Source organism: Streptomyces sp. H39-C1, assembly GCF_027158125.1.
Taxonomy (GTDB): domain Bacteria; phylum Actinomycetota; class Actinomycetes; order Streptomycetales; family Streptomycetaceae; genus Actinacidiphila; species Actinacidiphila fildesensis.
The window spans coordinates 113083-194613 of sequence record NZ_JAPVLS010000006.1; the positions used below are offsets into that span (position 1 = coordinate 113083).

Genomic DNA, 81531 nt, shown 5'->3' on the forward strand with positions numbered 1-81531 from the left:
GACAGCGCCTCGACCCGCAGGCTCGGCGCGTACCGGCACATGGCGCAGCTGCACCGGCCCAGTCCGGAAGAGCTGGAGATCGTCAACGCCGCGCTGTACCTGCGCCGTCCGCTGCTGGTCACCGGCAGTCCCGGCACCGGCAAGAGCACGCTGGCGCATGCCGTCGCGTACGAGCTCGGTCTCGGACGGGTGCTGCGCTGGCCCATCGTCAGCCGCACCACGCTGCAGGACGGCCTCTACCGCTACGACGCCATCGCGCGGCTCCAGGACACCCAGATCGCGGCGAGCGGCCGGGCCCAGACACCCGGCGGCATCGGCAGCTACATCCGGCTGGGCCCGCTGGGCACGGCGCTGCTGCCGACGGCGCGGCCCCGCGTCCTGCTCGTGGACGAACTGGACAAGAGCGATATCGATCTTCCCAATGACCTGCTGAACGTGCTGGAGGAAGGCGAGTTCGCGATCCCCGAGCTCGAACGGCTCGCCGAGCGCGAACCGCGGGTCGAGGTGCTCACCGACGACAGTACGAAGGTGACGGTCGAGGACGGCCGGGTCGGCTGCCGGGCCTTCCCCTTCGTCGTGCTCACCAGCAACGGCGAGCGCGACTTCCCGGCGCCGCTGCTGCGGCGCTGCATCCATCTCGAACTGGGGCAGCCCGACCACAAACGGCTGGCCACCGTGGTCCGGGCGCATCTGGGGACCGAGGCGGCCAGGATCGGCGACGATCTGATCACCCGGTTCCTGGAGCGCTCGCGCAGCGAACTCCTCGCCGCCGACCAGCTGTTGAACGCGATCTACCTCACGCACCACGCCGCGCCGCCGTCCCGCGACCGGCTCGCCGACATGCTCATCCAGCGACTCGACCGGCCGAGGTGAGGGTGTGACAGCGCCTCCCCCCTCCCCGCCACCCGAGGCCCAGCCGCCTCCGTCGCCGCCTCCGCGGCCGCGCCGTGATCCGCTCGCGGAGATCATCGAGCGGCTGCGCGGGGCGGGGCTCGACCCGGACCTGGGTGAACTGGCCGACGCCGTCTGGCTGGCGCGCTGGTCGCAGCCCGCCGGGGCCGGCGCGGAGCCCGGTGAGTGGGCCGACGGCCCGCGCCCGGCGGACCGGGCGACCGGGACGGCCGCGGTGGACACCGTGGACCGGCCGGCGGACCCGGCGGCCGACGCGGGGGACCGTCCCGACGATCCGGGGGCGGGATCCGGCCATCCCGGCGGCGGTCTGCCCGGGGGCAGCATCGCGCTGTATCCGGGGGACCGGGACCGTACGGCCGGTGGCGGACGGGGCTCCCCGCTGCCGGGCGGCGCCTTCTCCATCGGCGTGCCCGAGGCACCCGCACTGCCGGGACTGCTGGAACTGCAGCGGGCGCTGCGCCCGTTGCAGCGCTACCACAGCGCCGCACCGCCGATCCGCAGCGAGCTGGACGAGTCGGCGACGGCGGAGCGCAGCGCGCGGGCCGGCGGTCTGCTGATGCCGGTCTTCCGCAGCATCTCGCGGGGCGACGCCTCGCTGCAGCTGCTGATGGACGCCTCGTCGTCGATGTACGTGTGGGAACGCATGCTCGGCGAGTTCCAGCAGGTCTTCGGCCAGTTGGGCGCCTTCCGTGACGTCCATGTGCAGTATCTGCACCAGACCCCGGACGGCGGCGCCGCGGTGAGCCGCCGCTTCGAACCCGGCGCCGCCGGGCTGCGCTCCGCGGACCAGCTCAACGACCCGACGGGACGTCAGGTGACAGTGCTCGTCAGCGACTGCGCCGGCCCGCTGTGGCGCAGCGGCGAGGCGCACCGGCTGCTGCACCGGCTGTCCCGGCACGCGCCCGTCGCCGTGCTCCAGCCGCTGCCGCAGCGGCTGTGGTCCCGTACCCGGCTGCCGACCTCGTACGGGCTGCTGATGCGAGGACAAGGCCCCGGACAGTCGGCGACGCTGCACTTCGAGGGGGAGGGCGCGCTGGAGCGACCCGGCATGGTCCCGGTCCCGGTGCTGCCGCCGACCGCCGCCGCGCTGGGCGCGTGGGCGCGGCTGCTGTCGGGCACCGGCACGGGACCGGTGCCGGCCGCGGTGGGCTGGGTGCGCGCCGACCAGCCGGCCGCACCGCCGTCCCGGCCGCGCAGACCGCTGGCCCCGGCCGAGCTCGTCGCCCGGTTCCGGTCCGCCGCCTCCCCGGGCGCTGCGCAGCTCGCGGTGTACGTGGCCGCGGCCCCGCTCTATCTGCCGGTGATGCAGCTGGTGCAGCGCACGATGCTGCCCGACTCCGGACCCGCGGAACTCTCCGAGGTGCTGCTCAGCGGGCTGCTCACCCGGGCCGGCTCGGGCGGCTCCGGCGGTCCCGGAACGGAGACGCCCCCGTACGGAACAGTGCTGGACACCCCCGCGTACGGCACCGTGATCGGCGAGGTGCCCGCGGCACGTCCGCCGGCGCAGTGGTACGCGTTCGCCGAGGGCGTCCAGGACGTCCTGCTGGGCCCGTTGGGGCGGGACGAGGCACTGCTGGTGCTCAAGCACTGCTCCGAGTACGTCGAGCAGCGCTTCGGGCTCGGCGGCCCCAACTTCCCGGCGCTGGCCATCGCCCAGCTGGCGGACGGCCGTGGCGGCGGAGCCGTGCCGGGACGGATACCGGCGCTGGACGGCGGTGCGGAGGACTCGGCCCGGCGAGCCGCGCAGCCCTTCGCCCAGGTGGCGGCGAAGGTGCTGGAACGCTTCATCCCGCTGACGGACGTGACCGAGCAGATCGGTGTCGAGGGCGCCGGCGCTCCCCGTTCGCAGGCGGCGCTGGAACGGGCCAGGGTGCTCGTCGGGCGCTTCGAGTCCGACGGCATGGTGCAGAGCCTGCTGGACGCCGTACAACTGCTCCGCCGGGCGGCGGCCGCCGCGCTGCCGACCGCGGCCGATCCCGAGCTGTGGGGCGAGCTGGCGCAGAACCTGCTGCGGCTGTGGCGGCTGCAGGGCGAGGCCGGTCTGCTGCGCGAGGCGCAGGAGGCCGCGGAGATCGCGGTCGCCTCGCCCGGTGCGGTGCGGGCCCGCGCCGTGCTGGCCCGGGTGCTGCACGCGGCCGCCTCCGACCTGCGGGCGCTCGGCCAGCGGCAGGCCGCGCTGGAGCTGCTGCGGCGCGCCGACCGGGAGTTCACGGCGGCCGGCGCGGGCGCCGGGCTGGAGCCGGACGAGACGCTGCGGATCACCCTGGAGCGGGCCGAGGCGCTGGAGGAGCAGTGGCGGCTCAGCGGTGAGACCGGGCCGTTGCAGGAGACCATCGGCATGCTGGAGGCGTACTCCGACGGGCATCCCCGGTCCGGGGAGGACGTCCCCCAGCCGGCCGGCCTTTCGCTGGCCCGCGGGCGGGCGCTGTTGATGCTGGCCGGGACGGGTGACGATGCCGAGCGCTCCCGGGTGTACGCCGCGCAGGCCGCCGGGTCGCTGGAGTACGCCCGCGCAGCGCTGGCCGCGGAACAGGCGCCGATCGAGGACAGGGTCCGGGTTCAGCTGCTGCTGATCGACGCACTGCTGCTGGCGGGCGACCGGCTGGAGCAGGCCGGCCGGCTGGTGGCGCGGACGCTGGAGGACGTCAGGGAGCGGATACTCCGGGCCGAGGTGCTGGTCCGGTCGGCCCGGCTCTGGGTGCACCGGTATGCGGCGGGCGGGCCGCCGTCGGATCTGGACGAGGCAGCCGACCGGTTCCAGGATGCGGGCCACCAGATGATGCGGGACCGGCCCGAGTACGGCGAGTTGATGGAGGAGTGGGGCACGGTCCTGCTCCAGCGGGCGGAACTGGCGGGCGGGGCGGCGTTCGTCTCCCGTGCGATCCGGGTGCTGCGGGACTGCCGGATGCAGTCCCCGGCCGGTCACCCCCGGCTCACCCAGCGGCTGATGATGCTGGGCCGGGCGTTGTTGCTGCGGTACCGGACGAGTCAGGACCTGGTCGACCTCCGCGAGGCCGAGCACATCTTCGGGCTCGCGGCCCGGAACGGCGGCGCTCCGCTGGTGCGGGCCCGCGCCTGGCTGGAGCTGGGTGAGGCGAACCGGCTGAACTTCCGGCACACCGGGGGATCCGACCGGCTGGACCAGGCGGCGGACGCCTTCCGCAGGGCGGCCGAGACGGCCAGGGCTGCCGAGGAGGGGTCGGCCGACCCGGCCCCGGCGGTGCGGCTGACCGCCGAGGCGCACCACCGGCGCGGTGTGGTGTACGAGGCGGCACAACGGCCGCGGGCCGCGCGGGAGGCGTACCGGGCGGCCTTGGAGGAGTGGCGCAGACTCCCGGACGGTGGCGGACGGGACGCCGACTGGACGGCGGAACGGCTGGCCGCTCTGGGCGGCGGACGGTAGGCGCGGCGTTCCCGACGCCGTGCCGGGGGTTTTGCCCACCCGATGGGCGGGCATCCCAGATGGGCCCCAACTGCGGGGAATTGAGGGTGGTGTGACGATGGGTCAGGAAAATAGCGCGGAGCGTACCGGAACGGCGGCAGATCCGGACGGACTGCCGGATCTGCTGGACCTGGATCTGGAGACGCTGCGGGAACTGGACCACCCCGTGCTGTCCGAGGTACTGGAGGGCCTGCGGACCCGGCTGGGTGAGCCGTCCGAGACCCTTTGGGCATTCAACAGCGCTTTCTGAACGCGCGGCCGCCCGGCTCCTTCGCCCTGGTGCCCCGCCCGGTTTCGGTCGGATCGCAGGCCGATCCGGACAATGCCGCCGCACCGGGGTTTGTGCTGCCGCGAGAGAAGGAAGGTTCCGCCACGGACCGGGGGACAGGGGACATGCTGTGAGGCAGGCCACGGAAGGACCGGTGACGTCGCGGGAACCGGCAGGACCGGACGGTCCACGTGCGGTCCCCTTCCGCCAGTTCATCCTCAAGATGAACGGCCGCTGCAACCTCGCTTGCCGCTACTGCTATCTCTACGCGGGCCCGGACAGCGGCTGGCGGCACCGTCCCGCTACCCCCGCCGCACCGGTGCTCGACGCCACCGCCGCCCGGATCGCCGAACACGCCGCCGCGCACGGGCTCACCGACATCGCGGTCGTCCTGCACGGCGGCGAACCGCTGCTCGCCGAGACCGAAGCGCTCGGCGCCGTCGTCGACCGGGTGCGGGCCGCGGTGCCCGTGGACTGCGCCGTGCACGGCACCGTCCAGACCAACGGCACGCTGCTCGACGACGACCGGCTGCGGACGCTGGCCGCGCACCGGATCCGGGTCGGGGTGAGTCTCGACGGCGGGCTGCCCGGCCACAACCTGGCGCGAGTGGACCACGCGGGCCGTCCGTCCTGGCCGGCCGCCGCCCGCGGGCTGCGGTTGCTCGCCGAGGACCGGCACCGGGGGAGCTACGCGGGCGTGCTCTGTGTCGTCGACCTCGCCTCCGACCCCGCCGAGGTCTACGGGTCGCTGCTCGACTTCTCGCCGCCCGCGGTGGACTTCCTCCTCCCGCACGGCAACTGGAGTGTGCCGCCGCCAGGCCTGCCCGCGCCGGCCGAGCGGCCGTCCCCGTACGGCGACTGGCTGTGCACCGTCTTCGACCAGTGGTGGCGGTCCGACCGCCGCCGGATCCGGGTGCGGATCTTCGAGGAGTGCCTCGCGCTGCTCCTCGGCGTCCCGGCGGCCACCGAATCGCTGGGGCTGCGGGCGTTCGACGCCGTGGTGGTGGAGACCGACGGCAGCATCGAGCAGGTGGACTCGCTCAAGTCCGCCTACGAGGGCGCCGCCGCCACCGGGCTCGACGTCTTCCACCACACGTTCGACGAGGCACTCGCACACCCGGGTGTCGCCGCCCGCCAGGGCGGGCTCGCCGCGCTGGCCGGGCAGTGCCGCCGGTGCCCGCTGGTCCAGGTGTGCGGCGGCGGCAACTACGCCCACCGATATGTCGACGGCGAGGGCTTCCGCCATCCGTCCGTATATTGCGCCGATCTCCAGCGGCTGATCCGGCATGTCGCGGATCGGCTGGCCGAGGCGGCCGCGGCATGACCACAGGGATCCTCTCCGGTGCGGCCGGCCGCATCTCCGACGCCCTGCTCCGGGAACTCGGCGGCACCCACGGCGGGCGTGCGGAGCTCGCCCTTCTCGCGGCGGGCCAGCACCGGCTGCGGCTGCTCCAGCTCCGCGCCCTGTCCGACGCGGTCGCACAGCACCGCGGCCCGGCCGCGCCCGTGTTCCGCCGGCACTGGGCGCTGTTGGAGGCCGCCGACCGGTTCGACCGGGACGCGACGCGGCGTGTGCTGTTCTACCCCCTCGTCGGCCCCTGGGTCCGCCGCTGCCTGCTCCGGCTCGGCACCGGGGGGCACGGACCGGCACTCACCCACGAGCTGGCCTACCTCGGCGCCCTCGCGGCGGCCGCCGGGGTACGCGCCGGTGTGCCGTTCGCCCTCCGGCTCGACGACGAGGACGGTGCGCTGCCACTGCCCACTCTGGGGGCGCTGAGCGCGACCGGCGGAGGCGGTCAGCAGGCGTTCGGAACCGTTGAACTCCTCTTCGACGGGGACGTGCTGACGGTCACTCCGCAGGGGGACGCCCCTGCCGTGATCCGCCGCGGCCCCGACGGGAGCTGGCGGTCGGACGATCCGCGCTGGTTCCCGTTGCGGGTCCTCACCGGTGGACCGCGGCCGGTCCTGCTCGACGAGATCGACCCGTTCCGGACGCAGGGCAGCGGACTGGAACGGCACTGCCCGCGGGCCGGCGACCGGCTGACGCCCGCCGAGTCCGACCAGTGGCAGCACGCCTGGGCGGGCGCCATGGCCGTGCTGCACCTCGGCGGGGAGACGCGTCCCGCCGAGGTGGCGGATCTGCTGGAGTGCTTCGTGCCGCTGCTCCCGTCGCCCGGTGCGGGGTCGCACACCAGCGGTGTGTCCCGCAGCGGGACCCGCCGCGAGGCTTTCGGCGCCGTGCTCAGCAGCATCCCGCAGAGCCCCGGGTATCTCGCCGCGACGCTCGTCCATGAACTGCAGCACGCCAAACTCGGTGCTCTCGCCGACCTTGTACCGCTACATACGGCGGATGCCCAGCGACGGTACTGGGCCCCCTGGCGGCCCGATCCGCGGCCCTTCGACGGGCTGCTGCAGGGCGCGTACTCCCATCTGGCACTCGCCGAGTACTGGCAGCTGTTCGCCAGGGACACCAAGGACGCCGCGGAACGCGACAAGGCGTGGGCCGAACACTCCCGCTGCCGCGAACAGGTCGGCGCCGCACTGCCCGCGCTGGCCGGATCGCGGAGCCTCACGCCCGAGGGAAGAGTGTTCGTCAACGCCATGGTCCGACAGCTCACCCGATTGAAGGATCATCCCCCGCCCGAGGGGCACTTGGCCCGCGCGAGTGCGTATGTGGAGACCGCCCGCGGGATGTGGTGGAGGCGGACCTCGGGAGGGGAATCACCGGTGTATGTTCCCAGCTAAGGGATCTGACGGTCCGTCGAGGCCGTACGTTCGTTCGCATCACGAGGGAGACGGTCGCATGGCCGTAGTGCGGAAGTCGGCGGCAACGGCCGAAAGGCAGCCCGTCACCATCAGTTTCGCGGGATTCAACCGGGCCTGGGCCGCGTGGATCGGCTCGCGTCTCGAACGGCAGGGGCACCGGGTCGCCTTCGAGCGGTTCGACCCGCCCCCGGGGACCACGATCGAGCAGGCGCTCGAAGACCTGTTGCTCGCCGAGGGACGCATCCTCGTCATTCTCAGCGACTGGTACTTCCAGTTGGGCCCGCGCACCCACGAGGAGTGGAACCAGGCGCTGCGCGCCGTCGTCGCGACGAACACCGACCGCTTCGCCGCGGTCTCCGTCACCAACGCCGCGCTCCCGACCGCGACCGCCGCGCTCAGCGCTTCCTCACTGTGGGGCATCGGCGCGCATGAGGCCGAACGCCGGCTGCTGGCACGGCTCGGTACCGTCGACACCGCTCCCCTGGAGGAGAACCCGGCCCGCTCCGGCCCCCGCTTCCCCGCCGACCAGCCGCGGGTCTGGGGCGGCGTCCCGCGCCGCAACATCCGGTTCACCGGCCGGGAGAACCTGCTCGGCAGCATCTATCACCGGCTGCAGCAGGCCGAACACGGCGCCGCCGTCGTTACACTGCTCGGCATGTCCGGCGTCGGCAAGACCCAGATCGCCGCCGAGTACGTCTACCGCTTCGGTTCCGAGTACGACGCGGTGTGGTGGGTCCCCGCCGACCAGCGCGGCACCCTGCGCCAGCGGCTGGCCGAACTCGCCCCGGCCCTCGGCCTCACCACCGGGCCCGAGTACGGCGAGCGGCTGCGCGCCGTGCTCGACGCGTTGCGCCGAGGCAACCCGTACTCCCGCTGGCTGCTCGTACTGGACGGCGCCGACCAGGTCGGGGACATCGCGGACCTGCTGCCCAGCGGACCCGGGCATGTGCTGATCACCTCGCAGAACCGGGCCTGGGGCGAACACAACACCGCCCTGATGGAGGTCCCCGTCTACAGCCGCGACGAGAGCGTCGCCTTCGTCCGCCGCCGGGCCGACAGGCTCGACGACACCGACGCCGACCGGCTCGCGGAGGCGCTGGAGGACCTGCCGCTGCTGCTCGACCAGACGGCCGGCTGGCTGAGCGACTCCACCATGTCGGTGGACGAGTACATCGGGCTGCTGAGCACCGGGAACAACTCCGAGGCCGGCCTCAAGGTCGCCGCCGACTTCCCGATGACCTTCCAGACCGCCTGGTCGATACTGCTCAACCAACTGCGGGACACCGAGCCCGCCTCCATCGACCTGCTGCGGATGTGCGTCTTCTTCGCGCCCGGTCCCATTCCGGTCCGGCTGCTGCGCGAACTGCCGGTACGTGACCTTCCCGAGCAGCTCGTCGGGTTGATGAACGATCCGCTGCGCTGGAACGACGCCACGGCCAAGCTCGTCCAGTACTCGGTGGTCCGCCGCGAGTCGCACGACGTGGGGTCCGACGATCCGGGCGGCGGCTCCGAGATCCTGCACATGCACCGCATGGTCCACCAGACGGTGCGCGACGGCATGTCCGAGGCCGACCGGCGCGAGTACGCCGTGGTGGTGCGCCGCGCGCTGGCCGCCGCCGACCCGGGCCGGCCCACCGACACCCGGCTGTGGCCGCGGTACGCGGAGATCACGCCGCACCTGAAGGCGGCGGGGGTGCTGGAGAGCACCGACCCGGACATCCAGCAGCTGGTGCTCAACTCGCTCCGGTACATGTACCTGTCGGGCGAGTACACCTCCGGGCTCAAGCTGGCGGAACGCGGGCTCGCCGCCTGGAAGGCACTGCTCGGGGAATTCCACCCCCGTATCTGGGACATCACCCGGCACTACGCCAACCTCCTGCACGCGACCGGCAGTTACGAGAAGGCCGAGTCGATCTGCCGGATCGCCGTGGACCATCTGCGGGAGGAGCGCGGGCAGCAGGACCTCGACCTGCTGCGCGCCGCCACCGGCCTGGCCGCGTCCCTGCGCGGCCTCGCCCGGTACGACGAGGCGCACGAGGTGTCCCGGCTGGTGCTGGAGGGCTATCTCGAACTCGTCGGGGACCGCGATTCGCGCACCCTCAGCGCCCGCAACAACCTCGCCGTCTCGGTGCGGCTGCTCGGCCGCTACCAGGAGGCGCTCGAACTCGACCGGCAGACCCTCGACATCCGTCGCGACGCGCTGCGCCCGCGGCACTCCTGGACGCTCTTCTCCGAGATCAACTACGCCTGGGACCTGCGGCTGCTCGGACGGTACGACGAGTCCGTCTCGGTACAGGAACGCAGCGTCCGTACCCACCGCGACGTCATGGGCGTCGACAACCCGCAGACCCTGCGGGCCGAACACACCCTCATCATGGGCCAGTACCGGACGGGTGAACGCCGCGCCCCGGTGCTGCTGGCCCGGCTGCTGGAACGAGTGGAGCGGGTGCTGGGCGAGAACCACCCCCTGACGCTCATGGTCGCCTCCAGCTACTCCTGTGTGGCACGCGAACACGGCGACCTGGACCGCGCACGCGGCGTCGGCGAGGGTGTCGCCCGGCGCTACCGCGCCACTCTCGGCCCCGTACACCCGTATGTGCTGGGCTGCCTCGGCAACAACGGGCTCGTGCTGCGCGCGGCGGGTGAGCGCCAACAGGCCCAGGAACTGATCGAGGAGGCGCTCACGGGGATGAACGAGGCGGTCGGACCGGACCATCCCTGGACGCTGGGCTGCGCACTGAACGCCACCGCCACCCGCAACTTCTCCGGTGATCCCGAAGGGGCGGCCGAACTCAGCCGCGACACATCGGCGCGCGCCGCGGTCTCCCTGGGCGCCACCCACCCGCTGACGCTCTCCGCCCGGATCGCGCTCGCCGCCGACCTGCGGGCGCTGCGCAAGATCCAGGAGGCGGAGAAGATCGAGGAGGAGGCGCTCGCCTCGCTGTCCGCGACGCAGGGCGCCCAGCACGTCCACACCGTCTCCGCCCGGTCCCGCACCCGGCCGTTCTGGGACTTCGAGCCCCAGGGCACCTAGCGCACCGCCTGGGCACGGACAAGGGCCGGGCCCGCCACCTGGATTCAGGTAGCGGGCCCGGCCCTTGTCGCACGTGGTGTCGTGCGCCCGTGGTCAGATCTCGAAGACCTCGTTGACCAGGGACTCCTGCTCGGCCTGGTGGCGCTTGGCGGAGCCGACGGCCGGCGACGAGGACGACGGGCGGGAAACCCGGCGCAGTCGGTCGGCGTTGTCGGGAGCGGCGCCCAGCACCAGGTCCAGGTGGTCGATCAGGTTCAGCGCGATGAACGGCCACGCACCCTGGTTGGCCGGCTCGTCCTGCGCCCACACGTACTTCTGGGCACCGGTGTACCGCGCCAGCTCGGTCTGGATCTCCTTGCCGGGGAGCGGGTAGAGCCGCTCGATCCGGACGATGGCGACCTCGTTCGCGCCCTTGGCCTCACGTGCCGCGATCAGGTCGTAGTAGACCTTGCCGGAGCAGAAGACCACCTTGCGGACGGCGGACGGGCTGACCGTCGTGTCACCGATGACCGGCTGGAACCCGCCCGAAGTGAAGTCCTCGGACCGGGAGTTCGCGGCCTTCAGTCGCAGCATCGACTTCGGGGTGAAGACGATGAGCGGCTTGTGGTGCGGGTTGTGCACCTGCCAGCGCAGCAGGTGGAAGTAGTTCGCCGGCGTGGTGGGGCTGGCGACCGTCATGTTGTTCTGGGCGCACATCGCCAGGAACCGCTCGATGCGGGCCGAGGAGTGGTCCGGGCCCTGTCCCTCGTAGCCGTGCGGCAGCAGCAGGGTGACGCCGGACGTCTGGCCCCACTTCTGCTCGGCGGAGGAGATGAACTCGTCGACGACGGTCTGCGCGCCGTTGACGAAGTCACCGAACTGCGCCTCCCACATCACCAGCGCCTCGGGCCGGGCCAGCGAGTAGCCGTACTCGAAGCCCATCGCCGCGTACTCGCTGAGCAGCGAGTCGTAGACGTTGTAACGGGCCTGGTCCTCGGAGAGGTAGAGCAGCGGGGTGTAGTCCTCGCCGGTCTCCCGGTCGACCAGCACGGCGTGCCGCTGGCCGAACGTGCCACGGCGGGAGTCCTGGCCGGCGAGCCGGACCGGGGTGCCCTCCATGAGCAGCGAGCCGACGGCGAGGGTCTCGCCCATCGCCCAGTCGATTGTGCCGTCCTCGACGCTGGCCGCGCGGCGCTGCAGCTGCGGCAGCAGGCGCGGGTGGACGGTGATCCGGTCCGGGATGTTGACCTGGGCGGCGGCGATCCGCTTGATGGTCTCCTGGCTGATCGCCGTGTCCAGCTTGACCGGGAACTCCTGCGTCGGCACCGGCATTTCGGTGGCGGCAGGGGTGGAGGCGGCCTCGCGGACCTCGGTGAAGACCTTCTCCAGCTGGCCCTGGTAGTCCTGCAGAGCCTGCTCGGCCTCTTCCAGGGTGATGTCGCCCCGGCCGATGAGGGACTCGGTGTAGAGCTTGCGCACCGAGCGCTTCTTGTCGATCAGGTCGTACATCAGGGGCTGGGTGAACGACGGGTTGTCGGCCTCGTTGTGACCGCGGCGGCGGTAGCAGACCAGGTCGATCACGACGTCCTTGTTGAACGTCTGGCGGAACTCGAAGGCCAGCCGCGCGACGCGGACCACGGCCTCCGGGTCGTCGCCGTTCACGTGGAAGATCGGCGCCTCGATCATGCGGGCGACGTCGGTGCAGTACATCGACGAGCGCGACGCGGCCGGGGCGGCGGTGAAGCCGACCTGGTTGTTGATCACGATGTGCACGGTGCCGCCGGTGCGGTAGCCGCGCAGCTGCGACATGTTCAGCGTCTCCGCGACGACGCCCTGGCCGGCGAAGGCCGCGTCGCCGTGTAGCGCGACCGGCATGACGGTGAAGTCGGTGCCCGCCTTGTTGATGATGTCCTGCTTGGCGCGCGCGATGCCCTCGACGATCGGGTCGACGGCCTCCAGGTGCGAGGGGTTCGCCGCCAGCGAGACGGTGATCTGCTCGCCGTCCAGACCGGTGAAGGTGCCCTGAGCGCCCAGGTGGTACTTGACGTCGCCGGAGCCGTGCATCGACTTCGGGTCGAGGTTGCCCTCGAACTCGCGGAAGATCTGCGCGTACGACTTGCCGACGATGTTCGCCAGCACGTTCAGCCGGCCACGGTGGGCCATGCCGATGACGACCTCGTCCAGACGCGACTCGGCGGCCGCGTCGATGACGGCGTCGAGCAGCGGGATGACGGACTCGCCGCCCTCCAGCGAGAACCGCTTCTGGCCGACGTACTTGGTCTGCAGGAACGTCTCGAACGCTTCGGCCGCGTTCAGCCGGCGCAGGATCCGCAGCTGCTCGTCGCGCTCCGGCTTGGTGTGCGACCGCTCGACGCGGTCCTGGATCCACCGGCGCTGCTTCGGGTCCTGGATGTGCATGAACTCGACGCCGACGGTGCGGCAGTACGAGTCGCGCAGCACACCGAGGATGTCGCGGAGCTTCATCAGCGACTTGCCGGCGAACCCGCCGACCGCGAACTCGCGCTCCAGGTCCCACAGGGTGAGGCCGTGCTCCAGGACGTCCAGGTCCGGGTGCTTGCGCTGGCGGTACTCCAGCGGGTCGGTGTCGGCCATGACGTGGCCGCGGACCCGGTAGGAGTGGATCAGCTCGAAGACCCGCGCGGCCTTGGTGACGTCGTCGTCGTGCGCGGTGTCGATGTCGGTCCGCCAGCGGACCGGCTCGTACGGGATCCGCAGCGACTCGAAGATGTCGTCGAAGAAGCCGTTCTCGCCGAGCAGGAACAGGCTCATCTGGCGCAGGAACTCGCCGGACGCCGCACCCTGGATGACCCGGTGGTCGTAGGTGCTGGTCAGCGTCATGACCTTGGAGATGCCGAGCTTGTTCAGGGTGTCCTGCGACGTGCCCTGGAACTCCGCCGGGTAGTCCATCGCGCCGACGCCGAGGATCAGACCCTGGCCGGGCATCAGCCGCGGCACGGAGTGCACGGTGCCGATGCCGCCGGGGTTGGTCAGCGACGCGGTGACGCCGGTGAAGTCGTCCATCGTCAGCTTGTTCGCGCGGGCGCGGCGGACGATGTCCTCGTACGCCTGCCAGAACTCGAAGAAGTTGAGCGTCTCGGCCTTCTTGATGGCCGCGACGACCAGCTGGCGGTCGCCGTTGGGCTTCACCAGGTCGATGGCCAGGCCCAGGTTGACGTGGGCCGGCTTGACCAGCGTCGGCTTGCCGTCCTTCTCCGTGAAGGAGTGGTTCATCGTCGGCATGGCCTTGAGGGCCTGCACCATCGCGTACCCGATGAGGTGCGTGAAGGAGACCTTCCCGCCCCGGGCGCGCTTGAGGTGGTTGTTGATGACGATGCGGTTGTCGAACAGCAGCTTCACGGGAATCGCGCGAACGCTGGTCGCCGTCGGCAGTTCGAGGCTGGCGTTCATGTTCTTCGCGACGGCGGCCGACGGGCCGCGCAGCGTGACGTACTCCGGTCCCTCGGCAGCCGCTGCCGGCTCCGCGGCCTTGGCCGGGGCTGCCGCAGCCTTCGCGGGAGCGGCGGCCGGCTTGGCGGGGGCCGGGGTGGTGGCCGCGGGCGTGGCTGCCGCGGCGGCCGGCGCCGGAGCGGCGGCCTTCGCAGCGGCCGGCGCGGCCTGTGGGGCAGGGACAGCAGCCGTGACCGGGGCGGCCGGGGCCGGCGCGGCCGGGGCGGCCACGGACGAACCCGTGTCCGTCCCTGGCTTGTAATCGGCAAAGAAGTCCCACCAGGCTCGGTCTACCGAGTTCGGGTCCTGGAGGTACTGCTGGTAGATCTCATCGACGAGCCACTCGTTGGGGCCGAAGCCCGCGGCAGGGCTCTTGCCCTGACCGTTGGTCTCGATCGATGTGCTCGAGCTATTGGGGGACTGTGGCGACACGGCGGCAACCGCCCTCTTCCGCTTCACAAGATGGTGGACAGCGGGAATAAAGGCTACGCCTACCGGGCCGTTCGGCGCAGGCCCGGGGGTCAGTCGTCGCGTAAGTCACACCGGAAGAGGGGTTTCGGCGCTGTGCATGGCGGGAAATTGGTCCCTCTTAAGGGGTTGTGACGGCGTCCCCCCGTACGAGTACGGCCCGCTGTCCGCCGCACCCGTATTGCCAGCCTATGTCAACGTTGCGCGGGAACCGAACCCGGAAGCGTGACGCGGATCCGGCAGCCACGGGGGGATTCGGCCACCTCGATGTCCCCGCCGTGCAGATCGACCGCCCAGCGGGCGATGGCCAGCCCCAGTCCCGTACCGCCGTCGCCGCCGGGGTGGGCGCCCCGGTTGAAGCGGTCGAAGACCCGGTTGCGCTCGGACTCCGGGATGCCCGGACCCTCGTCCCGCACATCCAGGTCCAGGCTCCCGGGCACGGCCCCGCGCCGGGCGCGGACGGTGACCCGGCCGCCGGGCGGGCTGTGCTTGACGGCGTTGTCGACGAGGTTGGCCACCACCTGGTGCAGCCGCTCGGCGTCGGCGTACGCGGTCAGCTCCGGCGGTGAGACGTCCAGGTGCAGATGGACGTCGGCGCGGGGGCGGCTGCGCCGGCCGGCGCGGGCGGCGCCCTCCATGCCCAGGCTGGCCGTCTTCAGGACGGCCGACAGATAGGGCCAGACCTCGAAGGGCTTGGCGTCCAGGTGCACCGCGCCGCTGTCCAGCCGGGACAGGTCCAGCAGCTGGCTGACCAGCTTGCCCAGCCGCTCGGTCTGCTGCAGCGCGGTCCGCATCGTCTCGGGATCGGCCTCGGACACCCCGTCGACGACATTCTCCAGGACCGCGCGCAGCGCCGCGATGGGCGTCCTGAGCTCATGTGAGACATTCGCCACCAGTTCCTTGCGGTGCTGGTCGACGGCCTCCAGATCGGCCGCCATGCGGTTGAACGTCTCCGCCAGCTCACCGACCTCGTCGCGGCGCACCTGCGCCACCCGTCGGCTGTAGTCGCCCTGCGCCATGGCCCGCGCGACCGCGGTCATCTCCCGCAGCGGCGCCGTCAGGCCGTGCGCCACGAACTGGGTGATCAGCAGACAGGCGATGATCGAGAAGATCGTGATCACCCGGAGCTCGGTGGCCGAGTGGATCGCGACGATCACCAGCAGCGTCGTGATCAGCACCGAGACGACGACCAGCAGTTGCAGGGCCGCCTTGATGGACCGCAGCGGGTCGTAGGGCCTCAGCGCCGCCCACAGGCGCGCCCACAGCCTCATGGGGCCGGGGTCTCCAGCGCGTAGCCGACGCCGTGCACCGTACGGATCCGCTCGGCGCCGATCTTGCGGCGCAGCGCCTTCACGTGGCTGTCGACGGTGCGGGTGCCGGACGCGTCGGCCCAGTCCCAGACCTCGGCGAGCAGCTGCTCACGGGAGAGGACGGCGCGCGGCTGCTGTGCCAGGCACACCAGCAGGTCGAATTCGGTCGGGGTCAGGTGCACATCCGTGCCGCGCACCCGGACCCGTCTCTGGGAGTTGTCGATCTCCAGGTCGCCCAGTTGCAGACTGCCGCCGCGCGGGCTGTGCGCGGCTATCGTCGCGCGCTCCACGCGGCGCAGCAGTACGTGCACCCGGGCGGCCAGCTCGCGCATGGAGAACGGCTTGGTCATGTAGTCGTCCGCGCCGACCCCGAGGCCGACGAGCATGTCGGTCTCGTCGTCACGTGCGGTCAGCATCAGCACCGGCACCGGCCGCTGCGCCTGGACCCGGCGGCAGACCTCCAGGCCGTCGTAGCCGGGCAGCATGACGTCGAGCACCAGCAGATCGGGCTGCCAGGCGATCGCGGTCTCCACCGCGGTGGGTCCGTCGCCCGCTGTGCGTACCTGGAACCCTTCGGCGCGCAGCCTTGCCGCGATGGCGTCGGCGATCGTCGGATCGTCCTCCACCACCAGCACCCGGCGCTGTGCGCCTGGTGTCGTCTGTGTGCTGTCCATTGCCGCCCCACAAGGTCGTCCCGGTTGGCATGCAGCGTACGGGGCGGTCGGCGCGCTCGGCTACGTGGCCCAAAAGGGGCACCCGGCGTCCTTTCCGGGCGTCACGAACGTGATCGCTCAGAGCGAACATCCGTTGGGGAACACCGGGGGCATCAGATGCATTGAGTCCACATAGCTCAACTTGCTTGCTTAGGGAGAGATCATGGCTGCTGTAACCGCATCGTCCGGACCGCTCACCCTGCCCGTGCTGCCACTGGATGACGCTGTGGTGCTGCCCGGCATGGTGGTGCCGCTGGACCTGACCGACACCGAGGTGCGCGCGGCCGTGGAAGCCGCGCAGGCCGCGCACGTCTCAGGAAGTAAGAGCAAGCCGCAGGTGCTGCTTGTTCCACGGATCGACGGCACGTACGCCGCGGTCGGCACGCTCGGCTGGATCGAGCAGGTCGGCCGGCTGCCCGACGGGGACCCGGGCGCGGTCATCCGCGGGGTGACCAGGGTGCGGATCGGGGCCGGCACCACCGGACCCGGCGCCGCGCTGTGGGTGGAGGCGACCAAGGTCGAGGAGCCGGCGGTCACCGAGGCGCCCGGCGCGGTCGCCGAGCTCGTCAAGGAGTACAAGGCACTGGCCACCAGCTGGCTGCGGAAGCGCGGCGCCTGGCAGGTCGTGGACCGGGTGCAGCAGATCGAGGACGTCTCGCAGCTCGCGGACAACTCCGGCTACTCCTCGTTCCTGACGACCGAGCAGCGGTTGCAGCTGCTGGAGACCGGCGACCCGGTGGAGCGGCTGCGGATCGCCATCGCCACGCTGCGCGACCACCTCGCGGAGCAGGACGTCGCGGACACCATCCGCAAGGACGTGCAGGAGGGGATGGAGAAGGCGCAGCGCGAGTTCCTGCTCCGCCAGCAGCTGGACGCCGTCCGCAAGGAGCTGTCCGAGCTGAACGGTGAGCCGGAGGACGAGGCCGGTGACTACCGGGCCCGCGTCGAGGCCGCCGATCTGCCGGAGAAGGTCCGCGAGGCCGCGCTCAAGGAGGTCGAGAAGCTGGAGCGCTCCTCCGACGCCTCGCCCGAGGGCAGCTGGATCCGCACCTGGCTGGACACGGTGCTCGAACTGCCGTGGAACACCACCACCGACGACGTGTACGACATCCCGGGCGCGCGCTCGGTGCTCGACGCGGACCACGCGGGCCTCGACGACGTCAAGGAGCGCATCACCGAGTACCTGGCGGTGCGCAAGCGCCGCTCGGACCGCGGTCTGGGCGTCGTGGGCGGCCGTCGCGGAGGCGCCGTGCTGGCGCTCGTCGGCCCTCCCGGGGTCGGCAAGACCTCGCTCGGCGAATCCGTCGCGAAGGCGATGGGACGGAAGTTCGTCCGGGTCTCGCTCGGCGGCGTCCGGGACGAGGCGGAGATCCGCGGCCACCGGCGCACCTACGTCGGCGCGCTGCCCGGCCGCATCGTCCGGGCCATCAAGGAGGCCGGGTCGATGAACCCGGTGGTGCTGCTCGACGAGATCGACAAGGTCGGCTCCGACTACCGGGGCGACCCGGCGGCGGCACTGCTGGAGGTGCTGGACCCGGCACAGAACCACACCTTCCGGGACCACTACCTGGAGGTCGAACTGGACCTGAGCGATGTGGTCTTCCTGGCCACCGCCAACGTCCTGGACTCGATCCCCGAGCCGCTGCTCGACCGGATGGAACTGGTCAGGCTGGACGGCTACACCGAGGACGAGAAGGTCACCATCGCCCGTGACCACCTGCTCCCGCGCCAGCTGGAGCGGGCCGGACTGGTCACCGACGAGGTGTCGCTCGACGATTCGGCGCTGCGCAAGCTCGCCGGGGAGTACACCCGCGAGGCGGGTGTGCGCACCCTGGAGCGGTCGATCGCCCGCATCCTGCGGAAGATCGCGGCCCGGCACGAACTGGGCGAGCAGAAGCTGCCGTTCACCGTCACCGACGCGGATCTGCGGGCGCTGATCGGGCGGCCGCACCACACCCCCGAGTCGGCGCAGGAGCCGGACGAGCGGCGGACGGCCGTCCCCGGGGTGGCGACCGGCCTGGCCGTGACCGGGGCGGGCGGCGACGTGCTGTTCATCGAGGCGTCGCTGGCCGACCCGGAGACGGGCGGATCGGGGCTGACCCTCACCGGCCAGCTCGGCGACGTCATGAAGGAGTCGGCACAGATCGCGCTCTCCTTCCTGCGCTCGCACGGCGCGGAACTGGAGCTGCCGGTCGGCGACCTGAAGGAGCGCGGTGTGCACATCCACGTGCCCGCCGGCGGCATCCCGAAGGACGGCCCGAGCGCGGGCGTCACGATGACGACGGCGCTCGCCTCGCTGCTGTCGGGGCAGCGGGTCCGCACCGATGTGGCGATGACCGGTGAGGTGTCGCTGACCGGGCGGGTGCTGCCGATCGGCGGCGTCAAGCAGAAGCTGCTGGCCGCGCACCGGGCCGGAATCACCACGGTGATCATCCCGAAGCGCAACGAGCCCGACCTGGACGACGTGCCCGCGGAGATCCTGGAGAAGCTCGAGGTGCACCCGGTCTCCGACGTCCGGCAGGTGCTGAAGCTGGCGCTCGAGCAGTCGGTGACGGAGGACCGGATCCCGGTCGCCGCCTGACCGTCGGACCGCTGCCGTGGCGGCAACGGAGCGGTGCACACAGAACAGGGCGCTCCCCTCCCCCCGTGCGGAGGGGCGGCGCCCTGTTCCGTGTTCTGTTTCCGTGTTCTGTGCGGTTCAGCGGGCCGGGCGGCTATCCGTTGGCGAAGGCCTGCAGCCGGTCGTAGGCCCCGTTGAAGCGGTCCTGGTCACCGGGGAAGACGCCGGAGTCGGCGTACTGCCAGATGGTGTGGAAGCCCCAGCCGGCCGGCAGGGTGCCGGCGCTGGTGGAGTAGCGCGCGATCCACAGCGGGTTGTTGGCGGCGAAGGCACTGCTGTTGCCGGTGCACTGGGTCCACCAGTTGGTGGAGGTGTAGATCGTCGGGTACCGGCCGGTACGGGCGCGGTACTCGTTGCTGAACGAGGCGATCCAGCTGACCATGCTGCTCGCGCTCAGGCCGTAGCAGGTGGCGCCGTACGGGTTGTACTCGATGTCGAGCGCGCCCGGCAGGGTCTTGCCGTCACCGGACCAGCCGCCGCCGTGGTTGACGAAGTAGTCGGCCTGGGCGGCGCCGCCGGAGTTGTCCGGCAGCGCGAAGTGGTACGAGCCGCGGATCATCCCGACGTTGTACGAGCCGTTGTACTGCTGGGCGAAGTAGGGATTGGTGTACGAGGTGCCCTCGGTGGCCTTGATGTAGGCGAACCGTCCGCCGTTGGACCAGGCCGCGGACCAGTTGACGTTGCCCTGGTAGCCGCTGACGTCCATGCCCGGAGTCTGGGTGACCAGTGGGGTGGCCACGCCTCCGGTGGTGCTGCCGCCCTCGTGGGCGCGGATGGTCGAGCCCATCCAGTCGAGTTCGGGGTGGGTCATCGGGCCGCTGCCGACCGCGCCGGCGGAATTCGGCAGGGAGAACAAGAGGGCGAGCACAGCGAAGAGCAGTCCGGCGGCGAAGGCCGTCCGGGTGCGGAAGAATCCTGATCTGCGCACGGCGGATTGGGCTCCGAAGGACATATGTTCCTCCATGGGGGACGGGGCCTGACGCGCACCATGGCCTTGGGGTGGCCATGACAAGACGAAGGTAGGGGCGGAAACTACGCGCGTGGAAGGGTCCCCGGGAACCGCCGTTGGTCTACACCTACGAAATACTTGAGCAGCTGCGGGAACGACGATCGCTGAAAGAAACTTTCAGCCCCCTGAAAGCGGGAGCGCTGTGGACGAGCAGATGGAAGCCCTGGAACGCGAGCTGACGGTGTTCTACCGGCGGGCTCGCGCGTCCTCCGGCGAGATGGCGCGTGAGCTGCACCCGGAACTGGAACCCGCCGCCTACGGGCTCCTGGTCCGGCTCCAGGAGTGCGAGCCCGAGCGCGCCACCGACCTCGCCGCGTACTTCGGCGTCGGCAAGGCCACCATGAGCCGGCAGCTGCGCGCGCTGGAGGTGCTGGGGCTGATCACCCGCGAGCCGGATCCCGCCGACGGCCGCGCCTTCCTGATGCGGATGACGGCCGAGGGCCGCGAGCGCTTCTCCCGCGTGCGCGCCGCCCGGCGCTCCCGCTACCTCCGGCGGCTGGCGGCCTGGGACCGCGGCGAGGTCAGCGAACTGGCCCGGCTGCTGCAGCGGCTGAACGAACTGCAGGGCTCGGAGGACTAGGGCACGCCCTGGAGGCCCCCTCCGGACGGATGAAAGCGACCCGCCGGGTCAGAGCTCAACGAGGGCGGCCGTCGCGTCGTCGAACGGCTTGCCGCGCGGGACGGCGCGGCCCTCGGGGTCGGCGGCCTCCACGGCGCGCACCCGCCGGATCAGCGTCTGCGGTCCCTCCTCGCGCAGCAGCGCGAAGGTGCCGGCCCAGTCGTCCGTACGGAAGACCTCGACCAGCCGGGTCGCCCCGTCGCTCAGCGCCGCGAACGCGCGGACGTCGCCGCGCGGGGTGGTGCCGGTGACCGCGCGGGAGACCACCGCCGGATCGGCGGCGGCGGTGAAGAAGCCGCCCTCGGCGTTGCGCAGCGCGGGGACGGCGCGGCCCTCGGCCACCAGCCGGTCGATGCGGTCGTCCAGCACCGGTGTGATCTTGCCGTCGGCGGCCTCCAGGAGCAGCACCGAATCGGAGAGCACGAGATGCTCCACAGTGTCCTGGTTCCACCGGACTGTGACCACCGTGGCCTGCGGTGTGAGCTGGTGATAAAGATCACAGGTGTCGCGGTGCGCGTCCGCCGTACGGGCAATTGCGGACGCCAAACAGTCGGAGAGAGTCATCTCCGGTCGCGAAACGGACAGTTCGAGCAGGGCCCCGCCGAGCCGCGCCACGAACCAGGGCACCGAGTGGATGCAGTCCCCGTTGCCGGGCCGCGGCGTCACGCCATCCAGCAGAACCAGCACGCCACCGTGCCCGGAAGCGGGCAGGGCCAGCGAAAGGAAGTCCTCGTTGGGGTGGTCGGGGGTGCCGGGCTCGGTGCTGCTCTCGATGCGCATGGCTCAATTCTGCCGGAGCGCCGTTCGAACCTCTTGGTCCGTACCTGACGGGCCCCGTATCGCGCCCGGTGCGGATCCCATGGCGCCTGACATGGGCGGATGGGATGCGGGCGGGCATCCTGCCAGGGCTCGGGCGCGACGCCAAACCCGTTCGGCGATCACGGATCGAGACGTTCCGCGCCGGACTTGTCCGTCAACTCATGGGTGCGATTCACTCGTTCGGGTGTCGGGGGAGGGGGACGCGCGGCCCCGTCTACAACGGGCTGAGAAGGTCGGGCCCATTGACCAGGCGAGACGGGATTGCGAGCTCCGGTGCGAAGACGACGTGAACCGCGCGACGGGGTCCCCCCGGCGGCGGGCAAAGGACGGGTGCGCAGCCGCTTGCTGGCCGCCCTGTTGATCTGTGCTGTCATCGTGCCGGCCGCGGCCGCGCCCGGTGTGGCGGTCGCCGTGCGCGACGTGTCCGACGCGCAGGACGAGGTGACGGGGGCCGAGTTGGCCGTCCGGGCGATCTCGCTGTCGCACTCCCTGGCCGACGAACGCGACGACATGGCCGCCTTCGTCGCCGGCGGCCGCTCCACCGCGCCCGGCACCGGCGCCCCCGGACTCTCCGAATCGCAGCGCAACCGGGTGGACCGGCAGGCGCAGAGCCTCTCGGCCGACGAGGACACCGGCGCGGAACCGCGCGAAGTGCTGGCGACCCTCCCGCAGATCCGGCAGGAGGCGCTGACCGGCACCGGTACGCCGCAGGCCGTCGTAGCCGCGTACGCCCCGCTGCTGGACGCCCTGGGCCGGGTGACGGGTCCGGTGACCGCACCGCTCAGCCGCGCCGCCGCGCTGGCCGCCACCGAGCGCGGGCTGCTGGTGAGCGCGCTCACCGGCTCCGGCTCCCAGCGGCCGCTGGCCACCGACGCGCAGACCGCCGCGGTACAGGAGCGGGCCGCGCTCGCCGACTTCCGCGCCACCGCGCCCCAGGACCTCCGCGACCAGTACAGCCAGACCGTCACCGGCGCGGATGTCACCGAGGCCGAGAGCGACCTCCGGCTCCTCACCGACCAGCCGCAGCTGACCGGTTCCGACCGGGCGCTCGGCACGGCCGAGGTGAAGGCCGCGCTCACCGCCAGGATCGACCTCATGCGCAGCGTCGAGTCCTCGCTCGCCACCGCCGAGGCCGACGCGGCCGGCGAACGGCGGGACGACGCGGTGACCGCCCTCGAACTGCGGGTCGCCCTCGCCGCGCTGTGCCTGCTGGTCGCCGTCGGCGTCCTCGTCTCCACCGCCCGCTCCCTCACCCGGCCGCTCGCCGCGCTGCACCGCTTCGCCAAGGGCGGGTCCGAAGAGGCACGCGTCATCGGCAACGACGAGTTCGCGACGGTCGCCCGCCGTATCAACGTGCTCGTCACCGAGCTGCGCGCCGTACAGGCCCGCGGCCTCGAACTCGGCGCGGAACAGACCCGGCTGCTCGGCATCCGCGACGCGCTCACCGCGGAACGCGACAGCCTGCTGCGTCAGCGGGACGACGCAAGCGCCGCGAGCACCGTGAGCGCCAGGACCGGCACCGACCGGACCGGCGGGCACACCACGTACGTCAGCCTGTCGCTGCGCACCCTGGGCCTGGTGGAGCGCCAGCTCGCCCTGATCGAGGGTCTGGAGGAGCGCGAGCAGGACCCGGACCGGCTGGAGACGCTCTTCCGGCTGGACCACCTCGCCACCCGGATGCGCCGCAACAGCGAGAACCTGCTGGTCCTCGCCGGCACCGAGCACAGCCACGGCGGCGCCACCGTCAAGCCCGTGCCGCTGGTCGACGTGGCCCGTGCGGCGATCTCGGAGATAGAGCGCTACGAGCGGGTGCGGATCCAGGTGCTGCCCGCCGGGCAGCTGGCCGGCCACGCCGCCGACGACACCAGTCACCTGGTGGCCGAACTGCTGGACAACGCGACCGCGTTCTCGCCGCCCCAGGCCGAAGTACAGCTCTCCGGCTGGATGCTGGAGAACGGCGAGGCCATGATCTCCGTCGAGGACCAGGGCATCGGCGCTCCGCCGGAGCGGCTCGCCGAGCTGAACGCGCTGCTCACCGACCCCGAGCCGACCGCGCCCGGCAACGCGACCGGTATGGGGCTGTACGTCGTGGCCCGGCTCGCCGCCCGCCACGGGATCCGCGTCCAGCTGCGCGAGCAGAAGCAGGGCGGCATCGCGGCCGTCGTCATCCTGCCGCGCCGGCTGCTGCCCGCGGCCCGGCCCGACGAGGCTCCGGCCAACCCGGTGGAGGCCGCGATCGCGGGCGAGCCGATGCCGGTTGCCGTGTCGGAGACTCCGGAGCGGGCACCGGAACGGGTACCCGCCGAGCCGGAGGCGGTTCCGGACGCGGCCGGGGCCGGGGCCGCGGGTGACGCTTCCGTGGAGCACTCGGGACCCGAGCGGGACCCGGCCGGCGACCGGCCCACGGGCGGCGTCGTACGGCCGCGGCACGCGCCCGACGACGCGCAGGCGGAACCCGCCGGACCCGACGGATCCATCACCGGCAAGGGCCTGCCGCAGCGCGTGCCGCGCAGCAGCGGGCTGACCGGTGAGCCGGCCGCGCGGCGCCCGGAACGGACCGGGCCGGTGGACGCGGAGGCGCTACGGCGTAAGTTCGGCGGATTGCAGCAAGGACTTCGGGACGGACGACGGGACGCGGAAGAGGAGACCCGGGCGGCGGACCCGGAGAAGGCAGGCCCAACGGGGGGCACAGGCGCAGCTGGAACCATCGAGGAGGCGAGCCGTTGAACGCGGCGAGTACGGACACGAAGGACCTGAGCCATGAAGCCCGGAATCTGCGGTGGTTGCTGAGCAACTTCGTCGAGGAGGTGCCGGGTGTCCACTCGGTCGCCGTGGTCTCCTCCGACGGACTGCTGCTGATCAACTCCGACCCGGATCCGGCGGCCGCGGCGGAACCCGGCGGGCAGCAGCCGCCGGCCGGCCCCGCGGACGCCCGTGCGGACCTGGCCACGGTCGTCTCCGGCCTTGCCTCGCTGACCGACGGCGCGGCGCGCCTGATGGACGGCGGCCGGGTCCGGCAGACCGCGGTCGCCATGGACGAGGGCAGTCTCTTCGTGATGTCGATCAGCGACGGGTCGCTGCTCGGCGTCCACGCCTCCGCCGACTGCGACATGAGCGTCGTGGGGTACCACATGGCCCTGTTCGTCGGCCGGGCCGGCCACGTGCTGACGCCCCAGCTCCGCAACGAGTTGCGCCGGTCCCAGGAAGCCGCCGGCGCCGAGAGCGGGGGCGGTCGCTGATGTCCATGTCCTTGCCCCAGCGCGGCCTCGACCGCCGCACGGCCCGGGTCCGCCCGTACGCCCTGACCGGTGGACGCACTCGCTTCGGCCATGTGCTGTTCGTCGAGACCTTCGTGGCGAGCATCGACGGCCAGGAGCCGAATTTCGTGCTGACCGCCGGCCGCTGGGCCGAGCGGGTGATGCCGGAGATGCGCGCGATCGTGGAGTTGTGCCGCAGAATGCGGTCGGTGGCCGAGATCTCGGCACTGCTGCGGATGCCGCTCGGCGTCGTCCGCGTACTGCTCAGCGACCTGGCTGATCAGGGGAGGATCCGCGTCTACGGCACCGGGCACGGCCCCGGCAGCCCGGATCGCGCGCTGTTGGAAAGGGTGCTCGGTGGACTTCGCAGGCTTTGAGGAGACCGGCGGCACGCAGGAGTGGCAGACGGAGCGCGGGCGCGCGCCGGTCTCCACCAAGATCGTGGTCGCGGGCGGCTTCGGCGTGGGCAAGACGACGTTCGTCGGCTCGATCTCCGAGATCACGCCGCTCACCACCGAGGCGGTGATGACGCGGGCCAGCGAGTCCGTGGACGACCTCGGCTCGACCCCGGACAAGACGACGACCACCGTCGCGATGGACTTCGGCCGGATCACCCTGGACCAGGACCTCGTGCTGTACGTCTTCGGCACGCCCGGTCAGCAGCGCTTCTGGTTCATGTGGGACGACCTGGTGCGCGGCGCGATCGGCGCGATCGTGCTGGCGGACACCCGGCGGCTGGCCGAGTGCTTCCCGGCGCTCGACTACTTCGAGGGCTGCGGACTGCCGTACACGGTGGCGGTCAACCAGTTCGAGGGCACTCCGGAGTACACCGAGCAGGACGTCCGCGAGGCGCTCGCCGTACCGCCGCACATACCGGTGTTGATCTGCGACGCCCGGAAGCGGTATTCGGTAGTGGAGGCACTCATGGCCCTGGTGGCGCACGCACTGGCCGAACAGCCGCTCTGAGCGATCCGTTCCCGAATTTTTCACGAAAGCCGGACCTTCATCATGCGCAAGATACTCATCGTCGGAGCCGGTCAGGCCGGGCTCCAACTGGCCCTGGGTCTGCAGGGCCGTGGCTATGAAGTCACCCTCATGTCCAACCGCACGGCCGACGAGATACGCGACGGCCGGGTGATGTCCACGCAGTGCATGTTCGACACCGCGCTGCAGCACGAGCGCGATCTCGGCATCAACTTCTGGGAGGAGCAGACCCCGCGCATCGAGGGTCTCGGTGTCTCGGTCGCGGCCCCGGACGCGTCGCGCCCCATCGACTGGGTGGGCCGGCTGGACGGCTACGCGCAGTCCGTCGACCAGCGGGTGAAGATGGCCGGCTGGATGGAGACCTTCGCCGAGCGCGGCGGCAAGCTCGTCATCCACGGCGTCGCGGTCTCCGACCTCGACTACTTCTCGCGCGCCTACGACCTGGTGCTGGTCGCCGCGGGCAAGGGCGAGCTGGTCTCCATGTTCCGCCGCGACGCGTCCCGTTCGCCCTACGAGGCCCCGCAGCGCTCCCTGGCCGTGTCGTACGTGCACGGCCTCGCACCGCGCCCCGGGAGCGACGGCCGGCTCGCGGTCAACGTCAATCTGGTGCCGGGCATCGGCGAGCTGATCGTGATCCCGACCCTCACCACCTCGGGCCCCGCCGACATCCTCTTCTGGGAGGGCATCCCCGGCGGTCCGCTGGACGTCTTCCAGGGCGTCAAGGACCCCGAGGAGCAACTGCGCCTCACCCTCGACCTGATGCGGCAGTTCACCCCGTGGGAGTACGACCGGACCCGCTCGGTGGAACTCACCGATGCGAACGGCACCCTCGCCGGCCGGTACGCGCCCACGGTCCGGCAGGGCGTCGCCGAACTGCCGTCGGGCGGTCTCGTCCTCGGCGTCGCCGATGTCGTCGTCGCGAACGACCCCATCACCGGACAGGGCTCCAACAGCGCTGCCAAGTGTGCCGCGTCCTACCTGGAGAGCATCACCGAGCGCGGCGACCAGCCCTTCGACGGCGCGTGGATGCAGTCTGCCTTCGACCGGTACTGGCGGATCGCCGAGCCCGTCACCCAGTGGACGAACGCGATGCTCGCGCCGCCGCCCGAGCACGTTCTCCAGGTGATCGGCGCCGCGGGCGAGCTGCAGCCCGTCGCGGACCGCTTCGCCAACGGGTTCAACGACCCGGCCGACTACGGGCAGTGGCTCTTCGACCCGGAGCTGGCCGCGGCCTACCTCGGCGAGGTCCAGGCCGGTCGGACCGCGCAGCCCGCACAGGGCGCGTAACACGGCGGGGCCGGGCGGGCTCGCGACACGAGCCCGCCCGGCCCCGGAGTTTCCCGGTACCGCCAGGGCGTGTTTCGAAAGTAGCGCCGTTCGCCCGGAGGGCCAGGCGGGACTCTCGAAACACCCCTAGCCGACGTTGTTGCCCTGGTCGGAGCCACCGTCGATCGGCGTCCTGGCGTCCGCCTTGGGGACGGCCGGCGGGACGTAGTTCTTCATCGGGCCCTGTGCCGAGTCGGGCCGGACCGCTCCCAGGATCGGGTTGGCGGCGATGGGCGAGACCTTCACGACGGAGCCGGGCCGCGGCGCCTGGATGACGAGACCGTCGCCGATGTAGATGGCGACATGCGTGGCGCCCGGGAAGTAGACGACGAGGTCGCCGGGGCGCAGCAGGCTCAACGGAACCTTGGGCAGCTGCGCCCACTGCTCCTGGCTGGTGCGCGGGATCGCCTTCCCGGCGTGCAGCCAGGCCTGCGAGGTGAGGCCGGAGCAGTCGTACGCGTCCGGTCCTTCGGCGCCCCAGACATACGGCTTGCTGAGCTGCAGGAACGCGTAGTCGACCGCGCGGTTGCCCGCCTCGGACGGCGTCCGGCTGCCCGCGCCGAGGGCCTTGGAGTCCAGGAAGTCGCTCTGGGCCTGATTGATGCCCTGCTCCTCGAGCTTCTGGAGCTCGTCGAGCTGAACACCTGTCAGACCCGCGATGATGGTCTCGACGCGCTTGAGGTGCTCCTCGACCTGGACCTTCGCGGCGCCCTGCTGGGTCTGCAGCAGCTGCGCCTGGCCGAGCGCCGTCTGGGCGCCCGCGTTCAGCACCGCGATCCGCGCCTCACCGGTCTTCAGCTGCTCCAGGATGTCGGCCTCGCTCCCGGCGGCCCGCTGCAGTAGGTGCTTCTGCGAGAAGAGCTGCTGCGGGTCGTCGCCGACCAGGAGGTTGAGGTACGGCGAGACCCCGCCGTCCTGGTACTGCCGGCGGGCGAGCATCCCGATCTGGTCGCGGGCCTCGGCGACCGCGACCCGCTGGTCGGCCAGCTGCTTGTCCAGCAGAACGGCCGTGGCCCGCTGCTTGGCGGCGGCTTCCTTCGCCTTGTTGAAGGCCTCGGTCGCCTGCTCGGTCTGCAGATACAGCGTCTGGAGCTGGGTCAGCAGCTGGGGCAGCGGCTGTGACGGGGGGTCATGGGGCGCGGCGGCCGCCTGCTGGGCGGGGAGCGAGAGGGCGGCGGCCGCGAGGAGCGCACCGCATATCACCGCTCTTTGGATCCACCCACGGTTCCGTCGGGCCACTGACATCCCCTCACCTTCGGTTGCACAGAGGTGATCACCTGCTGCGCCAAGATCCTGTCACGGATTGTCGTATCTTCGACAGTGGGAATAGGCGATTCCGCTCAATCCGGTCACCCCCGTGGTGCCTTCCCCTCACCTGCTCAGCCCAACGGCAGGGCCGTCACCGTGTTTCCGTTCTGGACGAACAGGACGCTACCCCGGGCGGCGAGGCGTATGCCCGCGGCGGCGCCGGTCCCCGCTCCCGGAACCCGATAGCTCCATACCGCCTTACGGGTGCGGAGGTGGAACGCCGCGACGCACGGCCGGCCGCCTGCGGTGGGTGCGTGCAGCACCCCGCCGTGCACCACCGGCGCGCACTGCGTGCCCAGCGGTATCGCGGGGCCGCTCTCCCACAGCGTGCCGCCGGTGCGGGCGTCGAGGGCGAGGACGCCGGCGGCGGATCCGGTGGCGTACAGGACGCCGTCGGCGATCACCGGATCGCTGTAGGTCCGGTCGCGAGGAGTGTGGTGCCAGGCGACGGTGCCGTCGTCCAGCGCGACCGCGGTGATCCCGCCGCCCGCCACGTAGGCGCGCGGACCGGCGACCGCCGGGCGGCCGTTGCCGGTTCCCTGCAGGGCACGCGTCCACTGCCGTTCGCCGGTCCGCCGGTCGAGGGAGGTCAGGGCGTCGCCGTCGCAGTACAGCAGCCGGTCGCCCGGCAGCACCGCAGCCGGTGCCTCGGAGGGGATGTGTCCGGCGGTCGTCCGCCACAGTTCGCGGCGGTCCTTGAGGTCGTAGGCGAGCAGTAGCGCCGCGTAGTCGTCGTCGAGCGGGCTGCCCTGGGACGCCGTCAGATACAGCGCGCCGCCGTCGGAGGCCAGCAGCGCGTCCTGGGCGAACCGCAGACCGGCCGCGGGCTCCAGGGTCCAGCGGACCCGGCCCTTGGCAGCCGGGTCGACCGCGCGCGGGGCCGCGGCGCCGACGGTGTAGGCCACGTCCGCCAGCAGACCGTCACCGGTCGGCACCGGCGAGCCGTCGGGTTCGAAGCCGCCGGCGGTCCACAGCGGTTTCCCGGTGCGGGTGTCGAGGCCGATCAGACCGTCGTAGCCCTTGAGGACGAGGAGGGTGCCGCTCACCGCCACCGGCGCGACGTCCACCAGCTCGGGGCCGTCGTACGTCCACAACGGGGGCGGCGCGCTGCCGGGCGGGCGGGATCCCCTGGGATGGGGCTGCGAGGACCGGCTGCCGGAGGGGGAGGGCCCGGCGGCGCCGACATCGCTGCGGTGTCCGCCGGGGGCGTTGCGCAGCCAGGCGATCCCGGCCGCGCTCGCCATCGCGGCACCGCCGAAGGACACCGTCAGCAGAGCCCGGCGCGACATCCCGGCGGGCTGCTCCGACATGGCGTACGTGCCCCCTCCGGCCTGGACCTGTCGAGGGAGACTACGACCGCCCCCGGCCGGAATCCAGTCCGGCCGGGGGCGGTGCGGGGTTACTTCTGGTTGCTACGGATTGATCTCAGCTTCCGAAGTACGACCGGAAATTGTTGGAGAACTCCCAGTTGCTGTATTTGTCCCAGTTCACCGACCAGGTCATCAGGCCGCGCAGCGCGGGCCAGGTGCCGTGGGTGGTGTAGCTGCCGCAGTTCGTCTTCTTGGTCAGGCAGTCCAGCGCCTTGTTCACCTCGGCGGGTGCGGTGTAGCCGTTGCCGGCGTTGGTGCTCGCGGGCAGGCCGATGGCGATCTGGGAGGGCGCCAGCGGCGGGAACATGTTGGCGGTGTTGCCCGCGACGGGGAAGCCGGTGAGCAGCATGTCGGTCATGGCGATGTGGAAGTCCGCGCCGCCCATGGAGTGGTACTGGTTGTCCAGGCCCATGATCGAACCCGAGTTGTAGTCCTGGACGTGCAGCAGGGTCAGATCACCGCGCATCGCGTAGATCACCGGCAGATAGGCACCCGCGCGCGGGTCCTGGCCGCCCCAAGGGCCCGAGCCGTAGTACTGGTAGCCGAGCTGGACGAAGAAGGTCTCCGGCGCCATCGTCAGGACGAAGCTGCTGCCGTACTTGGCCTTGAGGGTCTTCAGCGCGGAGATCAGGTTCACCACGACCGGCGTCGTCGGGTTCTTGAAGTCGGTGTCGCCGGTGTTGAGGGAGAGCGAGTGGCCCTCGAAGTCGATGTCGAGGCCGTTGAGCCCCCACTTGTCGATGATCGCGCTCACCGAGGAGACGAAGGTGTCGCGGGCCGCGGCGGTGGTCAGCTGCACCTGGCCGTTCTGGCCGCCGATGGAGATGACGACCTTCTTGCCCTGGGCCTGCTTGGCCTGGATGGCGGCCTTGAACTCGGCGTCGGACTCGACGCCGGCGCACTCGGTCACGGGGCAGCGGTTGAAGCGGATGTCCCCGGAGGTGACGGAGGTCGGCTCACCGAAGGCGAGGTCGATGACGTTCCAGGTGCTGGGAACGTCGGCCATGCGCGTGTAGCCCGCGCCGTTGGCGAAGCTCGCGTGCAGATAGCCGACCAGCGCGTGGGTGGGCAGTCCGCCGGAGGGCGGCGGGGTGGTGGGCGGCGTGGTGGGAGGAGTCGTCGGCGGTGTCGTGGGGGGCGTCGTCGGCGGGGTGGTCGGCGGTGTCGTGGGCGGGGTGGTCGGCCCGCCAGGACCGCTGAGCGAGGCGTCGTCGGCGTAGTAGACCGGCTGGCCGTACCAGCCGTGCAGATAGACCGTGGCGCTGGTCTGGCTCGCGCCGGTCGTGAAGTTGACGCTCAGCTGCTGGTACGCGCCGCCGGTGTCCGGCGTCCAGGTGCTGGTGCCGCCGTCGACGCCGATGTACACGTACGAGCCCTTGACCTGGGTGGAGAAGGTGTAGGCGGTGTTCGGAGCGACGGTGACGGTCTGCTTGCACTGGGCGGTGTCGCTCGCGCCGGGGGTGCCGGCGAGCGCGTAACTCCCGCTCTTGGCCTGGCCGGTGACGGCCTTGGCGCTCGCGTCGCAGGTCCAGCCGGACAGGGATCCGGTCTCGAAACCGCCGTTGGCCAGGAACTCACCGGCGGTGGCGGAGGGGGCGAGTGCGACCAGGCCGCCCAGGGTGGCGGCGCAGGCGAGGGTGGCGGCGCCGGCGATGGCGGATCTCGACCGGCCGCGGAAGGGGGATGTGAGCACGGGGGGATGCTCCTTCTGCTTCAAGGAGTGCGCATGACGCAGTGCGCATGACAAGGCGCAGCAAACAGGTCTGGACCAATCCTGTCAATGGTCTGAACCAACACCCGTGCGACATCCGGTGGTCACCGCGCCCCCGCGCGGCCGTCATCCGCCGCTGTGCGTCAATCCCCGGGCGGCCGCGTCCCCTTGTTCCGTACGCTCTTCGACCACGGCCACTTCAGCCGGGTGTCCGGGACGGTCCCCTCGGGGTCGTACACGAAGACCCACCGGGTCTGCCGCGCCGCGCGCGGGCCCGGGCTCGGCTCGCGGTGGTACACGTGCACCACGGGTTTGCCCCCGTCGGCGTCCGGCACCGGCACGGTGTACACCTTCGGCGGCTGTCCGGTCGCCCCGACCAGGACGCCCATCAGGCGTCCGTCCAGCGGGCCGCCGACGAACTCCGTGTTCTCGCTTCTCACCCGCCCAGCATCCCACGGCCGCCGTCGTCGGGGAGCAGATGCGCGACGGCCTCCACGATCGGGGCAAGCCGCCGGGCCAGTTCGCCGGCCGGGCTGTCGGGGGTCTCCAGGGCCAGCGCCGCCGCGGCGATCCCGGCGGTCTCCGGGTCGGTCGTCGCGGTGATCACCAGCAGGCCGGTGAGATGGTCGACGAGCCAGCCGCGCAGCTCCGGCAGCGGCGGCTGCTTGCCCTCGTCCAGCCAGGTCAGCGACACCGCCTCGACGGAGGCGATCCAGGAGCGGACCATCATCGCCAGCCGCGGGCCGGGATCCGGCGCCCCCAGGTGCAGCAGCACCTGCTCGGCCGCGCTGCGCCGCACCCCGTCGACGATCGCGCCGGTCCGGCTGGTCTCGGCGACGCTGCCGCCGCGCAGCAGCGCGGAGTAGGCGGCGTCGTGCTCGTCCACGAACGCCAGATAGCGGTCCAGGGCGTGCGCCAGTCGCTGCGTCGGTGCGCCCTGCGACGGTTCGACGAAGCATTTCCGCAGCTCATCGGCGGCATTGTGCATCGCGGCCTCGTACAACTGCTGTTTGCCACCAGGGAAGTACCGGTAGACCAGCGGCCGTGACACCCCGGCGGCGGCCGCGACATCGTCGACCGACACGTCCTCGGGGCGGTGGTGCCCGAAGAGGTCCACCGCTGCCGCGAGCAACTGCGTACGGCGTTGCTCGACGCTGAGTCGGCGGTATGCGGGCGCCGCGCTGCCGTTCATGGGCGCAGCCTAACCGGTGGGGCCCGGCGCGGGTCCGGTAACGGCCGCGCGCCAGGTCGTAACGGGTCGTTCAGGCGAGCAGGCCCGAGGCGCGCCACAGCCGGCGGCCGGGGCCGCGCAGCACGTCGATCTCCTCCAGGAACTCGACGAGCCGCTTCGAGGACTGCAGCATGACGTCCCGGCGGTGGCCGCTGGCCTTCACCTGCGCCATCGCGTAGGCCGGGTTCAGCCCGACCGCCGCGTACACCTTCGGGCTGACCAGCGAGCCCGCCACGATCCTGGCGGTCTCCCCGGAGGTCAGCCGGGTGAGCTCGCGCTCCCAGCGCGGGGCGGTCGACATCTGGCGGGTCAGCTCCTCACGGGCGTACCGCACGTGCCGGGCCTCCTCGACCACATGGATGCGGGTCACCCCGCGCACCAGCGGCTGGACACGCTCGTCCGGGAAGGTCAGCCGCTGCATCCAGTCGAGGATCTCCTCGACGAGCAGCGTCCCGGTGAAGGCGCCGGGCGTCGTCGAGTACGTCTTCAGGATCCGGCCGAGGTGCAGATGGAGCTTGCTGGGCCGGTAGACCGGGGTGCCGGACTTCTTGACCAGCCGGCCGAACATCATCGAGTGCCGGCACTCGTCGGCGACCTCGGTCAGCGCGTACCGGACGTGCTGGCTGGTCGGGTCGAGGGCGTAGATGTGCCGGGCGAGCAGCTGCATCAGGATGATCTCGAACCAGATGCCCATCGAGGCGATGCTCGCGCCTTCGTGCCGGCTCAGCTCGATCCGCTGCTCCTGCGACATGTGCTTCCACAGCGGCGTGTCGTAGAGCGAGCACAGCTCCGGGGGCCAGAACCACTTGCCGTCCTCGAACGGGGCGTCCCAGTCCAGCTCGGTGTCGGGGTCGAAGGAGTGCTTGGCGGAGGCGTCGAGCAGCCGCTCCGCGACCTTCTCGCGCTCCGTGATTTTGGTCATGATGGGGGCCATACGCTTATGAGACTGCGTGTCAGCAAGGACGTCAATCCCTCGCGCAGAACTTGTTGACCCGGCGGTAACCGGCGTGTGAGTCTGCGAACGACCGCCAACGACCGCACGGCCAACGACCGGACCCCGTAACGAATTTCGGGCGAGCCACGAGGAGGCGTCAGTGTCGACGCACGAGCTCTACACGACAGCACCGACCGAAGCGCTCTGGGAGGTCACGGCGAGCGGCGCGGCCCGCTTCTCCTGGGAGTACGACGACGGGCGCGACCGGCTGCTGGCCCTCTACCAGAAGGGCAAGGACAAGCAGTGGGACGCCGTCCGGAGGATCGACTGGGACCTGGAGGTCGATCCCTACGACCCGCTCGGCGTCCCGGACGAGGCGCTCACCGTCTACGGGACCCGTTACTGGGACAAGATGGACGAACAGAACAAGAAGGACCTGCGACGGCACTACGCGTCCTGGCAGTTCAGCCAGTTCCTGCACGGCGAGCAGGGCGCCATGGTCTGCGCGGCCCGCATCGTCGAATCCGTCCCCGACCTGGACGCCAAGTTCTACTCCGCGACCCAGACCATGGACGAGGCCCGGCACGCCGAGATATACGCCCGGTTCCTGCAGGAAAAGGTCGGGATGCTGTATCCGATCAATGATTCCCTGCAGGGCCTGCTCGGCGACACCCTGCGCGATTCCCGCTGGGACATGCCCTATCTCGGAATGCAGGTCCTCATCGAAGGACTCGCCCTCGCCGCGTTCGGCATGCTCCGCGACACCACGGACAAACCGCTGCCCAAGCAGATCCTGGCCTACATCATGCAGGACGAGGCCCGGCACGTCGCTTTCGGGCGGATGGCCCTGCGTGACTACTACCAGCAGCTCAGCGACGGTGAACTCCGGGAACGTGAGGAATTCGTCATCGAGGGCTGCTATCTGATGCGCGACCGGCTGCGCGGGGTCGAGGTCCTGGAGAACTTCGGAATCCCGCGAAAGGACTCCGAGGAACTCAGCGAGAACTCCGAGTACCTGCACCTGTTCCGGAAACTGCTCTTCAGCCGGATCGTGCCCTGTGTGAAGGACATCGGTCTGTGGGGCCCCCGGCTGCAACAGGCCTATGTCGACATGGGCGTCTTCGACATGGGCGACTCCAGTCTCGATCTGCTCATGGCCGAGGACGAGGAGATCGCCGAGAAGCTCGACGCCGAGCGCTTCGCCGCCGAGGAGTCGGCCCGCGTCGCGGAGGTCGCCGACGCGATCACCCTCGGCTCGGGAACGGAGACCGCCTGAATCCCGGGGAGAGTTCCCAGGACGTCAAGAACATCTGCTCGGGAGTCGTACGCTTGCTCGATGCTTGAAGGACCGAGAGCGCGACGGCGCGTACGCATGGCGCTGGGGCTCGCACTGCTGACCCTCAGCGCCGCCTGTGGATCCGGCTCGAAGCCGTCGCCCGAGGTACTGGCGCCGGTGTCCGCCGCGCCCACCGCACAGGTCGACGGCCTGCCCGAAGGCTCGGTGGCGCCGGAGGCGACGACACCGGCCGCACCGGGGACGATCACCCTCGCGTTCGGCGGCGACGTGCACTTCACGGAGCGTACGCAGCCCCGGCTGGTCAACGGGATGACGGAGCCGGCGATCGGTCCGCTCTCCAAGACCCTCGCGGCGGCCGACTTCTCCATGGTCAACCTGGAGACGGCGATCACCACGCGGGGCACCCCGCAGCCCAAGACGTACCACTTCAGGACCCCCGCCACCGCGCTCGACGTCCTCAAGAAGTCGGGCGTGGACGCGGTCTCGATGGCGAACAACCACGCCGTCGACTACGGCGCGCAGGGGCTGACGGACACCCTCGCGGCGGTCAGGGACGCGCCGATCCCGGTCGTCGGCATCGGTGCGAACGAGGCCCAGGCCTACCGTCCGTATCTGAAGACGATCCGCGGGGTGAAGCTCGCCGTCCTCGCGGCCAGCCAGGTGCAGGACATCACCAACCAGAACTGGCGCGCCACGGCGTCCAAGCCGGGCATCGCCTCGGCACTGGAGCAGACCAAGCTGGTGGCGGCGGTCAAGGCGGCGAAGAAGAAGGCCGACGTCGTGGTCGTCTATCTGCACTGGGGCACCGAGGGGCAGTCCTGCCCGGGGCCCGAGCAGAAGTCCATCGCGGCCAAGCTGGCGGCGGCCGGGGCCACCGCGGTCGTCGGCACGCACGCACACGTGATGCTGGGCTCCGGGATGATGCGGCAGACCTATGTCGCCTACGGCATGGGCAATCTGCTCTGGTACGGCACCTCGCCCTACCCGAACTCCAACGACACCGGCATCACCACCCTGACCATCGCCAAGGGGAAGGTCGCGGGCGAGCGCTTCACGCCGGCCTTCGTCGACAACCACGGTGTGCCCATGCCCCAGGAGGACGCCGGGGCCAAACGCATCAACGACCGCCGCGCCGGGCTGCGCGGCTGCACGGGATTGTCAGCGGCGCCGAAGAAGTAGGAACCGCCGCGCTGTCACCGGCATCTATCACTGCAGATGTACGGGGGTTTGGCTGTGTGTTCAGTCCTGCCGTGCTGCGACGCGACGAGAGAAGGGGACTCAACCCATGGCGCGACTCACCGCGAGCCAGCGGAACGTAGCGATAACCGTTGCCTCGGTCATCGCCCTGATAGCCGCGATAGCCGGTGCCCTGGCGGTGTCCGGATACAACAAGGCACAGGCGGACGCGAAGGAGTCCAAGCCCACGGTGGACGCCAAGCCCGCCCGGCCGGTGCCGATCGAGATCGTGCACATGCCGGAGAGCGGCGGCAAGGCCGTCAACATCACCATCGACGACGGCCCCGACCCCACCTGGACGCCCAAGGTGCTCGAGGTGCTGAAGCAGAACGATGTGAAGGCCGTCTTCTGCGTGATCGGTCCGCAGGCGAAGGCCCACCCCGACCTCATCCGGCAGATCGTGGCCGCCGGACACCGGCTCTGTGACCACTCGATGACGCACGACACGGGGATGGACAAGAAGTCCGAGGCGTACCAGAGCCAGGAGACCCTCGACGCGCAGCGGATGATCGAGGAGGCCTCCGGTGGTGTGAAGGTGCAGTACTGGCGGGCCCCGGGCGGTGCTTTCACCCCCTTCAACCGCAAGCTCGCCGCGGCGCACGGAATGCGGCCGCTCGGCTGGAACGTGGACTCCAAGGACTTCGAGAAGCCCGGTGTCGGCGCCATCGTGAGCACCGTCAAGAAGGAGGTGGCGGGCGGTCCGACCCTCCTCTTCCACGACGGCGGCGGTAAGCGCGAGCAGACGGTCGCGGCCCTGGAGAAGGTGCTTCCGTGGCTGAAGCAGCAGGGCTACGCGTTCAGCTTCCCGAAGATCTACTAGACCCCGCAGCCCCGCAGCCCCGTTCAGCGGTGGCGCCGGTCAGCCCAGGACGGCCCGCATGACGTCGCGGGCGATGGGGGCCGCGCTGCCGCCGCCGGAGATGTCGGCCCGGACGGCCTCGGCGTCCTCGACGACGACGGCCACCGCGACGGCCGGCTGGCCGGCGGCGGACTTGGCGTAGGAGATGAACCAGGCATACGGCATGCCCTTGTTGCCGACGCCGTGCTGGGCGGTGCCGGTCTTGCCGCCGACCGTGATGCCGGGGATGGCCGCGTTGGTGCCGGTGCCCTTGGTGACGACGGCCTCCATCATCTGCTGGAGCCGGACGGCGGTGCCGGAGCTGACGGCCTGGTGCAGGAGGCGGCCGGCGGCCGCGGCGACCGTGACCCCGTTGGAGTTGGTGATCCGGTCGACGAGGTACGGGGACATCAGCTCACCGCCGTTGACGACCGCCGCCGCGACCATCGCCATCTGCAGCGGGGTCGCGGTGGTGTCGAACTGGCCGATGGACGACAGGGCGACCTGGTCGGGTCCCATCCTGGTGTCGAAGTTGCTCGGGGCGACGCTCGGCGGGATCCGCAGCCGGTGGTCGTTGAAGCCGAACGCCTGCGCCTGCTTCACCATCCCCTTCAGCCCGACGTCCACGCCGAGCTTCGCGAAGACGGTGTTGCACGAGACGGTGAAGGCGACGAGCAGGGTGGCGTCGGCGCAGCCCGCCGCCTCGTTCTCCAACTGGGTGGTGGTGCCGGGCAGCGTGTAGGGCTCGGGGGTCTTCGTCGGGGCCTTCGGATCGGTGACCTTGCCCGACTCCAGGGCCGCGGCGGCGGTGACGACCTTGAAGGTGGAACCCGGCGGGTATGTCTGGCGGATCGCCCGGTCCAGCATCGGCTGCTCGGGATCGGAGGTGAGCCGGGCCCACTCGGCGTTGACGTCACGGCCGGTCCCCGCGATCCCCGAGGGGTCGTAGGAGGGCGTGGAAACCAGCGCCAGGATCCGCCCGGTGGCCGGGTCGAGCGCGGCGACGGCGCCCGTGCGGTCGCCGAGCCCGGTGAAGGCGGCCTCCTGGGCGGCCGGGTTGATGGTGGTGTGGACGTCACCGCCCTTCTGCCGGGCGCGGGTGATCTCGTTCCACAGCGGCAGCGAGGCCAGCTGCGGGTCCGTGCCGGACAGCACGGCGTCCTCGGTGCCCTCCAGCATCCTCGTGCCGTACAGCTGCGACACATAGCCCGTGACGGGCGCGTACAGCGGCCCCTGGGTGTAGGTGCGCAGATACGTCAGCTGGTCGTCGGTCTCCCGGTAGCCGGTGACGGGCCTCCCCGCGACGAGGATGTCGCCGCGCGGCTGGTCGTAGCGGGCGATCATCGCGCGGCGGTTGGCCGGATTGGCGTTGAACGAGTCGGCCTGGAAGATCTGCACCCGGCTGGTGTTGATCAGCAGCGCGACCAGCAGGACCAGACAGCAGGCGGCGGCCCGCCGGATGTAGCGGATCACCAGGCACCCGCGTCCGGCAGGGGACGGCGCGCGCTGTCGCTGAGCCGGATCAGCAGCGCGACGATGATCCAGTTGGTGACGACGGACGAACCGCCCTGGGCGAGGAACGGCATCGCCATGCCGGTGAGCGGGATCAGGTCCATCACCCCGCCCGCGATCACGAAGACCTGCAGGGCCAGGATCGAGGCGAGGCCGATCGCCAGCAGCCGGCCGAACGGGTCGCGCAGCGCCAGCCCCGCCCGGTAGCCGCGGGCCACCAGCAGCGCGTAGAGCACGAGGAGCACCGTCAGCCCCGCCATGCCCAGCTCCTCGCCCACCGTGGAGAGGATGAAGTCGGACTTGGTGGCGAAGCCGATCAGATACGAGTGGCCCTGTCCGAGGCCGGTGCCGAGCATGCCGCCGGCGCCGAAGGCGAACAGCGACTGGGCGAGCTGGTTGGGTCCGTCGCCCGCCTCGATGCTGGCGAACGGGTGCAGCCAGTCCTCCACCCGCGCGTGGACATGCGGTTCGACCGCACCGACGGCGAAGGCGCCGAGCGCCGACAGCAGCAGCCCCACCGCGATCCAGCCGGTCCGGCCGGTCGCGACGTACAGCATCACCACGAACAGCCCGAAGAAGAGCAGCGAGGTGCCCAGGTCCCGCTCCGCGATCAGCAGGCACACGCTGAGCAGCCAGATCGTCACGATCGGGCCGAGCACCCGGCCGGTGGGCAGCTGCAGCTTCCAGAAGGTGCGGCCGGTGTACGCCAGGGCGTTGCGGTTGGTGGCGAGATACGCGGCGAAGAACAGCGCGAGCAGGATCTTGGCGAACTCGCCCGGCTGGATCGAGAAACCGGCGACCCGGATCCAGATCTTGGCGCCGTTGATCGCCGGGAAGGAGATCGGGACGACCATGAGGAACAGGGCCGCCGCGCAGCAGACGTACGCGTAGCGCGACAGCACCCGGTGGTCGCGCAGCACCAGGACCACCGCGATGAAGAGCCCGATGCCCAGCGTCGACCAGACCAGCTGGGTGGGAGCGCCCTCGGCACCGAGCACCGGCTCCAGATCGAGCCGGTAGATGAGGACCAGCCCGACCCCGTTGAGCAGGACGGCGATCGGGAGCAGCAGCGGGTCGGCGTAGGGCGCGCGGGCCCTGACCGCGACATGGGCGAGCAGGGCCAGCACGCCGAGCCCCGCTCCGTACCCCGCCGCGTCGGGCGGCACGGCGCCGTTCCTGGCCAGTCCCACTTCCGCGTAGCCGTACACCGAGATGAGAACCGCACCGATCAGCAGGGAGAGCTCCACGCCGCGCCGCTTCGGCAGCAGCACGAGGGGCGGGGGAGCGTCGGTGGTCGTTGCGCTCATGGGCTGCAACGTAGCAAGCGGCGGGGCCAATGTCCCTTATGTGACCGATGGGCACCGCGAGCCCCGCTGTCGGAGCCGGGACGTAGGCTGCAGGATGTGACACCACCCGAGGAGCTCGCCGACCTGCGCTACGCCGACCTGCTGCGCCCGCACGAGGGCGGCCTGGAGGTCGACGAGCGGTACGACACCGTGCACTTCGACCGGCTCACCTTCGAGGACGAGAAGGCCTCGGGGGCACACTTCCTCGAGTGCGCCATCACGGACTGCAGCTTCACCGGCACCCCGCTGCGCGGCGCCCGGTTCAACGACGTCTGGGCGCAGGCCACCCGCTTCACCGGCACCGCGCTCGCCGAGTCCTCCTGGCTCGACACCACCTTCTCGGCGTGCGCCCTGGCGGGCATCGAGGCGTACGGCTCGGTGCTGCGGCGGGTGGTGTTCCGCCAGTGCAAGTTCGACTCGGTGAACCTGCGGGCCACCACGCTGCACGACGTGGTCTTCGAGGACTGTGTGCTGCGGGACGTCGACCTCGGCGGCGCCAAGCTCACCGGGGTGACCTTCCCCGGCACCCGGCTGGAGCGCGTCCACCTCGCCCGCGCCACGCTGAAGAAGACCGATCTGCGCGGCGCCACCACCCTCGAACTCGCCGACGGCCATGAATCGCTCAAGGGTGCCCTCATCACCACCCTCCAGCTCTTCGACCTGGCCCCGGTGCTCGCCCAGACCCTCGGCATCACCGTCAAGGACAAGTAGTCAAGGACAAGTAGGAGACCCCTGTGAGCCTGTACGACATCCCGCTGCGCACCCTGTCCGGCGAGCCCGCCTCGCTGGCGGACCAGCGCGGCAAGGCGCTGCTCATCGTCAACGTCGCCTCCAAGTGCGGTCTCACCCCGCAGTACGAGGGCCTGGAGCGGCTGCAGCAGCGGTACGCGGAGCGCGGCTTCACCGTGCTCGGTGTGCCCAGCAACCAGTTCGCCGGCCAGGAGCCCGGCAGCGCGGAGGAGATCCAGACCTTCTGCTCCACCAGCTACGGTGTGAGCTTCCCGCTCCTCGAGAAGGCGGACGTCAACGGCGAGGAGCGGCACCCGCTGTACACCGAGCTGACGCAGGCGAAGGACGCCGAGGGCGAGGCCGGTGACGTGCAGTGGAACTTCGAGAAGTTCCTGATCGGCCCGGACGGCGAGGTGGCGGGAAGGTTCCGGCCGCGCACCGAGCCCGAGGCCGCTGAGCTGGTCGAAGCCATCGAAGCCGTGCTGCCCGCCTGACCTCGCAAGATCGCCTCGGGGGCTCCTAAGGGCGAGGCCACGCCATGGCGCGATCCGGCACGTTGGAACTCATTGTCCGGGTGGTCGCTCTCCTGCTTTTCTCTTCTTACCGCCTCGGCGAGGAAGGGACAGCGGAGTGCAGGAGAGCGAATTCCGTACCGGGCATCTATGCGTGGACACGGATCCTGCGCTGTGCCTCCCCTGCCAGGAGCGGTTGGATCGGCAACTCGCCTTGCTTCCCCGGGTATATGGCGAGTTGGAGGCTGCGCTCGTTCCGGCTGTGGACGGTGGCGACCGTGTCACCGCAGGTGGCCGGCCCGGCATCCCGCTGAACGGGCCGGCTGTCGATGCGCGCGCCGACATCCGAGGCACCCTCGCCTCCTGGGCCGATCTGATAGTCGAGGGCCGCACCGTCCGCCTCCCCCTGCGGACGGTGCCGGCCCTCGCCGCATTCCTACGACGCCATCTGGCGTGGCTGGCCGTCCACCCCGCGGCCGAGGACGCCGCGGCCGAGGTCGACGCACTCGTGCGCCGCTGCATGAAGATCGCCCGACCCCGTCTGGAGCGCCGTATCCCCGTTGGCCCGTGCATCGTGCAGTCCTGCCCCGGCCGCCTCACCGCCGTCGTCCGTGAACCCGGTTCCACGCTTCCCCCGGCTGTGGAGTGCGATACGGAGCGCGCGCATGTCTGGCCGCCGGAGCGCTGGCGCGCCCTGTACCGGGGCCGGGCCTGTGACGGGGTCCCGCCCGGGCTCAGCGCCCGCGAGATCTCCTCGGCCTGGCGGATTCCCGCAGGCACCGTCTACTGGCTCGCCAATGAGCACCAGTGGCGGCGCAAGCGCGACGGGCGGCAGGTCTTCTACGCCCAGGAGGACGTGCTGCGGACGCTGGGCCGCGACCGCCTCACGGGCTGAGCGCGCCCCGGCCTGCACGGAGCGGACCCGGGCCGGCGACGGTCCGTGAGCGGCCGGGCGAGAACGGCTGAAAAGATTCGGTGCCGGCTGGCCGGGAACGGCCCCTCATGGCTGAAAAGGCACCCTTGCCTCGTGCCGCACTCCGTAACCCGCGTAACCACGCATCCGGGCGGCCTTCCGAGCGACATGGCTGAAAATCGCTGTCGCTCTGGCCGAAACGCGTCCGGACGTACACAGCGCTGTACGGCCCGCGGCGTAGCCGCGAGCCGTACAGCGCTGTGGGGGAGGGGGGAAGGTCTGTTGTCAGGCAGTCGCCGAGGCGGGCACCCAGATGGCGGGTGCTGCTGTCTGGTCCCACAACTCCGGGCTGGCGCTCTGTGACGTGCGCTGCGACTCCGTGCCGGAGTCATGCGTCGCTGCCATGGCGGTCCCGCCGACTGAAGAAAGGGCGAGCACCAGGGCTGCGACCGCAGTGATCTTGGTCAGGTGCTGCATGCTCGACATCGTGATCCTTGTCTGGGAAGGCAGGAGATTGCTCACGGGTTCGGGATGCCCTTGTAGCAATGCCAGAGTGCCAAAAATGGACGGCAAGTGGCCAGTTAGGGCAGGTGCGTAAGTGCGCAATGGCGCGAATCGGAAGGTCATGAGGTCAGATGAACCCATGAGTGACGGCGAGGACGCCGGCCTGGAACCGGCTCTCGGCCTGCAGGTATCTCATGACCTCGGAGACCAGGCGGCTCACCGTACGCAGTGAGATCCCCAGTTTCCTGGCGATCCGCTCATCGGTGAGTCCATTGGCCAGGAGACGCATGGCGGTGCGGTGCTGTTCGGTCAGCTCGCTCGCGGAGTCGAACCGGTCAGCCACTTTGGTCGAGTACGGCACGGAGCGCAACCAGCAGTCCTCGTAGAGGGCGCTGTAGGTACGGACCAGCGCCCTACCGCGGACCAGGAGCGCGGCTTCCGACGGGTTGTCGGGGTTGGCCGCGAGGATCGCGGTGTGCATGTCGCCGATGCTCAGGTCCAGCGGGACCTGGGGCGCCAGCCGGACCTCCACACCCGCGGAGGCCAGCTCGGAGAGGTACTTGCGCTGCCGCGGCGCCGAGTTGATGCCCTGGGTGTAGATCGCCTGCACCCGGATACCGCGTTTGACCATGTCGGCGTCGCCCTGCAGGGACTCGGCCAGTACCTCGGCCGGCGGCAGCGGCCCCGGATGCATGGACCGCGAGCGGGTGGTGAGGGTGGCGTAGTAGTCACCGACCATCTGCCGCTTGCGGCCGTCACCGGTGATGATCTCGACCTCGACCTTGGCCGCGTCCCGCTGGACCGCGGGACGGTAGCGCTCCATCAAGGATTCCGACGCCCTGACGATCGCGGTCAGCTCTTCACGCTGCGCCTGCAGTGCGGCCCGCTGCCGGTCCAGCAGGCTGATCAGCGCGGTGTCCGGATCCACGGGGTCGACCTCCTCCGGGCTGCGTCCGGCGCGAATCAGCCCCAGCTCCCGGAGCTCAGCCCAGCCGGTCGCCGCCTCGGTGGCGGTGAGACCCAGTCGTGCCGCGGCCGTCGCCGGTGGGCACGACCCTTGATCACGCAATGCCTGGTACAAGGCAAGACCGACATCGTCGGATTCCGCCGCCCCGCCTCGAACAGTCACAGCCATGGCTACCCCCTCACCCAGAGGCGACTTTAGCAACGGTTGTGCCATATGCCAGCGGCCCGCTGCCAGCAGATGGCCGGTCATCGCGGTCGCACGTCGCCGCCGGGCCGCTGTGGCCGGGCCCCGGGGGCGGGGGGAGGAAACACTGTCCGGAATGCCGGGCTCCGCACGGCTCCTCCAGGAACTGCCGGGGGTCCGCTCCGCAGGATCGGTGACGCACGTCACCAACCTCCAATCCATCCTCTTGGCCGCTGGTCGGCCGTGTCAACCGGTTCACGCAACCGCTGCTTTAGCCACTCGACCGATCCTCCAACGACATGTGCGGGACCCGTTCCACGCCGGTCTGTCAGCGGACCGGTGGCTGCGCCGCGAGGGGATGTCGAGGGGATGTCATTGTCAGGCTTCGCCACTTTCACCGAGCTTGTCCTGGAACGGGCCGCGGAGCTCGCCGACGCGGACGCCCATGTCTTCCTCCGGGACGCGGGACCGGCCATGGCGGCCGAGCATCTGACCTACGCGGAGCTGGACCGGGAAGCGCGGCGGATCGCCTCCGTCCTGCAGCTGCACGGCGTGGAGGGGCAGCCGGTGCTGCTCCTGTACCCGACGACGGCCGAGTTCCTGAAGGCGTTCATCGGCTGCCTGTACGCCGGAGCGGTGGCCGTGCCGGCGCCGCTGCCCGGTGACGCCGGCCAGGAGAAGCGGCTGAGCCGTACCTCCGCGGTGATCCGGGACTCCGGAGCGAAGCTGGTGCTCACCGACCGGGCCAACGCGCCGGACATCGCGCTGTGGCTCTCCCGGGCCCGCCGCGAGGACGTGGTCTGCCTGGCCACGGACAACACCGGCTTCGGCGACCCGGCCGCCTGGCAGCCCGTCGCGGCCCGCCCCGACGACCTGGCGTTCCTGCAGTACACCTCGGGCTCGGTCTCCGACCCGCGCGGCGTCATGGTCTCGCACCGCAACCTGATGGCCAACGAGGCGGCCATCGCCCGGTCCCTGGGCACCACGTCGGAGGACCGGTTCGGCGGCTGGCTGCCGCACTTCCACGACATGGGCTTCATCGCCCACCTGCTGCACCCGCTCTGGCTGGGCAGCTCCTCGGTGCAGATGTCGCCCACCTCCTTCATCAAGCGGCCGGTGCGCTGGCTGCAGGCGATCGACGAGTACGGCGTGACCGCGGGCGGCGGCCCCAACTTCTGCTTCGAACTGTGCCTGCGCCGCGTCACCGACGAGCAGATCGAGGCGCTCGACCTGTCCCGCTGGCGGCTCGCGCTCAACGGCGCCGAGCCGGTCCGCGCCGACACCCTCAAGGCGTTCGCCGAGCGCTTCGCCCCCGCCGGGCTGCGGCCCCAGGCGCTGTACCCCTGCTACGGGCTGGCCGAGGCCACCCTCATCGTGTCCGGCGGCGTCCCCGACGCCCCGTTCACCGAGAAGCAGGCGGACACCAAGGCCCTGGAGCGCGACCAGCTGGCGGCGGCCGAGCCGGGCAAGCCGCAGCGGACCCTGGTCAGCAGCGGACAGGTCACCGACTTCGACGTACGGATCGTGGACCCGGCCGGCTACCGGGAGCTGCCGGCCGGCGCCGTCGGCGAGATCTGGCTGCGCGGCGACAGCGTCGCCCAGGGCTACTGGCAGCGGCGGGAGGAGTCCGACGCGACCTTCCACGGCACCTTGAACGACGGTGAGACCGGGTTCCTCCGCACCGGGGACCTGGGCGTGCTGGACGACGGCGAGCTGTTCGTCACCGGCCGCCTCAAGGAAGTGATCATCATCAACGGGCGGAACGTGTACCCGCAGGACGTCGAGTTCGCGGTGCGGGCCACCAGCCCGGCGCTCGGCCACGGCGCGGGAGCGGCCTTCAGCGTCGAGGCCGGGCGCGAGCAGCTGGTGGTGGTGCAGGAGGTCAAGGGCGAGGGCGCGAGTGCGGCGAGCCTGCGCGCACTGGCTCAGCAGGTGCAGGCGATGATCGGCCAGGACTTCAACATCCCGGCGGGCAACGTCCTGCTGGTCCGGCCGGGCACGGTCCGCAGGACCACCAGCGGCAAGGTGCAGCGCACTCTGATGCGGCAGCTGTTCCTCGACGGCGAACTGCGCGGCGAGTACGAGGCGCTGGACCCGGCCGTGCACGCCGAGGTGCGGGCCCGCGACACCCTGCTCGGCGAGGACCTGCTGCAACCGGAACCCGCCGGTGGGAGAGGCAGGCCGTGGTGACCAGGCCCGCGACCGGCGGCCCCGCCGCCCTCGCCGAAGCACCCGCACCGCAGCAGCGTGAGGCTGCGGTGCAGGCGCGCGTCGCCGAACTGGAGGCGCTGCTCGGCGATCCCACCGATCCCGGCAATCCCTGCGGCTACCACGCGGTGCTGAACGCCGACCGGGCGGCGGTGCCGTTCACCCGGGGCGAGGCGCTGCTCGACGACTTCGGGATGAACCGCGAGTTCGTCCCCAGCAGGCTCGGCGGCCGGCTGGACTCCATCGACACCCTCGTCCGCGTCATGCGCCCGGTCTTCCGGCGGGACGTCGGGCTCGGCATGAGCTACGGGATGATGTCGTACATGGCCGCCTCCGACGTCTGGATGGCGGGCAGCGACGAGCAGCAGGAGTGGCTCGCCGGTTCGATGCTGCGCGGCGCGAAGGCGGCCATCGCGCAGCACGAGACGGCGCACAGCAACCAGCTGGTCCGCAGCCAGGTCGCGGCGCGGCGGGCGGACGGCGGCGGGTTCCTGCTCAGCGGCGGCAAGCCGGTGATCAACAACCTGGCCCGTTCCGAAGCCCTGGTGCTTTTCTGCCGCACCGACCCGGCGCCCGGCAGCCGCAGCCATTCGGTGCTGCTGCTGAACCCGGGCGAGCTGCCCGTGGACCGCTCCAGGATCGTGCCGCACCAGATGCCGGTCGGACTGCGCGGCAACGCCTTCGCGGGGCTGGAGTTCGACGACTGCCCGGTGCCGGAGTCCGCGCTGCTCGGGCCGGTCGGCAGCGGTATCGAGACGGCGCTGCGGTCCTTTCAGATCAGCCGTACCGTCATCGCCGCGACCGCGCTCGCGGCCGTGGACACCAGCCTGCGCACGGCGGTCCGCTTCGACCACGAGCACCGTGGCGGCGGCTGGGCCGGCGCCCGTTCCGACGCGCAGCGCACCGACGCCGCCGCGACCGGAGCCTTCGTCAACCTTCTGCTGTACGACAGCCTGGCGCTCGTCGCGATGCGCGCGATCCATCTGCTGCCGACGCAGACCAGCGTGTACTCGGCGGCGCTGAAGTACCTGCTGCCCCGGATCCTCACCGAGACGATGTACGACCTGTCGATCGTGCTCGGCGCCGGGTTCTACACCCGCGAGGGCACGCTGGGCATCTTCCAGAAGCACGTCAGGGACGTGCCGGTGCTCAGCCTCGGGCACGCCGGATCGGTGGCCTGCCAGGCCACCGTCATCCCGCAGCTGCACCGGCTGGCCCGGCAGTCCTGGTTCGTCGAGGACGACGCGCCCGCCGGGCTCTTCCGGCCGCGCGCCGAACTGCCGCCGCTGCGCACCGAGTCGCTCAGCCTGGCCTGCGGCCGCGACAGCCTCAGCGCGTCGCTGCTGTCGGTCGCCGCCGCGATTCCGGGCCGCAGCCCGGTGGAGAAGGCGCTGCGCGGGCTGGCCGGGCAGTTGGTGGAGGAGTTCCGCGATCTGCGCGACCGGGTCCTGGCCCTGGAGCCCGCGGACCGCACCACCCCGGTGGGTCCTGCCTCGTTCGCCCTGATGGACCGGTACGCGCTGCTGCTCGCGGCGTCCGCCGTGCTGGGGGTGTGGCGGCACAACCAGGACGGCTCCGACCCGTTCCTGGCCGACCCGGCCTGGGCGGCCGCTGCCTTGCACCGCATCGCGCGGCGGCTGGGCGCGAAGGTCCCCGATCTGCCGGGGGAGTGCGAGACCCGGCTCCGGCACGAAGTCCACGTCCGTTTCAGCGCCCAGCGCAGCTACGACCTCTACAACACTCCCATTCCCGGCTGACGGTTCATGGGCCTGACGCGTACCCAAGGAGTCCAGCGATGACCGCTCCGACGACCCGGCACAGTGCTGTGCTCGCCGACAACCTGCACCGTGGCTGGTTGCTCGACCGGCTCGCGCTCTACCTCAACCGCCCGGCCGACAGCATCGACCCGACGGTGCCGCTGGCCGAGTTCGGCATGGACTCGGTGGCCGCGCTGAGCCTGTGCGGTGACCTGGAGGACCAGTTCGGGCTGTACGTGGAGCCCACCCTGCTGTGGGACCACCCGACGGTCGAGAGCCTCGTCGGGTACATGGCAGTGGAGATCCCACGGGTCGGGGAGGACAACCGCTGATGGACTCCATCGCCATCGTCGGGCTCGACTGCGCGTTCCCCGGAGCGCCGGGCAGCGACGCGTACTGGGACCTGCTGATGCGCGGCGGCGACGCCGTCGGCGACATTCCGGAGCAGCGCTGGAACCCCCGCGACTACGCCTCGCAGGAGCCCGGCGCCGTGCACTCGGAGATGACGCGCGGCGGCTTCATCGACGACGCGGACGCCTTCGACAACGACTTCTTCTCGGTGGCGCCGCGCGAGGCCGCCGCGATGGACCCGCAGCACCGGCTGCTGCTGCAGTGCGCCTGGCGCGCCCTGGAGGACTCCGGGCGGGCCCCGGGCGCGCTGGCCGGCACGGACGCCGGTGTCTTCGTCGGGGTGATGGGCGGCGAGTGGGGCCGGCTGCGGATGGGCGACCACACGGAGATCACCCCGCAGCTGGGCGCGGGCAGCAGCGCGGGGATGACCGCCAACCGGATCTCGTACCACCTGAACCTCACCGGGCCGAGCCTCGCCGTCGACACCGCCTGTTCCTCGTCGCTGGTCGCCGTGCACCTGGCCGCCAACGCGCTGCTGTCCGGCGAGTGCGACACGGCGCTGGCCGGCGGGGTGAACCTGGTGCTGTCCCCGGCGCTCGGCATCGTCTACACCCAGTTGGGGCTGGCCTCCTCGGACGGCCGCTGCCGTCCGTTCAGCGCGGACGCCGACGGCATCGCGCGCAGTGACGGCGTCGGCCTGGTCGTGCTGCGCAGGACCGCGGACGCGCTCGCCGACGGGCAGCGGATCTACGCGGTGATCCGCGGCACCGCGGTGAACCAGGACGGCCGCAGCAACGGTGTCACCGCCCCCAACCGCTGGTCGCAGCAGAAGGTCGTCGAGGCCGCGTACCGGCGGGCCGGCGTCACCCCGGAGCAGGTCTCGTTCATCGAGGCGCACGGCACCGGCACGGTGCTGGGCGACGCCATCGAATGCGCGGCGCTGGGCACGGTGCACGGTGTGGAGCGCGCCGAACCGTGCGCGATCGGCTCCGTGAAGGGCAACCTCGGGCACACCGAGGGCGCGGCGGGCATCGCTGGGCTGATCAAGGCGGCGCTGGCGCTGCACCACCGGATCGTCCCGGCCAGCCGGTTCGCGGACCGCGAGAACCCGCAGCTGCGGCTCGCGGAGCGCGGGCTGCGGCTGCTGAAGTCGCCGCTGCGGCTGCCGCCCGGCGAGGCCGTGGCCGGGGTGAGCAGCTTCGGCATGGGCGGTACCAACGCGCACGCGGTGCTCGCCACCGCGCCCAGGACCAGGAACAAGGCCGTCGGGTCCGGCGTCCGGCGGGACACGGCCGCCGGCGCGGCGGGCGTCTTCACCCTCACCGGCGACACCCCGGAAGCGCTGCGCCGCAATCTCGCGGACCAGGCGGAGGCCGTCGCGAAGCGGCCGCGCGGCGAGGCGGCGGCGCTGTGCTGGAGCAGCAACCGGATCAAGACCGGGCTGCCGTTCCGCTTCGCCCTCACCGCCCGCGACACCGCGGAACTCGCCGCGGGGCTGCGGCAGGCCGCCGGGCAGGACCTGCCGGGCGGGGTCGCGCACCGGCCGTGGAGCCGGCCCGTGGTGGCGTTCCTCTTCACCGGCCAGGGCAGCCAGTTCCCGGCGATGACCGCCGGGCTCCACCGTGACTCCGCCGTGTACCGGCACTTTCTCGACGAGGCCGACGCGGCCCTCGCCCCGCACACCGGGGGCTCCGTCCGCGATCTGATCCTGGGTGGTGAGCAGCGCATTCACGAGACCGGCACCGCGCAGCCCGCCCTGTTCGCGGTCGGCTACGCCCTGGCCCGTACCCTCACCGAACTCGGCGTCCAGCCTGCCGCCGTGCTCGGCCACAGCATCGGCGAGTACCCGGCGGCGGTGCTCGCCGGAGTGCTGAGCCTGGACGAGGCGGCCCGGCTGGTGGCCGTCCGCGGTGCGCTCATGCAGGAACTCCCCGCGGGCGGCGGCATGCTGGCGGTCAACGCGAGCCCCGCCGATCTGCGGAGCCTGCTCGACGACGAGCCGCAGGTGGGCCTCGGCGCGGTCAACGGGCCCGCCGACGTGGTGCTGTCCGGCGCCGTGAAGGCGCTGGAGCGGATCGCGGAGATCCTGCGCTCGCGGGGGGTGCGGACCAGGGCCGTACCGGTCTCGCACGCCTTCCACTCACCGCTGATGGCCCCGGCGCTGTCCCTGTTCGCGGAGACGGCCGGCACCGTCGCCGCCGCGCCGCCACAGGTGCCGCTGGCCTCCACCCGCTACGGGCGGATGCTGCGCGACGAGCCGATGGACGGCGCGTACTGGACCGGCCAGGCAGCCGAGCCGGTGCTCTTCTCGTCCGCGCTGGGCGCGCTCAACGAGGCGCTGGCACCCACCCATCTGATCGAGATCGGCCCCAAGCCGCAGCTGCTGCCGCTGGCGGGACGGGCCGGGCTGCGCGGGGACATCGAGTTCCTGCACCCGGCGCCGGGCGCCGAGGCGTCCGGCCGGGACCTGGCCGAACTGGTCGCCGCGCTCTACCGGGCCGGACTCGACCCGGAGTGGGACGCGCTCTACGCACCGCGGCAGCGCACGGCCGAACGGCTGCGGCCGTATGTGTTCTCGGACCGGCACCGCTTCTGGAACCGGCCGGCCGAGCCGTCGGAGCAGACCGCCAGGAGCCCGAAGGCCGCCGTACGCCCGGTGGAGCCGGTGCTCGCGCTGGGCCCCCCGGCCGCGCTCCCGGCCGAGTTCGCCGAGCCGGCGGACGCTCCACCCGCCCGGCTGGACGCGCTGTCGCAGGAGCGGGACCCGGTGCTGGCCGCCGTCGTCGAGGCCGTCGCGGAGGTCGGCGGCTATCCGCTGGAGCAGGTGGTGGCCTCGGCGCGCTTCTACGAGGACCTGGGATTCGACTCGGTGATGATCATGCAGCTCAAGGACCGGATCGAGGCGCGGCTGTCGAGCGCCGGCGAGATCTCCGTACAGCAACTCCTGCCCGCGCTGCGGTCCGTCGGCTCGCTGGCTGAGTTCCTGACCGAGTGCGTCAGCGTGCGTACGCCATGACCGGGACGACGGCGTACCTCGCCTCCACCGGTACAGCGCTGCCCGGAGCGCCGGTGGACAACAGCACCCTGGGGAAGCTGCTCAGCGTGAGCGAGGAGTGGATCGACATCTTCGTCGGCACCAGGACCCGGCACTTCGCCTGGGACCTGGCCACCGGCGAGGTCCACCAGAGCCTCACCGACCTGTGCGCGGAAGCCGGGGACCTGGCCATCGCCGGCGCCGGACTCGACGCCTCCGACATCGAGTTCCTCGTCCTCGCCACCGCGACCCCCGACACCCTGCTGCCGACCACCGCCGCCCGGGTCGCCGACCGGCTCGGGCTCAACTACCTGCCCGCGTACCAGCTCCAGGCCGGCTGCTCCGGCGCGGTGCAGGCCATCGACCTGGGACGTTCGCTGATCGCCGGCGGCTGCGGAGCGGGGCTGGTGATCGGCGGGGACGTGACCAACCGCCATCTCGACCTGCGCCGCGACCTGAGCCGGATGCCCACCGAGGAGCTGGTGAACTACGTGCTGTTCGGGGACGGCGCGGGCGCCGCCGTCCTCACCGCGGAGCCGGCCGGGGAACGGGTCGCGCTGCGCGGGGTGCTCAACCGCTTCGCCGGGCTCGGCCGGCCGCCCGGCCAGATCATCGACTGGTACGGGATCACCGACCGGCACACCGAACGCCAGATGATCTCCGAGGACTACAAGGAGATCGAGGAGAGCGTCCCCGTCATGGCCGTGGAGATCCTCTGGGACCTCCTGGGCCTGCTGGACTGGGGCATCGGCGACCTCGACTTCCTGCTGCCGCCGCAGCTCTCCACCCGGATGACCCAGCGCATCGTCGAGCACCTGGCGGTGCCGGGGGCCCGCGAGATCAGCTGTGTCTCCGACACCGGCAACACCGGCAACGCCCTGCCCTTCCAGCAGATCGAACGACTGCTGCCGGAACTGCGGGTCGGCCAGCGGGCGCTCACCATCGCGGTGGAGTCCAGCAAGTGGATCAAGACCGGGCTCGCTCTGGAGAAGGTCTGAGAAGGTCTGAGAAGGACGGATTGCGTTACATGACAACAGGACTGGAACGGCTGCGCGAGCTCAAGGCACTCGGGCGGCTCGAGGCGGAGTACGACCGGGTCGCCCCGCTGCTCGCGGAGCTCACCGACGACCCCGGCACGTCCGCGGCCGCCGATCTGCCGCGCGCCGGCCGGCTGCTCGCCGGCCTCGACCGCGCCGCCGTCCTGGCCGCCCATCCGGGCACCCCTGTCGTCACCGTCGCCGTCACCGGCCAGTCCACCGTGGCCCAGCTCGTCGACCCGCTCACCGCGGAACTGGCCCGGCACGGGCTGCTGCTGCACCCCGTGCTCGGCGACCACGGCGCCTACCTGCACGATCTGACCTCCGAGCAGGGGCTCTTCCACGGTCTGGGAGCCGACCTCTCGCTGTGCCTGCTCGACGCCGAGACCGTCTTCTCCGAGGTGCCGCTGCCCTGGGACGTCGCCGCGCTGTCCCGCGCCGCCGACGGCGTACTGGAGCGGCTCACCGGCCTGGCCGCCGAGCACGCCCGGCTCGCCGGGACGGCGGACGGAACCGGCGGCACGCTCGTGCTCAACACCCTGCCGCTGCTGCGCCGCCACACCCACCAGCTCGTCGACCACCGCTCGCGGGCCCGACTCGGCGCGGTGTGGCGGGAGTTCAACGCGGCGCTGCTCCGGCTGACCGAACGCTTCCCGGGCCTGGCCGTCATCGACCTCGATCCGCTGATCGCCGACACCGGCCCCGTCTTGGATCCCCGGCTGGCCGGCTACGCCAAGGCCCAGTACACCGCGGCGCTGCTCGCCGCCTACGCCCGGGAGGCCGCGCATCTCGCCAGGTCGCTGCGCGGGATGACGAAGAAGTGCCTGGTCCTCGACCTGGACGACACGCTCTGGGACGGCATCCTGGGCGACGCGGGGGCGGACGGGATCGCGGCGGCGGGGACGCTGCGCGGCGAGGCCTTCGGGGCGTTCCAGCGGACCGTCAAGCAGCTCGGCTCGCAGGGCGTGCTGCTCGCCGTGAGCAGCAAGAACGATGCGGAGCCGGTGCTCGCCGTGCTCCGCGACCACCCCGACATGGTGCTGCGTGAGACGGACTTCGTGCAGGTCAACGCCAACTGGCGGCCCAAGGACGGCAATGTCGCCGATATCGCCGACCGCCTCGGCATCGGCCTCGACTCCCTCGTCCTCGCCGACGACTCCCCGGCCGAACGCGCCCAGGTGCGGCACGGCGCCCCGCAGGTCGCCGTCGTCCCGCTCGACGACGAACCCGCGCTGCATGTGACGCGGCTGCTGGCGGACGGCTGGTTCGACACGCCCCGGCTGACGGACGAGGACCGGGCCAGGACCGGGCAGTACCGGGTGGAGCGCGAACGCCGGGAGCTGCGCGAGGTCAGCGGCTCGCACGCGGACTTCCTTCGCGAGCTCAAGGTGGGGGTGGAGCTGAGCGCGCCCCTGGGGCACGAGTTCGCCCGGCTCGCCCAGCTCACGCAGCGCACCAACCAGTTCAACCTCACCGGACTGCGGCTGGCGCAGCCGGACCTGGAGGCACGGGCCGCCGATCCGCGGCAGCTGGTGCTCGTCGCGCGCGCGACCGACCGGTTCGGCGACAACGGGCTCGTCGGGGCGGTGCTCGGCCATCGCGCGGCCGACGGACTTCATCTGGACAACATCTGGTTGAGCTGCCGAGTTCTGGCAAGGGGCATCGAGCAGGGCTGCGTTGCCGTCCTGCTGGAGCGGGCGCGGGACGCCGGACTCGCCGCGGTGCACGCGCGGTACCGGCCGACCGCGAAGAACCACCGGGTGCGGGACTTCTATCCCTCGCTCGGCTTCGAGGAGGTGGGGGAGGACGGCGACGGTGCCGGCGTACTGCTGCGCCATGACCTGCGAACGGTCCTGCCGGTGCCGGAACACCTCACCCTCGACGCCCGGATCGAACGGCTCGACGCGGGCGGCCCGAACGACGGGCATGACCGGAACGACGGACCGGAAGGGGACCGCCGATGAGCGGCATCGACGACCTGGGCGGCTTTCTGCGGCTGCTGCGCACCGAACTGGGCCTGCAACTGTCCGACCGGGACGCGTACACCGACCTCGCGGACGTCGAGGGCTGGGACTCGCTGCACCTGCTCCGGCTGGTGTCACTGCTGGAGGACGAGACCGGGCGCCGGATCCCGGTCCGGCAGGTCCTGGAGGCCCGCACCTTCCAGCAGATCCACTCCCTGGTCGCCGGCGGCGCGAGAGCCGCCGCACCGTGAGACCCGCGCCACCGCGCACCTGGAACACCCAATGCTGTTGATCCACCGTCTGGAGGAGCAAGGATGACCGTCCCCGGGAACTCCACTCTCGGCCCACCCCTCGGCGAGCCGGTCGAGGTGGGCGCGAGGGTTGCCGCCTGGGACAGGGTCCGCGCCGACCTGACGGCCTACGGAACCGCGCTGATCTACGCCCAGCTGGCCGATCTGCAGCCGGACCTGCCCGAGGGCGAGGAACTGCGCGCGCTGCTCGGCCGGGACTGGTCCCGCTATCTCGACCTCGCCCACCCCGCCGTCCGCAGCCGCTACGCCGCCTCGCGGATCCTGCTGAAGTTCGCCGCCGGCGCGGTGCTCAACGGCGACCCCGACGACCTGGAGCTGGCCTACGGGCCGACCGGGCGGCCGTATCTGCGCGGCTGCGACCAGATCGACATCAGCCTCAGCCACACCGAGGACCTGCTGCTGGTCGGCCTCACCACCCGCGGTCTGATCGGCGTGGACGCCGAACGGACCGACCGGCAGATGTACGGCAGCGGCCTGGGCCGCCATGTGTGCACGCCGTACGAACTGGTCACCCTCGCCTCGCTGGAACAGGAGCAGCGCAACCCCAGCCTGGTGCGGCTGTGGACCCTCAAGGAGGCGTACAGCAAGGCCATCGGGCAGGGCATGCAGTTCCGGTTCAGCGAGTTCGGGTTCGGCCCGGACGGCAAGCCGGTACGCGTGCAGCGCCCGGACGGCACGGCCGGGACCGGGTCCGAGTGGGCGTTCCGTACCTTCGTGCTCGACACCGGCTACTGCGTGAGCGCGGCGGTGTACGACGCGGGCTTCGGCGCGGTGCTGGACACCGACATCACGACCATGCTCGACCAGGACGCCGCTGAGGCGATCACCGCCGCGCTCAATGAGCAGGAGTGACGTTTCTCCGGGTCGCTGTCCCCGGGGTCGTCACTCCTTGAGGCCGAACTGGTCCAGCATCCCGGACAGCGCGACGTTGAACCCCGCCTGGAACCGGCTGGTGGCCTCGAGCTGTTCGGTGATCTCCGATATGTGGCGGCGGCAGGTGCGTACCGACATGCCGAGCCGGCGGGCCACCATCTCGTCCTTGTACCCCTTGGCCATCAGCCGGATGATCGACGCGCGGAGATCGTCGGTCCCCGAGGACGTCGACTGGCTGTCGGGGTTGAACGGGGTGGCGCCGTCCCACAGGTGTTCGAAGACCGCGCAGAGGAAGGCGACCAGCGTCGGTTCGCGGACGATCGCCGCGCCGGGGGTCTTCGAGGCCGACTTGCGCTCCGGCAGGAAGACGGTCTCCCGATCGTAAATGATCATGCGGTCGATGAGTTCGTCCGCGGTGCGGACCTCGGCGCCCTCGGCGGAGATGTCCCGGACATACGCCCTGGTGGCGAGGTCGCTGCGGGCCGTGTGCTGGTAGATGGTGCGGATCCGCACCCCCCGGTCCAGCGTGTTCAGCGCGCGCTGGCGGGCCGACGCCAGCGACGGTGACGAGCGGGCGCCGCCGGGCTGCACCGTGAGCAGCTCCTTGCGGCACTGCTGCGTCAGGTGGTTGATCATCGACTGGATGGTGTCCTTGTCGCTGATGACATCGAAGGCCTCCAGCCGGTTGCGCATCCGGCGTCCCTCGAAGTACCGCGGCATCAGCGAGAGCAGCTTCGACCGCACATCGGTGACGGCCTGCTGCAGATCCCGGATCTGATGCTCGGCGGATCCCACCAGATCCGCGGCCGCGACGTCAGGTCCCACCGGAACCAGCACGTCGGGATCACCCGGCATCGGCTGCAGAAGATGCAGAAGTCGCAGGACGTGTTCCACCCGGTCGACCTCGGGCGTGGTGAGCGAAAGTCGCTCCGCGATGTCCGCCCGGTCGAACCGTCCGAACTCGACGGCGGCCCCGTAGGCGGCAGCGCTCAAGTCGTCCAACTCGGCGAACTCCGAACTGGAATTGCCGCTTCCGGCCATCCGTGGCGCTCCCCCGTGAGCTGTGAAGTTGCTGCCATGCAAGCTTAGGCCATCGGGTTGGCCTTGGAGCGGGGATTCGAACCTGGGCATTGTGTGCGGGTCGGACAGTGGCTCTAGTGAGCCTCAAGTGACGGCAGCACAGCAGTGAAGTCCGTTAGACCGATCCTTTTGGGGGAAACATGAGGGTTTCGGCGAATATGAAGAGTGTGACCGTACGGGCGATACTCGTCGCAAGTGCGGTCGCGGCGCTGGCGGTCGGGTACTCCCCGGCGCAGGCGCAGACCTTGGAACGTCAGGCGGGGGATGCCATCAGCACTCCTGCGGCTTACAACACGGGGCACGTACACGCTGATGACGACGAATGGGACTGACCATCCCGGGGGACTGACCATCCCCGGTCGTTCGGCCTGATTCACGCAGCGCTCCCTACCAGGATCTGGTAGGGAGCGTTCTGCTGTGCCCCCACCGTCGCGGGAACCGTGGCCGGAACCGCGATCGCACTGACCAGTACGCCACCGCCCGCCGACCAGCGGCCGCTGAAACCCGTGGGGTCCCCCTCTTTCAGGGCGGACGCCGGCAGCAGCAGCCGGGCGCGGAAGGTACGCGCCACCGGGTTGACGGTGATGAGCGCGTCCTCGAAGTCCAGCTCCCGGCCGGTGAGCGGGAACCAGGCCTTGTAGACCGACTCCTTCATGCTGAACAGCAGCCGGTCCCAGCACACCTCGGGGGCCGTCCGCATCAACTGACGCACCCAACCCCGCTCCTGGGGGAGCGCGATGGACTCCAGGATGCCCTCCGGGAGGGTGTCGTTGGGCTCGGCGTCGATCCCGATCGCCGCGATGTCACTGGTGCGGGCCACGGCCGCCGCACGGTAGCCGTTGCAGTGCGTCATGCTGCCGACCACGTCCGGCGCCCACTGCGGCGCGCCACGGGTGCCGGGGAGTATCGGCATCGCCGGCAGGCCGAGCCCGGCCAGGGCGCGGCGGGCGCACCAGCGCGCCGTGGTGAACTCCAGCCGCCGCTTCTCCACCGCGTTGCGGATCTGCTCCGCCTCCTCCGGGAACAGGGTCGCCTCGGGCGGATCCATCGTCGCGTCCACGGCGACGACCTCGGTGGGAAGCAGCTGCGCGATCATGGGAGCCCCGTTTCGTCCGACGCCTCGTCGGCGTCTGCTGCGTGCTCGCTCCGGTGTGTGGCGAGCGATTTCCACGCTGCCGTTCCGGGGGGTCACGGGACAACGAACGATGCTCCGGCGGCGCTGACAGGGCAGGTCACAGACCCGATTCATGGTCGGCAGCTGCTATCCGGGAGCGGGCGTGCGGACGGCCTGCCGGTCGGCAGGCACGGGCGCGCGCCGGCTTGCCATGCGGTTGCTACACGCCATGACAAGGCGGCCCGTGGGGCCGGGGGCAGGGGGTGCCTGCCCGGACTTAGGGGTTCTTCCCCACTCTTCGCCGTTCTACCCTCATCGGATGTCTCAAGGGAAGTTGCTGGGCATCAGTGACCTGCATGTCGCGCATCCGGAGAACCGGAAGATCCTCGAGGAGCTGCGCCCGGACAACCCGTCGGACTGGCTGATCGTCGCGGGCGACGTGGGCGAGATGCTCGAGGACATCGAGTGGGCGCTGGAACTGCTGAGCCTGCGCTACGCCCATGTCGTGTGGGCGCCGGGCAACCATGACCTGTGGACCCCGCACGGCGATTCCGTGCAGCTGCGCGGCGAGGCCCGCTACCGGCATCTGGTGGAGGTCTGCCGCTCGCTGGGCGTGCACAGCCCGGAGGACCCGTATCCGGTGTGGAGCGGCCCCGGCGGCCCGGTCGTCGTCGCGCCGCTGTTCCTGCTGTACGACTACACCTTCCGCACGCCCACCGCGGGCACGAAGGAGGAGTCGCTCGCGCAGGCCTACGAGGCCGGCATCGTCTGCACCGACGAGTTCCTGCTGCACCCCGATCCCTACCCGTCGCGGGACGCGTGGTGCCGGGCCCGGGTGGCGGAGACCGCGCAGCGGCTGGAAGCCTGCGATCCCGAACTGCGGACCGTCCTCGTCAACCACTTCCCCCTGGTGCGGGACCCGACGAATATCCTGCGTTATCCCGAATTCGCCCAATGGTGCGGAACGGAGCTGACCGCGGACTGGCACACCCGATTCCGGGCCGCCGCCGTCGTCTACGGCCACCTGCACATTCCGCGCACCACCTGGTACGACGGCGTGCGGTTCGAAGAGGTGTCGGTCGGCTACCCCCGTGAGTGGCGCACTCCAGGACACCCCAGGAACGTACCGCGGCAGATCCTTCCGGAGCCCGCCACGGCCCTCTGACCTGCCCCGCCCGACAGCACCCCGGGCGGGCACTCGCGCGCCGCTGGAGTACTTACTGCAGGGCAACTTCCGGCCACCGTGGGGCGCGAGTTCCCTGCCTACACTGGATTCCTGATTCAACGGGGAGAATCCTCCGTTTCAATTCGCCAGTGCCAATGCGCTTCCCCTGGGGAAAAAGGCCGGTTATTCCGGCCGGTGGGAGCGCGGACCGCACTGGATTACGGGGACAGTGGGGCGAAGATGGTGCTGATCGACCGTGAGGCGGAACTGGCGCTACTGGATACGGCCTTGGCCGGATGTATGGCAGGACATGCCCGGATCGTGCTGGTGGAAGGCGCGGTCGGCTGCGGGAAGAGCGAACTCGCCGACACCGTCGCCGAGTCGGCCGAGAAGGCCGGTGCCGTCGTGCTGCGCGCGATGGGATCCGCGGCGGAACGGGCCCTGCCACTGGCTGTACTGGGGCAGCTCGTCAACAGCGCGCCGCCCGGGACACTGCCGGAACCGGCGCAGAACCAGGGCCCGTCGAGGATCGAGGCCATGCAGGCGTTCAGCGACGCCGTCCATGACCTCAGTACGCGGACGCCGGTGGTGATCTGCGTCGACGACCTGCATCTGGTGGACGACCTGTCCTGCCGTTATCTGCTGCAGCTGGCCCGCAGGGCCCGCAACGCCAGGATCCTGCTGGTGCTGACCGAACCGGTGCACGAGCGCAGCGACGACCCGGTGTTCGGCACGGAGCTGCTGCGGCAGCCCAACTTCACCCGGGTCCGTCTGGAGCGGCTCGGCCGGTACGCCGTCGCCGAGGTGCTCGCCCAGGGACTCGACGGGCAGCCGGACACGGCGGGGGACGAGCGGCTCGCCGACCACGCCGGCCACTTCTGGACCGTCAGCGGCGGCAACCCGCTGCTGCTGCGCGCGCTTGTCGAGGAGTACCGGGTCGCCCGGCGCAACTCCCCGGCGGGCGCGATCCCGGAGCCGGAAGCGGGCGGCGCGTTCACCCAGGCGGTACTGGCGTGCCTGTACCGCTGCGGGCCGCGGACCACCCAGCTGGCCGAGGCGCTGGCCGTCCTGGGCAGGACCGGCACCGCGGAACTGGCCGCGCAACTGCTGGGCATCACCCCTCCCGCGGCGGTCCAGGGGGTCGCCGCGCTGAACGCCGCCGGGATCCTGGAGAGCTTCCGCTTCCGGCACCCCGCGGTGCGCCGCTCGCTCCTCGACCGGATGGATCCGGCCGCCCGCACCGGACTGCACCGGCGGGCCGCCCGGCTCGCGCACCAGTACGGCATGCCCGCGTCGGCCGTCGCCGGCCAGCTGCTCGCCGCCCAGCACGCGGACGAGGACTGGGCCGTGCCGGTCCTGCGGGCGGCGGCCGAGCAGCTGCTCGCCGACGGCAAGGCCGTACCGGCCGCCGCCTGCCTGGAGCTGGCGTACCAGGGGTGCACCGACGACGAGCAGCGCGCGGAGTTCCGCACCCGGCTGGCCGCCGTGACCTGGCGGACCAACCCGGGCGCCGCGGAACGGCACCTCGCCGAACCGCTGGACGCGCTGCGCGCCGACCGGCTCGCCCCCGCCCGGATGGGCCCGCTGGCCCGGCTGCTGGCCGCCCAAGGGCGGATCGACGAGGCCGGCGACGTACTCGCCCGGCTCGCGACCGCGACCGGTGACACGGGCCGCCGGCCCGACCCGCAGCACGGCACGGCACCGGTCTCGTCGCTGGGCTCGGCGCTCGGCAGCAGACCCGGCGGCCAGCTGCCGGGGCACCGGGACGATCCGCTGGACGGGCTGTCCGCCTTCCCGCGCTGGTCCGGCGGGCGGACCCGCGCCGCGGGCTCGCCGCCACCGTCCACCGCCGCGCACTCCAGCGTCAACGCCGCCACGGTGGCCGTCGCGCCGGCCGCCCTGTGGGCGATCCCGGACGGCGTGCAGGACGGCACGGCCGCCGAGGACGCCGAACTGTTCCTGCGCGGCACGACCCTCGCGGCCGCCACCGTGGAGCCGATCGTGCAGGCCCTGCGGGTCCTGCTGCACCTGGGCGGCGCGCAGCGGGCCGTGCACTGGAGCCAGGTCATCGGCGAGGAGGCCGCCCGCCGCGAAGCCCCGGGCTGGCAGGCGCTGTTCACCTCGCTGGGGGCCGAGGCCCTGCTGCGCCAGGGGGATCTGCAGGGCGCCGAGGAGCGGGCCGCGCATGCCCTCAAGCTGGTGCCGGAACGCGGCGGCAGCGTCTTCCTGTGCGGGGTGGCGGCGACACTGGTCCGCGCCCGTACCGCGATGGGCCACTACGACGCGGCCGCACGGGTGCTCAGCCAGCCGGTCCCCGAGGGCCTGGCCGGCAGCTTCCACGGGCTCGGCTATCTGCGCGCCCGCGGTCAGTACCACCTGGCGACCAGCCGCTACCACGCCGCGCTCGGCGACTTCCTGGACATCGGCCGGCGCACCAAGCGCTGGGGGCTGGACCGGCCGCTGCTGCTGCCGTGGCGCACCGACGCCGCCGAGGCGCTGCTGCAGCTCGGCGAGGCGCACCAGGCGGAGCGCTTCGTGACCGACCAGCTCGCCACCCGCGACGCCGCCAACCCATGGGTGTCCGGTATCTCGCTGCGGCTGCGCGCCGCGACGCGTGAGCCCAGGGAGCGGCAGATCCTGCTCGCCAAGTCCGTCGACGAGCTGCGCCGGTCGGGCGACCGCTACGAGCTGGCCCGGTCCATGGCCGAACTCGGCCAGGTGCTCAAGGAACTGGGCGAGCCCACCCGCGCCAACATGGTCAACCGGCGGGCCTGGCACCTGGCGCAGGAGTGCGGGGCCGAGGCGCTGCGCGAGAAGACCCTCCCGGGGCACAGCGCCGCGGGCGGGGTGCCGGAGGATCCGGCGCCGGTGGCGGCCTACGCGGACCTGGAGGCCAAGCTCAGCGACTCCGAGAAGCGGGTGGCGATGCTCGCGGTGCACGGGCACACCAACCGGGAGATCGCGATGAAGCTCTACATCACCGTCAGCACCGTCGAGCAGCACCTGACGCGGGTCTACCGCAAGCTCAGCATCAGCAGCCGGCAGGAGCTGCCGGTGGACCTTCAGCTCAGCGTCACCGAAATGGCGTGACCGCCGAACTCACGTGAGTCGCGCACTTGTTGGAAGTCCACAAACCGCAGCAACCCGTACCCAGGGAGAGGACGAGCAGTTGAGCACACCGTTCGAGGACCCGGACGCCACCTATCTGGCACTGGTCAACGACGAGGGCCAGTACTCCGTGTGGCCCGCCGCCAACGACGTGCCCGCCGGCTGGCGGATCGTCCTGGAGAAGAGCGGCCGGCAGGCCTGCCTGGACCACATCGAGGCGCACTGGACGGACATGCGGCCGGTGAGCCTACGCACCGCCATGAGCGGGCAGCCGGGCGAGTGACGCGCGGGCGTACACCACCTGGTAGCCCGGCAGGATGAACAGCGACTCACGGAACGACGTCGTCGACTCGGGCATCAACTCCGGTACGGAGTCAGGCTGTTCGTACATGAGTGCCCGCTCCAGCCGGAAGAAGTACAGATTGTGGGCGTCCACCCGGCGCTGGTAGGACCACCAGTCGCGGCACTCCTCGGGGCTGCCGCGCTCCCGCAGGTACGCGGCGACCAGCCGCTCCTCCAGGCAGTGCGCGAGCCGTTCCGACGCGAACTGCGACCGGACCGAGCGCCCCGGGCGGGCCCGTTCGTACAGGCAGTGGCCCAGCTCGTGGGCGATGCCGGCCAGGGCGTCGATCGTGGGGGCGTCCTGGCCCAGCACGATCGCCCGGCCGTTGTCGTCGTCCACCGTGCGGAACGGGGTGCCGGTCTCCTGGAGCGAGGACTCGGCCAGGATCCGCGTCACCTCCGGGCGCCGGTGCCGCAGCTCCGGCAGCCCGGCCAGGATCTCGGCGGCGGGCGCGTGGGTGGGGTGACGCAGGATGACGCTGTCGGCCGGGATGGGCAGCGGCAGTTCGGCGAGGAACGTCAGCATCGAGCGGCGCAGCGGCAGGACGTCCGCGTACTCGGGGCGCGCCATCACCTGCTGGACCTGCCGGTGGGTGCTGTCGATCAGCCGCCGCAGCCAAGGGGTTCCGCGGAGTCCGGCCAGGGCCGCCCGGCGGCCGCGCAGCACGCTCTCGATCAGCTCGCCGCGCCCCAGGACCGCCTCCTTCTGCAGCAGGCGGCGCTGGTCCCGGTACGCGGCCACGGCGGTGGCGTCGCCCGGGAAGACGGCATCGGCGGGTACGCGTGCGTCGGGTGCGTCAACCGCGGTGTTCCGGGGGCTCATTCACCAGGTGGCCGGCTCGGCCGGCTCGGAGCGGAACGGCGTCAGCAGGGCCAGGACGGCGCGGTCGACACGGTGCGGAACGGCGGCCGGGAGGTAGAGCGGGCTCGCGAAGGGGACGTTGGCGAGCAGTTCGCACAGCGAGCCGACCCGGCCCCATGCCACGGCGGAGGTGCCGTCCGCGGCCGGGCCCGCCTCGACCAGGCAGGCGGGGTGCTCGGCGGCGTAGGCCCGCAGCAGCAGCCGCTGGAGCAGTTCCGCCTGGTCCGCGCCGTCGACGTGGTAGACGAAGGTGTTGAACGCGGGGTTCGGCAGCTGCTGGAAGAGCAGCAGGCGATGGGCGTCGACGACCAGGGTGCCGCGTTCCAGCGGGTCGATCCCCAGGTTGTTGACGGTGGTGGTGAAGTGCGAGACGCCCGGCTCGACATGCAGGGTCAGCTCACCCGCGTCGGCCAGTCGCTGGAGCTGCTGGACGACCGTGACGCCGAGCCGTGGATCGCCGGGCAGCAGGACGGCGATATCGCCGTCGGACCGCGCCCGGTCCAGGATGCGGCCGAGCAGCCGGCCGAAGCCGTCGTGGTCGCGTACGCCGGCCAGGTACAGCGCGTGCAGCGATTCGGTGGGCCGGTCGGTCAGTTCGCGGACGTCGACGGCCGGGTCGACCAGGTGGAGCACCGCTTCGGCTTCCCGCAACTGGCGCAGTCCGGCGAGGGTGAGCTGCTCGATCCCCTGGACGCCGAGCCCGACGACCCTGATGCGATTCATCGCGGTTCCTTCCCGGTGGCGGTGCCGCGCTACGGCGGGGTGGTGCGGGTGCGGGTGCGGGTGCGGGTGCGCGTGCGTGGGGCGGTGCGTGTGCGCGGGGCGGTGCGGTCGTCAGGACCGCACCGCCCCGGCGGTGTCACGCGTCGCCGTTGTCCGCGTCGATGTCCTCGAGGATCTGCGCGAGGTCGGCCGGGACGACGCTCTGCAGGCGCGGGGTGTTGGCGTTGTTGTTGCCGTTGTTGTTCGAGTCGTTGTTGTTCATGTTGCTGTTGTTGTTGTCCGCGAAGTTCGTGGTCGCGTTGTTGTTCACGTTCGCGTTGTTGTTGGAGCTGTTGTTGCTGTTGTTCGAGTCGTTGTTGTTGTTCGACGAGTTGTTGGACACGAGTCCTCCTGCAGCAGTGCTGTGGGTCGGGCGTGGTGCCCGGTCTGCCCGCGTCGAGCAGCACCCCCATGAACCGACACCGCGCTAAAGCCGGGTATGCGCGGGGTTTGTGCCGGACCACGGCGCCATGACAAGCGCATAGCAACCCCCTGCCGGGCGCTCCCGCGGATGGCAGGGAACGGGCTCTTCGGAAGCCGCCGCGCGGCCGTTTCGGCCGGCGGGCCGCCCACCGCCCTTGAGCGGCACCGACCGCCCCGGAAGGCTCGGAGCAGCCGATCCAGGGAGGCTCATCATGACCACGCATCCTCTGCCGCCGAAGACATCCGTCCCCGGGCAACTGCGTGCCGGACTGCTCGACCAGGTGGAGGAGCGGCTGCGCGGCCTGCTGGCCGGGGAGTTCGACCGCTGGCACGCGGTGAACCCGAGGGCGGCGAGCCTGGTCGGTTCGATCACCGAGCTGGTGCGGGCGGGCGGCGACCGGGTCCGCCCCGCCATCTGCGTCACCGGCTACCTCGCCGCGGGCGGCGACCCCACCTCGACCGCGATCGTCGACGCGGCGGCCGCGCTGGAACTGCTCGACACCTGCTTCCTCATCCGCAGCGACATCCGCGACAACGCCCCGCTGCGGCACGGCATCCCCACCCTGCACGTCAGCCACGCCGCCGAGCACGAGCGCAGCGGCTGGCGCGGTGAGTCCCGGCGCTTCGGCGAGGGCACCGCGGTGCTCGCGGGCGATCTGGCGCTCGCCTACGCGGACCGGCTCGCGTCCCGGCTGCCCGCCGCCGCGTGGCAGCTGTGGGACGAGCTGCGCACCGAGCGCGTCATCGGCGCCCACACCGACGCCGCCTGCGCGACCGAGTACCTCGACGACCCATGGCCGGGCCGCTGCATCGCGGGCTGCGCCAAGGGCTGCGGGGCGGGCTGGTACGCCCTGCACCACCCGCTGCAGCTCGGCGCCGCGCTGGCCGGCCGGCAGGACCTCGCCGCCTCGTACCGGGACTACGCCCGCCCGCTGCACGCCGCCTGGCGGCTGCGCGGCTTCCTGGAGGGCGGGCCCGGTTACGACTGGGACGCCCAGATGCTGCGCGAGGTGCTGCTCGGCACGGAGGAGCGGGACACGGCGGAGCGGATCATCTCCCAGCTCGTCGCCCGTGCCGACCGCGTCGTGGACGCCGCGCCGCTCGCCCCCGGCTGGCGCGACGAACTCGCCGCGTTCGCGATCCGGATCTCCGGCCTGTCGGAGTAACCCGGCCCCCGCACCATGAACCGGCCCTACGCGTCGGGCGCGGGGACCGGGACCGGGCGGGGCACGCCCGGCCGGATGCGGGCGAGCCAGCTGCGCAGGCCCTCCTTGCGCAGCTCGCCCCGGTCGTCCCTGGGCAGCGAACCGACCAGCTCCAGCCGGGTCGGCAGGAACGCGGCGGCGACGCCCCGGCCGGCCAGATGGTCCCGCAGTTCGACGAGGCCGGGCGGTTCCGCCTCGGTGGTGGGCACGACGACGGCGCACGGCATCTCGCCGTACTCCGGATCGACGTAGCCGACCACCGCGGCCTCGCGCACCCGGGGATGGGTGAGCAGCCGCTCCTCCAGCTCGGCCACCGGCACCAGGAAGATGCCGCCCAGCCGCTCACCGGCCCGCCGCATCACCTGGACGCCGCCGAGACCGTCGGCCTTGGCGAGGTCCCCGGTGTCGAGCCAGCCCTCGTCGCGGTCCCAGGTGATCAGCGGGGCCGGTCCGCCGCCGCGCTGCCACGTCGCCAGGCAGACGGAGGGACCGCGGACCCGGAGCTGGGACGTCCGCGCGTCGCCGACGCCCTCGGCGGGCACCACGGAGACCTCAAGACCCGGCAGCGGGCGCCCGTCGCTCTCGGCGTTGCGCTCGGCCGGGGTGTCGCCGCGGGTCACCGTGCCCATGCCCAGCTCCGGGGCGCCCCAGACGGTACGGACCGGGGCGCCCAGCGCCCCCGGCAGATCGGCGAGCAGCTGGGCCGGTGTGCTGGTGCGCCCGCCGGAGAGCAGCAGGCGCAGGGCGCCGAGCTCGCGGGGGCGGTGCTGCTGCGCGGCGAGCACCTCGGACCAGTAGACGGGCGCCGCGTACGCCTGGTTGACCCCGGCGGCGGCCATCAGGTCGAGGCAGCTGCCCGGATCCCAGACGTCCTGGTAGACCCCGGTGCCGCCGACCGCGAGCGGCCAGCAGACGCTGTAGAGCAGCGAGGCGAGGGAGGTGAGCGGCAGCGCCGAGTAGAAGACCTCGCCCGGCCGCCGGCCCGGTCCCGCAGGGTCCCGCTGGGTGCTGATGTTCGCGTACAGGGTGTTGGGGGTGTGCAGGGCGGCGGCGTAGGCGTCGCCCAGGCTCATGACGGTGATCATGAGGCTGATCCGGTCCGCCCGGTCGGAGCGCAGGCCCAACCGCCGTGCCCGCGGGCCGCGTTCGTGCGGGGTGCGCTGGAAGTACCCGGCGAAGTCGAGGGCTCCTGTCGCGGCGGCGTCACCGATCACCACGCGGTGCCGCAGCCAGGGCAGCGCCGGGGCGAGATCGGCGAGGGCCTGCGCGTGCGGGAAGCCCTCCCAGACGTCGGGCACCACACAGATCCGGGCCCGGCTGCCCTCCAGGATCCGCTCCAGGCCGTGCGCGCGCACGGTCGGCAGGACGGGAACGGCGAGCGCGCCCACCCGCAGACAGGCCAGGGTGAGCGCGGCGGCCTCCCACCAGCTCGGCAGCTGGAAGGCGACCGGATCGCCCGCGCCGATCCCGAGACGGTCGAGCGCGGCGGCGAACCGGTCGACGTACAGCGCGAGTTGTGCGTAGCTGACGGTGACCGTACGGCGGTCGGCGGGGCGGTGGATCCGCTGGGAGACGATCGCGGGCCGGCCGGGATCGGTGGCCGCGGTCCGGTACAGGTCGTACAGGAACGTCTCGTCCCGCCACCAGCCCTCGGCCCGGAACCGGGCCGCCACCTCCTCGGGCGGTGCGACGGCGGCCAGCAGCCCGGACAGGTGTCCGGTCGCCTGCTCCGCCGGGTCCGCGGCCGTCTCCGTACGCCCGTTCACGGTTACGGCCATCGGCCGACCGACCAGGCCACCTGCACCCGGGAGGTGCAGTTGAGCCGGCGCATCACCTGGCGGACGTGGTTGACCACCGTCCATTCGGAAATGCCGAGCTGACCGGCTATCTGCCGGTTGGTCAGACCCTCCGAGACGAGCATCGCGACCTGGACCTGGCGCGGGGTGAGCGGCTGGGCCGCCGGGCTCTCCTGCTCGGCGTGCGGGGCGGGCACGGCCGCCGCCAGCGCCTCCGCCACGGCCGCGCCGGGCGCCAGCCGCAGCCCCTCGGCCCACGCGGTGGCGAAGCCCGTCCAGTGCAGCCGCTCCCGCAGTCCGGCCAGCGCCTCCTCCAGCACCCCCCACCGCTCGTCGGGCACCTTGCCGCCGAAGCCGCGGCGCAGCGCGTCGGCGGCCGCGATCAGCCGGACGGCGCGCGGCTGCTGGCCGGGGGAGGCGCGGAGCAGCAGCAAGGCGAACGACTCCAGGGTGGCGGGGAGTTCGGTGCGCTCGCCGATCGAGTCGTACAGCCGCAGGCTCTCGCGCAACGCACGGTCCGCCGCGTCCAGGTCCCCGGCGTCCTCGGCGAAGGCCGCGGACTCGCGCAGCGCGGTCGCCAGTCCGCGCGGGTCGCGGATCCGCCGGTACGCGTCGAGCGCGCGGTCCAGCAGCTCCTTGCCCTTACGGGTCTCGCCCTGGACGCGCAGCGCCCCGGCCAGGGCGGTGCCGGCCTCGGCCGCGGGTCCCGCCGCGCCCAGCGACTCCAGGGTGGCCAGCGCGGGGCCGTGCGCCGCCTGCGCCCCGGACGGATCGCCCAGGAGCAGCAGCGCCCTGCCCATCCGCGCCGTCACCAGCGCGCCCTGCCGGCGGTCGCCGAGCCGCTTGCACAGCGCGAGCGCGCGGCGGTGCCGCCGTACCGCCATGTCCGGGTCGCCGAGCGCCGCGGTGAAGGTGCCCGACAGGTCGACGAGCCGGGCCCGCACCGGCTCCGGCAGCGTTCCGCCGCCGTCACCCGGCCCGTCCTCGGCGAGGCCGTCGCACCAGTCGAGGCCCTCGCGCAGCCGCCCCTGGACGAGCCACGGCTGCCGGCACGCGGTGACCAGCGCCGCGACGGCCTCCCGGTCGCCGCGGGCGCGCAGCCGGCGCAGCGCCGCGCTGATGTTGCCGCTCTCCGCGGCCAGGACCCCGAGCCACTTCTCCTGTTCGGTGCCGGCCAGCCGCGGTTCGGTGGCCGTCACCAGCCGCTGGTACTCGCTCGCGTGCCGGTCCAGCGCCGCGTCGGTGCCGCCCGCCTGCTCCAGTTCGGTGAGCAGGAACGACCGCACCGGCTCGGGGACGGCGAACCGGGGCTCGCCCAGCTCCTGGTCGACGACGGTCAGCAGGTTCTTGTCGATCAGCGTCTCCAGCACGTCCTCGGCGCCCACCCGGACCAGCATCGCCAGTCCGAATCCCCGCTCGAAGACGGCCAGCTGCTCCAGGTGCGCGCGCTGTCCGGGGTCCAGCTGCCGGCAGCTCCATCGCGCGAGCGCCGTCAGCGACCGGTGCCGTTCCGGCGCGTCCAGCGGGCCGCCGGCCAGGATCGTGGTCCGGTGCCGCAGCCGGGTGAGCAGGACGTGCGGCGGGACCAGCCGCAGCCGCCCGGCGGCCAGCTCGACGGCGAGCGGCAGCCCCTCCAGCAGAGCGCAGATCTCCGCGACGGCCGCGACGTTCTCCGCCGTCAGCGCGAAGCCGGGGTCGGCGTCCCGGGCCCGCCGGATGAACAGCGCGACCGACGGAACGTCCTGGACCTCCTGCACATCGGGTTCCGCCGCTGCGGCCGTCTCCGGCACCGGCAGCGGTGCGACGGGCAGCAGCCGCTCCCCGTAGACGCGCAGCGGCTCCTGGCCGGTGGCCAGCACCACCAAGTGATCGTTGGACGCGATGAGTTCGCCGATCCCGGCGACCGGGGGGACGTCCGGCTGGTCGCAGCCGTCGAGGACGAGCAGCACGTGCCCGTCCGGCACCCGGTCGGGCAGCGCCTCCCGCGCCAGGTCCACGCACCGCACCTCGTCGAAGAAGTCCGCCGCCCCGGCGGCGGCCTCCGCCGCGAGCCGGCTCTTCCCGATCCCGGCGGGCCCCGTCAGGGTCAGCAGCCGCACCGACGGATCCCGCAACCGCCCGGCCAGTACGACCGTTTCCGTCTCCCGCCCGACCAGACTCCGGCGCGGTCCGAACCGTTCAGGACCGGCCTGCGGGCGGTCGTGCCGCCGTTCCCGTTCCTGCTGCGATACCGGCATCGTTCCCCCTGCCCTCATAGGACGCGGTCATGGTCGGCCCCTCGGCCAAAGCAGTACTAAAACCTGGCGCCGGGCGTGCGGATCAGGCGGTAAGGGCCGAAAGACGGCCGGGCGCCGGGAGCGGCGACCGGCGTGGCGCCGGGGCCCGCAGCCGCCAGATGCCGGGGCGTACTTCGAGGTCGGTGGGCTTGCCTGCGGCCGGTGCCGGGTCACGCAACGCCCGCAGCGCGCGGCGGGCGTACGCCTCCAGCCGGCGGTCCTTGAGCGCCGTGGCGAGGTCCAGGCACTGGGTGAACCGGGCCCGGGCCGCTTCCGGGCCCTCCGCCTCCAGGGCGAGCAGGGCCAGTGCGCGCAGCGCGTCGTACCGGCCGCGGGCCCGGGCCGGGGCGGCGAGGGCGGCCAGGGCCGGTTCGAGCAGGGCGGCGGCCGCGGACGTGTCGCCGTTGTCCAGGTGGAGGTCGGCGAGGCCGACCAGGGCGCGGCCGTACTCGTACGGGTCGTCGCAGAGTTCCGCGGTGTCCCGGGCCCGCGTGTACAGGTCGGCGGCTTCGGCGAGCCGCCGGTTCTGCCAGGCGAGGTCACCCAGCGAACGCAGCATCCGGGCCTCGCCCGCCCGGTCGCCGCTCTGCCGGGCGGCGTCGAGCGCGAAGGTGTGGGTGGCCTGCCAGTCGGCCCAGGAGGCGTGCGCCTCCAGATAACCGGTCATGGCGTCGACGAGACGCAGCGCGGCGGACCACAGCCCGGCGGCGTGCGCCGCGCGGACCGCGTGCACCAGGGCCGGCTGCTCCTGGGCGAACCATTCCTGCGGGTGGTCGGTGACCGGACCGGGGACAGCCACCGGTCCGGTCACCGGTCGCGGGGTGAGCGCCGCGTCGGCGCGCTCGGCGGCCTGCGTGTACGCCTCGCACATCCGCTCGGTGGCGGCGCGTGCCGACTCCGGGGTCTCCTCGGCGGCGAGGAGTTCGGTGGCGAGGATCCGCAGCAGCTCATGGAAGTGGTAGCGGCCCTGGCGGAGCCCGTCGTGCACGGACGCCTCCAACAGCCGCCCGTCGACCAGGTTCTCGACGATCCGGCCGGCCTCGCCCTCCTCCAGACCGAGGACGGCGGCCGCCGCCCACAGCCCGAACGGTCCTGCGGGCAGCAGCCCCAGGAGACGGAACGCGCGCTGCGCGGCGGGGGAGGAGTCCAGATAGGCGACCATCAGGGTGCCGCGCACGTCGAGATCGCCGAGCTGGAGCTCGGTCAGCCGGGAGCGTTCGTCGCGCAGCCGGGCGGAGAGCGAACCGGCGGTCCAGTGCGGCCGGGCGCGCAACTGGGCGGCCGCGATGTGCACGGCGAGCGGCAGATGGCCGCAGAGCTCCACGATCTCGGCCGCCGCAGCGGGCTCAGCGGCCGCCGGGCCGGGCCCCGCCAGCGCGTCGAAGAGCCGCAGCGACTCCTCGGGGCCGAGGGCGTCCAGTACCACCGGGCGGACGCCGCCGAGTCCGGCGGGCAGCCGGCGGCCGGTGATGAGAGCGGTGGAGCCCGCGGTGGCGGGCAGCAGCGGGCGCAGCTGCGCCTCGGAGGTGGCGTTGTCCAGGACCAGCAGGATCCGGCGGTCGGTGAGCAGATGGCGCAGCGCGTCCTGGAGGTCCTGCGCCTCGGCGGGCAGGGTGACCTGCGTTCCCGCGCGGCGCAGCAGCCGGGCCATCGCGTCCGCCGCGCCGAGCGGCCGTCCGGGGTCGGGTTCCAGGTCGAGGAAGATCCGGCCGTCGGGGAAGGCGTCGGCGCTGCGGTGCGCGGCCTCGACGGCCAGCGCGGTCTTGCCGACGCCGGGCTTGCCGGTGAGGGCGACGCTGGTCCCGGCCGGGGCGTCCCGCAGCAGCCGCTCCACCTCGGCGAGCACCGCATCGCGGCCGGTGAACGCGCCGTCCGCGGCGGGCAGCGAGGTGACGGCCTGGAACGCGGGCCGTTCGGGAAGGCTCTGCGCCGGCCCGTCCGCAGCACCGGATCCGGACCCGGTCGCCGTTCCGACGACGACTGCGCCGCCGTTGCCACCGTTGGAGCCCGAGCTCAGCAGAGCCGCGTCCCCGGCCAGAATGCGCCGGTGCAGCCGCTGGAGCCGGGGGCCGGGCTCGATGGCCAGCTCGTCGACGAGGGTGCGGCGCACCCGTCCGAACGTACGCAGCGCCTCCGCCTGCCGGCCGGTCCGGTACAGCGCCACCATCAGATGGGCGTGGAACTCCTCGCGCAGTGGGTGCTCCGAGGCCAGGGACTGCAGTTCGGCGATGAGCCCGCGGTGCCGGCCGAGCTGGAGGTCCGCGCGGATCCGCTGGTCGAGCGCCGTCATCCGGGCCTCGGTCAGCCGGACCGCCGCACCGCCCAGCAGCGGGCCGTGCGGGGTGTCCGAGAGCAGCGGTCCGCGCCACAGCGCGATGGCCCGCTGCTGCAGTTCCGCGGCGGACGCGTAGTCCTCCGTCTCCAGGGCCTTGCGTCCGCGGGCGTGCAGCTCCTCGAACGTGGTCATGTCGAGCCGGTCGGGCTCCAGCCGCAGCAGATAGCCGGGCGGGCGGGTCAGCAGGGTGTCGCGGCCGTGCTCGGGGTCCGCGGAGTGCAGCAGCTTGCGCAGCTGGGAGACGTAGACCTGCAGGGTCGTGGTGGCGGTGCGCGGCGGGTTGTCCTGCCACAGCTCGTCGATCAGGCTCTCGACCGACACCACCTCGTTCGCCCGCACCAGCAGGGCGGCCAGCACGACGCGCAGCTTGGCGGCGCGCGGTGTGTAGGAGACGGCGGGCGTGGCGGCGCCGTCGGGGCCGGCCTCCGGCCCGTCGTCCCCACCGATCTCCATCGGGCCCAGAATCCAGAATCTCATCGCGTTACCCCCGTCCCGCTCTGCGTTCCCGCGTGCAAGGTTTGTGCAAGGCCTGCTGTCGTACGTACAAGGACCGGTCGGTGGCGCCGGGTCAGAAGTCCTGGACCACGGTGGTCCTGGCCTCCGCCACGGCACGCCGCCGCTGCGTCACCGTCAGCGTCACGGGCACGGCCGGCCGGCCGTACTCGTCCCGGCCGAGCGCCCCCGGCACCGCCGTGCAGCGCAACGGCAGTTCGGGCTCCGCGTAGCTGCGGAAGTGCACCTCGGACGAGGTCGGCGTGCTGCGTGCGGGGGCGAGCCCGAAGGCCCGGCCGGCCGCCAGCAGCGAGGTCTGGCGCAACGACTCCAGCAGATGCGTCCCCGACAGGTGGCCGCCCTCGGGGGCGAAGACCGGATTCGGGTTGTCGGTCAGCACCCACGTCGTGAGCCGGCCGCGCGAGGACTCCGACGGCTCGCTGACCACGACGTTCGAGACCGCGGAGCGGCCGACCTCGGCTGGGTCCACCGGCCGCAGCGCCCCGTCCGGGGCATCGTCCAGCTCCGGTGCGGCGCGCAGCGCCTGGCGGTTGTGGGCCAGGTGGTTGCGGTGCAGCTGCGGCATCAGGAAGACCAGCCCCGCCGTGCCGGTGCAGCACGGCATGTCGTTGATCTTCACGTCGATCTGGAAGTCGAGGCCGCGCGGTACGCCGTTCATCGCGTTCGCGGGCTTCGCGGTGATGCCCGTCGTCATCCTCGCCGTGCCCGAGTCCGTCGCGTTGGCCCAGTCGGTGCGCCAGGCGCGCAGCTCGGTGAGGTGCAGGTTGAAGCCGAAGAAGAGCCCCGGCCGGTCCTGCGGCACCCCGAAGTAGCGGTGGCCGACGAACTCGCCGATCTCCCGGATCGTCTCCGTGACGATCTGCGCGTCATGGAAGTGGCCGGGACCGTCGTTGAACAGCGGATGCGCCCGCGGCAGCTCACCGGCCAGCACGAAGTGTTCCTCCCCGACGCTCGGGGCATCCAGCAGGTAGTGGTCCCACGACGGCGGGCAGTGGATGAGGTGGCGGGTGCCGTTGCCGAGTGCCAGTTCAGCGGTGGCCGCGCTTTTTACTGTCATGGCGTCTCCTTGGTCCGGCGTCTTCCCCGCGGATGCGGCGTCGGGAGTCTCCTCGTCCAAGGTTCCGGAGCCAGGGGGGTCCGGGCCAGCTCAGAGCGGTGGCAGCAAGCTGCACGGCCGGAACTCCGCCCCGTTGATCCTCCGGTGAGGCTTTAGCGAAGCCCATGAGGTCAGGCGCACGCTCGTACCGCTGCCCCCGCTCCCTTACTCCCCCGCATGGGAGCCCTGGGCAACCCGCGAGCCCCGCCCCCGGGTCTTCCCCCGGACCCCTGGGCGGGGCCTTCGCCATACCCGGGCGCCTCGGGCCCCTCGCTCCTAGAGGTGACGGCCGCCGCGCCCCACCAGATGGGCGACCTGCGTACGGGACACGACACCCAGCTTCTTGAAGATCCGGCTCAGATACGTCTCCACGGTCTTGGGGCTGAGCTGCATCCGCCCCGCGATCTGCTGATTGGTGAAGCCCGCGCTGACGAGCACGGCGACCTGGACCTCACGGCGGCTCAGTGACGCCAGCTCGACGGCGCCGGGCCCGTCCGGCAGGTCGGCCGTCAGGTCCTCCGCGTCCATCGCGTCCGTCATCGCGGACAGCGGCATCGGCTTGCGGGCGGGTGTGGCGGTCACCCGCGTGCTTCCCTGCGCTGTTCCCTGCGTCGATCCCTGCGCGGTGGCCCGCAGCGCCCGGCCCTGCGCGCCGTAGCGCCAGCCGGCGTCGGTGGCGCGCAGGACGAGGCCCGCGACGGCCGGGTGCCGGAAGCGGAAGCGGCGCAGATGGCCGTCGGGCCGGATGAGGCCCTCGCTCTGCAGATCGTCGAGCCCGCCGAGCACCCGTTCCAGCGGCAGTTCCGCCACCTCGGCGACGGTGCCGGGCGTGAACGGGTCGCCGAGCAGGGCGGCGGCGCAGGCGGTCCGCCAGGCCACCGGGGACAGCGCGCGGAAGTCCACGGAAGCGGCGTCCGGATTGACCGGCAGCCGGCCCGCGTCCCGCAGGGCGTGCAGCAGCCCCGGTACCCCGGCCGCGTCGCGCAGCAGCAACTGGCGCCGGATCGGGTCGAGTCCGGGCGGCAGCAGCGCGGCGGCGTCCCGCTCGGGGAGCGGGGCGACGTCCAGGTGTCGCCAGGACGGCGTGGCGCCGTGCGCCCGCAGGGTACGCAGCGATGAGAGATGGCGCGCGGTGGGGGAGTCGCGGTAGGCGAGCGCGATGAGCACCGGTGCCTGCGGCGGATGCCGGACCAGGTGGTCCAGGAGCTGCAGCGACAGCGGATCGGCCCGGTGCACGTCGTCGAGGACCAGCAGCAGTCCGTTCGCCTCCGCCGCCCGTCCGATCAGGGCGCGCATCGCGCGGATCAGCCAGTACGCGTCCGGGTCGGAGGGGGCCGGCCCGGACGGCTCCTGGCGCCCCGCGGCCAGCGCGGGAAAGACCCCGGCGAGCCGGTCCGCCTCCCCGGGGCCCAGCCGTTCGGCCAGGTCGGGGCCGATGCGCGCCAGCTGGTCGTCGAGCGCGTCGACGAACACCTCGAACGGCACGGGTCCGCCGAGCCGTCCGGCCCGGCCCGCGGCCACCGTCCAGCCGCCGTCGTGCGCCGCGGCGATCAGCTCCGCCAGCAGCCGGGACTTGCCGACCCATGGCTCACCGGCCAGCGAGACGATCCGCGCCGACGTCCGGGCGAGCCGCAACGACTCCTCCAGGACCAGCAGTTCCTTGTGACGGCCGACCGGTGCGGAGCCGGTGGCCTGCGACAGGGCGGTCTCCACAGGCGGCACGTTGTCCTCGCTGTCCTCGGTGATTCCAGGGTCCCGGTGATCTCGGCGGCACTCGCAGCGTGCCCGCCCCCGGGGGACCCGGCCAAGAGCGTTCCCCTGTCCGGAAGCTGCACGACAGGAAGTGCCATGTGGGGGAATTCCCCGACTTCCGCCAAGGCTGCCCGTTGGTCAGGCTCGGGGGCAAGTGGGCCTGGCGGCATCCCGCCACGTCCCCGACCGATGTCGGAGGAGCACGTCATGACGGCCGTCGAACCCGAACAAGCTGTCCTGCCGGCGCGGCCCCGACCGCAGGCCGCGCCCGCCGTCCCGGGCGCGCGCCTGCGCTTCGGCTACGCCTCCGGCTCGCTGGTCACCGGCACGTTCAACACCCTGCCGGGCCTTCTGCTGCTGCCCTATCTGACCGACACCCTCGGTATCGGGGCCGCCCTGGCCGGCACGGTCGTGCTGCTCCCCAAGGTGTGGGACGCGGTACTCAACCCGCTGGTCGGCCGGGCGAGCGACCGCACCCGGACGCGCTGGGGCGCGCGCCGGCCGTATGTGCTGCTCGGCGGTCTCGCCGCGGCCCTGACGTTCGCGCTCATGTTCTCGGGCGTGGCGGCCGGTACGGCGGGCGCCTGGTTCACCGGCGCCGGATTCCTGCTCTCCGCGACGGCCTTCGCGTTCTTCCAGGTGCCGTACGCGGCCATGCCCGCCGAGATCACCACCCGGCGCCAGGACCAACTGCGGTTGGTCGGCGGTCGGGTGGCCGTCATCGGTATCGCCGCGCTGATCGCCGGCGCCGCGGGACCCGCCATCGCGGACGCGGGCGGCGGGGGCATTCCCGGACACCGCTGGGTCGGCCTGTTCGGCGCGCTCGTCATCACCGCCGGAGCGGTCGGCGCCTTTTTCGGCACGGCCGGAACCCGCGGTGACCGGGTCCTGGAGAGCGAGCCGAGCCTGCGCCACCAGTTCGCCGTGGCCCGCGCCAACGCCCCGTTCATGGCGCTGCTGCGCTGCGGCGTCGTCCAGTCCCTCGCGACCGGCTTCATGCTCGTCGGAGCCCCGTACTTCACCGACCACGTGCTGCACGATTCGGACGCCACCGGGCTGGTCGTCGGCGCCTTCGTCCTGCCGAACCTGCTCACCGTCAACCTCTGGTCGCGGCTCGGCTCCCGTAGCGGCAACCGCCAGGGATACGCCACCGCCTGCGGGCTCTTCATCGCCGGCTGCCTGCTGCTGCTCGCCTCGCCGGACCTGCCCGTCGCCGTGGTCGCCGTTGCCATCGCCGTGACCGGCACCGGGCACGCCGGCCAGCTGCTCTTCCTGTACGCGATGCTCACCGACCGCACCACCCACGACACCGAACGCACCGGCCGCCGCCAGGCCGGTGTCTTCTCCGGCGTCTTCACCACCGGCGAGATGCTCGGCCTCGCCCTGGCGCCCTTCCTCTACGGGCTGGTCCTGCAGATCTTCGGCTATGCCTCGTCCACCGACGGCGAGTCCGCCCAGCAGAGCTCCACGGCCGAACTGGGCGTGCTGCTCGGCTTCACCCTGCTGCCGGTCCTCGCGACCGCCGCCGCCCTGACGCTGCTGCGCGGCTACGACCGGCTGGTCGCGGCGGCCTGAGGGGTTCCGCCGCGCGGGGCGCGGCCGTCAGCGCAGCCGCGGTGGTTCCGCGCTGCCCGGCGGCACCCCGGCGGGCAGCCGGTGGACCGGCCCGTCGGGGGAGCGGAGCTCAACGGCCCCGGCGGTGTCGTCGGTGACCGTGCCGACGATGGCGGCCTGGCGGCCGTACGGGTGGGAGCGGAGCGCGGCGAGGACCGCGTCGGCCGCCGCCGGTGGCGCGAACAGGCACATCGAGCCGGCGTTCGCGGTGTGCAGCGGTGCCAGGCCCAGCAGTTCGAAGGCGGGCCGCGCCTCGTACTGGACGGGAAGCGCCCCCTCGTCGATCCGCAGCGTGAGCCCGCGGGCCGTCGCGCAGGTGCGCAGCGTCGCGGCGAGTCCGCCCGAGGTGATCGGTGCGGCGGCCCGGACCGCGCCCGGCGGCAGCCCGTTCAGCAGGGACGTCAACGGAGCGCAGTCGCTGGGCACATGGTGTTCGAAGCCGAGTCCGGCCCGCAGCGACAGCAGATGGACGGCGTGGTTGCCGAGCGGCGCGGTCACCAGGACGCGGTCGCCGGGCCGTACCGCGCCCAGCGACAGCGGCGGACGGCGGTGGACCCCGATGCCGGTGGCGGTGAGGAACAGCTGGTCGGCGTCGCCCGCACGCACCACCCGGGTGTCGACGGCGGCGATGGCGATCCCCGCCTCATGGGCGGTGTCGCGGATGGACTCCGTGATGCGGTGCAGGAGTTGCAGCGGTGTCCCGGCCTCGACGATCAGCCCGAGCGTGAGGGCGTACGGGTCGGCTCCGGTCGCGATGAGCGCGTTGACGGTGCCGGCCACCGCGAGCCGGCCGAGGTCGCCGTTGCCGAAGAACGGCGGGTCGACCACGTAGCTGCCGGTACGGACGGTGAGCGGCTCGCCGGACAGCGGCGGGAGCCCGCCGGGCGCGAGCCCCGGTCCGAGGACGTCCAGGACCAGAGCCGTCAACTGCCGTGGGCCGGTTCCGGAGTCGTCGGCGAGCGCGACCTGCCCGACCGGCCAGGAATTCACATCCATTATCAAGGAAGGCTCCCCCGTGAACCGGCCGAATAGGCCCTCAGAGCCCGGACGGGCACGGTCGCACCATGTTCCCCGTGGGCCCTTTCACGGTAGTCGGGGGAAGTTCTGACAGCAGGTCGACAGGGGGTGCTAGGGGGCAGGAAAGGGGGTCTGGACCACAATTCCCCTTACCTAGACTCGGAGTCCGAATTCAGCAGGGATCGGCCGAGGACAGGATGGACGGGAATGGCTGACGTCAGGACCCGGGTGGCAGAGGCGTTCGACCGGGCGGACCGGCTCGACCCGGTGCTCGGTACGTATCTCGGCCGGTTCACCGAACAGGCCGCCGCCACGGCGGAGCAACTGGACACCGCCGTGGCGGACGGTGCCGAGGCCGGGCCGCTGCACGGGCTGACGCTGGGCGTGAAGGATGTCTTCGCGACCCGTGAGGCGCCCGCGACCTGCCAGAGCCGGGTGCACGACGCGGACTGGTGGGCCGGGCGCGACGCCGTACCGGTCGCCCGGCTGCGGGCGGCGGGCGCGGTACCGCTGGGCCGCACCACCATGGCGGAGCACGCGCTGGGCCGACCCGACCCGGCGCTGGACTTCCCCGTGCCGCGCAACCCGTGGGACCTCAACCGCTGGACGGGCGGCTCCAGCTGCGGCAGCGCCAACGGGCTGCCCGCCGAGCTGTTCGACGTCGGCCTCGGCACGGACAGCAACGGCAGCATCCGCATCCCGGCGGCGCTGTGCGGCGTCACCGGCTTCAAGCCCACCCACGGCCTGGTCCCCGACGGCGGCTGCCGCCCGCTGAGCCGCTCGCTGGATGTCGTCGGCCCGCTGGCCCGCAACGTCAGGGACTGCGCGAGCACCCTCGCGGTGCTGGCCGGGCGGCCGGACGCCACCGGCTGGCGGACCGACCTGCGCGGCGCCCGCATCGGCGTTCCGGCGAAGGCGCTCGAGGAGTCGGCGCAGCTGTCGGAGGACTGCGCGGCGGCGTTCGCCGGCGCCCTCGAAGAGCTGCGGGAAGCCGGCGCCGAGATCGTCACCGTGGAACTCCCCGAGGTGTACCCGCTGTTCGCGGCGCAGTTCATCACCCTCCTCGCGGAGGCGTTCGAGCTGCACGGCGCCGGGCTGCGCACCCGCTGGGCGGAGTACGGGCGGCCGTTCCGCCGGACCGCCGTCCTCGGCGGCCTCGTCGGCGCGCCCACCTATCTGCACGCACAGCGGGTCCGCGCCTCGGCCGCCGCGAGCCTGCGCGAACGCTTCGACGGCCTCGACGCGATGGCCACCCCGACCTGGCCGACCACCGCGCCCCGTTACGACGACCCCGCCGCGCTGGGCACCGTCTCCTGGCTGCCCGGCCTGTGGAGCGCCGTGGGCTTCCCGGCCGTCGCGGTCCCGATGGGCTTCGGCGGCGACGGCATGCCGCTGTCGCTGCAGCTCGCGGGCCTGCCGTGGAGCGACTTCGGGCTCGCGGCGCTCGCCGACGTCTACCAGTCGAACACCAACTGGCACCTGCGCCGCCCGGACCTCGCCGCCGGATCGCTGCCCGCCGCCGTCCCGGTCTCCGAACCGCAGGCGTCCCCGGGCGACCCGGAGAAGCAGCGGTGGCTCGCCGCCGCGCTGCGCGACACCGGAGTGGACGTCGACGACGCCGAGGTCGCGGAATTCACCGGGATGTGGGGGCTCACCTCGATGCTGTTCGGCTTCCTTCCCGAACTCCCGGTGGACCAGGGCCCGCTGACGCCCACCCTGCCCCCTCTGTGAGGAGAACCATGACCAGCACCGCCCCTACCACCAGCAATCAGTACATCCGGCGCTACCACACCGCCCTCGCGGGCACCCCGCGCCTGGTCTGCTTCCCGCACGCCGGCGGATCGGCGAGCTTCTACTTCCCGGTGTCGCAGGCGCTCGCCCCGGACATCGACGTACTGGTCGTGCAGTACCCGGGCCGGCAGGACCGGCGCAAGGAACCGCTCATCGACACCATCGCGGAGCTCGCCGACCGGGTCTTCGAGGACCTGCGGGAGTTCGCCGACGAACCGCTGACGTTCTTCGGCCACAGCATGGGCGCCACGGTGGCCTTCGAGGTCGCCCGGCGCATGGCGGACGCCGGCCTGCCCGCGCCCGCCCGGCTGATCGCCTCCGCCCGCCGCGCCCCGTCCCGTACCCGCGCCGACCGGGTGCACCAGAAGGACGACGAGGGCCTGATCACGGAGTTGCGCCGGCTCAGCGGAACCGATTCGCGGGTGCTGGGCAACGAGGAGATCATGCGGCTCGCCATCCCCTCGATCCGCAACGACTACAAGGCGGTCGAGACCTACCGCGCGGACGCCGGGGTGCGGATCGACTGCCCCGTCACGGTGTTCGTCGGCGACGACGATCCGACGACCACGCTCGCCGAGGCCGCTGCCTGGAGCGACCACACCACCGGCGCCTGCGAGCTCCAGGTGTTCCCCGGCGGCGGCCACTTCTACCTCGCCGACCGGCCGAAGGAAGTGCTCGACGCCATCACCCGGCGCATGGGCGTGGCCGTCGCGGGCTAGCGGCTGTCCGACCCCTGCGCTCGTGACGGTTAGGGGTGCGGCGGGCGTGCCTAGGGGGTCCGCCCGTCAGCACCTTTCGTCTAGCGTCATGCCAACGGAAGAATTCCTGGAATCGGCTGGATTGGGAATCACGTGAGTCTCCTTTCATGGAAATCGCTGACAAAAGGCGACCGGGACGAATTGATTCTGTCGGTCGATTTCAGCACCAGCGGGCGCACCCAGGCGAGTTTCGCCGACTTCGCTCCCCGGCTGGACCCGCCCGCCGCCGCCTTCTGGACGACGCTCCCGCCGACCGCGGACGACGCGGTCGCCCTCGACGGCTATGTCGACTGGTGGCTCACCGACGTACGGGAGAGCGGCCGGCGCGTCACCGCCGTCCTCGGCTACTGCGCGGGAGCGGTCTTCGCCGCCGCGCTCGCCGAACGGATCGGTGCGTGGCAGGACACCCCGGCCCTGGTGCTGTTCGACCCCGAACTGCCCAACACGGTCGGCCTGTACAAGGACTTCCACGCCGCGGGCGACTCGCTCGCCTCGCTGCTGATGCCCGAGGAACTGACCGAGTTCCACGAGGCGGGACGGCAGATCGAGCGGCGCTACGCCGACGACCTCGCGGCAGTCGGCCCCGAACTCGCCCTGATCTTCACCCGCGCGGTGGGCACCGCCGCCGAACGCCTCGAACTCGACGACGACATCCGCGACGATCTCGCCGGAGTCTTCGGCTCGCTGGTCGGCTACCTGGCCGCCGCCTCGTCCATCGACCCGCTGCCGCTGTGGGCCCGCGGCATCGCGATCACCTCGGGCCCGCCGTCGTACCCCGTCGGCCGGGAGATCCGCTTCGACGTCGACCACGACGACCTGCTGCGCATCAACGGCGTCGCCCGCGCCCTGTCGGAGCTGCTCTCCGGCGACCGCACCGAATCAACCGCAGGCAGGTGACCCATGGCTGACCACGGGGGAATCGACGCCGGTCCGCGCAGGACCGACACGACCGACAGCACGGACGGCGGGCTGCTGCCCGCCCGGATCGAGGAGCAGGTACGGCGCACGCCCGGGGCCGTCGCGGTCTCCGACGGCGGTACTGAACTCACGTACGCCGAACTGAACGCACGGGCGAACCGCCTCGCGCACCACCTGATAGCCGGCGGCGCGGGACCCGAACAGCTCGTGGCCGTCGGGATGCGCCGCTCCCTCGATCTGGTGGTGGCGTTCCTCGCCGTGCTCAAGGCCGGGGCCGCCTATCTGCCGCTGGACCTGGACAACCCGGCCGAGCGGCTCACGTTCATGATGGCCGACGCCCGGCCCGCGCTGCTGGTGACCACCGCGGCCGAAGCCGGCTCGGCCACCGGCGACCAGCCAATGATCGCGCTCGACGACCCGGAGACCGCCGCCCTCGTCGCGGCGGCACCGGCCATCGACCCCGGTGACGCCCACCGGACCGCGC

General features: G+C 72.1%; 63 protein-coding genes (1 of these 63 only partly in view). 37 read left to right on the forward strand and 26 right to left on the reverse strand.

What is annotated here, in order from left to right:
* From O3W51_RS06285 to fxsT, 6 genes are all read left to right on the forward strand, one after another.
* A protein-coding gene (locus O3W51_RS06285) for an AAA family ATPase (RefSeq protein WP_269284399.1) crosses the window boundary here: on the forward strand, window positions 1–873 show its 3' portion. It extends 177 nt beyond the left edge of the window; only the last 873 of its 1050 coding nucleotides appear in the window; its start codon lies off the left edge, out of view; the stop codon is at window positions 871–873.
* A 4-nt stretch (window positions 874–877) separates the two neighbouring features.
* On the forward strand, window positions 878–4315 hold the full coding sequence (locus O3W51_RS06290) for an SAV_2336 N-terminal domain-related protein (RefSeq protein WP_269284401.1): 3438 nt from the start codon (window positions 878–880) through the stop codon (window positions 4313–4315).
* Between the two features lie 97 nt (window positions 4316–4412).
* A complete protein-coding gene (gene fxsA / locus O3W51_RS06295) occupies window positions 4413–4604 on the forward strand; it encodes an FxSxx-COOH cyclophane-containing RiPP peptide (RefSeq protein ID WP_138350888.1) in 192 nt (63 codons plus the stop codon).
* A gap of 241 nt (window positions 4605–4845) precedes the next feature.
* Window positions 4846–5946 (forward strand): FxsB family cyclophane-forming radical SAM/SPASM peptide maturase, encoded by a 1101-nt coding sequence (locus O3W51_RS06300; protein ID WP_138351071.1) that lies wholly within the window; start codon window positions 4846–4848, stop codon window positions 5944–5946.
* Complete coding sequence (locus tag O3W51_RS06305; RefSeq protein WP_138350887.1) at window positions 5943–7367, forward strand: HEXXH motif domain-containing protein; 1425 nt, start codon at window positions 5943–5945, stop codon at window positions 7365–7367. Before O3W51_RS06300 ends, O3W51_RS06305 begins: the two co-directional genes overlap by 4 nt.
* A 58-nt stretch (window positions 7368–7425) precedes the next feature.
* A complete protein-coding gene (gene fxsT, locus O3W51_RS06310; RefSeq protein ID WP_138350886.1) occupies window positions 7426–10422 on the forward strand; it encodes an FxSxx-COOH system tetratricopeptide repeat protein in 2997 nt (998 codons plus the stop codon).
* A 93-nt stretch (window positions 10423–10515) separates the two neighbouring features.
* Here fxsT and O3W51_RS06315 read toward each other — a convergent pair whose 3' ends face one another.
* The 3 genes from O3W51_RS06315 to O3W51_RS06325 all read right to left on the reverse strand — a co-directional run bounded on the left by O3W51_RS06315 (window position 10516) and on the right by O3W51_RS06325 (window position 16321).
* Window positions 10516–14301 carry a multifunctional oxoglutarate decarboxylase/oxoglutarate dehydrogenase thiamine pyrophosphate-binding subunit/dihydrolipoyllysine-residue succinyltransferase subunit gene (locus tag O3W51_RS06315; RefSeq protein ID WP_269284411.1) on the reverse strand — a complete coding sequence of 1262 codons (3786 nt, stop codon included), beginning with the start codon at window positions 14299–14301 and terminating at the stop codon, window positions 10516–10518.
* 230 nt (window positions 14302–14531) lie between these two features.
* The gene (locus O3W51_RS06320) at window positions 14532–15608 is read right to left on the reverse strand and encodes a HAMP domain-containing sensor histidine kinase (RefSeq protein ID WP_138350884.1); all 1077 of its coding nucleotides are present in this window, start codon (window positions 15606–15608) and stop codon (window positions 14532–14534) included.
* Entirely contained in the window at window positions 15605–16321 is a 717-nt protein-coding gene (locus O3W51_RS06325) for a response regulator transcription factor (protein WP_138350883.1), read from the reverse strand. Before O3W51_RS06325 ends, O3W51_RS06320 begins: the two co-directional genes overlap by 4 nt.
* 202 nt (window positions 16322–16523) lie before the next feature.
* Here O3W51_RS06325 and lon point away from each other — a divergent pair, with 202 nt between their 5' ends.
* Complete coding sequence (lon, locus tag O3W51_RS06330) at window positions 16524–18941, forward strand: endopeptidase La (RefSeq protein WP_138350882.1); 2418 nt, start codon at window positions 16524–16526, stop codon at window positions 18939–18941.
* A gap of 133 nt (window positions 18942–19074) precedes the next feature.
* On the opposite strand, the gene O3W51_RS06335 is transcribed toward lon, so the two are convergent.
* Window positions 19075–19932 carry a lysozyme gene (locus O3W51_RS06335; RefSeq protein WP_138350881.1) on the reverse strand — a complete coding sequence of 286 codons (858 nt, stop codon included), beginning with the start codon at window positions 19930–19932 and terminating at the stop codon, window positions 19075–19077.
* Window positions 19933–20143: 211 nt separating this feature from the next.
* On the opposite strand from O3W51_RS06335, the gene O3W51_RS06340 reads away from it, so the two are divergent.
* Window positions 20144–20569 (forward strand): MarR family winged helix-turn-helix transcriptional regulator, encoded by a 426-nt coding sequence (locus O3W51_RS06340; protein ID WP_138351069.1) that lies wholly within the window; start codon window positions 20144–20146, stop codon window positions 20567–20569.
* A gap of 48 nt (window positions 20570–20617) precedes the next feature.
* Here the strand turns inward: O3W51_RS06340 and O3W51_RS06345 are convergent, their stop codons facing one another.
* Window positions 20618–21388: a hypothetical protein gene (locus tag O3W51_RS06345; RefSeq protein ID WP_138350880.1), complete on the reverse strand. Its 771-nt coding sequence runs from the start codon at window positions 21386–21388 to the stop codon at window positions 20618–20620.
* 369 nt (window positions 21389–21757) lie between these two features.
* On the opposite strand from O3W51_RS06345, the gene O3W51_RS06350 reads away from it, so the two are divergent.
* Genes O3W51_RS06350 through O3W51_RS06370 form a run of 5 tightly spaced genes read left to right on the forward strand, consistent with a single transcriptional unit; the run spans window position 21758 to window position 26955 of the window.
* Window positions 21758–24154 (forward strand): sensor histidine kinase, encoded by a 2397-nt coding sequence (locus O3W51_RS06350; RefSeq protein ID WP_244809412.1) that lies wholly within the window; start codon window positions 21758–21760, stop codon window positions 24152–24154.
* Window positions 24151–24666: a roadblock/LC7 domain-containing protein gene (locus O3W51_RS06355; RefSeq protein WP_187145008.1), complete on the forward strand. Its 516-nt coding sequence runs from the start codon at window positions 24151–24153 to the stop codon at window positions 24664–24666. The genes O3W51_RS06350 and O3W51_RS06355 overlap by 4 nt, the downstream gene beginning before the upstream one ends.
* Complete coding sequence (locus tag O3W51_RS06360) at window positions 24666–25061, forward strand: DUF742 domain-containing protein (protein WP_138350879.1); 396 nt, start codon at window positions 24666–24668, stop codon at window positions 25059–25061. The genes O3W51_RS06355 and O3W51_RS06360 overlap by 1 nt, the downstream gene beginning before the upstream one ends.
* Window positions 25042–25650, forward strand: coding sequence for a GTP-binding protein (locus O3W51_RS06365; protein ID WP_138350878.1), 609 nt, complete (start codon window positions 25042–25044; stop codon window positions 25648–25650). The genes O3W51_RS06360 and O3W51_RS06365 overlap by 20 nt, the downstream gene beginning before the upstream one ends.
* Before the next feature lie 42 nt (window positions 25651–25692).
* Window positions 25693–26955: a styrene monooxygenase/indole monooxygenase family protein gene (locus O3W51_RS06370; protein WP_138350877.1), complete on the forward strand. Its 1263-nt coding sequence runs from the start codon at window positions 25693–25695 to the stop codon at window positions 26953–26955.
* A gap of 126 nt (window positions 26956–27081) precedes the next feature.
* Here O3W51_RS06370 and O3W51_RS06375 read toward each other — a convergent pair whose 3' ends face one another.
* The 6 genes from O3W51_RS06375 to O3W51_RS06400 all read right to left on the reverse strand — a co-directional run bounded on the left by O3W51_RS06375 (window position 27082) and on the right by O3W51_RS06400 (window position 33536).
* A complete protein-coding gene (locus O3W51_RS06375) occupies window positions 27082–28197 on the reverse strand; it encodes a C40 family peptidase (protein ID WP_269284427.1) in 1116 nt (371 codons plus the stop codon).
* A gap of 176 nt (window positions 28198–28373) precedes the next feature.
* Window positions 28374–29612: a PQQ-binding-like beta-propeller repeat protein gene (locus O3W51_RS06380; RefSeq protein WP_138350876.1), complete on the reverse strand. Its 1239-nt coding sequence runs from the start codon at window positions 29610–29612 to the stop codon at window positions 28374–28376.
* A gap of 115 nt (window positions 29613–29727) precedes the next feature.
* Entirely contained in the window at window positions 29728–31290 is a 1563-nt protein-coding gene (locus O3W51_RS06385) for a chitinase (RefSeq protein ID WP_269284515.1), read from the reverse strand.
* A 236-nt stretch (window positions 31291–31526) separates the two neighbouring features.
* Window positions 31527–31823, reverse strand: a complete 297-nt coding sequence (locus O3W51_RS06390; protein WP_138350875.1) for a hypothetical protein — start codon at window positions 31821–31823, stop codon at window positions 31527–31529.
* Window positions 31820–32575 carry a TetR/AcrR family transcriptional regulator gene (locus tag O3W51_RS06395; RefSeq protein ID WP_138350874.1) on the reverse strand — a complete coding sequence of 252 codons (756 nt, stop codon included), beginning with the start codon at window positions 32573–32575 and terminating at the stop codon, window positions 31820–31822. Before O3W51_RS06395 ends, O3W51_RS06390 begins: the two co-directional genes overlap by 4 nt.
* Window positions 32576–32645: 70 nt before the next feature.
* Entirely contained in the window at window positions 32646–33536 is an 891-nt protein-coding gene (locus O3W51_RS06400) for an AurF N-oxygenase family protein (protein ID WP_232484645.1), read from the reverse strand.
* A gap of 172 nt (window positions 33537–33708) precedes the next feature.
* Here O3W51_RS06400 and O3W51_RS06405 point away from each other — a divergent pair, with 172 nt between their 5' ends.
* The 3 genes from O3W51_RS06405 (at window position 33709) to O3W51_RS06415 (ending at window position 36901) form a co-directional block, all read left to right on the forward strand.
* The gene (locus O3W51_RS06405) at window positions 33709–34824 is read left to right on the forward strand and encodes a ferritin-like domain-containing protein (protein WP_138350872.1); all 1116 of its coding nucleotides are present in this window, start codon (window positions 33709–33711) and stop codon (window positions 34822–34824) included.
* Between the two features lie 60 nt (window positions 34825–34884).
* The gene (locus O3W51_RS06410; RefSeq protein WP_138350871.1) at window positions 34885–36024 is read left to right on the forward strand and encodes a CapA family protein; all 1140 of its coding nucleotides are present in this window, start codon (window positions 34885–34887) and stop codon (window positions 36022–36024) included.
* A gap of 106 nt (window positions 36025–36130) precedes the next feature.
* On the forward strand, window positions 36131–36901 hold the full coding sequence (locus tag O3W51_RS06415; protein WP_269284435.1) for a polysaccharide deacetylase family protein: 771 nt from the start codon (window positions 36131–36133) through the stop codon (window positions 36899–36901).
* 39 nt (window positions 36902–36940) lie between these two features.
* On the opposite strand, the gene O3W51_RS06420 is transcribed toward O3W51_RS06415, so the two are convergent.
* Window positions 36941–38392, reverse strand: coding sequence for a penicillin-binding transpeptidase domain-containing protein (locus O3W51_RS06420; protein WP_198356988.1), 1452 nt, complete (start codon window positions 38390–38392; stop codon window positions 36941–36943).
* Window positions 38389–39738 carry an FtsW/RodA/SpoVE family cell cycle protein gene (locus tag O3W51_RS06425; RefSeq protein WP_138350868.1) on the reverse strand — a complete coding sequence of 450 codons (1350 nt, stop codon included), beginning with the start codon at window positions 39736–39738 and terminating at the stop codon, window positions 38389–38391. Before O3W51_RS06425 ends, O3W51_RS06420 begins: the two co-directional genes overlap by 4 nt.
* Window positions 39739–39834: 96 nt before the next feature.
* Between O3W51_RS06425 and O3W51_RS06430 the strand changes: the two genes are divergently transcribed.
* The 3 genes from O3W51_RS06430 to O3W51_RS06440 all read left to right on the forward strand — a co-directional run bounded on the left by O3W51_RS06430 (window position 39835) and on the right by O3W51_RS06440 (window position 41913).
* Window positions 39835–40488 carry a pentapeptide repeat-containing protein gene (locus O3W51_RS06430; protein WP_138350867.1) on the forward strand — a complete coding sequence of 218 codons (654 nt, stop codon included), beginning with the start codon at window positions 39835–39837 and terminating at the stop codon, window positions 40486–40488.
* Between the two features lie 23 nt (window positions 40489–40511).
* Window positions 40512–41000 (forward strand): glutathione peroxidase, encoded by a 489-nt coding sequence (locus tag O3W51_RS06435; protein ID WP_138350866.1) that lies wholly within the window; start codon window positions 40512–40514, stop codon window positions 40998–41000.
* A 280-nt stretch (window positions 41001–41280) separates the two neighbouring features.
* Window positions 41281–41913 (forward strand): hypothetical protein, encoded by a 633-nt coding sequence (locus O3W51_RS06440; RefSeq protein ID WP_198356987.1) that lies wholly within the window; start codon window positions 41281–41283, stop codon window positions 41911–41913.
* Between the two features lie 303 nt (window positions 41914–42216).
* On the opposite strand, the gene O3W51_RS06445 is transcribed toward O3W51_RS06440, so the two are convergent.
* Both O3W51_RS06445 and O3W51_RS06450 read right to left on the reverse strand, forming a co-directional pair.
* Entirely contained in the window at window positions 42217–42408 is a 192-nt protein-coding gene (locus tag O3W51_RS06445) for a hypothetical protein (protein WP_138350865.1), read from the reverse strand.
* A 154-nt stretch (window positions 42409–42562) separates the two neighbouring features.
* Complete coding sequence (locus O3W51_RS06450) at window positions 42563–43570, reverse strand: helix-turn-helix transcriptional regulator (protein ID WP_138350864.1); 1008 nt, start codon at window positions 43568–43570, stop codon at window positions 42563–42565.
* A 384-nt stretch (window positions 43571–43954) separates the two neighbouring features.
* Here O3W51_RS06450 and O3W51_RS06455 point away from each other — a divergent pair, with 384 nt between their 5' ends.
* From O3W51_RS06455 to O3W51_RS06490, 8 genes are all read left to right on the forward strand, one after another.
* Window positions 43955–45775: a fatty acyl-AMP ligase gene (locus O3W51_RS06455; protein ID WP_269284452.1), complete on the forward strand. Its 1821-nt coding sequence runs from the start codon at window positions 43955–43957 to the stop codon at window positions 45773–45775.
* Window positions 45769–47550 (forward strand): acyl-CoA dehydrogenase, encoded by a 1782-nt coding sequence (locus O3W51_RS06460; protein ID WP_269284454.1) that lies wholly within the window; start codon window positions 45769–45771, stop codon window positions 47548–47550. The genes O3W51_RS06455 and O3W51_RS06460 overlap by 7 nt, the downstream gene beginning before the upstream one ends.
* Before the next feature lie 38 nt (window positions 47551–47588).
* Window positions 47589–47882, forward strand: a complete 294-nt coding sequence (locus O3W51_RS06465; protein WP_138350861.1) for an acyl carrier protein — start codon at window positions 47589–47591, stop codon at window positions 47880–47882.
* Window positions 47882–50917, forward strand: a complete 3036-nt coding sequence (locus O3W51_RS06470; RefSeq protein ID WP_269284457.1) for a type I polyketide synthase — start codon at window positions 47882–47884, stop codon at window positions 50915–50917. Before O3W51_RS06465 ends, O3W51_RS06470 begins: the two co-directional genes overlap by 1 nt.
* A complete protein-coding gene (locus tag O3W51_RS06475) occupies window positions 50914–51933 on the forward strand; it encodes a 3-oxoacyl-ACP synthase III family protein (protein ID WP_198356984.1) in 1020 nt (339 codons plus the stop codon). Before O3W51_RS06470 ends, O3W51_RS06475 begins: the two co-directional genes overlap by 4 nt.
* Window positions 51934–51962: 29 nt before the next feature.
* Entirely contained in the window at window positions 51963–53936 is a 1974-nt protein-coding gene (locus O3W51_RS06480; RefSeq protein ID WP_269284461.1) for an HAD-IIIC family phosphatase, read from the forward strand.
* Window positions 53933–54187 carry a phosphopantetheine-binding protein gene (locus O3W51_RS06485; RefSeq protein WP_138350857.1) on the forward strand — a complete coding sequence of 85 codons (255 nt, stop codon included), beginning with the start codon at window positions 53933–53935 and terminating at the stop codon, window positions 54185–54187. Before O3W51_RS06480 ends, O3W51_RS06485 begins: the two co-directional genes overlap by 4 nt.
* Window positions 54188–54250: 63 nt before the next feature.
* On the forward strand, window positions 54251–55099 hold the full coding sequence (locus tag O3W51_RS06490) for a 4'-phosphopantetheinyl transferase family protein (RefSeq protein ID WP_138350856.1): 849 nt from the start codon (window positions 54251–54253) through the stop codon (window positions 55097–55099).
* A 30-nt stretch (window positions 55100–55129) separates the two neighbouring features.
* On the opposite strand, the gene O3W51_RS06495 is transcribed toward O3W51_RS06490, so the two are convergent.
* Window positions 55130–56161, reverse strand: a complete 1032-nt coding sequence (locus tag O3W51_RS06495; protein WP_138350855.1) for a LuxR C-terminal-related transcriptional regulator — start codon at window positions 56159–56161, stop codon at window positions 55130–55132.
* Between the two features lie 197 nt (window positions 56162–56358).
* On the opposite strand from O3W51_RS06495, the gene O3W51_RS06500 reads away from it, so the two are divergent.
* Window positions 56359–56532 carry a hypothetical protein gene (locus O3W51_RS06500; protein WP_187145010.1) on the forward strand — a complete coding sequence of 58 codons (174 nt, stop codon included), beginning with the start codon at window positions 56359–56361 and terminating at the stop codon, window positions 56530–56532.
* A gap of 41 nt (window positions 56533–56573) precedes the next feature.
* Here the strand turns inward: O3W51_RS06500 and O3W51_RS06505 are convergent, their stop codons facing one another.
* Window positions 56574–57296, reverse strand: coding sequence for a 4'-phosphopantetheinyl transferase family protein (locus tag O3W51_RS06505; RefSeq protein WP_138350854.1), 723 nt, complete (start codon window positions 57294–57296; stop codon window positions 56574–56576).
* A gap of 355 nt (window positions 57297–57651) precedes the next feature.
* Between O3W51_RS06505 and O3W51_RS06510 the strand changes: the two genes are divergently transcribed.
* The 3 genes from O3W51_RS06510 to O3W51_RS06520 all read left to right on the forward strand — a co-directional run bounded on the left by O3W51_RS06510 (window position 57652) and on the right by O3W51_RS06520 (window position 61870).
* Window positions 57652–58479: a metallophosphoesterase family protein gene (locus O3W51_RS06510; protein ID WP_381586450.1), complete on the forward strand. Its 828-nt coding sequence runs from the start codon at window positions 57652–57654 to the stop codon at window positions 58477–58479.
* A 240-nt stretch (window positions 58480–58719) separates the two neighbouring features.
* Window positions 58720–61569: a helix-turn-helix transcriptional regulator gene (locus tag O3W51_RS06515; protein WP_138350852.1), complete on the forward strand. Its 2850-nt coding sequence runs from the start codon at window positions 58720–58722 to the stop codon at window positions 61567–61569.
* A gap of 79 nt (window positions 61570–61648) precedes the next feature.
* Window positions 61649–61870 (forward strand): MbtH family protein, encoded by a 222-nt coding sequence (locus O3W51_RS06520; RefSeq protein WP_138350851.1) that lies wholly within the window; start codon window positions 61649–61651, stop codon window positions 61868–61870.
* Here O3W51_RS06520 and O3W51_RS06525 read toward each other — a convergent pair.
* The 3 genes from O3W51_RS06525 to O3W51_RS06535 form a co-directional block, all read right to left on the reverse strand.
* On the reverse strand, window positions 61835–62752 hold the full coding sequence (locus tag O3W51_RS06525) for a hypothetical protein (RefSeq protein ID WP_138350850.1): 918 nt from the start codon (window positions 62750–62752) through the stop codon (window positions 61835–61837). The genes O3W51_RS06520 and O3W51_RS06525 overlap by 36 nt on opposite strands.
* Window positions 62753–63514 carry an SAM-dependent methyltransferase gene (locus tag O3W51_RS06530; RefSeq protein ID WP_269284473.1) on the reverse strand — a complete coding sequence of 254 codons (762 nt, stop codon included), beginning with the start codon at window positions 63512–63514 and terminating at the stop codon, window positions 62753–62755. It abuts the gene before it with no gap.
* Between the two features lie 136 nt (window positions 63515–63650).
* Window positions 63651–63896: a hypothetical protein gene (locus O3W51_RS06535; protein ID WP_164293333.1), complete on the reverse strand. Its 246-nt coding sequence runs from the start codon at window positions 63894–63896 to the stop codon at window positions 63651–63653.
* A gap of 292 nt (window positions 63897–64188) precedes the next feature.
* Here O3W51_RS06535 and O3W51_RS06540 point away from each other — a divergent pair, with 292 nt between their 5' ends.
* Window positions 64189–65142: a polyprenyl synthetase family protein gene (locus O3W51_RS06540; protein ID WP_232484643.1), complete on the forward strand. Its 954-nt coding sequence runs from the start codon at window positions 64189–64191 to the stop codon at window positions 65140–65142.
* 26 nt (window positions 65143–65168) lie between these two features.
* Here O3W51_RS06540 and O3W51_RS06545 read toward each other — a convergent pair whose 3' ends face one another.
* The 5 genes from O3W51_RS06545 to O3W51_RS06565 all read right to left on the reverse strand — a co-directional run bounded on the left by O3W51_RS06545 (window position 65169) and on the right by O3W51_RS06565 (window position 74910).
* Window positions 65169–66959, reverse strand: a complete 1791-nt coding sequence (locus O3W51_RS06545; RefSeq protein WP_198356980.1) for an AMP-binding protein — start codon at window positions 66957–66959, stop codon at window positions 65169–65171.
* Window positions 66950–69214: a helix-turn-helix transcriptional regulator gene (locus O3W51_RS06550; RefSeq protein ID WP_269284482.1), complete on the reverse strand. Its 2265-nt coding sequence runs from the start codon at window positions 69212–69214 to the stop codon at window positions 66950–66952. The genes O3W51_RS06545 and O3W51_RS06550 overlap by 10 nt, the downstream gene beginning before the upstream one ends.
* An 82-nt stretch (window positions 69215–69296) precedes the next feature.
* Window positions 69297–72065, reverse strand: coding sequence for an AfsR/SARP family transcriptional regulator (locus O3W51_RS06555; RefSeq protein ID WP_232484642.1), 2769 nt, complete (start codon window positions 72063–72065; stop codon window positions 69297–69299).
* A gap of 91 nt (window positions 72066–72156) precedes the next feature.
* The gene (locus O3W51_RS06560) at window positions 72157–73158 is read right to left on the reverse strand and encodes an AfsA-related hotdog domain-containing protein (protein ID WP_138350844.1); all 1002 of its coding nucleotides are present in this window, start codon (window positions 73156–73158) and stop codon (window positions 72157–72159) included.
* Between the two features lie 315 nt (window positions 73159–73473).
* Window positions 73474–74910 (reverse strand): helix-turn-helix transcriptional regulator, encoded by a 1437-nt coding sequence (locus O3W51_RS06565; protein ID WP_269284490.1) that lies wholly within the window; start codon window positions 74908–74910, stop codon window positions 73474–73476.
* 246 nt (window positions 74911–75156) lie between these two features.
* On the opposite strand from O3W51_RS06565, the gene O3W51_RS06570 reads away from it, so the two are divergent.
* On the forward strand, window positions 75157–76524 hold the full coding sequence (locus O3W51_RS06570; RefSeq protein WP_269284492.1) for an MFS transporter: 1368 nt from the start codon (window positions 75157–75159) through the stop codon (window positions 76522–76524).
* Window positions 76525–76551: 27 nt separating this feature from the next.
* Here the strand turns inward: O3W51_RS06570 and hypE are convergent, their stop codons facing one another.
* Complete coding sequence (gene hypE, locus O3W51_RS06575; RefSeq protein WP_138350841.1) at window positions 76552–77559, reverse strand: hydrogenase expression/formation protein HypE; 1008 nt, start codon at window positions 77557–77559, stop codon at window positions 76552–76554.
* Window positions 77560–77787: 228 nt separating this feature from the next.
* Here hypE and O3W51_RS06580 point away from each other — a divergent pair, with 228 nt between their 5' ends.
* The 4 genes from O3W51_RS06580 to O3W51_RS06595 all read left to right on the forward strand — a co-directional run.
* The gene (locus O3W51_RS06580) at window positions 77788–79311 is read left to right on the forward strand and encodes an amidase (RefSeq protein WP_138350840.1); all 1524 of its coding nucleotides are present in this window, start codon (window positions 77788–77790) and stop codon (window positions 79309–79311) included.
* Between the two features lie 8 nt (window positions 79312–79319).
* Window positions 79320–80090 carry a thioesterase II family protein gene (locus O3W51_RS06585; RefSeq protein ID WP_269284496.1) on the forward strand — a complete coding sequence of 257 codons (771 nt, stop codon included), beginning with the start codon at window positions 79320–79322 and terminating at the stop codon, window positions 80088–80090.
* Between the two features lie 180 nt (window positions 80091–80270).
* Window positions 80271–81026 (forward strand): hypothetical protein, encoded by a 756-nt coding sequence (locus O3W51_RS06590; protein WP_138350838.1) that lies wholly within the window; start codon window positions 80271–80273, stop codon window positions 81024–81026.
* A gap of 3 nt (window positions 81027–81029) precedes the next feature.
* Window positions 81030–81531: AMP-binding protein (locus tag O3W51_RS06595; RefSeq protein WP_269284500.1), on the forward strand; the 502-nt coding region annotated here is incomplete at its 3' end.

What these genes read in the sequence shown, in the direction of transcription:
- fxsA (WP_138350888.1), top strand. Translation starts at nt 4,413, where the DNA reads ATGGGTCAGGAAAATAGCGCGGAGCGTACCGGAACGGCGGCAGATCCG.
- O3W51_RS06300 (WP_138351071.1), top strand. Translation starts at nt 4,846, where the DNA reads ATGAACGGCCGCTGCAACCTCGCTTGCCGCTACTGCTATCTCTACGCG.
- O3W51_RS06305 (WP_138350887.1), top strand. Translation starts at nt 5,943, where the DNA reads ATGACCACAGGGATCCTCTCCGGTGCGGCCGGCCGCATCTCCGACGCC.
- fxsT (WP_138350886.1), top strand. Translation starts at nt 7,426, where the DNA reads ATGGCCGTAGTGCGGAAGTCGGCGGCAACGGCCGAAAGGCAGCCCGTC.
- O3W51_RS06320 (WP_138350884.1), bottom strand. Translation starts at nt 15,608, where the DNA reads ATGAGGCTGTGGGCGCGCCTGTGGGCGGCGCTGAGGCCCTACGACCCG.
- O3W51_RS06325 (WP_138350883.1), bottom strand. Translation starts at nt 16,321, where the DNA reads ATGGACAGCACACAGACGACACCAGGCGCACAGCGCCGGGTGCTGGTG.
- lon (WP_138350882.1), top strand. Translation starts at nt 16,524, where the DNA reads ATGGCTGCTGTAACCGCATCGTCCGGACCGCTCACCCTGCCCGTGCTG.
- O3W51_RS06335 (WP_138350881.1), bottom strand. Translation starts at nt 19,932, where the DNA reads ATGTCCTTCGGAGCCCAATCCGCCGTGCGCAGATCAGGATTCTTCCGC.
- O3W51_RS06340 (WP_138351069.1), top strand. Translation starts at nt 20,144, where the DNA reads ATGGAAGCCCTGGAACGCGAGCTGACGGTGTTCTACCGGCGGGCTCGC.
- O3W51_RS06345 (WP_138350880.1), bottom strand. Translation starts at nt 21,388, where the DNA reads ATGCGCATCGAGAGCAGCACCGAGCCCGGCACCCCCGACCACCCCAAC.
- O3W51_RS06360 (WP_138350879.1), top strand. Translation starts at nt 24,666, where the DNA reads ATGTCCATGTCCTTGCCCCAGCGCGGCCTCGACCGCCGCACGGCCCGG.
- O3W51_RS06370 (WP_138350877.1), top strand. Translation starts at nt 25,693, where the DNA reads ATGCGCAAGATACTCATCGTCGGAGCCGGTCAGGCCGGGCTCCAACTG.
- O3W51_RS06380 (WP_138350876.1), bottom strand. Translation starts at nt 29,612, where the DNA reads ATGTCGGAGCAGCCCGCCGGGATGTCGCGCCGGGCTCTGCTGACGGTG.
- O3W51_RS06395 (WP_138350874.1), bottom strand. Translation starts at nt 32,575, where the DNA reads ATGAACGGCAGCGCGGCGCCCGCATACCGCCGACTCAGCGTCGAGCAA.
- O3W51_RS06400 (WP_232484645.1), bottom strand. Translation starts at nt 33,536, where the DNA reads ATGACCAAAATCACGGAGCGCGAGAAGGTCGCGGAGCGGCTGCTCGAC.
- O3W51_RS06410 (WP_138350871.1), top strand. Translation starts at nt 34,885, where the DNA reads ATGCTTGAAGGACCGAGAGCGCGACGGCGCGTACGCATGGCGCTGGGG.
- O3W51_RS06415 (WP_269284435.1), top strand. Translation starts at nt 36,131, where the DNA reads ATGGCGCGACTCACCGCGAGCCAGCGGAACGTAGCGATAACCGTTGCC.
- O3W51_RS06425 (WP_138350868.1), bottom strand. Translation starts at nt 39,738, where the DNA reads ATGAGCGCAACGACCACCGACGCTCCCCCGCCCCTCGTGCTGCTGCCG.
- O3W51_RS06445 (WP_138350865.1), bottom strand. Translation starts at nt 42,408, where the DNA reads ATGCAGCACCTGACCAAGATCACTGCGGTCGCAGCCCTGGTGCTCGCC.
- O3W51_RS06450 (WP_138350864.1), bottom strand. Translation starts at nt 43,570, where the DNA reads ATGGCTGTGACTGTTCGAGGCGGGGCGGCGGAATCCGACGATGTCGGT.
- O3W51_RS06455 (WP_269284452.1), top strand. Translation starts at nt 43,955, where the DNA reads ATGTCATTGTCAGGCTTCGCCACTTTCACCGAGCTTGTCCTGGAACGG.
- O3W51_RS06465 (WP_138350861.1), top strand. Translation starts at nt 47,589, where the DNA reads ATGACCGCTCCGACGACCCGGCACAGTGCTGTGCTCGCCGACAACCTG.
- O3W51_RS06470 (WP_269284457.1), top strand. Translation starts at nt 47,882, where the DNA reads ATGGACTCCATCGCCATCGTCGGGCTCGACTGCGCGTTCCCCGGAGCG.
- O3W51_RS06475 (WP_198356984.1), top strand. Translation starts at nt 50,914, where the DNA reads ATGACCGGGACGACGGCGTACCTCGCCTCCACCGGTACAGCGCTGCCC.
- O3W51_RS06480 (WP_269284461.1), top strand. Translation starts at nt 51,963, where the DNA reads ATGACAACAGGACTGGAACGGCTGCGCGAGCTCAAGGCACTCGGGCGG.
- O3W51_RS06485 (WP_138350857.1), top strand. Translation starts at nt 53,933, where the DNA reads ATGAGCGGCATCGACGACCTGGGCGGCTTTCTGCGGCTGCTGCGCACC.
- O3W51_RS06490 (WP_138350856.1), top strand. Translation starts at nt 54,251, where the DNA reads ATGACCGTCCCCGGGAACTCCACTCTCGGCCCACCCCTCGGCGAGCCG.
- O3W51_RS06495 (WP_138350855.1), bottom strand. Translation starts at nt 56,161, where the DNA reads ATGGCCGGAAGCGGCAATTCCAGTTCGGAGTTCGCCGAGTTGGACGAC.
- O3W51_RS06500 (WP_187145010.1), top strand. Translation starts at nt 56,359, where the DNA reads ATGAAGAGTGTGACCGTACGGGCGATACTCGTCGCAAGTGCGGTCGCG.
- O3W51_RS06505 (WP_138350854.1), bottom strand. Translation starts at nt 57,296, where the DNA reads ATGATCGCGCAGCTGCTTCCCACCGAGGTCGTCGCCGTGGACGCGACG.
- O3W51_RS06515 (WP_138350852.1), top strand. Translation starts at nt 58,720, where the DNA reads ATGGTGCTGATCGACCGTGAGGCGGAACTGGCGCTACTGGATACGGCC.
- O3W51_RS06525 (WP_138350850.1), bottom strand. Translation starts at nt 62,752, where the DNA reads ATGAGCCCCCGGAACACCGCGGTTGACGCACCCGACGCACGCGTACCC.
- O3W51_RS06530 (WP_269284473.1), bottom strand. Translation starts at nt 63,514, where the DNA reads ATGAATCGCATCAGGGTCGTCGGGCTCGGCGTCCAGGGGATCGAGCAG.
- O3W51_RS06540 (WP_232484643.1), top strand. Translation starts at nt 64,189, where the DNA reads ATGACCACGCATCCTCTGCCGCCGAAGACATCCGTCCCCGGGCAACTG.
- O3W51_RS06545 (WP_198356980.1), bottom strand. Translation starts at nt 66,959, where the DNA reads ATGGCCGTAACCGTGAACGGGCGTACGGAGACGGCCGCGGACCCGGCG.
- O3W51_RS06550 (WP_269284482.1), bottom strand. Translation starts at nt 69,214, where the DNA reads ATGCCGGTATCGCAGCAGGAACGGGAACGGCGGCACGACCGCCCGCAG.
- O3W51_RS06555 (WP_232484642.1), bottom strand. Translation starts at nt 72,065, where the DNA reads ATGAGATTCTGGATTCTGGGCCCGATGGAGATCGGTGGGGACGACGGG.
- O3W51_RS06560 (WP_138350844.1), bottom strand. Translation starts at nt 73,158, where the DNA reads ATGACAGTAAAAAGCGCGGCCACCGCTGAACTGGCACTCGGCAACGGC.
- O3W51_RS06570 (WP_269284492.1), top strand. Translation starts at nt 75,157, where the DNA reads ATGACGGCCGTCGAACCCGAACAAGCTGTCCTGCCGGCGCGGCCCCGA.
- hypE (WP_138350841.1), bottom strand. Translation starts at nt 77,559, where the DNA reads ATGGATGTGAATTCCTGGCCGGTCGGGCAGGTCGCGCTCGCCGACGAC.
- O3W51_RS06580 (WP_138350840.1), top strand. Translation starts at nt 77,788, where the DNA reads ATGGCTGACGTCAGGACCCGGGTGGCAGAGGCGTTCGACCGGGCGGAC.
- O3W51_RS06585 (WP_269284496.1), top strand. Translation starts at nt 79,320, where the DNA reads ATGACCAGCACCGCCCCTACCACCAGCAATCAGTACATCCGGCGCTAC.